Annotated in this window: 100 protein-coding genes, 2 rRNA genes and 1 pseudogene (2 of these 103 running past the window's edge); 73 read left to right on the top strand and 30 right to left on the bottom strand. The window is 66.5% G+C overall.

Annotated elements, in window-relative coordinates; all coding sequences use genetic code 11:
• Positions 1-2,890, top strand: a 23S ribosomal RNA gene (locus NRG74_RS00075); it begins 3 nt to the left of the window's first position.
• A gap of 160 nt (positions 2,891-3,050) precedes the next feature.
• Positions 3,051-3,166 (top strand): 5S ribosomal RNA (rrf, locus tag NRG74_RS00080).
• A gap of 456 nt (positions 3,167-3,622) precedes the next feature.
• Here the strand turns inward: rrf and cmoB are convergent.
• From cmoB to lon, 4 genes are all read right to left on the bottom strand, one after another.
• The gene (cmoB, locus tag NRG74_RS00085) at positions 3,623-4,591 is read right to left on the bottom strand and encodes a tRNA 5-methoxyuridine(34)/uridine 5-oxyacetic acid(34) synthase CmoB (protein WP_257705434.1); all 969 of its coding nucleotides are present in this window, start codon (positions 4,589-4,591) and stop codon (positions 3,623-3,625) included.
• Positions 4,588-5,325, bottom strand: a complete 738-nt coding sequence (gene cmoA / locus NRG74_RS00090) for a carboxy-S-adenosyl-L-methionine synthase CmoA (protein WP_257705435.1) — start codon at positions 5,323-5,325, stop codon at positions 4,588-4,590. The genes cmoB and cmoA overlap by 4 nt, the downstream gene beginning before the upstream one ends.
• Positions 5,326-5,388: 63 nt before the next feature.
• The gene (locus NRG74_RS00095; protein WP_160924603.1) at positions 5,389-5,781 is read right to left on the bottom strand and encodes a protease inhibitor I42 family protein; all 393 of its coding nucleotides are present in this window, start codon (positions 5,779-5,781) and stop codon (positions 5,389-5,391) included.
• A gap of 61 nt (positions 5,782-5,842) precedes the next feature.
• Positions 5,843-8,233 carry an endopeptidase La gene (lon, locus tag NRG74_RS00100; protein ID WP_257705436.1) on the bottom strand — a complete coding sequence of 797 codons (2,391 nt, stop codon included), beginning with the start codon at positions 8,231-8,233 and terminating at the stop codon, positions 5,843-5,845.
• A gap of 228 nt (positions 8,234-8,461) precedes the next feature.
• Between lon and NRG74_RS00105 the strand changes: the two genes are divergently transcribed.
• The 5 genes from NRG74_RS00105 (at position 8,462) to NRG74_RS00125 (ending at position 13,218) form a co-directional block, all read left to right on the top strand.
• Entirely contained in the window at positions 8,462-9,127 is a 666-nt protein-coding gene (locus NRG74_RS00105; RefSeq protein WP_082900488.1) for a methylamine utilization protein, read from the top strand.
• A complete protein-coding gene (locus NRG74_RS00110) occupies positions 9,111-11,429 on the top strand; it encodes a putative bifunctional diguanylate cyclase/phosphodiesterase (RefSeq protein WP_173149635.1) in 2,319 nt (772 codons plus the stop codon). Before NRG74_RS00105 ends, NRG74_RS00110 begins: the two co-directional genes overlap by 17 nt.
• A complete protein-coding gene (locus tag NRG74_RS00115) occupies positions 11,426-12,277 on the top strand; it encodes a DUF3034 family protein (protein WP_064309473.1) in 852 nt (283 codons plus the stop codon). The genes NRG74_RS00110 and NRG74_RS00115 overlap by 4 nt, the downstream gene beginning before the upstream one ends.
• The gene (locus tag NRG74_RS00120; protein WP_257705437.1) at positions 12,277-12,702 is read left to right on the top strand and encodes a group I truncated hemoglobin; all 426 of its coding nucleotides are present in this window, start codon (positions 12,277-12,279) and stop codon (positions 12,700-12,702) included. The genes NRG74_RS00115 and NRG74_RS00120 overlap by 1 nt, the downstream gene beginning before the upstream one ends.
• Positions 12,703-12,780: 78 nt before the next feature.
• The gene (locus NRG74_RS00125) at positions 12,781-13,218 is read left to right on the top strand and encodes a DNA methylase (protein WP_257705438.1); all 438 of its coding nucleotides are present in this window, start codon (positions 12,781-12,783) and stop codon (positions 13,216-13,218) included.
• Positions 13,219-13,269: 51 nt separating this feature from the next.
• Here the strand turns inward: NRG74_RS00125 and NRG74_RS00130 are convergent, their stop codons facing one another.
• Positions 13,270-14,376: an alpha/beta hydrolase gene (locus NRG74_RS00130; RefSeq protein WP_017639837.1), complete on the bottom strand. Its 1,107-nt coding sequence runs from the start codon at positions 14,374-14,376 to the stop codon at positions 13,270-13,272.
• 100 nt (positions 14,377-14,476) lie between these two features.
• On the opposite strand from NRG74_RS00130, the gene NRG74_RS00135 reads away from it, so the two are divergent.
• A complete protein-coding gene (locus tag NRG74_RS00135) occupies positions 14,477-14,686 on the top strand; it encodes a hypothetical protein (RefSeq protein WP_017639836.1) in 210 nt (69 codons plus the stop codon).
• On the opposite strand, the gene NRG74_RS00140 is transcribed toward NRG74_RS00135, so the two are convergent.
• Positions 14,683-15,666, bottom strand: coding sequence for a DctP family TRAP transporter solute-binding subunit (locus NRG74_RS00140; RefSeq protein WP_257705439.1), 984 nt, complete (start codon positions 15,664-15,666; stop codon positions 14,683-14,685). The genes NRG74_RS00135 and NRG74_RS00140 overlap by 4 nt on opposite strands.
• A gap of 167 nt (positions 15,667-15,833) precedes the next feature.
• Here NRG74_RS00140 and NRG74_RS00145 point away from each other — a divergent pair, with 167 nt between their 5' ends.
• Complete coding sequence (locus NRG74_RS00145; protein ID WP_257705440.1) at positions 15,834-16,667, top strand: aldo/keto reductase; 834 nt, start codon at positions 15,834-15,836, stop codon at positions 16,665-16,667.
• On the opposite strand, the gene mnmC is transcribed toward NRG74_RS00145, so the two are convergent.
• Entirely contained in the window at positions 16,664-18,601 is a 1,938-nt protein-coding gene (gene mnmC, locus NRG74_RS00150; RefSeq protein ID WP_257705441.1) for a bifunctional tRNA (5-methylaminomethyl-2-thiouridine)(34)-methyltransferase MnmD/FAD-dependent 5-carboxymethylaminomethyl-2-thiouridine(34) oxidoreductase MnmC, read from the bottom strand. The genes NRG74_RS00145 and mnmC overlap by 4 nt on opposite strands.
• 55 nt (positions 18,602-18,656) lie before the next feature.
• Entirely contained in the window at positions 18,657-18,872 is a 216-nt protein-coding gene (locus tag NRG74_RS00155; protein ID WP_059315913.1) for a DUF6316 family protein, read from the bottom strand.
• A gap of 297 nt (positions 18,873-19,169) precedes the next feature.
• Between NRG74_RS00155 and NRG74_RS00160 the strand changes: the two genes are divergently transcribed.
• The 8 genes from NRG74_RS00160 to gspK all read left to right on the top strand — a co-directional run bounded on the left by NRG74_RS00160 (position 19,170) and on the right by gspK (position 25,788).
• On the top strand, positions 19,170-19,808 hold the full coding sequence (locus NRG74_RS00160) for a peroxiredoxin (RefSeq protein WP_059315912.1): 639 nt from the start codon (positions 19,170-19,172) through the stop codon (positions 19,806-19,808).
• Between the two features lie 163 nt (positions 19,809-19,971).
• Positions 19,972-20,559, top strand: a complete 588-nt coding sequence (gene ssuE / locus NRG74_RS00165) for an NADPH-dependent FMN reductase (protein WP_064309467.1) — start codon at positions 19,972-19,974, stop codon at positions 20,557-20,559.
• Positions 20,560-20,574: 15 nt separating this feature from the next.
• Entirely contained in the window at positions 20,575-21,540 is a 966-nt protein-coding gene (locus tag NRG74_RS00170) for a sulfonate ABC transporter substrate-binding protein (protein WP_257705442.1), read from the top strand.
• Positions 21,541-21,563: 23 nt separating this feature from the next.
• Positions 21,564-22,712, top strand: coding sequence for an FMNH2-dependent alkanesulfonate monooxygenase (gene ssuD, locus NRG74_RS00175; protein WP_160924593.1), 1,149 nt, complete (start codon positions 21,564-21,566; stop codon positions 22,710-22,712).
• 10 nt (positions 22,713-22,722) lie between these two features.
• Positions 22,723-23,511 carry an aliphatic sulfonate ABC transporter permease SsuC gene (gene ssuC / locus NRG74_RS00180; protein WP_093255924.1) on the top strand — a complete coding sequence of 263 codons (789 nt, stop codon included), beginning with the start codon at positions 22,723-22,725 and terminating at the stop codon, positions 23,509-23,511.
• The gene (gene ssuB, locus NRG74_RS00185) at positions 23,508-24,317 is read left to right on the top strand and encodes an aliphatic sulfonates ABC transporter ATP-binding protein (protein WP_093255926.1); all 810 of its coding nucleotides are present in this window, start codon (positions 23,508-23,510) and stop codon (positions 24,315-24,317) included. Before ssuC ends, ssuB begins: the two co-directional genes overlap by 4 nt.
• Positions 24,318-24,340: 23 nt before the next feature.
• Entirely contained in the window at positions 24,341-24,556 is a 216-nt protein-coding gene (locus tag NRG74_RS00190; RefSeq protein WP_010795839.1) for a TOBE domain-containing protein, read from the top strand.
• Positions 24,557-24,768: 212 nt separating this feature from the next.
• On the top strand, positions 24,769-25,788 hold the full coding sequence (gene gspK / locus NRG74_RS00195; RefSeq protein WP_231354385.1) for a type II secretion system minor pseudopilin GspK: 1,020 nt from the start codon (positions 24,769-24,771) through the stop codon (positions 25,786-25,788).
• A gap of 210 nt (positions 25,789-25,998) precedes the next feature.
• Here the strand turns inward: gspK and NRG74_RS00200 are convergent, their stop codons facing one another.
• Positions 25,999-28,035 carry a PhoX family protein gene (locus NRG74_RS00200; protein WP_257705443.1) on the bottom strand — a complete coding sequence of 679 codons (2,037 nt, stop codon included), beginning with the start codon at positions 28,033-28,035 and terminating at the stop codon, positions 25,999-26,001.
• Positions 28,036-28,231: 196 nt separating this feature from the next.
• On the opposite strand from NRG74_RS00200, the gene NRG74_RS00205 reads away from it, so the two are divergent.
• The 12 genes from NRG74_RS00205 to NRG74_RS00260 are packed head-to-tail and all read left to right on the top strand — an operon-like array spanning position 28,232 to position 39,495.
• Positions 28,232-29,902: a lipoprotein UxpA gene (locus tag NRG74_RS00205; protein ID WP_257705444.1), complete on the top strand. Its 1,671-nt coding sequence runs from the start codon at positions 28,232-28,234 to the stop codon at positions 29,900-29,902.
• Entirely contained in the window at positions 29,902-30,669 is a 768-nt protein-coding gene (locus NRG74_RS00210) for a hypothetical protein (RefSeq protein ID WP_257705445.1), read from the top strand. The genes NRG74_RS00205 and NRG74_RS00210 overlap by 1 nt, the downstream gene beginning before the upstream one ends.
• Positions 30,666-32,675 (top strand): type II secretion system secretin GspD, encoded by a 2,010-nt coding sequence (gene gspD, locus NRG74_RS00215; protein WP_257705446.1) that lies wholly within the window; start codon positions 30,666-30,668, stop codon positions 32,673-32,675. The genes NRG74_RS00210 and gspD overlap by 4 nt, the downstream gene beginning before the upstream one ends.
• Entirely contained in the window at positions 32,675-34,132 is a 1,458-nt protein-coding gene (locus NRG74_RS00220) for a GspE/PulE family protein (RefSeq protein ID WP_257705447.1), read from the top strand. The genes gspD and NRG74_RS00220 overlap by 1 nt, the downstream gene beginning before the upstream one ends.
• Positions 34,133-34,156: 24 nt before the next feature.
• Positions 34,157-35,362 (top strand): type II secretion system inner membrane protein GspF, encoded by a 1,206-nt coding sequence (gspF, locus tag NRG74_RS00225; protein WP_064309457.1) that lies wholly within the window; start codon positions 34,157-34,159, stop codon positions 35,360-35,362.
• Between the two features lie 23 nt (positions 35,363-35,385).
• Positions 35,386-35,826 carry a type II secretion system major pseudopilin GspG gene (gspG, locus tag NRG74_RS00230; protein ID WP_257705448.1) on the top strand — a complete coding sequence of 147 codons (441 nt, stop codon included), beginning with the start codon at positions 35,386-35,388 and terminating at the stop codon, positions 35,824-35,826.
• Between the two features lie 6 nt (positions 35,827-35,832).
• On the top strand, positions 35,833-36,291 hold the full coding sequence (locus NRG74_RS00235; protein ID WP_257705449.1) for a GspH/FimT family pseudopilin: 459 nt from the start codon (positions 35,833-35,835) through the stop codon (positions 36,289-36,291).
• Positions 36,288-36,632: a type II secretion system protein gene (locus tag NRG74_RS00240; RefSeq protein WP_064309455.1), complete on the top strand. Its 345-nt coding sequence runs from the start codon at positions 36,288-36,290 to the stop codon at positions 36,630-36,632. Before NRG74_RS00235 ends, NRG74_RS00240 begins: the two co-directional genes overlap by 4 nt.
• A complete protein-coding gene (locus tag NRG74_RS00245; protein ID WP_257705450.1) occupies positions 36,629-37,216 on the top strand; it encodes a type II secretion system protein GspJ in 588 nt (195 codons plus the stop codon). Before NRG74_RS00240 ends, NRG74_RS00245 begins: the two co-directional genes overlap by 4 nt.
• A gap of 4 nt (positions 37,217-37,220) precedes the next feature.
• The gene (locus tag NRG74_RS00250; protein WP_257705451.1) at positions 37,221-38,387 is read left to right on the top strand and encodes a type II secretion system protein GspL; all 1,167 of its coding nucleotides are present in this window, start codon (positions 37,221-37,223) and stop codon (positions 38,385-38,387) included.
• Entirely contained in the window at positions 38,384-38,806 is a 423-nt protein-coding gene (locus NRG74_RS00255; protein WP_257705452.1) for a hypothetical protein, read from the top strand. The genes NRG74_RS00250 and NRG74_RS00255 overlap by 4 nt, the downstream gene beginning before the upstream one ends.
• A complete protein-coding gene (locus NRG74_RS00260; protein WP_257705453.1) occupies positions 38,803-39,495 on the top strand; it encodes a hypothetical protein in 693 nt (230 codons plus the stop codon). Before NRG74_RS00255 ends, NRG74_RS00260 begins: the two co-directional genes overlap by 4 nt.
• A 14-nt stretch (positions 39,496-39,509) precedes the next feature.
• Here NRG74_RS00260 and NRG74_RS00265 read toward each other — a convergent pair whose 3' ends face one another.
• The 3 genes from NRG74_RS00265 to NRG74_RS00275 all read right to left on the bottom strand — a co-directional run bounded on the left by NRG74_RS00265 (position 39,510) and on the right by NRG74_RS00275 (position 42,316).
• Positions 39,510-40,070: an RBBP9/YdeN family alpha/beta hydrolase gene (locus NRG74_RS00265; protein WP_160924579.1), complete on the bottom strand. Its 561-nt coding sequence runs from the start codon at positions 40,068-40,070 to the stop codon at positions 39,510-39,512.
• A gap of 244 nt (positions 40,071-40,314) precedes the next feature.
• Positions 40,315-40,935: an NAD(P)H-dependent oxidoreductase gene (locus NRG74_RS00270; protein ID WP_007162355.1), complete on the bottom strand. Its 621-nt coding sequence runs from the start codon at positions 40,933-40,935 to the stop codon at positions 40,315-40,317.
• The gene (locus NRG74_RS00275) at positions 40,922-42,316 is read right to left on the bottom strand and encodes a class II fumarate hydratase (protein ID WP_017639811.1); all 1,395 of its coding nucleotides are present in this window, start codon (positions 42,314-42,316) and stop codon (positions 40,922-40,924) included. Before NRG74_RS00275 ends, NRG74_RS00270 begins: the two co-directional genes overlap by 14 nt.
• Positions 42,317-42,487: 171 nt before the next feature.
• On the opposite strand from NRG74_RS00275, the gene NRG74_RS00280 reads away from it, so the two are divergent.
• The 5 genes from NRG74_RS00280 to arfB all read left to right on the top strand — a co-directional run bounded on the left by NRG74_RS00280 (position 42,488) and on the right by arfB (position 45,709).
• On the top strand, positions 42,488-43,024 hold the full coding sequence (locus NRG74_RS00280) for a DUF2059 domain-containing protein (protein WP_437181164.1): 537 nt from the start codon (positions 42,488-42,490) through the stop codon (positions 43,022-43,024).
• A gap of 102 nt (positions 43,025-43,126) precedes the next feature.
• Complete coding sequence (locus tag NRG74_RS00285; RefSeq protein ID WP_017639809.1) at positions 43,127-43,438, top strand: BolA family protein; 312 nt, start codon at positions 43,127-43,129, stop codon at positions 43,436-43,438.
• A gap of 267 nt (positions 43,439-43,705) precedes the next feature.
• The gene (gene trhO, locus NRG74_RS00290) at positions 43,706-44,659 is read left to right on the top strand and encodes an oxygen-dependent tRNA uridine(34) hydroxylase TrhO (protein WP_257705454.1); all 954 of its coding nucleotides are present in this window, start codon (positions 43,706-43,708) and stop codon (positions 44,657-44,659) included.
• A 1-nt stretch (position 44,660) separates the two neighbouring features.
• Positions 44,661-45,296 (top strand): DsbA family protein, encoded by a 636-nt coding sequence (locus NRG74_RS00295; RefSeq protein ID WP_160923243.1) that lies wholly within the window; start codon positions 44,661-44,663, stop codon positions 45,294-45,296.
• Positions 45,297-45,298: 2 nt separating this feature from the next.
• Positions 45,299-45,709: an alternative ribosome rescue aminoacyl-tRNA hydrolase ArfB gene (arfB, locus tag NRG74_RS00300; RefSeq protein WP_257706543.1), complete on the top strand. Its 411-nt coding sequence runs from the start codon at positions 45,299-45,301 to the stop codon at positions 45,707-45,709.
• A 17-nt stretch (positions 45,710-45,726) separates the two neighbouring features.
• Here the strand turns inward: arfB and NRG74_RS00305 are convergent, their stop codons facing one another.
• Positions 45,727-46,572: a universal stress protein gene (locus NRG74_RS00305; RefSeq protein WP_257705455.1), complete on the bottom strand. Its 846-nt coding sequence runs from the start codon at positions 46,570-46,572 to the stop codon at positions 45,727-45,729.
• A 60-nt stretch (positions 46,573-46,632) separates the two neighbouring features.
• Positions 46,633-48,093 carry a SulP family inorganic anion transporter gene (locus NRG74_RS00310; RefSeq protein ID WP_257705456.1) on the bottom strand — a complete coding sequence of 487 codons (1,461 nt, stop codon included), beginning with the start codon at positions 48,091-48,093 and terminating at the stop codon, positions 46,633-46,635.
• Between the two features lie 425 nt (positions 48,094-48,518).
• Between NRG74_RS00310 and NRG74_RS00315 the strand changes: the two genes are divergently transcribed.
• The 8 genes from NRG74_RS00315 to NRG74_RS00350 all read left to right on the top strand — a co-directional run bounded on the left by NRG74_RS00315 (position 48,519) and on the right by NRG74_RS00350 (position 64,498).
• A complete protein-coding gene (locus tag NRG74_RS00315; protein WP_257705457.1) occupies positions 48,519-50,582 on the top strand; it encodes an acyltransferase family protein in 2,064 nt (687 codons plus the stop codon).
• A gap of 127 nt (positions 50,583-50,709) precedes the next feature.
• Positions 50,710-53,790, top strand: coding sequence for a formate dehydrogenase-N subunit alpha (fdnG, locus tag NRG74_RS00320; protein WP_257705458.1), 3,081 nt, complete (start codon positions 50,710-50,712; stop codon positions 53,788-53,790).
• Positions 53,790-54,749, top strand: a complete 960-nt coding sequence (gene fdxH / locus NRG74_RS00325) for a formate dehydrogenase subunit beta (protein WP_160923247.1) — start codon at positions 53,790-53,792, stop codon at positions 54,747-54,749. Before fdnG ends, fdxH begins: the two co-directional genes overlap by 1 nt.
• A gap of 45 nt (positions 54,750-54,794) precedes the next feature.
• Positions 54,795-55,418 (top strand): formate dehydrogenase subunit gamma, encoded by a 624-nt coding sequence (locus tag NRG74_RS00330; RefSeq protein WP_059315878.1) that lies wholly within the window; start codon positions 54,795-54,797, stop codon positions 55,416-55,418.
• Positions 55,419-55,606: 188 nt separating this feature from the next.
• Positions 55,607-56,524: a formate dehydrogenase accessory protein FdhE gene (fdhE, locus tag NRG74_RS00335; protein WP_257705459.1), complete on the top strand. Its 918-nt coding sequence runs from the start codon at positions 55,607-55,609 to the stop codon at positions 56,522-56,524.
• 493 nt (positions 56,525-57,017) lie between these two features.
• Positions 57,018-59,279: a catalase/peroxidase HPI gene (gene katG / locus NRG74_RS00340; RefSeq protein ID WP_257705460.1), complete on the top strand. Its 2,262-nt coding sequence runs from the start codon at positions 57,018-57,020 to the stop codon at positions 59,277-59,279.
• Positions 59,280-59,511: 232 nt separating this feature from the next.
• Complete coding sequence (locus NRG74_RS00345) at positions 59,512-63,507, top strand: Pls/PosA family non-ribosomal peptide synthetase (RefSeq protein ID WP_257705461.1); 3,996 nt, start codon at positions 59,512-59,514, stop codon at positions 63,505-63,507.
• 67 nt (positions 63,508-63,574) lie between these two features.
• A complete protein-coding gene (locus tag NRG74_RS00350; protein ID WP_437181165.1) occupies positions 63,575-64,498 on the top strand; it encodes an SdiA-regulated domain-containing protein in 924 nt (307 codons plus the stop codon).
• A 15-nt stretch (positions 64,499-64,513) separates the two neighbouring features.
• On the opposite strand, the gene NRG74_RS00355 is transcribed toward NRG74_RS00350, so the two are convergent.
• The 3 genes from NRG74_RS00355 to NRG74_RS00365 form a co-directional block, all read right to left on the bottom strand.
• Positions 64,514-65,170, bottom strand: a complete 657-nt coding sequence (locus tag NRG74_RS00355) for a nucleotidyltransferase domain-containing protein (RefSeq protein WP_257705463.1) — start codon at positions 65,168-65,170, stop codon at positions 64,514-64,516.
• On the bottom strand, positions 65,171-65,695 hold the full coding sequence (locus NRG74_RS00360) for an ankyrin repeat domain-containing protein (RefSeq protein WP_257705464.1): 525 nt from the start codon (positions 65,693-65,695) through the stop codon (positions 65,171-65,173). It abuts the gene before it with no gap.
• A 118-nt stretch (positions 65,696-65,813) separates the two neighbouring features.
• Entirely contained in the window at positions 65,814-66,992 is a 1,179-nt protein-coding gene (locus tag NRG74_RS00365; RefSeq protein ID WP_257705465.1) for a hypothetical protein, read from the bottom strand.
• Positions 66,993-67,193: 201 nt separating this feature from the next.
• Here NRG74_RS00365 and selA point away from each other — a divergent pair, with 201 nt between their 5' ends.
• Positions 67,194-68,603 (top strand): L-seryl-tRNA(Sec) selenium transferase, encoded by a 1,410-nt coding sequence (gene selA, locus NRG74_RS00370; RefSeq protein ID WP_257705466.1) that lies wholly within the window; start codon positions 67,194-67,196, stop codon positions 68,601-68,603.
• A 169-nt stretch (positions 68,604-68,772) separates the two neighbouring features.
• Here the strand turns inward: selA and phnE are convergent, their stop codons facing one another.
• The 5 genes and pseudogenes from phnE to NRG74_RS00395 all read right to left on the bottom strand — a co-directional run bounded on the left by phnE (position 68,773) and on the right by NRG74_RS00395 (position 74,141).
• Positions 68,773-69,504, bottom strand: coding sequence for a phosphonate ABC transporter, permease protein PhnE (phnE, locus tag NRG74_RS00375; protein WP_257706544.1), 732 nt, complete (start codon positions 69,502-69,504; stop codon positions 68,773-68,775).
• Positions 69,505-69,555: 51 nt separating this feature from the next.
• Positions 69,556-70,368 (bottom strand): annotated as a pseudogene (locus NRG74_RS00380) (PhnE/PtxC family ABC transporter permease); the annotation flags it as partial.
• Entirely contained in the window at positions 70,362-71,171 is an 810-nt protein-coding gene (locus NRG74_RS00385; RefSeq protein WP_160923256.1) for a phosphonate ABC transporter ATP-binding protein, read from the bottom strand. The pseudogene NRG74_RS00380 and the gene NRG74_RS00385, both read right to left, overlap by 7 nt.
• Positions 71,168-72,016, bottom strand: coding sequence for a putative selenate ABC transporter substrate-binding protein (locus tag NRG74_RS00390; RefSeq protein ID WP_231354494.1), 849 nt, complete (start codon positions 72,014-72,016; stop codon positions 71,168-71,170). Before NRG74_RS00390 ends, NRG74_RS00385 begins: the two co-directional genes overlap by 4 nt.
• Before the next feature lie 196 nt (positions 72,017-72,212).
• Positions 72,213-74,141 carry a transglycosylase SLT domain-containing protein gene (locus NRG74_RS00395; RefSeq protein ID WP_257705467.1) on the bottom strand — a complete coding sequence of 643 codons (1,929 nt, stop codon included), beginning with the start codon at positions 74,139-74,141 and terminating at the stop codon, positions 72,213-72,215.
• Positions 74,142-74,361: 220 nt separating this feature from the next.
• On the opposite strand from NRG74_RS00395, the gene NRG74_RS00400 reads away from it, so the two are divergent.
• Positions 74,362-76,266 carry an ATP-binding cassette domain-containing protein gene (locus NRG74_RS00400; protein ID WP_017639787.1) on the top strand — a complete coding sequence of 635 codons (1,905 nt, stop codon included), beginning with the start codon at positions 74,362-74,364 and terminating at the stop codon, positions 76,264-76,266.
• Positions 76,267-76,284: 18 nt separating this feature from the next.
• On the opposite strand, the gene NRG74_RS00405 is transcribed toward NRG74_RS00400, so the two are convergent.
• Positions 76,285-76,725 (bottom strand): universal stress protein, encoded by a 441-nt coding sequence (locus NRG74_RS00405; RefSeq protein WP_017639786.1) that lies wholly within the window; start codon positions 76,723-76,725, stop codon positions 76,285-76,287.
• Positions 76,726-77,138: 413 nt separating this feature from the next.
• On the opposite strand from NRG74_RS00405, the gene fadB reads away from it, so the two are divergent.
• The 6 genes from fadB (at position 77,139) to NRG74_RS00435 (ending at position 84,504) form a co-directional block, all read left to right on the top strand.
• Positions 77,139-79,286, top strand: a complete 2,148-nt coding sequence (gene fadB, locus NRG74_RS00410) for a fatty acid oxidation complex subunit alpha FadB (RefSeq protein ID WP_027598372.1) — start codon at positions 77,139-77,141, stop codon at positions 79,284-79,286.
• A gap of 15 nt (positions 79,287-79,301) precedes the next feature.
• Positions 79,302-80,480: an acetyl-CoA C-acyltransferase FadA gene (gene fadA, locus NRG74_RS00415; protein WP_017639784.1), complete on the top strand. Its 1,179-nt coding sequence runs from the start codon at positions 79,302-79,304 to the stop codon at positions 80,478-80,480.
• Positions 80,481-80,552: 72 nt separating this feature from the next.
• Positions 80,553-80,804 carry a DUF1653 domain-containing protein gene (locus tag NRG74_RS00420; RefSeq protein ID WP_026083700.1) on the top strand — a complete coding sequence of 84 codons (252 nt, stop codon included), beginning with the start codon at positions 80,553-80,555 and terminating at the stop codon, positions 80,802-80,804.
• Between the two features lie 149 nt (positions 80,805-80,953).
• Positions 80,954-83,560 (top strand): type I DNA topoisomerase, encoded by a 2,607-nt coding sequence (topA, locus tag NRG74_RS00425; RefSeq protein WP_257705468.1) that lies wholly within the window; start codon positions 80,954-80,956, stop codon positions 83,558-83,560.
• 58 nt (positions 83,561-83,618) lie between these two features.
• A complete protein-coding gene (locus tag NRG74_RS00430) occupies positions 83,619-84,137 on the top strand; it encodes a DUF6586 family protein (protein ID WP_257705469.1) in 519 nt (172 codons plus the stop codon).
• 130 nt (positions 84,138-84,267) lie between these two features.
• Positions 84,268-84,504, top strand: a complete 237-nt coding sequence (locus NRG74_RS00435) for a hypothetical protein (protein ID WP_007162387.1) — start codon at positions 84,268-84,270, stop codon at positions 84,502-84,504.
• Positions 84,505-84,567: 63 nt separating this feature from the next.
• On the opposite strand, the gene sulA is transcribed toward NRG74_RS00435, so the two are convergent.
• Both sulA and lexA read right to left on the bottom strand, forming a co-directional pair.
• Entirely contained in the window at positions 84,568-85,068 is a 501-nt protein-coding gene (gene sulA / locus NRG74_RS00440) for an SOS-induced cell division inhibitor SulA (protein WP_017639780.1), read from the bottom strand.
• Between the two features lie 184 nt (positions 85,069-85,252).
• A complete protein-coding gene (gene lexA, locus NRG74_RS00445; protein ID WP_026083698.1) occupies positions 85,253-85,864 on the bottom strand; it encodes a transcriptional repressor LexA in 612 nt (203 codons plus the stop codon).
• Between the two features lie 236 nt (positions 85,865-86,100).
• Here lexA and NRG74_RS00450 point away from each other — a divergent pair, with 236 nt between their 5' ends.
• The 3 genes from NRG74_RS00450 (at position 86,101) to NRG74_RS00460 (ending at position 88,636) form a co-directional block, all read left to right on the top strand.
• Entirely contained in the window at positions 86,101-86,811 is a 711-nt protein-coding gene (locus NRG74_RS00450) for a TetR/AcrR family transcriptional regulator (RefSeq protein WP_160923262.1), read from the top strand.
• Between the two features lie 80 nt (positions 86,812-86,891).
• A complete protein-coding gene (gene nagZ, locus NRG74_RS00455) occupies positions 86,892-87,884 on the top strand; it encodes a beta-N-acetylhexosaminidase (protein WP_257705470.1) in 993 nt (330 codons plus the stop codon).
• An 11-nt stretch (positions 87,885-87,895) separates the two neighbouring features.
• Positions 87,896-88,636 carry an S-methyl-5'-thioinosine phosphorylase gene (locus NRG74_RS00460; protein ID WP_093255987.1) on the top strand — a complete coding sequence of 247 codons (741 nt, stop codon included), beginning with the start codon at positions 87,896-87,898 and terminating at the stop codon, positions 88,634-88,636.
• 45 nt (positions 88,637-88,681) lie between these two features.
• Here NRG74_RS00460 and mfd read toward each other — a convergent pair whose 3' ends face one another.
• The gene (mfd, locus tag NRG74_RS00465; protein ID WP_026083697.1) at positions 88,682-92,131 is read right to left on the bottom strand and encodes a transcription-repair coupling factor; all 3,450 of its coding nucleotides are present in this window, start codon (positions 92,129-92,131) and stop codon (positions 88,682-88,684) included.
• A 154-nt stretch (positions 92,132-92,285) separates the two neighbouring features.
• Here mfd and NRG74_RS00470 point away from each other — a divergent pair, with 154 nt between their 5' ends.
• Together NRG74_RS00470 and sthA are read left to right on the top strand one after the other, a co-directional pair.
• Positions 92,286-93,728, top strand: coding sequence for a glyceraldehyde-3-phosphate dehydrogenase (locus NRG74_RS00470; RefSeq protein ID WP_017639775.1), 1,443 nt, complete (start codon positions 92,286-92,288; stop codon positions 93,726-93,728).
• A gap of 209 nt (positions 93,729-93,937) precedes the next feature.
• A complete protein-coding gene (sthA, locus tag NRG74_RS00475) occupies positions 93,938-95,332 on the top strand; it encodes a Si-specific NAD(P)(+) transhydrogenase (RefSeq protein ID WP_064309428.1) in 1,395 nt (464 codons plus the stop codon).
• Positions 95,333-95,601: 269 nt separating this feature from the next.
• Here the strand turns inward: sthA and NRG74_RS00480 are convergent, their stop codons facing one another.
• The 3 genes from NRG74_RS00480 to NRG74_RS00490 are packed head-to-tail and all read right to left on the bottom strand — an operon-like array spanning position 95,602 to position 97,172.
• Complete coding sequence (locus NRG74_RS00480; protein ID WP_257705471.1) at positions 95,602-96,318, bottom strand: glycerophosphodiester phosphodiesterase; 717 nt, start codon at positions 96,316-96,318, stop codon at positions 95,602-95,604.
• Positions 96,319-96,333: 15 nt separating this feature from the next.
• Positions 96,334-96,624: a phosphodiesterase gene (locus NRG74_RS00485; RefSeq protein WP_257705472.1), complete on the bottom strand. Its 291-nt coding sequence runs from the start codon at positions 96,622-96,624 to the stop codon at positions 96,334-96,336.
• Entirely contained in the window at positions 96,621-97,172 is a 552-nt protein-coding gene (locus tag NRG74_RS00490) for a PilZ domain-containing protein (protein ID WP_017639771.1), read from the bottom strand. The genes NRG74_RS00485 and NRG74_RS00490 overlap by 4 nt, the downstream gene beginning before the upstream one ends.
• A 107-nt stretch (positions 97,173-97,279) precedes the next feature.
• Between NRG74_RS00490 and NRG74_RS00495 the strand changes: the two genes are divergently transcribed.
• The 16 genes from NRG74_RS00495 to NRG74_RS00570 all read left to right on the top strand — a co-directional run bounded on the left by NRG74_RS00495 (position 97,280) and on the right by NRG74_RS00570 (position 110,929).
• Positions 97,280-98,530, top strand: coding sequence for a lipoprotein-releasing ABC transporter permease subunit (locus NRG74_RS00495; protein WP_093256004.1), 1,251 nt, complete (start codon positions 97,280-97,282; stop codon positions 98,528-98,530).
• Positions 98,523-99,224, top strand: a complete 702-nt coding sequence (gene lolD, locus NRG74_RS00500) for a lipoprotein-releasing ABC transporter ATP-binding protein LolD (RefSeq protein WP_257705473.1) — start codon at positions 98,523-98,525, stop codon at positions 99,222-99,224. Before NRG74_RS00495 ends, lolD begins: the two co-directional genes overlap by 8 nt.
• 7 nt (positions 99,225-99,231) lie before the next feature.
• Positions 99,232-100,473, top strand: coding sequence for a lipoprotein-releasing ABC transporter permease subunit (locus NRG74_RS00505; protein ID WP_257705474.1), 1,242 nt, complete (start codon positions 99,232-99,234; stop codon positions 100,471-100,473).
• 105 nt (positions 100,474-100,578) lie between these two features.
• Entirely contained in the window at positions 100,579-102,819 is a 2,241-nt protein-coding gene (locus NRG74_RS00510; RefSeq protein WP_257705475.1) for a DNA internalization-related competence protein ComEC/Rec2, read from the top strand.
• A gap of 48 nt (positions 102,820-102,867) precedes the next feature.
• Positions 102,868-103,503, top strand: coding sequence for a MotA/TolQ/ExbB proton channel family protein (locus tag NRG74_RS00515; protein WP_257705476.1), 636 nt, complete (start codon positions 102,868-102,870; stop codon positions 103,501-103,503).
• Entirely contained in the window at positions 103,500-103,940 is a 441-nt protein-coding gene (locus NRG74_RS00520) for an ExbD/TolR family protein (RefSeq protein ID WP_017639766.1), read from the top strand. Before NRG74_RS00515 ends, NRG74_RS00520 begins: the two co-directional genes overlap by 4 nt.
• Positions 103,937-104,944, top strand: coding sequence for a tetraacyldisaccharide 4'-kinase (gene lpxK / locus NRG74_RS00525; RefSeq protein ID WP_257705477.1), 1,008 nt, complete (start codon positions 103,937-103,939; stop codon positions 104,942-104,944). Before NRG74_RS00520 ends, lpxK begins: the two co-directional genes overlap by 4 nt.
• Before the next feature lie 14 nt (positions 104,945-104,958).
• Positions 104,959-105,144: a Trm112 family protein gene (locus NRG74_RS00530; protein ID WP_007162406.1), complete on the top strand. Its 186-nt coding sequence runs from the start codon at positions 104,959-104,961 to the stop codon at positions 105,142-105,144.
• Positions 105,141-105,914: a 3-deoxy-manno-octulosonate cytidylyltransferase gene (kdsB, locus tag NRG74_RS00535; RefSeq protein WP_257705478.1), complete on the top strand. Its 774-nt coding sequence runs from the start codon at positions 105,141-105,143 to the stop codon at positions 105,912-105,914. The genes NRG74_RS00530 and kdsB overlap by 4 nt, the downstream gene beginning before the upstream one ends.
• 6 nt (positions 105,915-105,920) lie before the next feature.
• The gene (locus NRG74_RS00540; protein WP_173149665.1) at positions 105,921-106,388 is read left to right on the top strand and encodes a low molecular weight protein-tyrosine-phosphatase; all 468 of its coding nucleotides are present in this window, start codon (positions 105,921-105,923) and stop codon (positions 106,386-106,388) included.
• The gene (gene murB, locus NRG74_RS00545) at positions 106,378-107,400 is read left to right on the top strand and encodes a UDP-N-acetylmuramate dehydrogenase (protein ID WP_257705479.1); all 1,023 of its coding nucleotides are present in this window, start codon (positions 106,378-106,380) and stop codon (positions 107,398-107,400) included. Before NRG74_RS00540 ends, murB begins: the two co-directional genes overlap by 11 nt.
• Entirely contained in the window at positions 107,397-107,975 is a 579-nt protein-coding gene (gene petA / locus NRG74_RS00550; RefSeq protein WP_257705480.1) for a ubiquinol-cytochrome c reductase iron-sulfur subunit, read from the top strand. Before murB ends, petA begins: the two co-directional genes overlap by 4 nt.
• Positions 107,972-109,165, top strand: a complete 1,194-nt coding sequence (locus tag NRG74_RS00555) for a cytochrome b (protein ID WP_257705481.1) — start codon at positions 107,972-107,974, stop codon at positions 109,163-109,165. The genes petA and NRG74_RS00555 overlap by 4 nt, the downstream gene beginning before the upstream one ends.
• Positions 109,162-109,827 carry a cytochrome c1 gene (locus tag NRG74_RS00560; protein WP_257705482.1) on the top strand — a complete coding sequence of 222 codons (666 nt, stop codon included), beginning with the start codon at positions 109,162-109,164 and terminating at the stop codon, positions 109,825-109,827. Before NRG74_RS00555 ends, NRG74_RS00560 begins: the two co-directional genes overlap by 4 nt.
• Before the next feature lie 71 nt (positions 109,828-109,898).
• Positions 109,899-110,513 carry a glutathione S-transferase N-terminal domain-containing protein gene (locus tag NRG74_RS00565; RefSeq protein ID WP_184285859.1) on the top strand — a complete coding sequence of 205 codons (615 nt, stop codon included), beginning with the start codon at positions 109,899-109,901 and terminating at the stop codon, positions 110,511-110,513.
• Positions 110,514-110,524: 11 nt separating this feature from the next.
• Positions 110,525-110,929 carry a ClpXP protease specificity-enhancing factor gene (locus NRG74_RS00570; RefSeq protein ID WP_160923278.1) on the top strand — a complete coding sequence of 135 codons (405 nt, stop codon included), beginning with the start codon at positions 110,525-110,527 and terminating at the stop codon, positions 110,927-110,929.
• 95 nt (positions 110,930-111,024) lie between these two features.
• Here the strand turns inward: NRG74_RS00570 and suhB are convergent, their stop codons facing one another.
• Positions 111,025-111,840 carry a type III secretion system regulator SuhB gene (gene suhB, locus NRG74_RS00575; RefSeq protein ID WP_007162415.1) on the bottom strand — a complete coding sequence of 272 codons (816 nt, stop codon included), beginning with the start codon at positions 111,838-111,840 and terminating at the stop codon, positions 111,025-111,027.
• Positions 111,841-111,980: 140 nt separating this feature from the next.
• Between suhB and trmJ the strand changes: the two genes are divergently transcribed.
• On the top strand, positions 111,981-112,769 hold the full coding sequence (gene trmJ / locus NRG74_RS00580) for a tRNA (cytosine(32)/uridine(32)-2'-O)-methyltransferase TrmJ (protein WP_017639756.1): 789 nt from the start codon (positions 111,981-111,983) through the stop codon (positions 112,767-112,769).
• 84 nt (positions 112,770-112,853) lie between these two features.
• Positions 112,854-113,202, top strand: the 5' portion of a protein-coding gene (gene iscR, locus NRG74_RS00585) for a Fe-S cluster assembly transcriptional regulator IscR (RefSeq protein ID WP_017639755.1). The gene runs 149 nt beyond the window's last position; the window shows 349 of its 498 coding nt (coding positions 1-349); it begins with the start codon at positions 112,854-112,856; its stop codon lies beyond the right edge, outside the window.

Genomic DNA, 113,202 nt, shown 5'->3' on the forward strand with positions numbered 1-113,202 from the left:
CAAGTGAAGAAGCGCATACGGTGGATGCCTTGGCAGTCAGAGGCGATGAAAGACGTGATAGCCTGCGATAAGCTTCGGTGAGGTGGCAAATGACCTGTGACCCGGAGATCTCTGAATGGGGGAACCCACCTAGCATAAGCTAGGTATCTTAACCTGAATCCATAGGGTTAAGAGGCGAACCAGGGGAACTGAAACATCTAAGTACCCTGAGGAAAAGAAATCAACCGAGATTCCCTTAGTAGTGGCGAGCGAACGGGGACCAGCCCTTAAGTTGATTTGAGAGTAGCGGAACGCTCTGGAAAGTGCGGCCATAGTGGGTGATAGCCCTGTACGCGAAACGCTCTTATCAATGAAATCGAGTAGGACGGGGCACGAGAAACCCTGTCTGAATATGGGGGGACCATCCTCCAAGGCTAAATACTCCTGACTGACCGATAGTGAACCAGTACCGTGAGGGAAAGGCGAAAAGAACCCCGGAGAGGGGAGTGAAATAGAACCTGAAACCGTATGCGTACAAGCAGTGGGAGCCTACTTTGTTAGGTGACTGCGTACCTTTTGTATAATGGGTCAGCGACTTATTTTCAGTGGCGAGCTTAACCGAATAGGGGAGGCGTAGCGAAAGCGAGTCTTAATAGGGCGTTTAGTCGCTGGGAATAGACCCGAAACCGGGCGATCTATCCATGAGCAGGTTGAAGGTTAGGTAACACTGACTGGAGGACCGAACCCACTTCCGTTGAAAAGGCAGGGGATGACTTGTGGATCGGAGTGAAAGGCTAATCAAGCTCGGAGATAGCTGGTTCTCCTCGAAAGCTATTTAGGTAGCGCCTCATGTATCACTCTGGGGGGTAGAGCACTGTTTCGGCTAGGGGGTCATCCCGACTTACCAAACCGATGCAAACTCCGAATACCCAGAAGTGCCGAGCATGGGAGACACACGGCGGGTGCTAACGTCCGTCGTGAAAAGGGAAACAACCCAGACCGTCAGCTAAGGTCCCAAAGTCCTGGTTAAGTGGTAAACGATGTGGGAAGGCTTAGACAGCTAGGAGGTTGGCTTAGAAGCAGCCACCCTTTAAAGAAAGCGTAATAGCTCACTAGTCGAGTCGGCCTGCGCGGAAGATGTAACGGGGCTCAAACCAGGCACCGAAGCTACGGGTATCACCTTTGGTGATGCGGTAGAGGAGCGTTCTGTAAGCCTGTGAAGGTGAGTTGAGAAGCTTGCTGGAGGTATCAGAAGTGCGAATGCTGACATGAGTAACGACAATGCGAGTGAAAAACTCGCACGCCGAAAGACCAAGGGTTCCTGCGCAACGTTAATCGACGCAGGGTGAGTCGGTCCCTAAGGCGAGGCTGAAAGGCGTAGTCGATGGGAAACGGGTTAATATTCCCGTACTTCTAGTTACTGCGATGGGGGGACGGAGAAGGCTAGGCCAGCTTGGCGTTGGTTGTCCAAGTTTAAGGTGGTAGGCTGACTGTTTAGGTAAATCCGGACAGTTAAGGCCGAGAGCTGATGACGATCCTTCTTTTAGAAGGAGAAGTGGTTGATGCCATGCTTCCAGGAAAAGCCTCTAAGCTTCAGGTAACTAGGAACCGTACCCCAAACCGACACAGGTGGTCGGGTAGAGAATACCAAGGCGCTTGAGAGAACTCGGGTGAAGGAACTAGGCAAAATGGCACCGTAACTTCGGGAGAAGGTGCGCCGGTGAGGGTGAAGGGTTTACCCCGTAAGCTCATGCCGGTCGAAGATACCAGGCCGCTGCGACTGTTTATTAAAAACACAGCACTCTGCAAACACGAAAGTGGACGTATAGGGTGTGACGCCTGCCCGGTGCCGGAAGGTTAATTGATGGGGTTAGCGCAAGCGAAGCTCTTGATCGAAGCCCCGGTAAACGGCGGCCGTAACTATAACGGTCCTAAGGTAGCGAAATTCCTTGTCGGGTAAGTTCCGACCTGCACGAATGGCGTAACGATGGCGGCGCTGTCTCCACCCGAGACTCAGTGAAATTGAAATCGCTGTGAAGATGCAGTGTATCCGCGGCTAGACGGAAAGACCCCGTGAACCTTTACTGTAGCTTTGCACTGGACTTTGAGCTTGCTTGTGTAGGATAGGTGGGAGGCTTTGAAGCGTGGACGCCAGTCTGCGTGGAGCCATCCTTGAAATACCACCCTGGCAACCTTGAGGTTCTAACTCTGGTCCGTCATCCGGATCGAGGACAGTGTATGGTGGGCAGTTTGACTGGGGCGGTCTCCTCCTAAAGAGTAACGGAGGAGTACGAAGGTGCGCTCAGACCGGTCGGAAATCGGTCGTAGAGTATAAAGGCAAAAGCGCGCTTGACTGCGAGACAGACACGTCGAGCAGGTACGAAAGTAGGTCTTAGTGATCCGGTGGTTCTGTATGGAAGGGCCATCGCTCAACGGATAAAAGGTACTCCGGGGATAACAGGCTGATACCGCCCAAGAGTTCATATCGACGGCGGTGTTTGGCACCTCGATGTCGGCTCATCACATCCTGGGGCTGAAGCCGGTCCCAAGGGTATGGCTGTTCGCCATTTAAAGTGGTACGCGAGCTGGGTTTAGAACGTCGTGAGACAGTTCGGTCCCTATCTGCCGTGGACGTTTGAGATTTGAGAGGGGCTGCTCCTAGTACGAGAGGACCGGAGTGGACGAACCTCTGGTGTTCCGGTTGTCACGCCAGTGGCATTGCCGGGTAGCTATGTTCGGAAGAGATAACCGCTGAAAGCATCTAAGCGGGAAACTTGCCTCAAGATGAGATCTCACTGGAGCCTTGAGCTTCCTGAAGGGCCGTCGAAGACTACGACGTTGATAGGTCGGGTGTGTAAGCGCTGTGAGGCGTTGAGCTAACCGATACTAATTGCCCGTGAGGCTTGACCATATAACACCCAAACAATCTGACCGCAGGTCAGAGCGTGAGGAAGACGACGCCGAAAACGGGCGCGTGGGTTCGCAAGACCCAAGACGAGTTGTCTACTTCGATCACCGACCCAATTGGGCCAGCCAGGTAAGCTTCAACGCCTGGCCAGCCAACCGAATTGCTTGACGAACATAGAGCATTGGAACCACCTGATCCCTTCCCGAACTCAGAAGTGAAACGATGCATCGCCGATGGTAGTGTGGGGTTTCCCCATGTGAGAGTAGGTCATCGTCAAGCGCCTAACACCCAGCACCCCCGCTCAGATCACTCTGGCGGGGGTGTTGTCTTTGGGGTCGGAAAAGTTTGGCCGGCTGGGGTGCAGCGCAGGCCAGTAGCTTAGGTGCTTGCGGTTGCCCTCACCCTAGCCCTCTCCCGGGGGGAGAGGGGATCAGGAGCGGTGCGGCTGGGCGCTTGAGGGCTACCTGACCGCCAAGGTGCGGCTTGAGGTCTGTAAGAGCACCGACAGCCCGGCTGCGCCGGGCTGTCGTGTTTGTAGCGCGGCAAGGGGCCGGTGTAGGTTGGCGCTGAGTGCAGCGAAGCCCAACATCTAGCCTCACCCCGAAAGTCCATCTAAGCTTTCCTCTCCAAAGCTCGTGCGCCCGCCCAGCGTTCGCCTGTTGGGCTTCGCTGCGCTTAGCCCAACCTACAAAGACAGAGCAAGAAAAAGCCCGGCATGTGCCGGGCTTTTTGCGTTCAGGGTTTGCGGGCGATCAGGGTGGCGCGCAAGGGGGCGGGAAGCCCCTCGACGGTACGGCTGGGGTCCTCGGGGTGGAGGAAGTCCGGTAGCGACTGGAAGCCCATCCACTCGGTGGAGCGCTGTTCGTCTACCGTTGTAGGGGTCAAATCCATCAGGCGGATGTCACGATAGCCGGCGCGTTGCAGCCAGAGTTGCAGGGCGGCCGCGGAGGGCAGGAACCAGACGTTGCGCATCTGGGCATAGCGGTCTTCGGGGACCAGGACGGTGGTGGCATCGCCTTCGACGACCAGGGTTTCCAGGACCAGCTCACCGCCGCTGTCGAGGCAGTTCTTCAGGTCCAGCAGGTGATCGATGGGCGAGCGGCGATGGTAGAGCACGCCCATGGAAAAGACGGTGTCGAAGCCGCCGTCCAAGGCAGGCAGCTCTTCCAGGGTCAGCGGCAGGTGCCAGGTGGGCAGGTCGGGGAGATAGCGCCGCAGGGCCTGGAATTGGCAGTGGAACAGCCAATTGGGATCGACGCCTAGGACCAGGCTGGCCCCCGCGCCGAGCATGCGCCACTGGTAGTAGCCGTTGCCGCTACCGACATCCAGAACGCGCTTGCCCTGCAGATCCAGATGGGGGGCGACCCGGTCCCATTTCCAGTCGGAGCGCCATTCGGTGTCCAGATGAAGATCGAACAGCTGGAAGGGGCCCTTGCGCCAGGGCCGCAGTTGCAGCAGCGCTTCGCGCAGGGCCTGGTGCTGCTCCGCGGAAGGAAAACCGGCGAGGCGCACGGCCTCACGCAGGTCGATACCTTCCACCGCGATCTCGGGCAGGGCGTCGACGCCAGCTTGCCAGCGTTGCAGGTCACCATGGCCGCGGGCGTACTTGGCGGCCAGAACGCTTTCGAGCGCCTGGGACCAGCCGGCCAGCGTGGTGTCCGCCAGCGTTTGTTGCAGGGTTGCGAGGTAGGCAGGTGGGGTCATGGCAGGGCGATCAGGGAGGTGAAGTTGAGGCATTGGAACCAGGGCACGACGGTGGTGAAACCGGCACCCTGCAGGCGCGCCCGGTGTTCGTCCAGGGTGTCGGTCAGCATGACGTTTTCCAGCGCGGTACGTTTCTGAGCGATTTCCAATTCGCTGTAGCCGTTGGCTCTCTTGAAGTCCAGGTGCAGGCCGTTGAGCAATTCCTGAGTCTGGGCCTGCGGGAAACGGATCTTTTCCGACAGCAGCAGGGCGCCACCGGGTAGCAGGTTGGCGCGCAGCCGACTGAGCAAGTCCAGGCGCTGTTCCGGGGCGATGAATTGCAGGGTGAAGTTGAGGGCGATCACCGAGGCCGATTCGAGCGGGACGTCGAGGATATCGGCTTCCACCACTTCGACCTGCAGCAACTCCTCGTGCATGGAGTCCTGAGCGCTGAGGTATTCGCGGCAGCGGGTGACCATGGCGGTGGAGTTGTCGATAGCCACCACCCGGCTACCCTCGGCGCGGACATGGCGGCGCAGGGCCTGGGTCACGGCGCCCAGGGAACAGCCGAGGTCATAGAGACGGCTATGGGGCTGGGCGAACCGTGCGGCGATGACGCCGAGATTCTCGACGATGGTGGGATAGCCCGGCACGGATCTCTTGATCATGTCGGGAAAGACGCGCACCACGTCTTCGTTGAAGGTGAAGTCGGTAGGAGGCTGCGGCGACGCGAACAGACGGTCGGCTTCGCTCATGGGCGGTACCTGGAAAATCGAAAGGGGGCATTGTACCCCCGGCAGGCGTTGCAGGACGTGGCGTCAGCGGATTTCGATGCGGCAGTCGAAGCGGGCCTGGGCTTCGGCTTCGGCATCCCAGGGCTGGCGCGCCTGGAGTTCGAGCTGGGCGCTGCCGGCGCTCTGGGCGCGGAAGCGCCAGAGGGACTGACCGGCGCTGCCGATGCCGCCCTGATCCTGGCGCCTTTCGCGAAAGACTTCCGGACCAAGTTGCTTGAGGTTGTCGCTGCGCTGGAGGATGGTCCAGCGGTAGCCACTTGTGGGATCGCTGGGCAGGGTCAGGGTAAGTTCCTGGCCGGTGTGCATGACCAGCGGGGTGCAGTCGCTGTCGTCACCTAGGATGAGGTTGCCACTCGGCTGGGTACTGCTGCAGCCGGCCATGAGCAGACAGCCGCAGAACAGAAGACGGTTGGACATGAAAACCTCCGGGGTATGACGGCAAAACGCAGAGCATACCCCAAGAGGTCGAGCGGTCAGACTAGAAGAGCACCTTGGCCACGTCGGCGAAGCGCTTGGCGAAGTGAACGGTCAGGCCTTCCTTGAGATAGGCCGGCAACTCTTCGAAGTCACCACGATTGGGCTCCGGCAGGATCAGTTCGCCGATCTTCTGGCGGCGTGCCGCGATGACCTTTTCCCGGACCCCGCCGATGGGCAGTACCTGACCGGTAAGGGTCAGCTCGCCGGTCATGGCCACGTTCTTCTTCGGCGCCTGGTTGCGGGCCAGCGACAGCAGCGCGGAGGCCATGGTGACACCGGCGCTGGGACCGTCCTTGGGCGTGGCGCCTTCGGGCACGTGCAGGTGGACGAAGGCCTGATCGAAGAAATTCGGATCGCCCTTGAAGTCCTTGAGGTGCGCGGTGACGTAGCTGTAGGCGATCTCGGCGGATTCCTTCATGACGTCACCCAGCTTGCCGGTGAGCTTGAAGCCCCGGTTCAGGGTATGGATGCGCGTCGCCTCAATGGGCAGGGTGGCACCGCCCATGCTGGTCCAGGCCAGGCCGGTGATGATGCCCACCCCGGACAGCACCTGCTCCTTGCGGAAGGGCGGCATGCCCAGATAGTCCTCGAGATCCGAGGCACCGATCTTGACCTTGAGCTTGGGCTCCTCGATGAGCTTGACCACCGCCTTGCGCACCAGCTTGCCCAGTTGCTTCTCCAGCTGGCGCACGCCGGCTTCGCGGGCATAGCCTTCCACCAGGGCCTTGAGGGCGCTGTCGGTGAGCGTCAGGCGATCCTTGGGCACCCCGGCCTTGTCCAGCTGCTTGGGCCAGAGGTGGCGCTTGGCGATGGCCTGCTTCTCTTCGGCGATGTAGCCGGAAAGGCGGATGACCTCCATGCGGTCCAGCAGGGGGCCGGGGATGGAGTCCAGGGTGTTGGCGGTACAGACGAACAGCACCTTGGACAGGTCCAGGCGCAGATCCAGGTAGTGGTCGAGGAAGTCGACGTTCTGTTCCGGGTCCAGGGTCTCCAGCAGCGCCGAGGCGGGATCGCCCTGGTAGCTCTGGCCCATCTTGTCGATCTCGTCGAGCATGATGACCGGATTCATCACCTTGACGTCGCGCAGCGCCTGGACGAGCTTGCCGGGCATGGCACCGATATAGGTGCGGCGATGGCCCTTGATCTCGGCTTCATCCCTCATGCCGCCGACGCTGAAGCGATAGAAGGGCCGGCCGAGGGATTCGGCGATGGATTTGCCGATGCTGGTCTTGCCCACCCCGGGCGGACCCACCAGCAGCACGATGGAGCCGGTCACTTCGCCCTTGAAGGCGCCCACGGCAAGAAATTCGAGGATGCGATTCTTGATGTCGTCGAGCCCGGCGTGGTGGCGGTCGAGCACCTTGCGCGCGTGCTTGAGGTCGAGCTTGTCCTGCCCATGAACGCCCCAGGGCAGGTCGGTGGCCCAGTCCAGGTAGTTGCGGGTGACGCCGTATTCCGGCGAGCCGGTCTCGAGGATGGACAGCTTGTTCAGCTCGTCGTCGATGCGCTTCTGCGCCGCCTCGGGCAGGATCTTGCCCTCCAGGCGCTGGCGGAAGCTTTCGATATCGCTGCTGCGATCGTCCTTGGTGATGCCCAGCTCCTGCTGGATCAGCTTGAGCTGTTCCTTGAGGAAGAATTCGCGCTGGCGTTCGTTGATCTTGCGATTGACCTCGGCGGACAGCTCCTTCTGCAGGCGCGCGACCTCGACCTCCTTACGCAGCAGCGGCAGGACCTTTTCCATGCGTTGCAGCATGGGCACGGTATCGAGCACCTGCTGCAATTCGTCGCCCGGCGCCGTAGTGAGGGCGGCGGCGAAGTCGGTCAGCGGCGAGGGATCGTTGGGGCTGAAGCGATTGAGATAGTTCTTCAGCTCTTCGCTGTAGAGCGGATTGAGCGGCAAGAGCTCCTTGATGGCGTTGATCAGCGCCATGCCGTAGGCCTTCACCTCGTCGCTGGGATCGGGGCTGGGACGCAGGTGTTCGACTTCCACCAGATAGGGTGGGCGCTGGCGGCGGAGCCAGCCGCGGATGCGTACCCGGGACAGCCCCTGGGCGACGAACTGCAGCTTGCCGTCCTGACGGGTGGCATGGTGGATGCGCACCAGGGTGCCGTGCTGCGGCAGCTGGTCGGGATCGAAGCCCTCGGCATCGCCGGGCTGCTGCTCCATGTAGAACAGCGCCAGGCAGTGGTGGTCGGTCTTGGCCACCAGCTCCAGCGTTTCCGCCCAGGGCTCTTCGTTGACGATGACGGGCAGGACCTGGGCCGGAAAGAAGGGGCGGTTGTGGATGGGAATGACGTAGAGCTTGTCGGGAAGATTCTGGCCGGGCAGCACCAGACCGGTCTGGCCGGCTTCTTCGCTGAGAATGTCCGCTTGGTTATCCTGATCGCTCATTGGCGTACCTTGGGCTTGGATGTAGGGCCAACATGGGGCGAGGGCGCTGGTTTTTCAACGCAGGCAAAGATCTGTCCTTCTTGACCGCCGGGTACCGCTCGAAGTGCGACGGTCGGCGCAACGAGTGGTCGCTGCCACGATAAAGATTCCCCCGGCACTGCCGCTAAAGCTGAGGTCACGCCGCAAAGCCGGCGAGAGATCCGAAAGGCGCGCGGTGGAGAGCAGCGGGTGAACAAGCATTGGGTGGTAGCGGGATGGCTGGCCTTGGGCCTGGGGACGGCACAGGCGGCTGAGGTCGCGGTACAGGTGGTCGACAGCCAGGGCGCTCCCCTGGCCGATGCCGTGGTGATGCTGTCGGGCCAGGGGCTGGTGCCCGAGCGGCAGCCGGCGGCCATCGATCAGCAGAATCGGCGGTTCGTCCCCCATGTCCTGGCAGTCGCCACCGGGACGGCGGTGAGCTTTCCCAATACCGATGATATCCGCCACCAGGTCTATTCCTTTTCCAGCCCGAAGCGCTTTGAGTTGCCGCTCTATCACGGGATTCCCAGCACCCCGGTGGTGTTCGACCAGCCGGGCGTGGTGGTGGTGGGCTGCAACATCCACGACTGGATGGTGGGCTACGTCTATGTGACCGCTGCCGGGCGCTCTGCCGTGACCGACAGCCAGGGCCGCGCCCGCCTGGAGGCGCCGGACGGTCATTATCAGCTGGCCCTCTGGCATCCCGACCTCAGCGACAAGCAGGAAGTCGCCCAGCCCGCGTTGGACGTGGCGGGCAAGCCGGTGACCCTGAAACTCCAGCTGGCGATTCAGCCGAAGCCGCAGCCGGCGGAACCGGCGAGCTCGGCTTTCGAGGATGCCTTCCACAAGGCCACGCACGATGAAGCTCATCCATAGTTTCCAGACCCGCATCGCCGGCAGTCTCTTCCTGCTGATGCTGGTGGTCATCACCCTGGTCTATCTGACGGTCAAGGCCGCCACCGAGGCCAGTGCCGTACGCCAGTCCTATGACCAGCTCGATACCGGGGCGCGGGTGTTCCGCCAGGTACTGGACGGCCGCTGCCGGCGGCTGAACGACGCCGTGCGCGTGCTCGCCGCCGATTTCGGCTTTCGCGACGCCGTGGCCAGTGGCGATGTACCGACGCTGCGCTCGGTGCTGGCCAACCATGGCGCCCGGGTCGGCGCGGGCGATACCTATCTGTTGGATATGGACGGTCGGTTGATCGCCAGTACCGTGGCCGCGCATAGCGAAGGCGAGCGCCTCCCCGGCGCGGTGGGGGCGGTCAATGACGGCAGCTGTGTGCTGGCGGGCACCGGCCTGCCACAGTTGCGGGTCACCGTTCCGGTCCGCGCGCCCTTGCCCATCGCCCAGGTGGTAATGAGCTTTGCCATGGATCAGGCCATGGCCCAAGAGTTTCGCTCGCTGATCAACCTGGACGTGGTCTTCCTTGGCGAAGCCGCGCTCATGGCCAGTACCCTGCCGGACGAGCAGGGGCGTCAGCTGGTGCAGGAACTCGCGCGGGCACCAGGGACCGGCGACGGTTGGCAGCTGACCCTGGGTGGCCGGCTCTATCAGGTCAAGCGATTGACCCTGGGGACCCAGGACCATCCGGTGTATGTCTATCTGCTGCGCGCGCTCGACGTCGCCCTGGCGGAGTTCGAGCCCTTGCTCAGGCAGCTGGCGCTGATCGCCGGAGGGGCGCTGCTGGCGGCGCTGCTGGGGGCGTTATGGCTGGCGCGCAACCTGGCCCAGCCGCTGCGGCAGCTGTCGGTCATGTCCTGGCGGATCGGCCAGGGCGATTACGCGGTCAAGGTGGAAGTGCCGCGGCAGGACGAATTCGGTCGGCTGGCGCAGGTGCTCGAGGAGATGCGCCAGGGAATCGCCGAGCGTGAGCAGCGCCTCAATCACAATGCCCTGCACGATGCCCTGACCGGTCTGCCCAATCGCTTGCTGGCCGAGGAGCGGCTGCGGGTCTTTATCGCCACCCAATCCCAGGTGTCGCTGCTGTACCTGGGGCTGGATGGTTTCCAGGCGATCAATGAAAGCGCCGGGGTCGCCGGGGGCGATCGCATCCTCAGGATGGTGGCCGAGCGCGCCCAGGTGCTGCTGGCCGGCCGGGGCTGCGTCTCGCGCCCGGTAGGTGACGAATTTCTCGTCCAGGCCTGTCGCATGGGCCTGGAGGGCGCGGTGGGACTCGCCGAGCAGCTGCGCCTGTCGCTGGCCGAGCCGATCGAGTGGGAAGGGCAGTTGTTCCGCCTCAGTTGCCGGATCGGCGTCGTCGAGTATCCGCGCCACGGCGACGACCCTAACCAGCTGATCGAGCGGGCGCGCAGTGCCATGCTCGATGCCGGGCAGTTGCCGGATCGCCTGCGGGTCTATGATGAAGGGCGGGATGCGGCCCAGCAGCGGCGTCTGCAACTGGTCCAGGATCTGCCGCTGGCGGGCGGGCGGGGTGAATTGATGCTGGTGTTCCAACCCAAGGTGGCCCTGCAGGGCAGCGGACCGCACCAGGCCGAGGTCTTGCTGCGCTGGCGCCATGCCGAGCTGGGCATGGTCTCGCCGGGCGAATTCATTCCCCTGGCCGAACGCAGCGGCAGCATGGCCGGACTTACCCGTTGGGTGATCCAGGCGACGATCCGGCAGCTGGCGCTCTGGCAGACCCAGGGCCGCGAGGTAAAGGTGTCGCTGAACGTCTCGGCGGTGGATCTTGCCGATACCCAGCTGCCCGAGCGGGTGATGGGTTGGCTCGATGACGCCGGCGTCTCGGCGCGGCAGCTCACCTTCGAGATCACCGAGAGCGCCATCATGGCCGATCCCGAAGCCGCCATCGCGCTGCTGACGCGGCTGTCCATCCTCGGCATCCGGCTATCGGTGGACGACTACGGCACCGGCCAGGCGTCGCTGGCGCACCTCAAGCGGCTGCCGGTGGACGAATTGAAGATCGACCAGTCCTTCGTGAAGGAGCTGGCGCCGGGCAACGATGACGCCGTCATCGTGCGTTCGACCATCGAGATGGGCCACAACCTGGGCCTGGAGGTGGTCGCCGAGGGCGTCGAGGAGGCCCGGGCGCTGGCCCTGCTGCGCAGTTGGGGGTGCGATGTGATCCAGGGGTACTACATCAGCCGTCCGGTGCCGGCCGCTGAATTCGAAGCCTGGATGGAACGGCAGAGCATGCCGGTGCTGGAAGCGCTGTCATGAGCCGCGGCTGGCTACTGGCCGGGTTGCTGCTGGCGACCGGCGTCCAGGCAGATGGCGGCAAGCTGTTGGCCACTGGGGGAGCCAGCAGTCTGGAAGGCGCCGCGGGCGGTGGCATCACGCCCTGGGCGGTGATTGGTGGCTATGGCGAAAGCGGCCAGCCCGGCGCGACCGCCTTCGCCAGCCGGGTGTGGACCGGTGACTACCGGCTCGATGCGGCCGGCCTGGCGGTGGCCTACGACAATCGGGTGGAGATTTCCTATGCGCGGCAGCGGCTGGACATGCCGACCCTGCGGCGGTTGATGAAGCTCGAAGAAGACAGCCTCAGCCAGGATATCGTTGGCGCCAAGGTGCGCCTGGCGGGCGACCTGGTCTACGACCGGCTGCCGCAGATCGCCCTAGGCGTGCAGTACAAGCATCAACGGGATTTCGGCATTCCTGCTGCCGTGGGCGCACGGCGCGACAGCGATGTCGAAGGCTACCTGGGCGCCAGTCGGCTGTTGCTGGGTGGCGCCTTCGGCTACAACCTCTTGATCAACGTCGGTCTCAGGTACAGCCGCGCCAACGAGATGGGGCTGCTGGGCTTCGGCGGCGATCGCAACGACAGCCGTCAATGGCTCAAGGAAGGCTCGGCCGCGGTGTTCTTCAATCCTCGCTGGGCGGTGGGCATGGAGTATCGCGAGAAGCCGCGGAATCTGTCCTTCACCCGGGAGAGTGACTGGGTGGATACCTTCGTCGGTTACTTTCCCAACAAGCACCTGTCGCTGGTGCTGGCCTATGCCTGGCTGGGCGAGATCGCCACCCTGGACGATCAGCAGGGTCTATACCTGTCGTTGCAGGGGAGCTACTGATGCAGGGGAAAACGTTGGTACTGGCGGCGCTGCTGCTGATGCTGGGGTGCACGCCCCAGCCGCCGGCGAGTGATCGGCTCTATCAGGAGCTGGGTGGCCAGCCCGGCATCACCCGGATCGTCGAGGGCATGCTGCTCAATGTGGCGCGTGACGGGCGGATCCGGCACTACTTCGCCAATGTCGATATCGCGCGCCTGCGCAGTCTGCTCATCCAGAAATTCTGCGCTGATGCGGGCGGTCCCTGTCGCTATGAAGGGGCAAGCATGGCCGAAAGTCATCGCGGTCTGAACCTGCAACCCGCCGACTTCAATGCGCTGGTAGAAGACCTGCAACTGGCCATGCAGCGTGAGGGCATCCCGGAGCGGACACAGAATGCCCTGCTGGCGCGCCTCGCGCCGCAACGCGGCCAGGTGATTCGCCAGTAGCCTGCCGGCTGTCGCTGTTTTCGAACCTCAGCCGTGCGAGATCCTCCCTAGGCAAGACGCCTACGCGAGGGATACGGCTTGAGCAAGACGACTTCGGCGGCCGATCTCGGCCTGACGCTGGCGGTGAACGACGAACCGGCGCTGTTTGGCTGGTTCCTGGCGAGCTACCTGTTCGGCAAACGCATCTCCCAAGGCATCGCCGCCCAGGCCTGGACGGTGCTCTATCGCCAGTACGGTCGCGACACGCCGCGCAAGCTGCTCAATCTGAGTCGGCAGCAACTGGTCGGCTATCTCGGTGAAGGGCATTACCGACGTTATGACGAGAGCACGGCGACGCGCCTGCTGGACGTCTGTCGCCATCTACAGGAGGCGTATGGCGGGAGCTTTGTGAGATTGCGTGATGCCAGTACGGACCGTGTGGATTTCGAGTCACGTCTGCAGCGGCTGAGGGGGGTAGGGCCCAAGACCTGTGAGATCTTCATGCGCGAAGCAGGGCCGCTATTATTTCCTGACTGAATGCACACCGCCGGCACGGGGCCGGCGGTGGTCAGGACGAGCGAGCTGCGATTATTTGCCCAGGTCGGCCTTGAGGCGGCTGCCGGCATAGGCCTGGGCGTCCTTGGCTTTTTGCACCACGGCAGCGGTGCCGAAGAACTCATGGGTGACGCCTGGATAGACCTTGCGCTCCACCTGGACGCCAGCCTGGCGCAGTGCGGTCTCCAGGAAGCCACCGTCGTCACGCAGGGGATCGATCTCGGCATTGACGATGGTCACCGGCGGCAGGCCGGCGAGATCGGCCTTGGTCAGATCCAGGCGTGGATCCTTGAGGTCCGCGGGCGAACGGGTCACCTGCTCGACGAACCACAGCATCATGGGGCGATTGAGCGGCTTGGCGTCGTCGTACTGCTCATAGGATGGGGTGTGGGTGTTGGTCTGGGCCACCGGATAGACCGACAGCACGTGCTTGGGTGCGGTGAGACCGGCCTTGTGCGCGGCGACCGCGGTCGCTACCGCCAGGTTGCCACCCGCGCTTTCACCGGCCAGGGCCAGACGCTGTGGATCGCCATTGAGCGAGCCGGCATGGGTGGTCACCCAACGGTAGGCGGCCAGGGCATCGTCGTGGGCCGCTGGAAACTTGTATTCGGGCGCTTGACGATAATCCACCGAGACCACGATGGCATTGGCCTGCTTGGCCAGGCCCCGGGCACCACCGTCGTAGACGTTGCGATCGGCGAACACCCAGCCGCCGCCGTGGAAGTAGAGGATGACTGGGAAAGGACCCTGGCCCTCGGGTGTATAGATGCGCGCCGGCAGCACGCCGGCGGCACCGTCCACGGCGCGGTCGACGCTGGTCACGCCAGGGACCAGCGCCTCGGGTTGGGTGGGACGACCCTCGTCCTGCAGCACACCCTTGACCGCATCGGCGATGGTAGGCTGTTTGCGGGCCTCCTGGGCAGTGAGTTTCTCCACGGCTTTAGGATCGAAGCTGGCGTACTTGTTCAGCACCTTCTGCATGTCGGCATCGGTGCGCGCCATGCTCTTGGCATTGCTGACGGCCTCGGCGCCCAGTGAACGTTTTTCCGGATCGCGGGCACATCCGGTCAGGGCAAGGCCGGCACCCACCAGAGCCAGGGCGAGGAGGGTAGGTTTGCTACGCAAGAGGGACAGCGACATGGCAGAGATCCTGTGCGAATTCGGGAGGCTTACCCTGAAATCGACACGGTTATCGCACGAGAGGTTCCGACGGGCCGCTGGCAGGCGTCTGGCGATCATTGTGCTGGGTCTGCTGGGCACCGAGGCCTTCGCCGAGCCAGCGGCCTATTGGCGCTGGCGGAGCAACGCGGACGGTCAGGAATTCTGTACCCAGACGCCGCCAGGGCCGGGCTGGGTCCGAGTCGCCGGCCCCTTTCGCGATCTGCAGTGCCGTGAGCCGGGTAGCCTGCCCCTGCGCCGCTGGGCCGAGCCGCCGCAGCAACGGTTCTAGTTCGAGTTCTCGGCGGCCTTGAGCAGGGAGGCGCCGAGTTCGCCTTCGTAGCGCTGCCACACCGGACGCATGGCCTCACGCCAGTGCGTCCGTTGCTCGGGGGTGAGGGTGATGATCTCGCTACCGCCCGCGGCGGCGATACGCGCGCGATCACGCTGGTTTTCCGCCTCGGATTGCTTCTTCACCTCGAAGGTCACCTGGTCGATGATCTCCTCCAGGGTGCTGCGCACGGCGAAGGGTAGGGTACGCCAACGGTCGGCCTTGACGATCAGCAGGTAGTCCAGGGCGCCGTGATTGCTTTCGGTGAAATAGCGTTGCTGCTGGTCGAGGCGCTGGCTCCAGTAGTTGGACCAGGTGTTCTCGGTGGCATTGACGGTGCCGCTGGTGAGCGCCTGCAGGGTCTGGTTGAAGGGCAGCTTGACCGCCGTGGCGCCGAGGGCCTCGAACTGGCGTTGCAAGACCTCGGAATTCTGGATGCGGAACACCAGCCCCTTGGCATCGCCGGGTTCGCGCAAGGGCTTGCGCGCCGACAGTTGCTTGAGACCGTTGGGCCAGTAGGCCAGGCCGATGATGCCGGCCGGTTCCAGGCTCTGCAGCAGCTGGCGACCACTGGGACGTGCCTGGAAGTGATCGAGGGCCGCGCGACTCTCGAAGAGGAAGGGCAGGTCGAACAGCTTGAGCTTGGGACTGAGGTCGGTGAGCTTGCTGATCGCCGGTGCCAGGATATCGACCTTGCCGTCCTGCAGGGCTTGCAATTCGCTGGCGTCGTCGAAGGCCGTGCCGCTGGGCATCACCTCCAGCTGGACCTGACCGGCGAGACGTTGCGCCACCAGTTGCTGGAACAGCTGAGCCCCCTTGCCCTTGGGGGTCTCCGGTGCCACCACATGGGAAAACCTCAGAGTAATGACGTCAGCGTAGCTGGACGTCATGGGCAGGGCAGCGGAGAGCAGGGCGCAGAGGCCCAGGATCGACGGCTTCATGGCAGGTCCTGGTGGTTATTCTTGGAATCCTTATAGGCGTACTTTACCAGTGCGACGTCAGGTCACAGGGCCTGTGGGAAGGCGTTGGCTGCCGTTTGGCGGATGACCGGGAGAATCGGCGTCGCGCTGGCGTTCTAACGGCAACACCCCATGAGAAGGATGCGTCCATGAATACCGCTCAAACCGTTCGCTTGCCCGATGGCACTACCGTTCCGGCGCTGGGACAGGGTACCTGGCGCATGGGCGAAAACGCCGACCTGCACCGCCAGGAGGTCGGTGCCCTGCGCCAGGGGCTGGACCTGGGACTCACCCTGATCGACACCGCCGAGATGTATGGCGAAGGCCGCGCCGAGGAGCTGGTAGGTGAGGCTATCGCCGGACGGCGTGACGAGGTCTTCCTGGTGAGCAAGTTCTATCCGAAGAACGCCACCGAAGCGGGCGTACCCCTGGCCTGCGAACGTAGCCTGAAGCGCCTGGGCACCGAGGTCATCGACCTCTATCTGCTGCACTGGCGCGGCCAGGTGCCGCTGATCGAGACGGTCATGGCGCTGGAGAAGCTGCGCGACGAAGGCAAGATCCGTCACTGGGGCGTGTCCAACCTCGACACCAGCGACATGCTGGAGCTGAACGACGACCGCTGCAGCGCCAATCAGGTGCTCTACAACCTGGAGCAGCGCGGAATCGAGCACGACCTGCTGCCCTGGTGCCAGCGTCAGCAGATGCCGCTGATGGCCTATTGTCCGCTGGGGCAGGGTGGCGATCTGCTGCGACACCCGACCCTGGCTACCCTGGCCGAACGGCATCAGGCTACCCCGGCGCAAATTGCCCTGGCCTGGGTACTGCGTCAGCCGGGCGTGATCGCCATTCCCAAGGCCGGCGACGCCGGACATCTGGAAGAGAATGCGCGGGCCATGGATCTGCGTCTGGGCGATGAAGACTTCGCCCTGCTCGATGGCGCCTTCCCACCGCCGCAAGCCAAGAGTCCGCTGGCGATCATCTAGCCGCCGCGAATCAGCCGGCGCAGGGGAAAGCGACTGGGATGGCAGGCGTCGGCCACCCGTCGTGCCACTGGCAGGGGTTCGTCTTCCAGCCAGGCCGCTAGCAGTTCGGCGGCCAATGGGGTGGTGACCAGCCCGCGCGAGCCGTGGGCCAGATTCACATAGAGCCCGGTACGCCAGGGCGCCGCCTGCTCGGGCACCTGGCGGGCATCATAGGCCAGCGCCTGGTAATGCTGGGCGAAGCGGTCCTGATCCACGACCGGGCCGACCAGGGGCAGGTAGTCGGGCGAGGTGCAGCGAAAGGCCACCCGGCCGTCCAGGGCCTCGGCCTGGTAGTCGGCGGCCAGCTCGGGTGACAGCTCGGCGAGCAGCTGCAGATTGCTCTGGTGTTCCGCCTGACTGGGCTCGGTATCGTCCCGGTCGAAGACGAAGCTGGCGCCCAGGCAATGCTGACCGTCACGGGCCGGCGCGAGATAGCCTTCGCCGCAGACCACGGTTGTCAGTGGCTGGCTGGCTGGCGTTTCCGGCAGCGCGGACAATTGCCCACGAATGGCCTTGAGCGGCAGGTCGGGCAGCAACGTCCTGGCCTGGGCGGCGCTGGCCACCACGACCACCGTCGCTTCCAGCGTTGCCCCTCGGGTGCTGACCTGCCAGCCGTGCTCGGTTTGCTGCAGCGCCGTCACCTCGGTATGGGTGACCAGCTCGATATTTGGATGGGCCAGCCAGTGCTGGCACAGAGCGGGCGGATGCACCCAGCCCCCTTCCGGAAAGAACAGGCCGCCCGCCGTCAGATCGATTCCCGCCCTGTTGCTGGCGGCTTCCCTATCCAGCGGCTGCAGCAGACCGGTGGGGAAGTGCGCCGCCAGTGGCGCCTGGCGTTGGGCATCCTTGGCCGTCAGCGCCAGTTGCAGCACCCCGCAGGGGGACCAGGCAGTGCCCGGAGGCAGGGCCTGGAGTTCGCGCAGGGTCAGGCCGAAGCCGTCGAGGATCAGTCGGCTCAGCGGGGTATCGTGAGCGGACAGCTTGAGGTAGAGCACGCCCTGGGGATTGCCCGAGGCTTCCTGGGCTGGGGCGCCATGGCGTTCGACGACCCTGACCTGCCAGCCGCGGCGGGCAAGACTGGCGGCGGTGGCGCATCCGGCGAGACCAGCGCCTATGACCAGTGCCGTGCGCGGTCCCTGGGGGCGCGGTGGCCGGGCATACCAGGGCACCTGGGATAGGGTATTGGGACGTTCCAGCACGCCGGCCAGCATCTCCCGCTTGTGACCGAAACCAGGCACCTTGGCCATGGCGAAGCCGGCCTCGTTCAGCCCGCGACGGACGAAGCCGGCGCAGGTGAAGGTGGCCAGGGTGGTACCGGCATGGGACAGCCGTGCCAGCTCGGCGAACAGCGCGGGCGTCCACATCTCGGGATTCTTGGCCGGGGCGAAGCCATCCAGGAACCAGGCGTCGCAACGGGCATCCAGCTCGGGCAGGCGCTCCAGCACATCGCCGATCAGCAGGGTGAGGGTGATGCGCCCGTCGCCCAGGACCAGCCGCTGGAAGCCCGGATGGATGGCCTGGTACTGCCGCTGCAGCGCCGCACTGTAGGCGGCCAGTTCCGGCCAGAGGGTCAGTGCCTGAGCGAGATCGGCGGCGGTCAGCGGGAAGCGCTCGACGCTGACGAAATGCAGGCGCGCATCCTTGGGCGCCACGGCCTCGAACAGTTGCCAGGCGCAGAGGAAGTTGAGGCCGGTGCCAAAGCCCGTTTCGCCGATGGCGAAGACCTCTCCTGCCGTCAACGCGGCGAAGCGCTCGCCTAGGCGATTCTGCTGCAGGAAGACGTAGCGCGTCTCTTCCAGGCCGCTGGCACGGGAAAAGTAGACATCGCCATAGGCGCGGGAGAGGGGTTGCCCGGAGGCGTCCCAGTCGAGCTGGGCGTGCTGGAAGTCGGTCATGAGCGGCGCGGCCTGGAGTTCAGGGCGCGCAGTCTAATAGATCAGGAGTAGCCGGTCAGACGTTGCTGACGGATTGGCGCATCAGGCCCTGGGCGGTTTGCAGCCGCTCGACATAGCGATCGATCTGGTTGAGGGCTTCCTCGCGGCTGAAGAAGGGACCTTCCAGGGTGCCCTCGCGGGTGGTGAAGAAGAATTGGCCGTTGACCACGCTGACGCGCTCGCTACGGAAATGGGTGCTGGCACCGGGGTCGTCATTGCGTTTGCCGAACATGAGAATCTCCTCCTCGTCTTGCCAACAGACCATGCCGAGCGCTGCGGGTTGCCCCGTTCGGCCGAATTGCGGTCCGTCGATCTTCCTTAGGTGTAGCACCCTAGCGGCCGCTGCGCTTGGGTGGAAAAAGCGCGACGAAATTGTGAGGATGATCACGCGGCACAGGGTGTAGCCGCTAGTGGATGGCCCTGGATGGGCCATCTTTCGCGTTATAACCACAGCGTGATCCGATCTTTCCCGCCCATGCTGATGGGCGGCATAGTGCCGCTATCCCTACCTGCATCAGGAGAACTGCCAATGACCATCCGTCTGGGCGATATCGCCCCCGATTTCGAACAGGATTCCAGCCTGGGTCGCATCCGCTTCCACGAGTGGCTGGGCGACAGCTGGGGCGTGCTTTTCTCCCACCCGGCCGACTTCACCCCGGTCTGCACCACCGAACTGGGCCTCACCGCCAAGCTCAAGGACGAATTCGCCAAGCGCGACGTCAAGGTGATCGCCCTCTCGGTGGATGGTCTGGAGTCGCACCAGGGCTGGATCAAGGACATCGAGGAAACCCAGGCCACTGCCGTGGGCTTTCCAATCCTGGCCGACGCCGATCGCAGCGTGTCGACCCTTTACGACATGATCCATCCCAATGCCAACGACACCCTCACGGTGCGCTCGCTGTTCATCATCGATCCGCAAAAGAAGGTGCGGCTGTCGATCACCTATCCGGCCAGTACCGGACGCAACTTCGACGAGATCCTGCGGGTGATCGATTCCCTGCAACTTACCGACAATCACAAGGTGGCGACCCCGGGCAACTGGAAGGATGGCGATGACGTGGTCATCGTGCCGTCGCTCAAGGACGAAGAAGAGCTCAAGCGGCGTTTCCCCAAGGGCTACACCGCGGTGAAGCCCTATCTGCGCCTGACCCCGCAGCCCAATCGCTGACACCTCTGGTGACAAGAAAACCCCGGCCCTAGCCGGGGTTTTTGTTTTCTGGTTATAACCAAGTGCCTAAAGGGTATTTTTAGGGAATAAGTGCCCCTTGCTAAGGTCCGCTCAATCCTTTTCGAGCGGCGCGACACCGCTCCTTTTTATCCTGGAGGCGGCGATGCAGGTGGTGACTTTGGCGGGCAGTCCGGGAGCGCGTTCGCGCTCTACCGGTGTGCTGGATCTGGCAGCGAACTGGCTGCAGACGCGTGGCGTGGAGTTGTCGCGCTGGCGTATCCAGGACTTTCCCGCCGCCGACCTCATCGGCGCCCGTTTCGACAGCCCGCCGGTGGTGGAGCTGATCGCCCAGCTGCAGGCCGCCGATGGCCTGGTGATCGCCACCCCGGTGTACAAGGCCTCCCTGGCCGGCGCCCTCAAGACCCTGCTGGATCTGCTGCCCGAGCGGGCCCTGACCCACAAGGTGGTGCTGCCGCTGGCCACCGCCGGCTCCAGTGGTCATCTGCTGGCCATCGACTATGCGCTGAAGCCGGTGCTCTCGGCACTCAAGGCCCAGGAAATCCTCAATGGCGTCTTCGCCGACGACAGCCAGGTCAGCTACACCGAGACCGGCGTCGCCCTGACCCCGGCGCTGGAGCAGCGCCTGCACGAATCCCTCGAACAATTCCACGCGGCCCTGGTGCGGCGTCCCCAACCCCTGACTCCCGAGCTGCTGGCCGATCGTATCGGCCAGGCGCGCTGGGGTATCTGACCCGGAGCCTCAGTCATGCAGTTCTCCTTCACCCGTTCACTGCTCGCCGTTTCCCTGCTGACCCTGGCCGCCGGCCTGGCGCAGGCGGAAGAGACGGTGCGCATCGGCTACCAGAAGTACGGCACCCTGATCACCCTCAAGGCTCGCGGCACCCTGGAGCAGCGTCTGGCCAAGGACGGCGTCAAGGTGCAGTGGACCGAATTCCCCGGCGGCCCCCAGCTGCTGGAAGGCCTCAATGTCGGCAGCATCGACTTCGGCGTGACGGGGGAGACACCGCCGGTGTTCGCCCAGGCTGCCGGCGCCGATCTGGTCTATGTGGCCCATGAGCCGCCCGCGCCCACCAGCGAAGCCATCCTGGTGCCCAAGGATTCGCCGATCCGCTCGCTGGCCGATCTCAAGGGCAAGAAGATCGCCCTGAACAAGGGTTCCAACGTCCACTATCTGCTGGTGCAGGCACTGGCCAAGGCCGGCATCCCCTACCAGGACATCCAGCCGGTGTACCTGCCGCCCGCCGATGCCCGCGCCGCCTTCGAGCGCGGCGCGGTGGATGCCTGGGTGATCTGGGATCCCTACCAGGCCGCCGCCGAGACCCAGCTGCAGGCACGCACCCTGACCGATGCCACCGGCCTTGCCGACAACCACCAGTTCTATCTGGCCACCCGCAGCTTCGCCAAGGCCCATCCCGAACAGGTCGGCGCCATCGTCGACGAGGTGCGCTCGGTGGGTGAATGGGCCAAGGCGCACCCGGATGAGGTCGCTGCCCAGGTGGCGCCCCTGCTGAACCTGCCGCTGGACACCGCCGAGCGGGTGGTCAAGCGCCAGGGCTATGGCGCCCGGTTCATCAGTCCCGAGGTGGCGGCGCAGCAGCAGAAGATCGCCGACGCCTTCACCGCCCTCAAGCTGATTCCCAAGCCGCTGGTCATCCGCGACGTGGTGTGGACTCCGCCCGCCAGTCTGCAGACCGCCGCCGCCCAACCCTGATTTCGCCTGCTGGAGAACGCCCCATGAGTCTCGATATCTTCTGGTTCCTGCCGACCCACGGCGATGGCCACTACCTGGGTACCGCCGAAGGCGCCCGCGCGGTCGATCACGGCTACCTGACCCAGGTCGCCCAGGCCGCCGATCGCCTGGGCTTCGGCGGGGTGCTGATCCCCACCGGCCGCAGTTGCGAGGATTCCTGGCTGGTGGCCGCCTCGCTGATTCCGGTCACCCAGAAACTCAAGTTCCTGGTGGCCCTGCGCCCCGGGATCATCTCGCCCACGGTGGCGGCGCGGCAGGCGGCCACCCTGGATCGCCTGTCCGGCGGCCGGGCGCTGTTCAATCTGGTCACCGGCGGCGATCCGGACGAACTGGCCGGTGACGGCCTGCACCTGTCCCACAGCGAAAGATACGAAGCCTCGGTGGAATTCACCCGCATCTGGCGTCGCGTGCTGGAAGGCGAGACGGTGGACTACGCCGGCAAGCACATCCAGGTGAAGGGCGCCAAGCTGCTCTATCCGCCGCTGCAGCAACCGCGCCCACCGCTGTATTTCGGCGGCTCCTCCGATGCCGCCCAGGACCTGGCCGCCGAGCAGGTGGAGCTGTACCTGACCTGGGGCGAACCCCTGGACGCGGTGCGCGAGAAGATCGAGGCGGTCAAGGCCAAGGCGGCCGCCCAGGGCCGCACGGTGCGCTTCGGCATCCGCCTGCACGTGATCGTCCGCGAGACCAATGAAGAGGCCTGGAAGGCCGCCGACCGGCTGATCGCTAACCTGGACGATGCCACCATCGAAAAGGCCCAGGCGGCCTTCGCCCGCTTCGACTCGGTCGGCCAGCAGCGCATGGCCGCCCTGCACAAGGGCCGTCGCGACAACCTGGAGATCGCACCCAACCTCTGGGCCGGTGTCGGCCTGGTGCGTGGCGGTGCCGGGACGGCCCTGGTCGGCGACGGTCCCACCGTGGCCGCGCGGGTCAAGGAATACGCCGCCCTGGGCATCGATACCTTCATCTTCTCCGGCTATCCGCATCTGGAGGAATCCTACCGGGTGGCCGAGCTGCTGTTCCCGCACCTGCCGGTCAAGCGCCCGACCCAGGTGGAAGGCGCCAACTACGTGAGTCCCTTCGGCGAGATGGTGGCCAACGACATCCTGCCGCAAAAAGCGGCGCAGAGTTGAGGAAGGCGGCATGAGCAGCACGACCGAACGTCAATTGCAGCGCCTGGCGCCCTGGCTGGTGCCCGTGGCCCTGCTCGCCGCCTGGCAGCTGTCGGTGAGCAGCGGCCTGCTGTCCAGTCGCATCCTGCCGTCGCCAGCGGCGGTGCTGGAGGCGGGCTGGAGCCTGGTTAAGAGCGGCGAACTCTGGCAACACCTGGCCATCAGCGGCTGGCGCGCCGGCATCGGCTTCGCCATCGGCGGCAGCATCGGCCTGGCGCTGGGCTTCATCACCGGGCTGTCGAAGTGGGGCGAGCGCCTGCTGGACAGCACCCTGCAGATGGTGCGCAACGTGCCGCACCTGGCACTGATCCCGCTGGTGATCCTCTGGTTCGGCATCGACGAGTCGGCCAAGTTGTTCCTGGTGGCTCTGGGGGTGTTTTTCCCCATCTACCTCAACACCTACCACGGCATCCGCAACGTCGATCCGGCGCTGGTGGAGATGGCCCGCAGCTACGGCCTCTCCGGGGCGCGGCTGTTCTGGCACGTGGTGCTGCCGGGCGCCTTGCCGGCCATCCTGGTGGGGGTGCGCTTCGCCCTCGGCCTGATGTGGCTGACGCTGATCGTCGCCGAGACCATTTCCGCCAGCTCCGGCATCGGCTACCTGGCGATGAACGCCCGGGAATTCCTGCAAACCGACATCGTGGTGCTGGCCATCCTGCTCTATGCCGTACTGGGCAAGCTGGCGGATCTGGCCGCCCGCGGCCTGGAACGTGCCTGGCTGCGCTGGCACCCGGCCTATCAGAAAGGAGCCCACGCATGACCAGTCTGCAAGCCGTTCCGCCGCTGGCGCGGGGCATCGCCCTGAAGCTGCAACAGGTGGTGAAGACCTTTGGCGAGCGCACCGTGCTCCACGGGATCGATCTGGAAATCCCGGCCGGCCAGTTCGTTGCCGTGGTGGGTCGCAGTGGCTGCGGCAAGAGCACCCTGCTGCGCCTGGTGGCGGGACTCGACCGCGCCAGTGGCGGCACCCTGCTGGGGCAGGACGAACCCCTGGCGGAGCATCGCGAAGACACCCGGCTGATGTTCCAGGACGCACGCCTGCTGCCGTGGAAACGCATCATCGACAACGTCGGCCTGGGCCTCAAGGGCGACTGGAAGCCGCGCGCCCTGGAAGCCCTGGCGGCGGTCGGCCTGGCCGATCGTGCCCAGGAGTGGCCCTCGGCGCTGTCCGGCGGCCAGAAGCAGCGCGTGGCCCTGGCCCGCGCCCTGATCCACCAGCCGCGCCTGCTGCTGCTGGACGAGCCGCTCGGCGCCCTGGATGCCCTGACCCGCATCGAGATGCAGCAGCTCATCGAAGGTCTCTGGCAACGCCACGGCTTCACCGTGTTGCTGGTGACCCACGACGTGGGCGAGGCGGTGGCCCTGGCCGACCGCGTGGTGCTCATCGAAGACGGCCATGTCGGCCTGGATCTCGACGTCACCCTGGCGCGCCCCCGGGCCGCCGGCGATGCCCAGCTGGCCCGCCTGGAAGCCGAGGTGCTGGCCCGGGTGCTGCAGCAACCGCTCAATCCCGATCTACCGGAAATCGTGCAACCCCTGCCCACGCAACTGCGCTGGGCCTACTGATCGCTCATCCGAGGAGTTTTGCCATGACCATCAAGGCCATCAACGTTCGCAACCAGTTCAAGGGCACCATCAAGGAAATCATCGAAGGCTCGGTGCTCTCCGAGATCGACGTCCAGACCGCCGCCGGCATCGTCACCTCCGTCATCACCACCCGCTCGGTCAAGGAGCTGGAGCTGGTGGTGGGCAGCGAGGTGATCGCCTTCGTCAAATCCACCGAGGTGTCCATCGCCAAGCTGTGATGAGGCCTTCGTGGTGAGGAACCCGCCCTGGTGGCGGGTTTTTTGTTGGGCGTTGGATTGTTGGGCTTCGCTGGCGCTCAACCCAACCTACCTAGGCTTTGTAGGTTGGGCTGAGACGGCTCTATCGTCGAAGCCCAACAGGCATCTGCGTCACTGCCACGATTCTGCAACCTGAGTCGGTTCCAATGCCGCTTTTGCCTGGAGGAACAGGGGTGCGGCGACAAAGGGGCGTGGCCCTGCTGATGGCGCTCTGGGCGCTGGCGCTGGTGGCGGCCTTGTTGCCGGTGCTGCTGGCCGAGGGGCGGGCCGAGCTGCAGCGGGCGCGGTTGCTGGAGCACGAGACCCTGGCGCGGGCGCTGGCGACTGGCGCCGAGCAGGTGGTCACGCAGGGGCTGGTGCAAGCTGGCGCGCGGCAGCGCCCCGAGTTCTGGCGGAGCCTGAGCGGCGAGGTGCTGGCCTATGAGGTGGAAGGCGCCCAGGTCCGTGCCCAGCTGCGCGATCTGCATGGCTGCTTCAACGTCAACGCCCTGGCCGGTCCGGAGCGGGACCTGGCCTTGCGCCAGCTAAAGCGGCTGCTGGCGCAGCGTCCTGGTGGGCTGGGTGAGCCGGGACTGACGGCCGAGGGCTTCGCCGAACGCCTCGCCGACTGGGTCGATGCCGATGGCGAGACCCGTGAATTCGGTCTGGAGACTCCCGATGCCCTGCGCCTGGCGCCACCGGTGCTGGTGCCCAATCTGCCCTTGGCCGAGATAGGTGAGCTGGATCTGATCGTGCCGGCGCGACCCGGTCGGCATCTGCACTTGCGCGAACTCTGCGCGCTGCCGGAAACCTCAGGCTGGCGCCTCAATGCCAATGCCCTGGGGATGAGCCACCTGCCGCTGCTGGAGGCGCTGTTTCTCGGTGAGGTGCCACGGGAGACGCTGCAACTGCTGATCACCGCGCGGCCGGCCCAGGGCTACGCCACTGTCGAGGCCCTGCGCCAGGCCTTGCCGGGGGTAGGGGAGGAGACCTTCAGCCTGTTGACCCAGCGACTGATCCTCAACAGCGGCGACTTCCTGCTCGGGGTCGAGGTGCGTCGCGATGGCCAGGTCTTTCGCCAGGTGCGGCAGCTGGCGGCCCAGGGTGTGAGTCGCTGGCACGCGGCGGTGCCGGCGCAACGGGTGCGCTGGCTGGCGACGCGGGACACCACCCTGTGGGTGCCGGGGCCTGGTGGGGCGGAGGTGTTGCAGTAGCTGATCGCGGCCAGCGCGCGCCGAAGCGGCCGTTCCCACCGCTCGTCGTAGGTTGGGTTGAGCGTAGCGAAGCCCAACGTAGCGGGGCTTGGGTGCCGGCAATGTTGTGCCAGGAGGTGAAAACGTCACAGGACGAATATCGAGTCCGCCGCAAAACAAAAGGCTCCCGCGGTCGTCGCCGACCGGAGAGCCTGGCTATCGCCGACGCGATCAGACGCCGATGGGGCCGCCGTCGAGTTTCTGGATCACCACGGTGGAGGCGCGGGGGCGTACCTTGGTGCCGGCCGGGGTGGCCTCGGTGGCGACTTCGCTGAAGGGCCAGTTGTCCGGATGCTGGACGTTGATGAACATGGTGGTGAGGTCCGGCGTCCAGGTGATGCCGGTGATCTCGCAGCCGTTGGGCCCGACCAGGAAGCGGCGCAGCGCGGTCTGGTTGGTGGCCGAGATGGCGACCTGCTTGCCGCTGCCGTCCACCACCTGGGCCGGGATGACCGCCAGCAACTGGTCGTTGGTGTACTCGGCCACGGCGTTGTCGCTGTTGTCGGTCTCGATCCAGAGGATGCCGCGACTGTCGAAGGCCAGGCCGTCGGGGCTGGCGAACTGGTTGAGTTCGGTCAAGCCCGAGCGGTTGATGTCGGGTGCGGCACCGGCGTCGGAGCCGAAGACGAAGATGTCCCAGGTGAAGTCGGTCTGGTTGCTGTTGTCCTTCCAGCGCACGATGTGACCGTTGACGTTAGGCACCCGCGGGTTGGCGGCGTTGGCGGCGGTGCGCGCCGAGTTGTTGGTGAGGGTGACGTAGACCTCGCCGGTGAAGGGGTTGACGGTGGTCCACTCCGGGCGGTCCATGGGGGTCGCGCCCACCGCATCGGCGGCGCCGCGGGTGTTGAGGATGATGCCGGCCAGGTCGCCATAGAGGGCGCCCAGGGTACGGCCGTCCTTGGTCGGCGCATTGACCGTCAGCGGCAGCCACTTGCCGTTGCCGCCGTCGTCGAAGCGAGCGACGTAGAGGGTGCCGTTGTCCAGGTACTTGGCGCCGATGGCCAGGCGGTTGGCCGAGTTGGCGTCGGCCGGATCCCAGGCGGCGGCGGAGACGAACTTGTAGATGTATTCGTTGCGCGAGTCGTCGCCCATGTAGAAGGCCAGCGGCTGGCCGGCGACCGGAATGCCGTAGGCCGAGCCCTCGTGGCGGAAGCGGCCCATGGCGGTGCGCTTGGTGGCGGGCGCGGCGCTGTTGTAGGGATCGATCTCGACGATGTAGCCGTAGCCGCTGGCTTCGTTGCGGAAGTCCTGGGTCGCGCTGGCGCCGGTGGGGGTCAGGTCGAAGCGGCGGAATTCGTTGTCCACCTCGCTGGAGTCACCCGCCGGCGTCTCCCAGCCGTAGTTGCTCTTGTTGGTGATGCCGATGCGCTTCTGGTCTACCGGCAGGGTGCCCTTGTTGATGAAGATGCCCGGCCAGTTCTCCTCGCAGGTGAGGTAGGTGCCCCAGGGGGTGAAGCCGTTGCCGCAGTTGTTGTTGGTACCGCGGGTACGGGTGCCGTCCGGAGAGTAGGGGGTGATCAGGTTGGCGTTGCCGCGCAGCGGGCCGGCGATTTCCATCGGCGTGGCGCTGGTGAAACGGCGGTTCAGGGCGTCGTTGGTCACCACCTGCCAGATGCCGTCGACCTTGCGGATGCGGATCACCGCCGCCCCGTGGGCGTTGATCTCCTTGCGCACTTCCTCGGCGGGCCGCTTGCCGTTGGTGGTGGTTGGGCCGTTGGGGTGCAGCACCTTCTGGTCGATGTATTCGTAGTTGATGGCCAGCAGGCCATCGCTGCTGGAGTTGTTCAGCGGGAAGAAGTGCATGCCGTCGTGGTGCATGCCAGCCGCATTGGCCTGGTCGGTGGAGGTATTGCTGCCATCGCTGCGCCAGGCGTTGGCCAGGTTATTCAGCGGGGTGCCCCAGGGCGCCAGGGTGCGGGCGCTGTAGCCGGCGGCCAGGACGATGGCGTCGAGGCGGGCGCCGCGGATGGATTCGAAGCCAAGCTTGAGCTGCGGCGCCGGGGTCGGCTGGCTGGGAGCCGGATCGTCGTTCGAGCCGCCACCGCCGTCGAAGCAGGCGGTCAGCCCGCCGCCGGCGATCATGGCGATCGCAGCGCCCAGGCCGCCCTTCATGACGCTGCGGCGCGACAGGTAACGGTCGACGACGGCGTCCAGCGGTTCGTTGCCGCTTTCATTACGGTTACGGTCGTCGCTCGTGAAAGTGCTCATGCGCAAAGCTTCCTTGATTAATCACGGGAGCGGCGACTGTAGGAAGCCTCTGTGATGGTCTGGTGACTGAAAGGTTACAGCCGGTCATTTCCCGGCAGACCATCTGTAACAGTTTGTAACTTGCTGTTTTGTCATGAATTTGTAGCTTTTCGCCGTCTAGGATGCCGCCCTCTCTAGCGCGCAGGGCAAACATCGGATGAGCAACTGGGCACGACGCCAGGTCTTGGGTTGGCTCGCGGCGGGCGCCACGGTACCGCTGCTGGGCGGCTGTGCCCAGGGCCTCTCGACTCGCTCGGGGGATGCCGATCTGCAACTGCTCTATGTGGCCGACACCCTGGACGCCCGCGAACCCGGCTGGCCGGTGGTGCCACGGGTACGCCTCGGCCCGGCCGGGCGCATCGGCGCCCGGCCCTGGCGCACCGGTGCCGATGCCGCGCGTCTGGCCCCGACGCTGGCGCCCCTGCTGGATGCCGGGCGTGGCGATGGCCAGCGCTACGGTGGCTATGCCGCCCTGGCCTGCCAGCTGACCCAGCTGCGCACCCGCCAGGGCGCGACCCGCAGCCTGACCCTGGAAAATGGCCAGTGCTGGAACGGCAGCGGCCTGACCCAGCTCACCCGCGGCGAAGCCGGGGTGGATGGCAGCCAGTTGCTGGGCAGCGAGGTCCGGGTCAGCAGTGACGAACGCCTGCTCTGGCCCGAGCGCAGCGCCGCCCTCTATCGCCGTTATGGTCGTCCGGTACTGGGCGCCACCCTCACCGAGGAACAGCGCAGCGCCCTGGGCGTCGCCCCCTTCACCCTGATCGAGCGCGACGGGGTGCGCATCGCCCTGGTCGGCGTGACCGATCCCTATGCCAGCGATCAGCAGGCGCCCCTGGCCGACTGGTATGCCCGGCTGCGCCCGGTGCTGGCCGAGGCACGGGGCAAGGCCGATCTGCTGGTGGTGCTGGCCGATGTTGGCAGCGGACCGGGCCTGTGGCTGGCCGAGCGGTTGGAGGAAGCGGACCTGCTGCTCTGCGCTCGCGGGCAGGATCTCTGGCCGGAGCTGATCCCGGTGATGCGCGGCAGCGGTCGGCCGCTGCCGGTGTGCCTGCCGGGTTGCCGCGGTGTCGGTATCTTCGAGATCCGCTGCCGGGGTGGTCGCGACGGCTGGCGCCTGGACGCCGTCTTCCATCCGGTGCAGGCCGAGCGGGTGCTCGACCGGGCCCTGCTGGAAAGCCACCAGCGTCAGTTGGCCGTCGCCCGCGCGCCCCATGCCGGGTGGCTCGACCAGCGTCTGGCACGGGCGCCGGTGGACCTCTGGCGCCGTGACCTGCTCGGCGGCAGCTGGGACGCCCTGATCGCCGCGGCCCTGGGCGGTGGCGATGCGCAGCCGGTGCTCTTGCCGGGGTTGAGATACGACCAGCCGCTGCGCCGGGGCGACTGGATCACCCGCGAGCACCTGATCGCCCTCTGTGGCGGCCACGAGGCCACGGTGCTGGATCTGCCCACCTCGGCCGACGGCCTGCACACGCTGCTGGAGGAAGCCGCGGACAATCGCTTCGGCGAACCCCTGCTGCTGGACAACAGCCAGGATCTGCCGCGGCTGACGGGCGTCCAGTGGACCTGCCGCTACGGCGCGCCGCGTGGCCAGCGCATCGGACCGGTGCAGGCGCCCCTGGGCGCCTCCTTTACCTGTCGTACCTTCGCCCTGGGGCGCGAGCTCGGCGCCGGTGAGGCGCTGTGGCAACGCCTCGAAGCCTTTCTGCGCGCCCGGCCCGCCGACTGGGGCCTGGCGCCGCTACCCGTGCCACGCCTGGAGTTCGTCGAAGGCCATCCGGGCTGGCATCCGCTGGCCGCCTTACGCCGCCGTCTGGAGTCTCTGGCCTGATGGCGCGCCTGCTCATCCATCCCCTGGCGTTGCGGCTGCTGACCCTGCTGTGGCTGGGCATCGCCGCCTGGCTGGCGGCGCGGGTGGTCTGCGATCTGCGCCTGCTGTGGCTGCCGACGCCCGTACCCAGTGTCCAGGTCGAGGTGTCTCGCGCCACCGATCTGCTCGCCGGCCATTGGCGCGCCGCCAGCCAGGCGGCGCCCAGCACCCTGCCGATCCAGTGGGTCGGGGCGATCAAGGCGGTGCCCATCGACGGCTCCGTAGTGGTCCTGCGCCACGGCGATCGCCAGCGGTCGCTGGTCCTGGGCGACAGCCTGGCGCCTGGGCTGGTGCTGACCGCCATCGACGCCCAGGGCCTGGTCTTCAGCCGTGCCGGCCGCGAAGAGCGGCTGCCCTGGCCGGCGCCGCGTAAGCTGGTGGGCCTGGCCGCCAGCGATACGGCCAAGCCGGCCACAGTCAAGGCGCCGTCTACGCCAGCGGCGGAGGAGGGTGACCTCGCCAGTCTGCTCAGACGCATTCGCGCCACTCCCGTGCGCGAACACGGCGAGTTGACCGGCTACCGCCTGCAACCCGGCGCCGAGCCGGCCTTTTTCAGTGGCCTCGGACTTGAGCCCGGCGACGTGCTGCGCCGGGTGGACGCCGTCCCCGTGGCCGATACCCGGACGCTGCTGCAACGCCTGCCGCATTGGCGCGCCACCGGCGCCCTGACCCTGGAACTGGAACGTCAGGGCCGCGCCCTGGCCCTACCCGTGAGACTGTCCCTGTGAAGAAACGCAGCTATTGCGGCCTGCTCCTCGCCTTCTGGCTGCTCGGCGCCCAGGCCGAACAACGCTTCGAGGTCAATTTCGAGAACACCGAGATCGATCTGTTCATCGAAAGCGTGGGGCGCATCACCGGCACCAACTTCGTCATCGATCCCCGGGTGCGCGGCACCCTGACGGTACGCAGCGCCCAGCCCCTGGCCGCCGATGACGTCTATGCCCTGGCCCTGGCCCAGCTGCGCGCCAATGGCTACGCCGCGGTGGAGCTGGACGACGGCAGCGTGAAGATCCTGCCGGACCAGGCTGCGCGCACCGAGCCGCTGCCGGTGGAGGTGGACGACGGCGCCCCGGCCAAGCCCGGCGCCGGGGATACCGTGGCGACCCGGGTATTCGCCGTGCGCGGCGGCAATCTCGAACAGCTGCTGGGCATCGTCCGCCCGCTGATGGACGCCCGGGTCGGAGTGGCCACGCCCTATCCGGCCAGCAACCTGCTGGTGGTGACCGACTGGCGCAGCAACCTCAGCCGCATCGGCCAGCTGCTGACGCGGCTGGATCGCGGGCGCGACGAACCGGTGGAGATGATCAGCCTGCGCCATGCCCAGGCGCGTGACACCGCGCCGCTGGTGGAGCGCCTGCTGGCCAGCCGCGGCCAGGCCGGTGGCGGCGTCCAGGTGCTGGCCGACGCCCGCAGCAATGCTCTCATGGTGCGTGGCGACGAAAGCATGCGGCGTCAGGTACGCCGGCTGGTGGCCGAACTGGACGTCTCTCGCGATGCCGCCAGCGACACCGAGGTGGTCTATCTGCACCATGCCAAGGCCGGCGAGGTGGTCAAGGTACTGCGCGGCCTGAGCGGCGAGGTCACCCAGGAGGCGCGGGTGGAGATCCCTGTGGCCGCCCCTGTCGGTAATACCACCCCTGTTGAAAGAGGTGGAGAGGGGGAAGCTCCTCTGCCCAAGGGCAGCAGCGGGGCGTTGGCGCCGGGAGCGCCCGGTATTCGCCTGGAAGCGGACATGGGCACCAATTCCATCGTGCTGATCGGCCCGCCGCGGGAGCTGGCCGGCTACAAACGCATCATCAGCCAGCTGGATATCCGCCGCGCCCAGGTGGTGGTGGAAGCCATCATCGCCGAGATCACCGACACCAAGGCCAACCAGCTGGGCGTCCAGTGGCTGTTCCTCGACCGCAACGGCAACCTGCCGGCGGGCGGCGTCAACTTCACCAACGGCACGCCCATCAATGGCATCGCCGCCGCCGCGGCCAACCAGGACACCAGTGCCCTGGGCAGTCTGCTGTCGGGCATGCAAGGCATCTCCGCCGGGGTCGGGCGCATCGGCGGCAGCGGATTGAATTTCGTCACCCTGCTGCAGGCCATGCGCAGCGAGAGCGGTTTCAACCTGCTGTCGACACCGACCCTGCTGACCCTGGACAACGCCGAAGCCTCCATCATGGTCGGCCAGGAGGTGCCTTTCGTCACGGGTTCGGTCACCAGCAACAACGCCAATCCCTACCAGACCATCGAGCGCCGCGAGGTGGGGGTCAAGCTCCGTCTCAAGCCGCAGATCAACGAGGGCGACACGGTGCGCATGGAGATCGTCCAGGAGGTCTCGTCGCTGGCCGACAACGTCCGTGCCAGCGACGTGGTCACCAACAAGCGCGAGATCAAGACCACGGTGATGGTGGAGGACAATGGCCTCATCGTCCTCGGCGGCCTGATCAGCAACGAGGGTAGCGACAGCGACCAGCGGGTGCCGCTGCTGGGCGACGTGCCGGTGCTGGGCAATCTCTTCAAGTCGCGTACCCGCTCCAGCACCAAGCAGAATCTGGTGGTGTTCATTCGCCCGCGCATCCTGCGCGATCCGGCGCTGGTGCAGCAGATCAGCGAGGACAAGTACCGCGGCATGCGCGCCGCCGCCCCGGCCGCGGCCTTGCCGGCCACGCCACCGGGCACGCGCGGTGCGCCCACCCTGCAGAGTCTCTATCCCTCGGCGCGGGCGCGCCTGGACGGCCTCTGATGACGCCGACGCTGCCCTATCGTCTGGCGCGCCAGGCCGGCATCGCCCTGGCCGCCGCACCCGAGGGCTATCGGCTGCTGTGCCGCACGGATGCGGACCTGGCGCTGCTGCAGGAGGTGCAGCGCCGCCACGGACCGCCGCAGGGCTGCGAATGGCTCGCCCGCGAGGTCTTCGAACAGCGCCTGGGGCCGCTCTACGAAGCCGGCCAGGCCAGCACCGAGGCCTTGGTGGAAGGCCTCGGCAAGACCGTCGACCTGGCCGGGCTGATGGAGGAGCTGCCACGAGTAGAGGACCTGCTCGACAGCGCTGGCGAGGCGCCGGTGATCCGCCTGATCAACGCCTTGTTCGCCGAGGCCCTGCGCCTGGATGCCTCCGACCTGCACGTGGAAACCTTCGAGCAGGCGCTGGTGGTGCGGGTACGGGTGGACGGGGTGCTGCGCGAGCTGCTGCGCCCGCCGCGGGCCTTGTCGGCCATGCTGGTGTCGCGGATCAAGGTCATGGCGCGGCTGGACATCGCCGAGAAGCGCCAGCCCCAGGACGGCCGCATCACCCTGAGGGCCAGCGGGCGCGACGTCGACATCCGCGTCTCGACCCTGCCCGGCGTGCATGGCGAGCGGGTGGTCATGCGCATCCTCGACAAGCAGGCCAGCCTGCTGGAGCTCTCACGCCTCGGCCTGCCGCCGGCCATTGATGCCGGCCTGCGCGGCGCCCTGGCGCAGCCCAACGGCATCCTGCTGGTCACAGGCCCCACCGGGTCGGGCAAGACCACCACCCTCTATGCCAGCCTGGGGCTGCTCAACGAAGGCAGCCGCAGCATCCTCACCGTGGAAGATCCGGTGGAATACGCCTTGCCCGGCATCGGCCAGACGCCGGTCAACCCCCGTGCCGGCCTGACCTTCGCCAGCGGCCTGAGGGCCATCCTGCGCCAGGATCCGGACGTCATCATGATCGGCGAGATCCGCGACGTGGAGACCGCCGGCATCGCCGTGCAGGCCAGTCTCACCGGCCACCTGGTGCTCTCCACCCTGCATACCAACAGCGCCCTGGGCGCTATCACCCGGCTGCGCGACATGGGCGTGGAGCCCTTCTTGCTGGCGTCGAGCCTCAAGGGCGTGCTGGCCCAACGGCTGGTACGACGGTTGTGCAGCTGCGCGGCCTGGCGTCCACTGCGGGCGGCCGAACAGACGCTGCTGCCAGGGCTGGCCGGACTCGAACGGCTGCGTGAGCCCCAGGGTTGCCCAAGCTGCAATGGCAGTGGCTATCGCGGTCGCCTGGGTCTCTACGAATTCGTCGCTCTGGACGCCGAACTGGCCGAGCTCATCTATCGCGGTGCCGGGGAGGGCGAGATGACGCGGCTGCTGGAGGGCCGCCGCGCCAGCCTGGCCGAGAGCGCCCTGGAGCGCCTGGCGGCAGGCGAGACCAGCCTGGCGGAGGTGCTGCGTGCGGTGCACCAGTAACGCCCTCAGCGGAGCGCTACGCTGATGCCGGCCTACCGCTACCTGGCGCTGGACGGCGATGGGCGTCGCCAGCGCGATGTCATCCAGGCCGAGAGCGAGCGCCATGCCCGCCAGTTGCTGCGCGAGCGCGGCCTCTTTCCCCGCGAGGTGCAGGCGACCGGTCCGGCACGGGGGACCCGCAACCGTGCCGGGCGGCTGGATGCCAACAGCCGCACCGATTTCACCCGCCAGCTGGCGACCCTGGTGGGCGCCGCCATTCCCCTGGCCGAGGCCCTGCAGATGCTGGAGCGTCAGAGTCGCCAGGCGGCGCTCAAGGCGCTGCTGCTGGATCTGCTGGGCCAGGTGCGCGAGGGCTATACCCTGGCCGACAGCCTGGGGCGCCATCCGGGCACCTTCGATCCGCTGTACCTGACCCTGGTGGCCGCTGGCGAACGGGCCGGGCGCCTGGGCCCGGTGCTGGAACGCCTGGCCGACTATCTCGAACGGGTGCAGCGCCAGCGCCACAAGGCGCGCACCGCCCTCATCTATCCGCTGGCGCTGGCCCTGGTGTCGGTCGCCGTGGTGGCGGGGCTGATGACCTTCGTGGTGCCCAAGCTCACCGAGCAATTCATCCACAGCGGCCTGCAACTGCCCTGGATCACCCGCGCCCTGGTGGCCGTCAGCGACGGCCTGCTGGTCTTCGGGCCCTGGTTGCTGGGCCTGGTACTGCTGGTCGGCTTAGGTCTGCAGCGCCTGTTGCGCCAGGTCGAGTGGCGGCGTCGCTGGCACCGGCAGCTGCTGCGCCTGCCGCGCCTGGGCGAGTTGCTGCGCACCCTCGACAGCGCCCGCCTGACCCGCAGCCTGGCGATTCTGGTCGGCAGCGGCATCCCGGTGCTCGAAGGCCTGCAGGTCAGTCGCGCCACCCTGGGCAACCAGGTGCTGCGCGATGCCCTGGAAGCCGCCATCGAGCAGGTCACCGCCGGCACCGGCCTTGGCCGGGCGCTGGATCGCAGCGGCGTCTTTCCCCCCTTGCTGGTGAACATGGTCGCCAGCGGCGAGGCCAGCGGCACCCTGGACGCCATGCTGGAACGGGTCGCCGATGCCCAGGAGCGCGACTTCAACCAGCAGGTGGACCTGGCCCTGGCGCTGTTCGAGCCGGTGCTGATCCTCGTGCTCGGTGGGGTGGTGCTGGCCATCGTGCTCGCCATCCTGCTGCCCATCATGCAGCTCAACCAGGCGCTCAACCTCTGATGCACCCCAAGGAGACTTTCGTGATGCCTTCCCATGTCGTACCCGCCCGCCAGGCCGGTTTCACCCTCATCGAGATCATGGTGGTGATCTTCATCATCGGCCTGTTGGTGGCCATCGTCGCGCCCAATGTGCTGGACAACCAGGACAAGGCCATGCAGCAGAAGGCCCGCGCCGATCTCGCCAGCCTGGAGCAGGCGCTGGACATGTACCGCCTGGACAACCTGCGCTATCCCACCGCCGAGCAGGGCCTCGCCGCCCTGGTGAGCAAGCCGACCCAGGCCCCCGAGCCGCGCAACTATCGCGCCGACGGCTATATCCGCCGCCTGCCGGAGGACCCCTGGGGCGCCGCCTATCGCTATCGCATCCCCGGCGAACATGGACGGGTGGATCTCTACAGCCTCGGCGCCGACGGCCGCGAAGGCGGCGAGGGCAGCGATGCCGACATCGGCAACTGGACCCTCTGAGCTGCCATGCCGGGGCGCCAGGGCGGTTTCACCCTGCTGGAGCTGATGGTCGTGCTCTTGATCGTCGGGCTGCTGACCACCGTGGGCGTGGCGCGCCTGGGCGGCGGCAGTCCGGCCGGGCAGTGGCGGCTGGAAAGCCTCGCGGGCGACTTCCAGCTGGCGCGGGACACCGCCCGTCACAGCGGGCGCATCCTCGGCTGGCAGGCCGACGCCACCGGCTTTCGCTATCTGCAGCTGGTGACCGATGCCCAGGGCCCGCGCTGGCAACCCCTGGCCAGCGCCGATCTACCCGACGGGCGCTGGCCCAGCGGTTTGCAATTGGCCGAGCCGGTGAGTGCGCAGCCGCGGCTGGTCTGGTGGCCGAACGGCGATACCCAAGGCCAGCGCCTGGCCTTCGCCGAAGAAGAGCGGCAATGGCTGCTGGTGGTCGATGCGCGGGGGCGTGCCGCGGTGGAGCGTCCATGAACCAGCGTGGTTTCACCCTGCTGGAGGTGCTGGTGGCCCTGGCCATCGTCGCCTTCATGGCGGTGGGCGTCAGCCAGGTGATCGGCCAGCGGCTGGACATCGCCGGCGTCGCCCAGGCCCGCGAACGGGCCCAGCTCTGCGCCCGCGAACTCCAGGCCCGCTGGCAGGTGGAAGGCCTGACCGCCAGTCAGGGCGAACTGAGCCAGGGCGGCGAGCGCTGCTACTGGCGGCTGGAGGGCGCGGGCGGGCCCCTGGGCGGGCAACGCCTGGCGCTCTATGCCGATGCCGCCCTCGGTCGGGCCCTGGGCGACTGGCCGATCCATGCCGGAGCCCAACCATGAGGGGCCAGGCGGGCATGACCCTGATCGAGGTCCTGCTGGCCATCGCCCTCACGGCGCTGCTCGCCGTGCTGCTGGGTGGGCTGGTCAATCTCTGGCTCGACGCCCGCGGCCGCCTGGCTGCGCGGGAGTCGACCGATGCGCGGGTACTGGACCTCTGCGGCCTGCTGGATCGCCGCCTGGGTGGCCTGGTCCTGCGCCCGCTGCAGGAGCACCGTCTGCCGCTGCACAACGCCCTGCTGGACTGGCGCCCGGACGAGCACCGGCTGGACTGGATCGCCCTGGACGCCCTGCCGCTGAGTGCGGGACAGGGCGCCGGTCGCCTGCGCCGCCAGCGCCTGGAATGGGATGCCGACCAGGAGCGGCTGCGACTGTGGCGCAGCGCCGATTTGGATGCGGTGGAGGCCCCGGTCTGGCAACCGGTGCTCGACCAACCGGGCATCGAGCGCCTGCAACTGGAATTCCACGGCGGCGGGCGCTGGCTCGCCTATCCGCCCCAGGCCGAACCCGCCAATGGGGTACGGCTGACCTTTACCGTGCAGGGTGCCGGCTATGTCTGCACCTTCGCCCTGCCTCAGACAGGTTGACCCCATGCTCGCCTCCCTCCCGTTCGGGCGCCTGCTGCCCCTGTTGCGCCGCGACCTCAGCCCGGCCCAGAGTTCCGCGCGCCTGCTCCTGCGCACGCGGCGACCCGGTCCGCCGGGCCCGGACAATCCGCTGGTGGCCGCGCGCCTCCAGGGCGACCGGCTGCAAGCCGCGGCGGCGCTGCCAGAGGCCGCCCAGCCGGTGACCCTGCTGCTGCATGGTGAGGACTGCAGCCTATTCGACGTCGCCGCGCCCAAGGGTCTGCGTCCCCACGAGTGGGGCCTGCTGCTGGAAGACCAGTTGCTGGCGGACGCCAGCGGCCAGCACTTGGTCTGCCTGGGTCGCGCTCCTGGCCGGTTGCGCCTGCTGGCCCTGGATCGGGCGCTGCTGGCGGCCTGGCGTGAGCACTGCGCCGCCTGCGGCTGGACGGTGGCGGCCTGCTGGGTCGACTTCCAGTTCTTGCCCGAGCCCACCGCCGAGGGTGGGATCGGCGTGTGCCTGGGCGACAGCCTGAGATTCAAGACCCGCGTGGCGGATCGCGACGTCTGGCTGACCTGGCCCAGCGCGCTCCAGGCGAGTTTGCCGCCAGCCTTGGCCACTCTGCTCGACGCCGATCCCGAGGCCACCGTCGCACCCCTCTGGCCCCAGCCCGCCGCCGGCGTGGCGCCCCAGGATCTCTGGCCACGGCAAGGCCAGCGCCGCCGTCAAGCGTCCTTGGGGCTGCCACGGCCCCTGGTACTGGGCATGGCCGCCGCTGCGGTGCTGGCTGCGATGCACCTGGGGCTGCAACAGGTGCAGCATTGGCGCCAGGCCCAGACGGACCGGGCCTATGTCGCCCAGCGTCTGGGCCTGCCTAGCGACCGGCTCGATGCCGGCCGCGCCGCGCGCGAACTCCAGCTGGCCAGCCGCACCCAACGGCAGCTGGAGGGTCAGTGGCGCCTCTGGCAGCGGCTCGGGGGGCCGCTCGGCGCCGCCTTGAGTACTCAGCCCGGCCTGCGCCTGGTGGAGTGGTCGCTGGACGAGCAGGGCATCCAGGTGGTGCTGGACGGGCCGGCCAGCCTGGACAGGGCCTTGCGCACCCGACTCGACGAGGAATTCGCTACCCTGCAGTGGCAACGGCAGGCCGGGCGCCTGACCCTGCGCCTGGCGGCCCCAACGGAGAAGCGACCATGAGCACCCTTTTGCAGCGCTGGCAGCGGCTGCCTGCCGAGCGCCAGCGACTGGCCCTCGGCGGCCTGGTCATCCTGCTGCTGGCCGCCATCCTGTTGCTGCGCCCTGCGCCAGGCGGTCGACCCGTCTCGGTGGACTGGGTCCGCCTCGCCGAAGAGGCTCGGGCGCTGCCCGTCGCCCAGCCGTTGCAGGAGGCGGACTGGCGCGGTGCGGTTGACGGGGTGACCTTCAGCGCCCTGACCCTGGGCGAGCCGGTCTGGCACCTGCGCGGAGACGCGGTGGATGTGGCCGCCGTGGAGCGGCTGCAGGCCTGGGCGCGTGCGCGTGGCTGGTTGCCCAAGACCCTCAGGATCCGCAGCCAGCCGACGGGCGTGGCCTTCGAACTGGAAGTCCTGGCGGTGCTGGTGGAGCGCGCGCCATGACTCGCTGGCTCGTGCGCCTGGCGTTCACCCTGTTCGCCTGCCTGATCTTCGCCCTGGGCTGCCTGCTCTACTGGCCGGCCGCGGACTGGCTGCCACGCCTGCTGCCGCCCCAGGTCACCCCGGTCGGCTTGCAGGGCTCCTTGCTCGGCGGCGGCATGCAGCGCCTCGCCTGGCCCGGTGGTGGCGCCGGGCCCTGGCAGTGGCATCTGCGCTGGCCGGGCAGGCTGCAGGTCACGGTAGGCGAGCCCGAAGGTGCGCCCTGGGGGCTGATCCTGAGCGGCTGGCCCTGGCAGTGGCGGGCCGATCTCGCCGGTGGCGATCTGCGCTGGGTGCAAACACCGGGGAGCGCACTGCTCGCCGGTCGGCTGGTCGGCGACGTCCGCCTCGGGGGCAGCTGGCGCCGTTGCCTGGCGGCCGGTGGCGCCTGGCAGGGCGATGGCCTGCAGATCCTGGTGCCCCGGCGACTCAGCCTGGGCGACGTTCGGCTGCAGGTGGATTGCCAGACCGCACCCTGGCTGCAGGGCGTCTTCGAGCGCCCCGGCCAGCATCGTCTGGACTTGCGCCTGAGTCTGGCCAATTGGCGGGGGCAGGTGCAGGGTACGGCGCAGCCCGGCAGCGACATCGCCCCGGTGCTGCAGAGCATCGGCTGGCTCAGGGCCGGCCAGAGCCAGGTCATGGGGCGTTTCTGAGCGCTGAGCGCGGTTCAGGCGACCCGCAGGCCCTGGGCCGATCCGAGCTTCGCCAGCTGCAGCAGACCCTCTTCCCACCGCCGATGCCCCGAGCGGGTATTGATATGGCCGGCGCCGGGCAGGATGTCCAGCTCGCTGCCCCAGGCCTGCGCCAGGGCATCGGCCCGAGCCAGGCTGATGGCATGGTCGTTGTCCGAGGTCACCACCCGCGAGGGAAAGGGCAGCGCCTGGCGGGGCAAGGGCGCGAAACCCACCAGCTCCGCCGGGCAACCCGGGCGCTCGACGTCGGCCGGCGCCACCAGCAAGGCGGCCAGCACCCGCTGCCGACGCGCTACCGGAGCGCTGGCGGCCCAGCGCGCGACGGTGACGCAACCCAGGCTATGGGCGATCAGCACCACGGGTAAGGGCGAGCTGGCGATGGCCTGGTCAAGGGCATCCACCCACCGTTGCGGATCGGGGCGTTGCCAGTCGTCTTGTTCGACACGACGGGCGTCCGGCAGCAGGCGTTGCCAGTGGGTCTGCCAATGTTCAGGGCCAGAGCCCTGCCAACCGGGAAGGATGAGATAGCGGGTCATGACGGAGCTCCGCAGACGAAAGAGGAGAGCCGATAGTGCCGATGGATGATCCGCAGGAGAAAGAATAAAAGGCGCTTTGGTTATGCCAGGCTTCGGTTTGCAGCGACGAAATCGCGGCCATGCCGGTCCGCCGATGCGGCCGCTTCTACGGAACTCGGGCGTCTTGCTGATCGCGGCCATGGGCCGCTCCTACGGATTGTCCAAGGTGTAGGAGCGGCCCATGGCCGCGATAGAAAACGTGCAACTACTCGTTCCGCCCCAACCGCTCCACTTCCTGCAACCAACGCAACCGCTGCTCCTCGTCGGCTGCCCGCACTGGCGAATACTCGTGGACCTGCAGCACCTGGATACCGCAGGCCTCGAGGCCCTCCTGGATGCCCTGGCGATGGGGCGCCTGGTTGCGCAGGCGCTGCCAGGGGGAGGGCGGGGTGTCGGAGGTCACCAGCAACTCGGCGCTGCGGCCGGTCAGCAGGGGTTCGCCGCCCCAGGTCTGGTCGCGCTGGGCAAAGGCGAAGCCCGGTTGCAGCACCCGTTCAAGAAAGCCCGCCAATACCGCCGGCAAGCCGTTCCACCACACCGGGTAGATGAACACCAGGTGCTCGGCCCAGTGGATCTGCCGCTGGGCTTCCAGCAGATCCGGCTCCAGGGTCTGGGAGAGGTCATAGCCTTCGCGCAGCACCGGATCGAACTGGGCATCGGCCAACTTGAGCTGGCGCACCACCTGGCCGCTGGCCTGGGCGCCCTGGACATAGGCGTCGGCCAGCGACTGGCAGAAACTGGTGCGCTTGGGATTGCCCTGGATGACCAGCAGGCGCCGGCCATCCCCCTCCAGCGGCGTGGCGCCGCGGGCCTCAGCCACGGCCACCGGCTTCCAGCATGGTCTCCGGGCGTACCCACTGATCGAACTGCTCGTCGGTCAGATAGCCAAGCTCCAGCGCGGCGGCGCGCAGGGTCTTGTTCTCGGCATAGGCCTTCTTGGCGATCTCGGCGGCCTTGTCGTAGCCGATGTGCGGATTGAGCGCCGTCACCAGCATCAATCCCTGTTCCAGGTGCTCGGCCATCTTGTGCTCGTCCGGCTCCATGCCGGTGACGCAATGGGTGTTGAAGTTGCGACTGCCATCGGCCAGCAGGCGGATGGATTCCAACACGTTGTGGGCGATCACCGGCTTGTAGACGTTGAGTTGCAGATGACCTTGGCTCGCGGCGAAACCCACGGTGACGTCGTTGCCGATCACCTGGCAGGCCAGCATCGACAGGGCCTCGCACTGGGTCGGGTTGACCTTGCCCGGCATGATGGAACTGCCCGGTTCATTGGCCGGCAGCTTCACCTCGGCGAAGCCGGCGCGCGGACCGGAGCCCAGCAGGCGCAGGTCGTTGGCGATCTTCATCAGGGCCACGGCCAGGGTCTTGAGCCCGCCGTGCAGGGCCACCAGCGGCTCATGGCCGGCGAGGGCGGCGAACTTGTTCGGCGCGGTGACGAAGGGCAGGCCGGTGAGTTCGGCGATTTCCTTGGCGATGGCTTCGTCGAAGCCCTTGGGCGCATTCAGGCCGGTGCCGACCGCGGTACCCCCCTGGGCCAGTTCCAGAACCGCCGGCAGGGCGTTGCGGATTGCCCGCTCGGCCAGATCCAGCTGGGCGACGAAGGCCGACAGCTCCTGGCCGAAGGTCACCGGGGTGGCATCCATCATGTGGGTGCGGCCGGTCTTGACCAGGTTCTGGTAGCGCGCCGATTGCAGCGCCAGGCCGCCGGACAGCTCGGCGATGGCCGGCAGCAGGTCGTTCTGCACCGCCAGGGCGGTGGCGATGTGCATGGCGGTGGGGAAGCAGTCGTTGGAGCTCTGGCCGCGATTGACGTGGTCATTGGGATGGACCGGCTTCTTGCCGCCCATGCCGTTGCCGGCCAGTTCGTTGCTGCGCCCGGCGATGACCTCGTTGACGTTCATGTTGCTCTGGGTGCCACTGCCGGTCTGCCAGACCACCAGGGGGAACTGGTCATCGTGGAAGCCGTCGAGGATCTCGCTGCTGGCCTTTTCGATCAGGGTGGCGACATCTTCCGGCAATTCGCCAAGGCGCAGATTGACCCGCGCGGCCGCCTTCTTCACCGTCGCCAGGGCATGCACCACCGCCAGCGGCATCTGCTGGTTGCCGATGGCGAAGTTCTCCAGCGATCGCTGGGTCTGGGCGCCCCAGTAGACGTCGTCGGCTACTTCGATGGGGCCGATGCTATCGGTTTCGGTACGGCTCATGGCGGTCTCCGCTTAGGAATGTGTGGGTCCAGCTAAGTTGGGCAGCAGCTTAGCGCCAGGGTTCCCAAATGGGAAGTATTCTCAATTGTGAGGGTGCCGTGGGCAGTTCAGCTGGCATTCAGCCCATCTCTGCCAGACTTCTCGTCCATTTTTCGCATCCCAAGGACGTCCATGAAAAAGACTCTCCGTACGCTTGGCGCCGTAGTGATGCTCGCCAGCGCCAGCAGCTTCGCCCTGGCCGACGCCAAGAGCCACGCGGCCGACGCGGAGCGCTTTCTCAAGCTGGCCAACGCCGACAAGCTGACCACCCCGGTCTACGCCCAGGTCCAGCAACTGTTCGCCCAGCACTTCGAGCAGGCCAAGGCGCCGGCCAAGAAAGCCGTGCTGGAAAGCTATACCGCCCGTGCCAACCAGGCGCTGGACAGCACCATCGGCTGGGAAAAGATCAAGCCCGAGATGGTCAAGCTGTACACCGACAACTTCACCGAAGACGAGCTGGAAGGCCTGATCAAGTTCTACCAATCCGATCTGGGCAAGAAGATGATCGCCACCCTGCCGCGGCTGTCGGCCCAGTCCGCGCAGCTGACCCAGGCCAAGCTGGAGCAGGCGGTACCCAAGGTCAACGGCATCCTCGCCGAGATGGACAAGGAGCTGGGCGTGAAGCCGCCGGCTGGTGCCGAGAACGCGCCGCCGCCCGCCAAGCGCTGAGTCGAGCCTTTGCCACGAAGCCCGGACCCGTTCCGGGCTTCGTCGTTTCCGGGCCGGGCCCAGGCTCGCTAGAATGACGTTTCTCACAGTCGAGGTATCCCCATGAGCATGCGCGAACGTATCCAGTCCAGCCTGGGCCTGTTGCAACCCGAGCACCTGGAGGTGCTGGACGAAAGCCACATGCACAGCCGCGGCCAGGAGACCCATTACAAGGCGGTGGTGGTCAGCGAACATTTCGCCGGGCTCAACGCGGTGAAACGCCACCAGAAGGTCTACGGCACCCTGGGCGAACTCATGGGCCAGTTCCACGCCCTGGCGCTGCACACCTATACCCCGGCGGAGTGGGCGGCCCAGGGGCAGGCACCGGATTCGCCCACCTGTCGCGGCGGCAGCAAGCACGACCCGGTGGGTTGATCTCAAGGCGCCATTGTTCGGCGCCCTGCTAATTGGTTAAAATTTGACCGGCGCCGGCATTCTTGCCGGCGTTTTCGTCAAAGAACCTGTTTCACGACCTAGCGAGCTAGAGACAAACGAGGCGAAAAGGGCTGAGGAAGCGGAGTTTACGAGTGGTAAATGAGCATTCCGAAGACCTTTTCAACGCAGTTTGGCCGACGCGCAGCAGGTCATGAACAGGTTCTAACCGGTCCGCCCTTTGCGAGGGCGACCCCTGGGAACCCGAAGATGACCGACAAGATTGTCGTGGCGGCCTTGTACAAGTTCGTCACCCTGGACGACTACGTCCAATTGCGTGAACCCCTGCTGCAGAGCCTGCTGACCCATGACGTCAAAGGCACCCTGCTGCTGGCCGAGGAAGGCATCAACGGCACCGTTTCCGGCAGCCGCGAAGGCATCAATGCGGTACTGGCCTGGCTGCGCGCCGATCCGCGCCTGGTCGACATCGACCACAAGGAATCCTACTGCGCCGAGCAGCCCTTCTATCGCACCAAGGTCAAGCTGAAGAAGGAGATCGTCACCCTGGGCGTGCCCGGCGTCGATCCCAACCGCCGCGTGGGCACCTATGTCGAACCCCGGGACTGGAATGCCCTGGTCGACGATCCCGAGGTGCTGGTGATCGACACCCGCAACGACTACGAGGTGGGCATCGGCAGCTTCAAGGGTGCCATCGATCCCCAGACCAAGAGCTTTCGCGATTTCCCGGCCTATATCCGCGAGCACTTCGATCCCCAACAGCACAAGAAGGTCGCCATGTTCTGCACCGGCGGCATCCGCTGCGAGAAGGCGTCGAGCTTCATGCTGCAGGAAGGCTTTCCCGAGGTCTTCCACCTCAAGGGCGGCATCCTCAAGTACCTCGAAGAGGTGCCCGCGGCCGAGTCGCGCTGGGAAGGCGAGTGCTTCGTCTTCGACAACCGCGTGACCGTGACCCATGATCTCGCCGAAGGGGTCTACGACCAGTGCCATGCCTGCCGCACGCCGGTCTCGCCGGAAGACATGCAGTCAGCGCATTACAGCCCCGGCATCAGCTGCCCGCACTGCTGGGATTCGCTGTCGGAAAAGACCCGCGCCGGCGCCCGCGAGCGGCAGAAGCAGATCGAACTGGCGCGCCTGCGCAACGAACCCCATCCCATCGGCCGCGATCCGCGGCTGAACGCCATGCCCAACCCCGAGGAGGTCTAGGATGCCCGGTCGCCTGCTCTATGTGATGGACCCCATGTGCTCCTGGTGCTGGGGCTTCGCGCCGGTGGTCGAGCGCCTGGCCGAGCGGGCGGCCGCCCAGGGCATTCCGCTGCGCCTGGTGGTGGGCGGCCTGCGTCGCGAGCGGGTGGCCCAGGACACCGCCAGCCGAGTACGCACCCTGGCCTACTGGCAGGCGGTGCAGGAGACCACCGGCCAGCCCTTCGCCCTGGACCAGGGCCCGCCGGAAGGCCTGGTGTACGACACCGAGCCGGCCTGCCGCGCCCTGGTCGCCGCGCGTCAGCTCGATGAAGAGGCCGTCTGGCCACTGGCCAAGCGTATCCAGCGGGCCTTCTATGTCGAAGCCCGCGACGTCACTCAGCCGGCGCTGCTGGTGGAACTGGCCGAAGCCTGTGGCCTGCCGCGTATCGAATTCGCCCCGCTGTTCGATGGCGAGCCGGCGCACCAGGCCACCCAGGCCGACTTCGACTGGGCGCTGAATCTGGGCATCGCCGGTTTCCCCACGCTGTTGGCCGAGCGTGATGGTCAGCTGGCGCTGGTCACCAACGGCTACCAGCCGCTGGAGGAACTGGAACCGCTGCTGGACGCCTGGCTCAGCCGCGGCGCGCACCTGGCGTGAGTCTGGTCATCGACGAGCGTCTGACGCTGCCCGAGCAGGAAGTCCAGCTCACCGCGGTTCGCGCCCAGGGTGCGGGTGGGCAGAACGTCAACAAGGTTTCCAGCGCCGTCCACCTGAGATTCGACATCCAGGCCTCGTCGCTGCCGGAAGCGCTCAAGGAGCGGCTGCTGGCGCTGCGCGACGGGCGCATCAGCCGCGACGGCGTGGTGGTGATCAAGGCCCAGCAATACCGCACCCAGGAACAGAATCGCGCCGACGCCCTGGAACGCCTGGCCGCGCTGATCGCGGCGGCCAACGTCCAGGAAAAGCCGCGGCGCCCGACCAAGCCCACCTACGGTTCCAAGCAGCGCCGCCTGGAAGGCAAGTCGCGCCGCAGCGGCCTCAAGGCCAGTCGCGGGCGGGTGGATTTCTAGGCTGAGCAGAGGCCCCTCTAGCGCACCACGATCAGCGCACTGCCGGCCGTTTCCAGCATATTGCGGGTGTTGCTGCCCATGAAGAAGTGGCGCAGGCGGGAGTGGCCGAAGGCGCCCATGACCACCAGCTCCAGGCCGTGTTGCTTGCGATAGCGCTCCAGGCCCAGTTCCACGTCGCCGTCGGTGATGGCGGTGGTGACCGTGCGGCCCTGCGCCCTGAGTTCGGTGGCGGCGCGGGTGAGGGCGGCGCGGCGTTCTTCGCGGTCGCGGCCGACGGTCACCAGGTGGCAGGCGAGGCCGTCGAACAGCCGGCAGTTGGCCACCCAGGTCACCGCCTTGCGCGCGCTACTGCTGTCGTCATAGGCCAGCAGCACGCCGCTGGGTTTGACGAACAGGTGGCCGGCCACCAGCAGCGGGCGGTGCAGGAGGCGGATGGCGCTTTCCAGGTGGCGACCGATCAGCCGCTTGGGCGGGCTGTCCTCACCCTGGCGCCCCAGCACGATGAGGTCGAAATCCTCCTGCAGGCTCTCCAGCGAGGTCATCAGATCGCCGTGTTGCAGCACGGCGCCGGCGCAGCGCGCCTGCTGCTCTTCCACCCGTAGCTGGGCCGCATCAAGCAGTAGCCGGCCCTGGTCTTCGGCGAGCGTGCCGCGCTGGGCATCCAGGGCGGCCAGCTCGGTGAGCAGCTGTTCCCGATTGACCAGCAGCGGCGAGGTGGCCTGGCCTGGTCGGGGGAAGCGTCGGTGATCCAGCACATGCAGCAGGGTGAGCGGGGCATCCAGGGCGGTGCCGGCCCAGGCGGCGAAGTCACAGACGGCGGCGCTCACGGCCGAGCCGTCGAGGCAGGCGAGGATCTTGGACATGGCCGCGGGTCTCCGGGAACAGGATATTGCTGGGAGAGACCCGGCGGCGCCGTTTCGGGTTCAATCGCCGAGGGCGAGGTCGTCCGTCACGCCGCCACGCCGCAGCAGCTGCTTGCAGCGGGCGGACAGGTGCAGCACCCGCACCCGCTTGCCGGCCTTGGCATAGCGCTCGTGCAGGGTGCGCAGTGCCGCCACGGCGGAGTAGTCGACGAAACTCAGGTGGCGGCAGTCCACCACCACCTTCGGCGGATCACCGGCCGGATCGAACTGGTTCAAAAAGGTGGCGGTGGAGGCGAAGAACAGGGTGCCATGCACCTGGTATCTCTTGCTGCCGTCGGCTTCCAGGTGGCTGTCGGCATAGAGGCGTCGGGCGTGCTGCCAGGCGAAGTTGAGCGCGGCCAGGACGATGCCGCAGAGCACCGCGGTGGCGAGGTCGGCGAAGACGGTGATCACGGTGACGGCAATGATCATCAGCATGTCGCTGCGCGGTACCCGGTGCAGTACCCGCAGCGAGGCCCAGGCGAAGGTCTGCTGGGCGACCACGAACATGGTGCCCACCAGTGCCGCCAGCGGAATGCGTTCGATCAGCGGCGAGAGAAACAGCACGAACAGCAGCATCAGCACGCCGGCGACCACCCCCGACAGGCGGCCGCGGCCGCCCGAGCTCAGGTTGATCATGGTCTGGCCGATCATGGCGCAACCGCCCATGCCGCCGAACAGCCCCGAAGCCATGTTGGCCGCGCCCAGGGCCACGCACTCGCGATTGGGCAGGCCGCGGCTCTCGGTGATCTCGTCGGTGAGATTCAGCGTCAGCAGGGTCTCCAGCAGGCCGACCAGGGCCATCAGCACCGCATAGGGCAGGATGATCTGCAGCGTTTCCAGGCTCCAGGGGATGTCGGGCAGCGCCAGGCGCGGCAGGCCGCCGGCGATATGGGCCATGTCACCCAGGGTACGGGTGGGCAGGTCGAGGAAATGCACCGCCAGCCCCACGCCGAGGATGGCGGCCAGGGCCGGCGGCACGGCACGGGTCAGGCGGGGCAGGAGCCAGATGATGGCCATGGTCGCCAGGGTCAAGCCGATCATCAGATACAGCGGGGCGCCGCTGAGCCAGGTGTCGCCCTGCTTGAAGTGTTCCAGCTGGGCCAGGGCGATGACGATGGCCAGGCCGTTGACGAAGCCCAGCATGACCGGGTGCGGCACCATGCGGATCAGCTTGCCCAGGCGCAGGAGGCCGAAGGCGATCATCAGCAGGCCGCCCAGCACCACCGTGGCCAGCAGGTACTGCACGCCGTGCTGCACTACCAAGGCGACGATCACCACCGCCATGGAGCCGGCCGCGCCGGAGATCATGCCGGGCCGGCCGCCGAAGAGGGCGGTGAGGGTACAGATGAAAAAGGCGCCATAGAGTCCCATCAGCGGATTGAGATGGGCGACCAGGGCAAAGGCGATGCACTCGGGCACCAGGGCGAAGGACGTGGTGAGACCGGCCAGGATGTCGGCACGGGAAGAGACACTTTTCATGGCGTATCCAGAACGGGCGATGGTACGGCGGGGCACGATCGCGGATAGACGACGGGGCAGGACGATGCGGGCACACGCCGCAGGGGCGGTTACCGGAGGAGGGGTGGTGCTATGGCGGCGTCGGCAGGTGCTTGGACATGGTGGAAGGGTCCGAAGGCATCGCGAGGAAAGTTAGCGAGCTTAGCATGACTTTCCGATGCTGCCGAATCGCCGGGATCGGTGGCAGATGCCCGCGCTAGAGTGATCTACTTCTCGTTTGGGTGTTTCGGTTGCGCCTAGTGCTGAACCTCTGGAGCGACCACCGGTCGCAGGCGGGTTGCGCAAAGGGATGCGCAGCGTCCTTGCAGCGATGGCGTCTCCGGGGTCGGCATGATTCCTGGCAGAGGCCCTCGCTGGATCGTCGAGGCCTAGCAGGAGTCTGTACCATGGAGCTTAACTATCGTCGGGACATCGATGGCCTGCGCGCCATCGCCGTGTTGCTGGTCGTTCTCAATCACGTCGGCTTCAGCGCCTTTGGTGGCGGCTATATCGGCGTCGATGTCTTCTTTGTCATCTCCGGCTATCTGATCACCCGCAAGACCGCACCGGACCTCGCGCAGGGGCGCTTCAGCTTCGCCGACTTCTATCTGCGCCGCGTGCGGCGGCTGCTACCGGCCTTCGTGGCCATGGCCGTGGTCACCAGCGTGGCGGCTGCCTGCATCCTGCTGCCGCGGGATCTCGCCAGCTACAGCAAGAGCCTGATGGCCGCGCTGCTGTCCATCGCCAACGTCTTCTTCTGGCGCGCCAGCAATGGCTATTTCTCGCCCACGGCGGATGAGCTGCCGCTGCTGCATACCTGGTCGCTGGCAGTAGAGGAGCAGTACTACCTGTTCTGGCCGGTGCTGCTCCTGCTGGGCTATCGCCTGCTGGGCGTTCGCCGTTGCGGCCAGGTCGCGGTGTTGCTGGCGCTCGCGGGCCTGGCGCTGTCGGAGTGGGCCGCACGGGCGCAACCCAATGCCGCCTACTATCTGCTGCATGCCCGCGCCTTCGAACTGCTGGTGGGCAGCCTGCTGGCGCTGTACTGGGAGCGCCTGCCGCGCGCCAGCGCCGGGCAGGCCAGGGTGCTTGGGCTGGTGGCCTTGGCGCTGATCCTGGTACCGGCCTTCACCCTCGATCATCACAGTCGCTTCCCAGGGGTGAATGCCCTCTGGCCCTGCCTGGGCGCTGCTCTGCTGATCTGGACCGGAGAAAACGGTCGGGGCCCGGCGCGCTGGCTGCTGGCCCAACGGCCCCTGGTGTTCATTGGCCTGATCTCCTATTCGCTGTATCTCTGGCACTGGCCGCTGATGGCCTTCACGAACTACATAGAAGTGCCCAAGGAGCTGGGGCTGCAACTGGCCCTGGTGGCGGCCTCGGTGGTGCTGGGCGCACTGTCGTGGCGCTTCGTCGAGCAACCCTTCCGCGGTCGGCCGCGCCATTTGCCACGACTGATCTTCGCTGGCCTCTATGCCGCGCCGCTGCTGGTGGGTGCGCTGGCGGTCGGGCTGACGCTCAAGTTCCAGGGTTTTCCGCAGCGTTACGACGCCAACACCGCCGCCATGGTCGAGGCGCTGGACAGCACCTTCGCCAAGGCACGGGGCAGCTGCTTCATCGAGGAGTTCGGCACCATGGCGACCCAGTGGTCGCCGGACCGCTGCCGCCTGGGCGCCGTCGACCGGCCACGGGCGGAGGTGCTGCTGGTGGGCGATAGCCACGCCGCCGCCAGCACCGGCATGCTCGATGTCCTGCTCAAGGACGCCGGCCTGCGCGGCTATGACATGACCCGCAGTGGCACCCTCTACCTGCCCGGTCTCGACGACGTCCACATCACCCGCCCGGGCAATCGCCTGGATCCGTCGATCCAGCTCACCGCACCGGTGGTGACCCAGGCCATCCGTACCGGCGGCTATCGCTATGTGGTGCTGGGCGGACGCTGGCCGATGTACCTGGAAGGCATGAGCGAAGCGGGCCTTTCGGCCTACAACGTGCTGCAGCGCCCGGGGGGCGGCGCGACGCCCGCCGAGCTGTTGCGGGAGGGCCTGGACAACGCCCTGCGCATCATCGTCCAGAGCGGCGCCACCCCGGTGATCCTGGCCGGCATCCCCGAGATCGGTGCCGGGCGCGACACCTGTCAGGTCAAGAACCGGCTGTTCCACACCGCCAACGACTGTTCCGTCGAATTGGGCGACGTGGCGCGGCGCCAGGAACCCTTCACCCTGATCCTCGACGACCTCAAGCAGCGCTACCCGCAGCTGCTGACCCTGGATCCCAAGGCCGTCACCTGCGATGCCCAGCGCTGCCATTCGGCACTCGACGGCACGCCGCTGTACCAGGATGGCAACCACCTAAACGTCAGGGGTTCACGGCTGATCGGCGAACGACTGGTGGCGCGGGGCGACAATCCGCTGCAGGTGGAAGGGGCGACGACCGAGCTGGATGCTCAGGCCATTCGTCAGGTCGCATCGGACTAGAGGAGGGAAGGCCGACTTCCATTGATCGGCGACAAGGGCGAAGCGCTCGATAAGCCAAACGATTGGGTTACTCTTGCCTCAGGGCCTGGCTATGCACCAGGCCCAGCCTGAACGAGGACAAGAAAACGTGGATATGAACCGTCGGCAATTCTTCAAGGTCGCTGGAGTCGGCCTTGCGGGATCCAGCCTGGCGGCGTTAGGCATGGCTCCCACAGCCGCCTTTGCCGACCAGGTGCGCCATTTCAAATTGGCGCACACCGTGGAAACCCGCAACACCTGTCCCTACTGCTCGGTCGGCTGCGGCCTGATCATGTACAGTATGGGTGACCGGGCCAAGAACGTGGCCCAGAACATCATTCACATCGAGGGCGACGCCGACCATCCGGTCAACCGTGGCACCCTCTGCCCCAAAGGCGCCGGGCTGCTGGATTTCATCCACAGCCCCAATCGCCTCAAGTATCCCGAGCTGCGCAAGCCTGGCAGCAACGAGTGGACCCGCATCAGCTGGGACGAGGCGCTTGACCGCATCGCCACCCTGATGAAGGAAGACCGCGATGCCAACTTCATCGCCACCAACGACAAGGGCCAGACGGTCAATCGCTGGCTGACCACGGGCTTCCTGGCCGCCTCGGCGTCCTCCAATGAAACCGGTTATTTGACGCACAAGATCGCGCGGAATCTGGGCCTGTTGGCCTTCGATAACCAAGCGCGCGTCTGACACGGCCCGACGGTGGCAGGTCTTGCCCCGACGTTTGGCCGTGGCGCCATGACAAATCACTGGAGCGACATCAAGAACGCTAACCTCGTCTTGATCATGGGCGGCAATGCCGCTGAAGCGCACCCGTGTGGTTTCAAGTGGGTCACCGAGGCCAAGGCGCACAACAACGCCCGGCTGATCGTGGTCGATCCGCGCTATACCCGTTCTGCCTCGGTTGCGGACTACTACGCCCCCATCCGGACCGGCAGTGACATTGCCTTCCTGGGCGGGTTGATCAATTACCTGATCACCCACGACAAGATCCAGCACGAATACGTCCGTAACTACACCGACGTAGGCTTTATCGTGAAGGAAGGCTTCTCCTTCGAAGACGGCCTGTATACCGGGTACGACGCTGAAAAACGTACCTATACCGACAAGACTCAATGGGGCTACGAGATCGGCGACGACGGCTTCGTCAAGATCGATGCAACGCTAGAGCACCCGCGTTGCGTCTTCCAGTTGATGAAGCAGCACTACAGCCGCTACACCCTGGAAGTGGCCAGTCAGGTATGTGGTACGCCCGTTGAGGCGATCCAGAAGGTCTGGGCCGAGATTGCCGAGACGTCGGCGCCCGGTCGCACGATGACCATCCTCTATGCCCTAGGTTGGACTCAGCACTCCATTGGCGCCCAGATCATTCGTGCCGGCGCCATGGTGCAGCTGCTGCTTGGCAACATCGGTATGCCCGGTGGCGGGATGAACGCCCTGCGCGGTCACTCCAACATCCAAGGCCTTACCGACCTGGGTCTCCTGTCGATCCAGCTGCCGGGCTACCTGACCATCGGCGCCGACGGCGAGCAGGACTACCACGCCTTCATCGACCGACGCGCCAGCAAGCCGCTGCGCCCGGGACAGATGAGCTACTGGCAGAACTACGGCAAGTTTCACGTCAGCCTGATGAAGGCCTGGTACGGCGACAATGCCACCAAGGATAACGACTGGTGCTACCACTGGTTGCCCAAGGTCGATGTCACGGGTGCTGGCTACGATGTGCTGCGCTACTTCGACATGATGGACAAGGGTCAGGTCAACGGCTATTTCTGCCAGGGTTTCAACCCCATCGCCGCCTTCCCCAACAAGGCCAAGGTGATGCGCGGGCTGTCCAAGCTCAAGTGGCTGGTGATCATGGATCCGCTGGCTACCGAGACCTCCGAGTTCTGGCGCAACCACGGCGATCACAATGATGTGAATACCGCGGAAATCCAGACCGAGGTGTTCCGCCTGCCCACCACCTGCTTCGCCGAGGAAGACGGCTCCCTGGTGAACTCCAGTCGCTGGCTGCAGTGGCACTTCAAGGGTGCCGAAGCGCCTGCCGAGGGCCGAAGCGACATCGTCATCATGTCCGAACTGTTCCTCAGGTTGCGCGAGGCCTATCGCCAGGACGGCGGTGCCTTTCCTGATCCGATCCTGGGCCTTTCCTGGCCCTATGCCAAACCAGGAGAGCCTTCGGCGGAGGAGTTGGCCAAGGAGTTCAACGGCTACGCTGTGACCGACGTGCTCGATGCCAAGGGCGCCGTTTCGGCCAAGGCCGGCCAGCAACTTGCCGGTTTCGGCCAGTTGATGGACGACGGCAGCACCGCCTCGGGCTGCTGGATCTATTGCGGCGCCTGGACCGAGCAGGGCAACCAGATGGCGCGGCGCGACAACAGCGATCCGTTCCATATGGGGCAGACCCTGGGCTGGGCCTGGTCGTGGCCGAACAACCGCCGCATCCTCTACAACCGTGCCTCCTCGGATCTTAGCGGCAAGCCGTGGGACCCGAGCAAGAAGCTGGTCTGGTGGAACGACAAGGCGCAGAAGTGGGGCGGTACCGACGTGCCGGACTTCAAGATCGACGGCAAGCCTGGCGACGGGATGAGTCCGTTCATCATGAACCCGGAAGGGGTAGCGCGCTTCTTCTCGCTGGACAAGATGGCCGAGGGACCCTTCCCGGAGCACTACGAGCCGTTCGAAACGCCCATCGGCGTCAACCCGCTGCACCCCAACAACCGCAAGGCGCTGAACAGCCCGGCGGCGCGGGTGCTCAAGGACGACTGGGCGGACTTCGGCGATCGCAAGGACTTCCCCTATGCGGCCACCACCTACCGCCTGACCGAGCACTTCCACTACTGGAGCAAGCACTGCCGCCTCAACGCCATCATCCAGCCCGAGCAGTTCGTCGAGATCGGCGAGGTGCTGGCCAAGCAGAAGGGCATCGCCGCGGGTGATCTCGTACGCGTCAGCTCCAAGCGCGGCCACATCGTCTGCAAGGCGGTGGTGACCAAGCGGATCCGTCCGCTGCAGGTCAATGGCGAAACGGTGCACCATGTCGGCATCCCCATCCACTGGGGCTTCTCCGGCGTGGCGCGGATGGGTTACCTGGCCAATACCCTGACTCCCTTCGTGGGTGACGGGAACACCCAGACGCCCGAGTTCAAGTCGTTCCTGGTCAACGTGGAGAAAGCGTGATGGCAAGCCAAGATATCTACGCCCGCTCCGCGACGACTACGGCTTATCCGTCCGTGCGCAATCAGGCGGAAGTGGCCAAGCTGATCGATGTGTCCAAGTGCATCGGCTGTAAGGCCTGCCAGGTCGCCTGCTCGGAATGGAACGAGCTGCGCGACGAGGTGGGCCATACCCACGGCACCTACGACAACCCGGCGGATCTCACCGCGGACTCCTGGACGCTGATGCGTTTCACCGAGCACGAGGACGAGGCCGGCAAGCTGGAGTGGCTGATCCGCAAGGACGGCTGCATGCACTGCGCCGAGCCGGGCTGCCTGAAGGCCTGTCCGAGTCCGGGGGCCATCGTCAAGTACGCCAACGGCATCGTCGACTTCAACCAGGACCACTGCATCGGGTGCGGCTACTGCATCGCCGGTTGCCCCTTCGACATCCCGAGGATCTCGAAGAAGGACAACAAGGCCTACAAGTGCTCGCTGTGTTCGGACCGGGTCGGGGTCGGCCTGGAGCCCGCCTGCGTCAAGACCTGCCCGACCGGCGCCATCGTGTTCGGCACCAAGGACGAGATGAAGGAGCACGCCGCCGAGCGCATCGTCGATCTCAAGAGCCGCGGCTACGAGAACGCCGGTCTGTACGACCCGGTGGGGGTAGGGGGCACCCACGTCATGTACGTGCTGCACCATGCCGACCAGCCGCAGCTGTACAACCACCTGCCCAAGGATCCGACCATCAGCCCCACCGTGGGGCTGTGGAAGGGCTTCACCAAACCCCTGGCGCTGTTCGCCATGGGCGCGGCGGTGCTGGCCGGTTTCTTCCACTACGTGCGCGTCGGTCCCAACCGGACCGATGACGACGACGAAGTGGTCGAGGCGCCGCCCCGTCACGAGGGCGATGCGCCCAAGGGCGAGGTCAAGCAGCTGAGTCCGTCCGTGCAGATCTTCGATCCGCACGACAAGCAGCCCTAGCAGGGGTACGCCCCCGGTTAGCCGGGGGCGTCCTGGGAGATCGAGATGAAACCTGAAATCCAGCGTTACAACGCCAACGAGCGAACCAACCACTGGATCGTGGCGATCCTGTTCTTCATGGCCGGGCTGTCGGGACTGGCGCTGTTCCACCCCGCGCTGTTTCCGTTGTCGAGCCTGTTCGGCGGCGGCACCTGGACGCGCATCCTGCATCCCTTCATGGGTGTGGCGATGTTCCTGTTCTTCGCCTTCCTGGTGATCCGCTTCTGGCGGCACAACAAGATCGGCCGCGAAGACGCCCAGTGGCTCAAGCAGATCAACGACGTACTGAACAACCGCGAGGAGAAGCTGCCGCCGATCGACAAGTACAACCCCGGGCAGAAGATCCTGTTCTGGGTGCTGCTGGCCTGCATGCTGATCCTGCTGGTCAGCGGCGTGGTCATCTGGCGGCAGTACTTCGCCCACCTGTTCCCCATCCCGGTGATCCGCTTGGGCGCCCTGGCCCATGCCGTCGCTGCCTTCGTGCTGGTGCTGTCGATCATCGTGCACATCTATGCGGGGATCTGGATCAAGGGCTCGGTGACCGCGATGATGACCGGTTGGGTCAGTCGCGCCTGGGCCAAGAAGCACCATTCGCTGTGGTACGAGAAGGTCACCCGCGAGAAGAAGTAAGGCTGTTGTTGGGCTTCGCTGCGCTCAACCCAACCTACGGATCGGGTGCGCGGGATTTCTCCTGCGCACCGATCTGACTCCCTCTCCCTCCGGGAGAGGGTTGGGGTGAGGGCAGCGGAGTCCGACATCCAAACCCGCCCGCTATCCTGAATCCTCCATCTTCCACCGTTTTCCTAAGGAGCCCTGCCATGGCAGGCCAGATCCTCGAGCCCGGCGAAATCGAAGCCGCGGCCGTCAATCCCGATTTCATCCTGCTGCCTGGTGGCGAGCTGTTCGGCTATCGCGCCGACCGCCTGCGGCTGCTGGCCACCGACAATGCGCTGAGTGACTACCTGGTGCTGATGGCCGACCTGTGCGAAGCCCAGCAAGGGGTCTTCGACCAGCTCGCGCCCCTGCCACTGGACGAGGCCCGCAGCGCCCAGAGTCTGCAGCACGGCCTACCGCCGCTGGGCTACGACACCCTGGTCCGCGAAGGCGACTGGTTGCCCGCGCTGGATGCACTGCTGGAGACCCTCAAGCTTGCGCAGGCGCCAGTGCAGGCCGCCCTGGAGGAACTGCGCCAGGCCGATGCCGGCCAGCGCAAGGCCTGGGCCATCGCCCTGCTGGCCGGCAGCTATGAGCTGGTGCCCGCCGGCGTGGTGCCCTTTTTGGGCGCCGCCCTGCAGGTAGCCTGGACCCACTGGCTGCAGCGCAGTGACTTCAGCGCCCTGCGCGAACAGGGCAGCCAGACCCTCTGCCCGTGCTGCGGCGCGCCGCCCATGGCCGGCATCATCCATCACCTGGGTAAGGCCAATGGCCTGAGGTATCTCACCTGCTCGCTGTGCGCCTGCGAGTGGCACTTCGTGCGGGTCAAGTGCAGCCACTGCGAGACCGGCAAGGGCCTGGGCTACTACTCCCTGAGCACCGACGACGCCAACGCCCAGAAAGCACCGCTACGCGCCGAGACCTGCGCCCACTGCAAGACCTACCTCAAGCACCTCTATCGCGACCACGACACCCGCAGCGAACCCCTGTCCGCCGATCTCGCCAGCCTGGCGCTGGACGTGCGCCTGGCGGAAGAGGGCTACGAGCGTCACGCGCCCAACCTGCTGTTCGCCCCGGGCTAGACCGGGCTGGGCGACCGCCCGGGGCAGGGTGGTCGCCGTTCCTTCTGTTTCCGCATATGGCGGGCTGCCTCGCCTGGCCAGTGCCCAAACGCGCCTTCGATTTCACTTTCTGAAGCCAAGCCGCGCGAACCTCGGCGAAGCGGTCGCCAACGTTGCTTATCGCGACAAGAGTCGGCTGGCAGCACCCTGTCACTCCGGGGTCATCTTGCAGAGCCAGTCTATCGAGGGACACAAAACCTTCTATCACGCCAGGCGGCGAAGCCATCTAGTATGGATCTTACGCCGCTTCGTCGGTGTGCCCATCTGATGAGGGGATAACAATGACCGCAACGTCCGTTTTGCCCAGGGTGGGGCTTCCCCCTGCGCCGGCTCGACGCCGGCAGCTGTGTCTGTCGAGCCCCTAGGGCCGACACGACCGGAACCCTGCCTTCTGAAGGCCGTGCTGCCGTCACGGCTGACAACCGGATGAACAAGACCCTGAGGTGCCAAGAAGATGTCGACCGAATCCAAGTGCCCGTTCAATCACGCCGCCGGCGGCGGTACCACCAACAAGGATTGGTGGCCGAATCAGCTCAATCTCAACTTCCTGCACCAGCATTCCTCGCTGTCCGACCCCATGGGCGAGGACTTCGACTACGCCGCCGAATTCAAGAGCCTCGATCTGGAGGCGGTGAAGGCTGACCTGCGCGCCGTGATGACCGATTCCCAGGACTGGTGGCCGGCCGACTTCGGGCACTACGGTCCGCTGTTCGTGCGCATGGCCTGGCACAGCGCCGGTACCTATCGGGTCGGTGACGGCCGCGGCGGCGCCGGTCAGGGCCAGCAGCGCTTCGCGCCCCTGAACAGCTGGCCGGACAACGTCAGCCTGGACAAGGCACGCCGGCTGATCTGGCCGGTCAAGCAGAAGTACGGGCGCAAGATCTCCTGGGCCGACCTCATCGTCCTCACCGGCAACGTCGCCCTGGAATCCATGGGCTTCAAGACCTTCGGCTTCTCCGGCGGTCGCCAGGACGTCTGGGAACCGGACGATGCGGTGTTCTGGGGTTCGGAAACCGTCTGGCTGGGTGGTGACGTGCGCTATGGCGCCCACAAGAAGATGGAGCAGCCCGGCGACGGTGTGCTGACCGCACAGCCCGAGCAGCATCCGGTGGAGCACAGTCGCAATGATAATCCGCAGCGCACCCTGGAAAATCCCCTGGGCGCGGTGCAGATGGGCCTGATCTACGTGAACCCGGAAGGCCCGGAGGGCAACCCCGACCCGGTGGCTTCGGCCCATGACATCCGCGAGACCTTTGGCCGCATGGCCATGAACGACGAGGAAACCGTCGCCCTCATCGCTGGCGGTCACGCCTTCGGCAAGACCCACGGCGCAGGTCCCGCCACCAGCGTCGGTGCCGAGCCGGAAGCGGCTGATCTGGAGCAGCAGGGCCTTGGCTGGAAGAACAGCTATGGCACCGGCAAGGGCGCCGATACCATCACCAGCGGCCTCGAAGTGACCTGGACCTCCACGCCCACCCGCTGGAGCAACGAGTACTTCGAGAACATGTTCAAGTTCGAGTGGGAGCTGTTCAAGAGTCCCGCCGGTGCCCACCAGTGGCGACCGAAGGACGGCGCTGGTGCCAATGCCGTGCCCGATGCCCATGATCCCAACAAGCGTCACCAGCCGACCATGCTCACTTCGGACCTGGCGCTGCGCTTCGATCCGGCCTACGAAAAGATCTCCCGCCGCTTCCTGGAAAACCCGGACCAACTGGCCGATGCCTTTGCCCGTGCCTGGTTCAAGCTGACCCACAGGGACATGGGTCCCCTGGCCCGCTACCTGGGCCCGGAAACCCCGAACGAAGAGCTGCTGTGGCAGGACCCGCTGCCCAAGGCCGCAGGCGCGCCCCTGGGCGAGGCCGAGGTCAAGACGCTCAAGGATAAGCTGGCCGCGTCCGGCCTGAGCGTGTCCGAACTGGTCGGCACCGCCTGGGCGGCTGCCTCCACCTTCCGCGGTTCCGACAAGCGCGGTGGTGCCAACGGTGGCCGTCTGCGCCTGGCGCCGCAAAAGGACTGGGAGGTCAACCAGCCGGCGCAACTGGCCAAGGTGCTGGGCGTGCTGGAAGGCATCCAGCGTGATTTCCACGGGGAGGGCAAGCAGGTCTCCATCGCCGACCTGATCGTGCTGGCCGGTAGCGTCGGGGTGGAAAAGGCCGCCCAGGCGGCGGGTCATTCGATCAGCGTACCCTTCACCCCGGGTCGCGTGGATGCCTCCCAGGAGCAGACCGACGTTCATTCCTTCGGGCATCTGGAGCCCTGGGCCGATGGCTTCCGCAACTATGTGGGCGGGGAGTTCAAGGTCAAGCCGGAATTCCTGCTGGTGGACAAGGCGCACCTGCTGAACCTGACCGCGCCCGAATTGACGGTACTGCTGGGCGGCCTGCGCGTGCTGGACATCAACGTGAACGGTGCCAAGCATGGCGTCTTCACCCAGCGACCGCAGACCCTGACCAACGACTTCTTCGTCAACCTGCTGGACATGGCCACCGAATGGAAGGCCACCGGTCCGGACAAGGCCACCTTCGAAGGTCGTGATCGCCAGAGCGGCAAGCTGAAGTGGACCGGCACCCGGGTCGATCTGGTGTTCGGTTCCCATGCCCAGCTGCGCGCCCTGAGCGAGGTCTACGGCAGTGCCGACGCCCAGGAGAAGTTCGTCCGGGACTTCGTCAAGGTCTGGACCAAGGTGATGGAGCTGGACCGTTTCGATCTGCGTTGATCGCCAAGCGGTAACTGAAAACGCCTCCTCCGGGAGGCGTTTTTTTGGGGCCGTGCAACCGAACCTCCATTCATCGCCGATCAATGGAAGGCCAGTTGAAAGGCTCATCTTAGAGGTGCTCAGGCTTCGGGGTCGCCAAGTCAGGCCAGCCTTAAGCAAACCCTAAGCGCGCCTTAAGGAGCGCGTAACCCGGGAGATACACACTGCGCTAAACACCCAGAGGCTGTCCCCCATGGAAGCGCTTGCCGAACTCTCCCTCAGTCTGGTCGAAGGCCCCATCCGCCCCGATCTGTGCCGCGATGAAGTCCTCGCCGATCTGTTCGAGGCCACCGCGGCGCGGGCGCCCGAGCGGCCCGCCCTGCTCGAAGGCGAGCGCAGCTTGAGTTACGGCGAACTGAACGCCTGGGCCGATCGCGCCGCCTCGCGGCTGCTGGCCGCCGGTGCCGGGCCTGGCCGCGTGGTCGGCCTCTGGCTGCCGCGCGGTATCGAGCTGCTGGTGATGCAGCTGGCCATCGCCAAGACCGGCGCCGCGTGGTTGCCCTGCGATGCCGAAACCCCGGCCGATCGCGTGGCCCTGTGCCTGGAAGATGCCCAGGCGGTGGGCGTGATCACCGGGGCGCCCTTCGCCGATCTGCTGGCGCGTCCCGGGCTCGGCTGCTGGACCCCCGACGAGCTGAGCGTCGGCCTGGCCCAGGGCGAGATCCTGCGCCGGCGTGGCCAGGTCTCCCCGGACCACCTGGCCTACCTGATCTACACCTCCGGCTCCACCGGCAAACCCAAAGGCATCGGCATTCGCCAGGACAGCATCTGCCACTTCCTGCGCAGCGAGAATTCGCTGCTCGGCATCGAGGCCGGCGACCGGGTCTACCAGGGGTTCTCGGTGGCCTTCGACATGTCCTTCGAAGAGATCTGGATCAGCTACCTGGTGGGCGCCACCCTCTGGCTGGCGCCGCGGGAGATCACCGCCGACCCCGAGGCCCTGGCCCGCGCCCTGACCGCCCATCGCATCAGCGTGCTGCACGTGGTGCCGACCCTGTTGGCGCTGTTGCCGGAAGACGTCCCCAGCCTGCGCCTGATCAACCTCGGCGGCGAGATGTGCCCCGAGCCCCTGGTGGCGCGCTGGAGTCGGCCGCAGCGGCGGCTGTTCAACACCTATGGCCCGAGCGAGGCCACTGTCTCCGCTAGTCTGGCGCAACTGCAACCGGGCGAGCTGGTGACCATCGGCCGGCCGCTGCCCAACTACAGCCTGCTGGTGGTGCACGCCGATGCCAGCCTGCCGCTGGCGCTGCTGCCACGCGATCAGGTGGGCGAACTCTGCATCACCGGTCCGGGCGTGGCGGATGGCTACCTGGGGCGGCCGGAACTGACCGCCGAGAAATTCCTGCCCAATCCCTGGAGCACTGGCAGCCACGACCTCAAGCTCTATCGCACCGGTGACCTGGCGCGGGTCGACGAACACGGCCAGGTGCACTGCCTGGGCCGCGTCGACGACCAGGTGAAGATCCGCGGTTATCGCGTCGAACTGGGCGAGATCGAAGCCACCCTGGCGCGGCAACCCGGCGTCGGGACCGTGGCCGTGGTGCTACGCGAAGAAGGCGGGGTGGAGCAACTGGTGGCCTTCCTGGTCGGCGATGGCGGTCCGCTACCGCGCAGCGACCTGCTGCGCACCGAGCTGGCCGGCTGCTTGCCGCTGTACATGGTGCCCAGCCGTTTCGAGTGGCTCGGCGAGATGCCGCGACTGAACTCCGGCAAGATCGACCGCAAGCAACTGCGTGCCCGTCCCCTGGCCATCGCCGCCGTGGCGCCGACCGCCGCCGCCAGCGGCGCCCTGGGTGCGCTCCTGGCGGCTACCGCCGAGCTGTTTCCCGGCCAGGCGCTGCACGCCGAGATGGATTTCTTCGATGACCTGGGCGGTCACTCGCTGTTCGCTGCCCGCCTGGTTTCGCGCCTGCGTGACAATCCGCGCTATGCCAGCGCCACGGTCAAGGCGGTCTATGCCGGTCGCACCCTGGGCGCCATCGCCGAGGCCCTGGAGGCCGACGCCGCCGCGGCTGGCCAGGCCACCGCCACCGAGGCCTGGGCACCGCCCAGCCGCTGGCGGCGCTGGCGTTGCGGCCTGGCCCAAGCGGTGGCCCTGCCGCCGCTGCTGACCCTGCGCCTGGGACGCTGGTTGGCACCCTTTCTGGCCTTCCCGCTGCTGATCCATTCCGGCACCGCGCTGCCCCTGGCCATGCTGACCGCCCTGAGTCTGTTCGTCCTCGCCATCGGCCTGGAATTCGCCGTCGCCGTGGTGGGCAAGCGCCTCACCGGCCGCCTGCAGCCCGGTCGTTATCCGCTGTGGGGCCTGACCTACTACCGCTGGTGGCTGGGTGAGCGCTTTCTCGCCCTGGCGCCGACCTATCTGCTCAGTGGCTCGCCGTTGGCCCGTGGCTGGCTACGGCTGCTGGGCGCCCAGGTCGGTGCCGAGGCCTTCGTCGGCACCCTGACCCTGCGCGTCCCCGAGTTGCTGACCCTGGGGCAGGGCGCCAGCCTGGGCAACGGCGTCAACTTCGAAAACGCCCGGGTGCTGCGCGGCGAGCTGCTGCTCGGCGCCGTGACCCTGGGTCGCGAAGCCCAGGTCGGCTCCTATGCCATCCTCGAAGGCGACACCGCCCTCGGAGACGGCGCACGCCTACAGGCCCAATCCGCCCTGCGCAGCGGGCAGCGCGTCCCGGCCGGACGCCACTGGGGCGGCGCGCCGGCCCATGACCAGGGCGCCGCCGGTGCCCGCGTCCTGCCGCCGACCCCGGTGTCCCGTGCCCAGCGTGCCGTACTGAAAGGGCTCTATGCCCTCAGCGGTCTGGTGGTCTCGGTGCTGTTCTTCATGCCGCTGTTTCCCCTGGCGCTGCTGATCGACGAACTGGAAAGCTTTGGTGGACTGCCCTGGTGGCACACCTCTTCGCTGATGCTCGATGCCCTGCAATACGGCGTACTGGCCCTGCCGCTGGGCGTGGTCAGCGTTGCCCTGACCCTGCTCGGCTGCGCCCTGGCGCGCCGGCTGATCCTGCCGCGGCTGGACGAAGGCCAGTGGTCGGTCGACAGCCTCTTCTACTGGCGCAAGTGGCTGGCCAACCTGATCCAGGAGTCGGCACTGCAAAGCCTGCAGGGCCTCTATGCCACCGTTTATTCGGCGCTCTGGTATCGCCTGCTGGGTGCTCGGGTCGGTCGCGATGCGGAGATTTCAACCGCCCAGGGCCCAGTCTCCTCGCTGCTGGAACTGGGCGCCGAGACCTTTATCGCCGATGCCGTGATGCTCGGCGACGAACAGGTGGCCCAGGGCTGGATGACCCTCAAGCGCACCTCCATCGCCCGCCGCAGTTTCGTCGGCAACGGCGCCTATGTCGCCGACGGCTGCCATATCCCCGAAGACGCCCTGATCGGTGTCCTGGGTCGACTCGACGAAGGCGTGCCCCTGCGCCAGGGCGAAACCTGGCTCGGCTCGCCGGCGGTCCGGCTGCCGGCGCGCGAAACCCTCACCGGTTACCCGGAAAGCCTGACCTTCCGCCCGGCACCCTGGCGCCGGGTGGCGCGTGGTCTGATCGAGGCTCTGCGCATCGTGCTGCCCACCGGCTTCACCGTCGCAGCCGGCTGCGCCATCGCCGAAGCCCTGGTACCGCTGTGGCAGGCCGGTGCCTGGCTGCTACTGCTCGGCGAGACCCTGCTGGCCGGCAGCGCCTTCGCCCTGGCCAGCTTCCTGGTGGTACTGGGGCTCAAGTGGCTGGTGGTCGGTCGTTATCGCCCACGCTCGGCGCCCATGTGGACCTTCTTCGTCTGGCGCAGCGAGGCCATCACCAGCCTCTACGAAACCCTGGCGGTGCCCAATCTGCTCGGCACCCTGCGTGGCACGCCCTGGCTGCCGCTGGCGCTGCGCCTGCTCGGCGCCCGACTGGGCCGGGGCACCTACCTGGATACCACCGACCTCACCGAATTCGACTGCGTGCGCCTCGGTGACCATGGCGAACTCAATGCCCTGGCCGGGCCCCAGACCCACCTGTTCGAAGATCGGGTGATGAAGGTGGGCGAAGTCGAGCTGGGGGCCGGGGTCAACCTGGGGCCGCGCAGCGTGGTGCTCTATGGCGCCCGCGTCGGCGACAACGTGGAGCTGGGCCCGCTGTCACTGGTGATGAAGGGCGAAACCCTGCCGGGTCGCTCGCGCTGGGAGGGTAACCCCGTTCAGCCCCGGCGCTAGGACTGTCACACAACCATAAAGACAGCCCCGGATACTCCGCCCCGTACAACAATGACGGGGCAAGGCGATGACGGCGTGGGTACGACGGATCAGGATTGGACGGACCGGCTGGCTGCTGGTCTTGGCGCTGCTGCTGGCACTGGGGGTGACCCAGGGCCTGCGCAGCAGCCATCTGGACAGCCAGTTGCTGTTCTGGGTCGGCCAGCAGTGGCAGAGCGAACCCCGAACCTCCTTGGAACTCGGTCGCTACCGGGTGGCGGTGGAAGCCAAGCCGGTGGCCGGCGTCACCGAGAATCTGTCCGACCTCAGCTATGACCCGGAGCGGGATCGCCTCTGGGCGGTGGTCAACAATCCGCCGGAGTTGCTGGCCCTGAGCCGGGACGGCGAGCTGCTGCAACGCCATCGCCTGGAAGGCTTCGACGACGTCGAAGGCGTGACCTACCTGGGCAACGACCGCCTGCTGCTGGCGGAAGAGGGCGCCAACGCCCTGACCCTGGTAGGCATCCCCGAGGGTGACGACGTGCTCCGGCGCAAGGACTATCGCAGCCTGACGCTGGATCTCTTCCCCCGCGCCAACCAGGGCTTCGAAGGCCTGGACTACGACGCCGCCCGCGATCGGCTGTTCCTGGTCAAGGAGCACTCACCGCGCAAGCTCTATGAGATCCGTGGCCTGCTCAAGAGCTTCGATGGCGACTTCGCCCTGCGCATCATCGACCGCCAGGCCTGGCTGGACCAGGCGCCGAGCACCGGCGATCTCTCCGCGGTCCACGTCGATCGCCGTACCGGTCACCTGCTGCTGCTCAGCGACGAGTCACGGGTGTTGATCGAACTCGACGACCAGGGCCATACCCTGGATACCCGTTCCCTGGTGGCGCCCTTCGGCGGCCTGTCACGGCGGATCCGCCAGCCCGAGGGTGTCACCCTGGATACCGCCGGCAACCTCTATGTGGTCAGCGAGCCTAACCTGTTCTATCGCTACCAGAAGCGCTGAAACAGGTGCTTGGACTCAAGACTGCTCGATACCGGTGGAGGGGTCGTAGATCAAGCTAACCAGATCGGCCACCTCGGTTAGCGAGCCCCTCATCGCCATCGCTCGATCAAAGCCATGAAAGTGCTCAGGCGCACCTTGGCGCAAAAAGGCAAAAGCCGCTTTCGGACCCGGATAATAGAGTCCCCGCACCGCGAAATAGTCTTCCAGCAGGGAGAACAGCAGCCAGTGAAGCCGATAGTGACCTTCGGCATCGTCGCGTGCTGCCCGGCGCAACATGCGCCGCGCCCACTGTTGCCGGTGGAGACGTTCATCGGTTGACAGCGCTACGGTCTGTTCTGCTACTAGCTCTTCCACCTGGGCAAGCACCTGCTCGCCAAACCGTTCGCGCTGGAACAAGACTCGGCCGCCCTTTAGCCGAACCCAACTGGCATTGGGTCGTGCAGCGGTCGCATCAATCCAGCCATCCACATATAGGCCCTGCCAGTCCGTGGGCAAGCGGATCGGGGCGTCCGTATCCCGGAACCCTAGTACATCCAGATCGCTGTCAGGCTCCCAGTCGCCACGAGCGCGCGAGCCGTAGAGGATAGCGGTATGACAGCCGTAGTCGTGGCGCAGCACTTTGGCAAGGGCTGCCACCAGCGTGGCGTTGTCCGCCGCTGAACAACGAGCCATTCAGACGCCGCCCAGTCGCTCCAGCACGGCGGGGGTGTCCTGGGCGCCCATGGCGCGGGCCACGCTCAGCGCCGTGTTGCCGGCGGCGTCCCGGGCCTTGGGATCGGCGCCGCGGGCGACCAGCAATTCCACCATCTGCACGTGATTGAACATGGCCGCCATCATCAGCGCGGTCTTGCCGTCGGGCATGGCGCCCTCCACGGCGGCGCCGTGCTCCAGCAGCAGTTCGGCCATCGGCAGGTTGCTCTTGAAGGCCGCCCCGGCCAGGGGCGACTGGCCCATGTCGTTGGCCAGATTCGGATCGGCCCGGTGCTCCAGCAGGACGCGACTGGCCTCCAGGTGACCGTGGTAGCTGGCCAGCATCAGCAGGCTGTCGCCCTTGTGATTGCGCAGATTGGGCGTCAGCCCCTTGTCCAGTACCAGGGCCAGCACCTCGGCATTGCCGGTGCGCGCAAGGTTGAACACCTCGGTGGCGAATTCCTGGGCTTCTTCATCGGTCATGCGCTGGGGACCGTCTGCGGTCATGGGGTTCTCCTGGGCTAAAGGCGGGCGGGACCCTCGGGGTCCCGGACGATAGGAGGGCAGACCCGAACGGCAAGGGGGAGTTCTCTCGCGGCGGCGAAAGAAGGCCGCCGCGAGCCGGCTAACCGAAGGTCGCGTGGGTCTCGGCAAAGGCCTGCAGCTCCGCCACGCTGTAGTTGCCGACCATCAGCACCGGGCCGTGGGCAGTGCCTATATGGGCCGGCAGGGTATCGAGAAAGCCACCGGTAGGTGTCACGCCCAGGTTGGTGTACTCGGCGGCCGGCAGGTGGAATTCGGCGATCAGTCGCACTGCCTCGGCCAATCCGGCAGTGACGCTGACCGGATGCAGGGCGGCATCCACCGGCGTGACCTGGCCGCCGTTGTCGCCGCTGAACAGGTGGCCCACCTTGGCCGCCGCCTCGGCCAGGTCCTGCTGATCCGCCTGGGCGCCGATCAGGAACAGCGAGCCATAGTGCGGCAGGCTGCCACCGCCCTCGGCCTGGCTGACGAAGCTGGGCGCGAAGGGTTGCTCGCCACGGATGTCGGAACTGTAGTTGGCCACTGGATCACCGAGGGTGACCACGTTGACGAAGTTGCCTCCCTGGCCCACCGCGTGCAGGTCACGCGGAATCCCCGAGGCTTCGAAGCTGATGCCGCCCAGACCGGTCTGCTGGGCAACGTATTCCGCCGAGATGCCACCCAGGGAGTGACCGGTGACGAAGATGTCCTGGGTGCCATAACCCTGTTTGGCCGCCGCCTCGATCACCTGGTGGGCGAAGTCCAGCGACTGGTGCTGGGCGCTGGACACCTGCTGGCCGAGGATCTGCAGATCGCTCAGAAGGCCACCGGCGGTGGAGAGGGGATCGATCAGCAGGTTCTCGCCGCGGGTGGTGCCAGCATAGGTGATGAGTACCTGGTTCTCGGCGGTGATCCAGGTGTGGGCCGTCGCGCCGTTGAGCGAGTTGTGCAATGTCAGCTGATGGCCATCGACCAGGAAGGGCCGCATGCCGTCGGGCGTGCCACCCAGCACGTACTCGCTGATGGCGCCGTTGAGAAATTCGCTGACGGTGGGGGTGCTGGACGAGGCGGTCTGCTGCAGCGGCGCGACCTCGGCACTCTTCAGCGTGTGCACATAGGTGAAGTTGCCGAGGCTGACGATGTCGCTGTGGTCGAACAGGCCATCGCTGGCCCAGAGGGAGGTTTTCTTGGACATGACGGCACCTTTGTTGTTGTCGAAGGCGGTGGACGTGGTGGCCAGGGCGCTGCCGTCGGCGTCGTGGGCGGACGGTCGGGCAAGCACTCGATTTCCATCCTAGGACGGGCTCTGGCACGCGGCAAACCGGGAACCCGGGGGTCATTTCCAGACGGCCGAGGTCTGGGCCCAGCCGCCTGCGGTCATGGCTGGCGGCGCCTGCGGCAGCTCCTTGGGTCTGCCAGTACCCTGGTCGACCCGTCGTGGGTTCGGGCTACACTGGGGGTCGACTCGACCCAAGAGGCTTTCATGACCGCCATCCGCCTGCCATCCATCGACCGCCTGCTGCGCCATCCCGCTTCGCGTCCGCTGGAGGAGCGGCACGGTCGCGAGCAGGTGCTTGGCGGCTACCGGTCCCTGCTGGACGATCTGCGCGAGGCCTTGAGAGCGGGCACCCTGGCCGCCGTGGAGGTGGAGGAGGGCGTTCTGGCCGGACGCCTGGGCGAGCGCCTGGCGCTGAGCAGTCAGCCGCGGGTGCGGCGGGTGTTCAACCTCACCGGCACGGTGTTGCACACCAACCTGGGGCGGGCCCTGCTGGCGGAAGAGGCCATCGCCGCGGTGAGCGAGGCCGCGCGTCAGCCGATGAATCTGGAATTCGACCTGGCCACCGGCAAGCGCGGCGATCGCGACGACCTGGTGGCCGACCTGGTACGCGAACTGACCGGCGCCGAGGCGGTGACCGTGGTCAACAATAACGCCGCGGCGGTCCTGCTGGCCCTGCATGCCATAGGCGCACGCAAGGAAGGGGTGCTGTCCCGTGGCGAGCTGATCGAGATCGGTGGCGCCTTCCGCATTCCCGACATCATGGCCCGCGCCGGGGTCAAGCTGGTGGAAGTGGGCACCACCAATCGCACCCATGCGCGCGACTACGAGGCGGCCATCGGGCCGCGTACCGCACTGCTGATGCGCGTGCACACCAGCAACTACAGCGTCCAGGGTTTCACCGCCAGCGTCGCCACGCCCGAGCTGGCCGCCATCGCCCGCGCCCATGAGGTTCCGCTGCTGGAAGACCTGGGTAGCGGCACCCTGGTGGACCTGACCCGCTGGGGCCTGCCCGCCGAACCCACGGTGCAGCAGGCCCTGCGCGATGGCGCGGACCTGGTGACCTTCAGTGGCGACAAGCTGCTTGGCGGACCCCAGTGCGGCCTCATCGTCGGCCGGCGCGACCTCATCGAACGCATCAAGAAGAATCCGCTCAAGCGCGCCCTGCGGGTAGACAAGCTGACCCTGGCCGCCCTGGAAGCGACCCTGGCGCTCTATCGCGATCCGGATCGCTTGGCCGAGCGGCTGCCCAGCCTGCGTCTGCTATCTCGCCCGGCGGCTGACATCACCGCCCAGGCCGAGCGCCTGCTGCCATCCTTCGCCGCCGTCCTGGGTACGAACTATGCGGTAAGCGTGGAACCGGCATTGGGCATGATCGGCAGCGGCGCCCAGCCAGTGGCGCGGCTCCCCGGCGCGGCGCTGTGCTGTCGTCCCCAGGTCAGCAAGCGCCTGCGTGGGCGCGCCTTGCGGCAACTGGAAGAGGGCCTGCGCCAGCTCCCCATTCCGGTGGTGGGCCGCATCGACGCCGATGCGCTCTGGCTGGACCTGCGCCAGCTCGACGACGAAGCCGCCTTTCTCGCGCAACTGCCAGCGCTGCTGCTGCCGGAGATTCGCTAAGAGCCTGTTCAAAGGCTCGCGAGCTAGAGCCAAACAAGGCCTCGGCGGCCCCGCGAAAAGGCCTGAGGAAGCGGACCGGGCTCGCGAACGAGTTTACGAGTAGTAAATGAGCATTCCGATGGTCTTTTCAACGCCGTTTGGCCGACGCGCAGCAGCCTTTGAATAGGCTCTAACGAACGACCCAGCGCTGCCGGGCCCAATTGCTCAGCAGATCTACGCCCAGCACCAGCACCAGCATGCCGAGGATCACGGTGGCGGCCTGGGCCTGCTGGAACAGGCTCAGGCTGAAATACAGCTGCTGCCCCAGGCCGCCGGCGCCGACGAAACCGAGGATGCTGGCCATGCGGATATTGTTTTCCCAGCGATAGAGCAGATAGGCCAGCAACTGCGGCCAGACCGCCGGCAGGGTGCCGTAGAGAAAGGCCGTCAGCGCGCCGCCGCCGGCCAGGCGGATGGCCTCGGCCGGTGCCTTGGGGGTGTTTTCCAGGGCTTCGGCGAACAATCGGCCAAGCACCCCGGCGGTGTGCAGGGCCAGCGCCAGGGTGCCGGCGTTGGGGCCGAGTCCGGCGGCCAGTACCATCAGTGCCGCCCAGACCAGTTCGGGAACGGCACGCAGGGCGTTGAGCAGCAGTCGCGCCAGCGCCAGGGCGGCCAGGCCGAAGCGGCCGGCCGCCGGCAAGGCCAGCAGCAGCCCCAGCAGCCCGGCGAGCAGGGTACCCAGGGCCGACATCGCCAGGGTTTCCACCGCGCCCCGGGCCACGGCCGACAGCTGGCCGACGGAGAAATCCGGCTTGAGGAAATCGGCCAGGAAGCTACCCATCTGACCCAGGGCGCGGGCGCTCAGCAATTCACCGAAGGCGGTGCCCAGGTAGCTGATGGACACCAGCAGGGCGGTGCCCATCGCCACTACCGTCAACAGCCCGGGGCCACGGCCTTGGCCGCGCTCCACCTGGCGCAGCAGCCGGCTCAGCACATCGGCCAACAGCACCAGCACCAAGAAGGTCAGCAGCAGGCTGGCCACCTCGCCACCGGCGAACATGCGTAGCGACAGGTCGACCTGCTGGCCGAGGCCGCCAGCGCCGACGAAGCCCATCACCACCGAGGCGCGGATGGCGCACTCCCAGCGGTAGACGCTATAGGAAATCATCTCGCCTGCTGCATTGGGCAGCACGCCATAGACGAAGGCCTGCAGGCGCCCGGCGCCTTGCAGTAGCAGGGCCCGCGCCGGGCGGGGATCGACCGATTCGAAGATCTCCGCATAGACCTTGCCCAGCATGCCGCCGTAGGTGATGGCGATGGCCAGCACCCCCGCCGTGGGGCCCAGGCCGACGGCGCGGACGAACAGCAGCGCCCAGACGATCTCCGGCACGCTGCGAAGGACGATCAGTACCCCGCGGACCAGCCCGCGGAGCAGGCGCGGCAACCGACCGGGGCGACCGGCGCGGGGCAGGGCGGAAATCGACAGCGCGCGGGTGGCCAGCAGGGCAGCGGGCAGGGCGATCAGTGCCGCCAGGGCCATGCCCAAGGTGGCGATGGCCAGGGTTTCCAGGGTGGCGCGACCCAGCACGGCGAGAAAGTCGGCGTCATGGGCCGGGGGCCAGAAGCCGGCGAGAAAGTTGCCCATGGTGCGGGCATTGTCGCCGGTGAAGAGGCCCAGCAGATCGAATTCCGCCAGGCGCAGCGTCGGCCAGGCCAGCACCAGGGCCAGCAGGGTGAGCAGCAGGCGGGGCCGGGCAGCGGGGTCCCGACGAGGCGGATTCAGCATCGTGGCAGATCGAGCGGTGTCTCGGCCGGAGTCGGCGCGGCGGGCGATAGAGTGGAGCTCAGACCGTCATTGGCATAGAGCGCCGCGAGATCGGCCTCGCTCACCGCGCTGGCGGGCTTGTCCCACAGCAGCCGGCCGGCACGCAGACCGAGGATGCGCGGAAAGCGCTGCAGCGCCAGTTCGACGTTGTGCAGGCTGGTGACCAGGGTGCTGCCCTGGCGCCCGGCGGCGTCACGCAGCACCTCCAGGGTATGGCCGGCCAGCACCGGGTCCATGGCCGACACGGGTTCGTCGGCGAGCAGCAGCTGCGGTTGCTGGTAGAGCGCCCGGGCGATGCCGATGCGCTGCAGCTGGCCACCGGACAACTGATCGCAGGAGGCGTAGAGACGGTCGGCGAGATCCAGCGGCGCCAGGGCCGCAGCGGCACCGGCGCGATCCAGGGGATGCACCAGGCTGACCAGGCTACGCGCCAGCGACCACTGGCCGAGCCGTCCGGCCAGCACCGCGGTGATGACTCTCTGGCGTGCGGGCAGCGGCGGGGCCTGGTGGATGAGACCGATACGGGCGCGCAGCTGGCGCCGCGCGCGGTTGCCCAGCGTCCAGGGATCTTCCCCGAGTAGCTCCAGCTGACCCGTCACAGGCCGCAGCCCGGTGGCCAGCAGCCGCAGCAGGCTGGTCTTGCCCGCCCCGGACGGGCCGATCAGGGCGACCTGCTCACCCTGTTCCAGGTGCAGGTCGAGATCGGCCAGGGCGGGCGAGCCGTCGGCGTGTACCAGCGTCACGCCCCTGAGGGCGAGACTCACTTGAGCAGGCCGGCTGCCAGGGCGGAAGCCTCGATGCTCTTGTAGTTGTCCGGCGAGGTCGGCACGAAGCGGCTGGCCGCCTGCAGGTCGAGGATCGCCTTGTCCGCCGGCTTGGCCGGGTCCAGGTCGAGGAAGGCCTGCTTGATCTTGGCCGCCAGTTGCGGATCCAGATTGCCCCGCACCGTCCAGTTGTAGTCGTAGTAGGCTGGGGTGGTGGCGATCACCCGCACCTTGCTGGTGTCGACCTTGCCGGCGTCGACCAGCTTCTTCCACACCGAGGCATTGAGCACCCCGGCATCGGCCTTGCCCGCGGCAACCCAGGCGACGGTGGCGTCGTGGGCGCCGGAATAGGCTACCCGCGAGAAGAACTGCTCGGGAACGATGCCGTCCTGCTGCATGAAGTAGCGCGGCATCAGGCTGCCCGAAGTGGAGGAGACCGAACCGAAGGCGAAGGTCTTGCCCTTGAGGTCCTGCAGGCTCTTCACGGCCGGGTCGGCGGTGATGAATTTGCTGGTGAACTGCTGATCTTCCTCGCGCTGTACCAGGGGATTCATCGGCGCCTTACGCTGCGCCTGGACGAAGGTGAAGCCACCGAACCAGGCCAGGTCCAGTCGATCCGACGCCATGGCTTCCACCACGCCGGCATAGTCGGACACCGGCACGAACTTGACCGGCATGCCCAGGCGTTGCTCCAGGTATTCGCCCAGCGGCTTGAACTTGCGGATCAGCTCGGTGGGCGCCTCGTCGGGAATGGCCGAGACGCGCAGTTCGTCGGCGGCATGGGAAAGCAGGGACGTCAGGGACAGGGCCAGGCCTGCTGCCAGGGCCAGCGAACGCTTGAGCATGGGTTTCTCCGGTTCAATAGCGGAAAAAAAGGGGCTGCAGTATAGGGGGTGACACTCGATTGCGCAGCCGTCACGGGGCCGGAGGCCTTGCCGGAACGTGCGGCGCAGCGACGGAAACGCTCTAGACGGCGACTGCGCGGCAGACTCGAAGCAGCGTTCGAGTCCGCCAGGGAGGGGGAGATTAGCCGGCAGGCGCTCAGGTCTCGTCGAAGAAGCGCTCGTTCCAGTCCACCAGGGGTTGTGGCGAATTGAGCTTCTGCCCGTAGATCACCGCGTAGGCCAGCACGTTCTGCACGTATTGCCGCGTCTCGTCGAAGGGAATGGTCTCCACCCAGACATCGAAGGCCAGGTGGCGGGCGCCGTTCAGCCAGCGCTTCACCCGGCCCGGGCCGGCGTTGTAGGCGGCCGAGGCCAGCACGCGGTTGCCGTTGAACTGGGCATGGACCATGGACAGATAGGCGGTGCCCAGCTGGATGTTCTTTTCCGGGGTCAGCGCCTGCTGCGGCGAGGCCAGGGGAATGGCGAACTTGCTGGCGGTATGGCTGGCGGTGGCCGGCATCAGCTGCATCAGCCCCATGGCGCCCACGCCGGAGCGCGCATCGGCCATGAAACCGCTCTCCTGGCGGGTGATGGCGAACACCCAGCTGCTGTGCAGGCCGCGGGTCTGGGCCTCGCGCACGAAGCTCTCGCGATAGGCGATGGGGAAGCGGATATCCAGGTCGTCCCAGTACTTGGCCAGGCTGATGGTGCGAATCGCCGGGAAATACCACTGCATGTCGTAGGCCATGCGCGCCTGGGCCACCAGTTCGTCACGGTTGAAGTGCCGGCTGACGTAGAACCACTCGCGGCGGGCATTGATCGGCTCGCCGCGAGCGATGAATTCCAAGGCCCGCTGCACGCCCGGGGTGTTGCGTACCTTGCGCTTGAGGGCGTCGCTGAGCACCAGCGGCTTGTTGTTGAGCTGATAGGGCGCCTTGCTGCGGTCGGCAGCGAGAAAGCCGTAATAGTCACGCTCGCGACTGACTTCGGCGTATTCGCGCAGCACCGCCGGACTCTGCGGCTGGATCAGCTCCAAGGTGCGGGCGCGCCAGTATTCCCAGCGATTGGCCTTGGCCAGACTGGGTGGAAAGCGCTCGATCAGGGCATGGGCATCGCTCCAGCGACCCAGGCGTAGGAGCAATCGGGCGCGCCATTCGCTGACGTCATCGTCACGCAGCTCGGGATCGTAACGCTCCATCAACGGCAGGGCGCGCGGATCGAAGTTCTTCGCCAGGGTCAGGCCGATCTGGCGGGCGATGGCGACCTTTTCGTCGCGGGTGAAGGGCATGCGCTGGCTGTAGACATCCAGCAGACCCATGGCCTGTTCCGGATCCTGGCGCGCCAGCTTGCGCAGGCCCAGGCCGACCACGTCGGCGAGGCTCTCGCTGGCCGGGGCGAAGGCCTGGACATTGGCGATCTGCTGCGGCTTCTGCGCCACGTCGATCAGCCGCTGGGCCTGGCCGGACAGCGTCGGCAACTGGGCGGAGAGGGTGCGCACCAGGCCGTATTCGCCCTTGTCAGCGGCCAGCTTGGCGCGCTCCCAGACCCGCTCCTCGGTGAGCTGGCCGCGCGCCGCCCAGGCCTGGAACAGGCCGTCGCAGCTGGTCGGCTGGGCCTTGCCCACCAGCCAGTACTTCTCCGCGAGCTTGAAGCCCTCGCTGGCATTGCCCTGGGCGATCAGGTACTGGCCGTGCAGGCAATCCAGTTCGGTGAAGTTGTAGTCGGGCGAATAGTATTTCTCGAAGCGATTCCAGTCGCCGCGATCGGCCAGGCTGCGCAGCCAGCGCAGACGCAGCCAGTTGGACTGCGGCAGATCGCCGTGCTCGGCGAGAAAGGTCTCGATCTCGGCGTCGCTGGCGCCGGGGACGCGCTTGATCAGCTCGTCGTAGGCCAGGTAGGGCTCCAGCGGATAGGTGCGCAATTCGCCGCGATTGGCCAGGTAAACGCTGGCGTCGCCGCGATCCAGCGCCGCCTTGGCCTGGTCGTAGAGTTGCCGCTGCTGCTCTAGGGGAGCGGCTTGCGAGGTGGTGGAGCCGATCAGGGGAGCGAGGAGCAGGGGCAGGATGACGAACAGGCGACCGCGCATGGGAATTCCGTAAAAGCTGAATGCGGAGGAGGCGGCGCGCCAGGCTCAGGGCCAGCGGCCGACCGTCACGGGGCAGTCTAGCTTACGTGCCGGCGCCAGGCGGCGAAAGCGTCGGCCATGGCCTGCCGTCGGGCGGTCCGGGCGTTTCGCCGGGTCGCGTCGACCGGCGCCGGGGTAGGCGTCTCTGCTAGACTGGCTGGCCTTTTTCGCGGAGAAACCCATGGCGCTGCTCAAGTTCACCAACGTATCCCTGGCCTTTGGCGTCACCCCCTTGCTGGACGGGGTGTCCTGGCAGATCGAACGGGGCGAGCGGGTATGCATCATCGGCCGCAACGGCACCGGCAAATCCAGCCTCCTGCGCATCGTCAAGGGCGAGCAGCAGGCCGACGACGGCGAGGTCTGGCGCGCGCCGGCGCTGAAGATCGGCGAGCTGCCGCAGGAATTGCCGCGCGCCGACGACCGCTCGGTGTTCGACGTGGTGGCCGCCGGCCTGGCGGGCGTCGGCGAGCTGCTTGCCGAATACCATCACCTGACCCAGGACACCAGTGGCGAGCTGGACATGGACCGCCTCATGCACGTCCAGCAGGAGCTGGAGGCCCGTGATGGCTGGCGCCTGCAGCAACTGGTGGAAAGCACCCTGAGCCGGCTGCAGCTGCCGGCGGAAAAGACCCTCGCCGAACTGTCCGGTGGCTGGCGGCGGCGCGTGCTGCTGGCTCAGGCCCTGGTGGCCGAGCCCGATCTGCTGCTGCTCGACGAGCCCACCAACCACCTGGACATCGGTGCCATCGCCTGGCTGGAAGACGCCCTGCGCGGCTATCCCGGCGCCGTGCTGTTCATCACCCACGACCGCGCCTTCCTCCAGGCGCTGGCCACCCGCATCCTCGAACTGGACCGCGGCAACCTGATCGACTGGCAGGGCGACTACGCCAGCTTCCTGGTGCACAAGGAGCAGCAGCTGGCGGCGGAAGAGACCGCCAATGCCCTGTTCGACAAGCGCCTGGCCCAGGAAGAGGTCTGGATCCGCCAGGGCATCAAGGCTCGGCGGACCCGCAACGAAGGCCGGGTCCGTGCCCTCAAGGCCATGCGCAACGAACGCAGCGAGCGCCGCGAGCGCCAGGGCAAGGCCAATCTATTGCTGGAAACGGCCGACAAGTCCGGCAAGCAGGTCATCCTCGCCGAGCACATGAGCTATGCCCACCCCGGCGGCGAGCCGCTCATCCGCGACCTGACCCTGCTGATCCAGCGTGGCGATCGCATCGGCCTGCTCGGCCCCAATGGCTCGGGCAAGACCACCCTGCTCAAGCTGCTGCTGGGTGACCTGCAGCCCACCACCGGCAAGATCCAGTACGGCACCAAGCTGGAGATCGCCTACTTCGACCAGCTGCGCCTGCAACTGGAGCCGGAGAAGACGGTGATCGACAACCTCGCCGAGGGTCGCGAATTCATCACCATCAACGGCCAGGATCGCCATGTGCTGAGCTACCTGGGCGATTTCCTGTTCAGCCCCCAGCGTGCCCGTACCCCGGTCAAGGCACTGTCCGGTGGCGAGCGCGCGCGCCTGCTGCTGGCCAAGCTGTTCAGCAAGCCGGCCAACCTGCTGGTGCTGGACGAACCCACCAACGACCTCGACGTCGAGACCCTGGAACTGCTCGAAGAGGTGCTGCTGAGTTTCGAGGGCACCGTGCTGATGGTCAGCCACGACCGGGCTTTCCTCGACAACGTGGTGACCAGCACCCTGGTGTTCGAAGGGGAAGGGCGGGTACGGGAGTACGTCGGTGGCTACCAGGATTGGCTGCGCCAGGGTGGCTCACCGCGCCTGCTGGGCGTACAAACCCGCGAAGACAAGCCGGTACAGCCGGCCGCCAAGGCCGAGCCTGCTCCTGTGGCGGCACCCGCAGCCGCGCCGGCCAAGCGCAAGCTCAGCTACAAGGAGCAGCGTGAGCTGGACGCCCTGCCAGGCGCCATCGAAACCGCGGAGATCGAACTGGAAGCCCTGCAGACCGCGATTGCCGATCCCGGCTTCTACCAGCTGCCGGGCGAGGTCACCCAGGCCAAGCTGGCCCGCATGGACGCGCTGCAGGCCGAACTGGATCGCCTCATCGAGCGCTGGGCCGAGTTGGAGTGATCCAACCCGGCCGCGGGATCAGGTCTTGTCCTTGTTCAGGGCCACCGCCAGGGTATCGCAGGGCGCGCCGTGCAGCAGGTCGTTGGACGTCGAGCCCAGCAGCAGCGCCAGGCCGTGACGACCATGGCTGCCGACCACGATCAGGTCGCAGCCCTGCTCCTTGGCCATGCGGTGGATCTCCTGGCGCGGCTGCCCATAGGCCAGCACGCAATTGCCAGCCAACTCGGCGTACTGGGTGGTGAAGCCATCCAGCCGCTCGCGCGCCTGCTCGATCTGCTGCTGCTGCAGCGACGACAGATCCATGGGCACATCACCGCCAAAGGCCATGGCCATGGGCTCGACCACGTGCACCAGGGACACCTTGCTGCCACAGCACTGACCCAGGGCCACGGCGCGGCGGATCACCGGCTGGCAATCGTCGGTCAGGTCGACGGCAACCAATATGTGTTGGTAGGCCATACACATCTCTCCTTCATGATGGGGCGCCAGACCGTACCGTGGCTGGCGCTCGATTCGCAGGCTTCAGGTTCTGCCTGGAAAGAACCGGCTGTCGCTCGGCAGCTGTTCAGGCAGAGGCTCGCCCACTTGTAGTTTCGACTCCAGGAGTCGGGGATAGCTCCACGGCTATCTTGCACAGAAGCGCGCCAAGCTCAAGCGCCCGCCACGCGAACCCCCGCTCGCGCTTTCCCCATGCGTCCCAATTGACAAGCGCCCGCTTTTGCCAGAAGGTTGTGCGAGCCGTTCAAACGGTTGTATGAATTTTCGCCCCGGCCCGGCCGGTGCCCTCCAAAGAACAATATCGGGGCTGGCGATTCTCGGCTTCCACCAAGCCGCCGCCCGCTTCGCGACCAGGACTCAAGGGAGACCCGCTGATGATTTTCGAAGGCAAAGCCCTTTCGGTGCGCGACGTGGAGGACGGCATCGCCGAACTTCGCTTCGACCTCCAAGGCGAATCGGTCAACAAGTTCAGCGCCATCACCCTGCGCGAATTCCGCCAGGCCGTGGATGCCCTGAAAGCCCACGCCGGCCTGCGCGGCGTCATCGTCACCAGCGGCAAGGACGTCTTCATCGTCGGCGCCGACATCACCGAATTCGTCGAGATGTTCGGCCGGCCGACCGAAGAACTGCAGGCCGGCATCGCCGAGATCAACCGCATCTTCAACGACTTCGAAGACCTGCCGGTACCCACCGTGGCCGCCGTGGGCGGCATCGCTCTGGGTGGCGGTTGCGAGATGACCCTGGCCGCCGACTACCGGGTGCTGAGCACCGCGGCGCGCATCGGCCTGCCGGAAGTCAAGCTGGGCATCTATCCGGGCTGGGGCGGCACCGTCCGCCTGCCGCGCCTGATCGGCAGCGACAACGCCATCGAGTGGATCGCGTCGGGCAAGGAAAACGACGCCGCCACCGCCCTCAAGGTCGGCGTGGCCGATGCCGTGGTCGCCCCCGAGCACCTGTTCGACGCCGCCCTGGACCTGGTCCGCCGCGCCGCCGCCGGCGAGCTGGACTACCGCGCCAAGCGCAAGCCCAAGCTGGAAAAGCTGCAGCTCAATGCCATCGAAGCCATGATGGCCTTCGAATCGGCCAAGGGCTTCGTCGCCAGCCAGGCCGGTCCGCACTATCCAGCACCGCTGGAAGCCATCAAGGCCATCCAGAAGTCCGCCAACTACGGCCGCGACAAGGCGCTGGAAGTCGAGGGCGCCGGTTTCGCCAAGATGGCCCAGACCTCGGTCTCGGCCAGCCTGGTCGGCCTCTTCCTCAATGACCAGGCGCTCAAGCGCAAGGCCAAGGTGCTGGAGAAGCAGGCCGCACCGGTCAAGCTGACCAGCGTGCTGGGCGCCGGCATCATGGGTGGCGGCATCGCCTACCAGTCCGCGCTCAAGGGCACCCCAATCCTGATGAAGGACATTCGCGACGAAGCCCTGGAGCTGGGGCTGAGCGAAGCCAGCAAGTTGCTCAACAAGCGCGTCGAGAAGGGCCGCCTTGAGCCGGCGAAGATGGCCGAGGCGCTCAATCGCATCCGCCCGACGCTGTCCTATGGCGACTTCAAGAGCGTCGACTTGGTGGTCGAGGCCGTGGTCGAGAATCCCAAGGTCAAGCAGGCCGTGCTGGCCGAGGTGGAAGGCCAGGTGCGCGAGGACGCCATCCTCACCTCCAACACCTCCACCATTTCCATCAGCCTGCTGGCCCAGGCGCTCAAGCGTCCGGAAAACTTCTGCGGCATGCACTTCTTCAACCCGGTGCACATGATGCCCCTGGTCGAGGTGATCCGCGGCGAGAAGACCAGCGAGAAGGCCATTGCCACCACCGTGGCCTATGCCCGCCAGATGGGCAAGAACCCCATCGTGGTCAACGACTGCCCCGGCTTCCTGGTCAACCGCATCCTCTTCCCCTACTTCGGCGGCTTCGCCGCGCTGCTGGCCCAGGGGGCCGATTTCCAGCGCGTCGACCGGCTGATGGAGAAATTCGGCTGGCCCATGGGCCCGGCCTACCTGATGGACGTGGTCGGCATGGACACCGCCCACCACGCCCGCGACGTCATGGCCGAGGGCTTCCCCGAGCGCATGAAGGAAAGCCGCAAGACCGCGGTGGACGCCCTTTACGAAGCCCAGCGCTTCGGCCAGAAGAACGGCAAGGGTTTCTACGTCTACGAGACCGACAAGAAGGGCAAGCCGAAGAAGGTCGCCGACCCGGCCGTGGCCGAGGTGCTGGCACCCGTCACCTACGAGCAGCGTGAATTCACCGACGAGGAGATCGTCGAGCGGATGATGGTGCCGCTGTGTCTGGAAGCCGTGCGCTGCCTGGAAGACGGCATCGTCGAAAGCGCCGCCGAGGCCGACATGGGCCTGATCTACGGCATCGGCTTCCCGCCCTTCCGTGGCGGTGCGCTGCGCTACATCGACAGCCTTGGCGTGGCCGAATTCGTCGCCATGGCCGACAAGTACGCCGACCTCGGGCCGCTGTACCACCCGACCCCCAAACTCCGCGAAATGGCCGCCGCTGGCCAACGCTTCTTCGGTTGAGCCTGGAGTAAAGAAATGAGTCTGAATCCGAGAGACGTCGTCATCGTCGACTTCGCCCGCACGCCCATGGGCCGTTCCAAGGGCGGCATGCACCGCAACACCCGCGCCGAGACCCTGTCCGCGCGGCTGATCGACGCGGTCCTCGACCGCAACCCCCAGGTCAACCCGGCCGAGGTGGAAGACGTGATCTGGGGCTGCGTCAACCAGACCCTGGAACAGGGCTGGAACATCGCCCGCATGGCCTCGCTGCTGACCCGCATCCCCCATACCAGCGGCGCCCAGACGGTGAGCCGCCTGTGCGGTTCCTCCATGAGCGCCCTGCACACCGCCGCCCAGGCGATCCAGACCGGCAACGGCGACGTCTTCGTCGTCGGCGGGGTGGAGCACATGGGCCACGTCGGCATGATGCACGGCGTCGATCCGAATCCCCAGCTGTCGCTGCACGCCGCCAAGGCCTCCGGCATGATGGGCCTGACCGCCGAGATGCTGGGCAAGATGCACGGCATCACCCGCGAGGCCCAGGACCAGTTCGGCTACCGCTCTCATCAACTGGCCTGGAAGGCGACCCAGGAAGGCAAGTTCAAGGACGAGATCATTCCCCTGGAAGGTCACGACGAGAACGGCTTCCTCAAGGTCTTCAGCCAGGACGAGACCATCCGTCCGGAAACCACCCTCGAAGGACTGGCGGCCTTGAAGCCGGCCTTCAACCCGAAGGGCGGGACCGTGACCGCCGGCACCTCCTCGCAGATCACTGATGGCGCCTCCTGCATGCTGGTCATGTCCGCCCAGCGCGCCCAGGACCTGGGCCTGCAACCGCTGGCTAAGATCCGCTCCATGGCGGTGGCCGGCGTCGACCCGGCGATCATGGGCTACGGTCCGGTCCCGGCCTCGCAGAAGGCGCTCAAGCGTGCCGGCCTGACCATCGCCGACATCGATTTCATCGAGCTCAACGAAGCCTTCGCCGCCCAGGCTCTGCCGGTGCTCAAGGACCTCAAGGTGCTCGACAAGATGGAGGAAAAGGTCAATCTGCACGGGGGCGCCATTGCCCTGGGTCACCCCTTCGGTTGCTCTGGCGCCAGAATTTCAGGCACGCTGTTAAATGTCATGAAACAGAATGACGGCACCTTCGGCCTGGCCACCATGTGCGTGGGGCTTGGCCAGGGCATCACCACGGTGTTCGAACGCCTGCGCTGATCCGCCGCAGCGTGCGTCATCCGACCGGGGCGCCCCCAGGGCTGCCCCGGTTTTCTTTTTTCGAGGTGGAACATGGCATTGCAGACGGGACTCTACCGGCACTACAAGGGTCAGCAGTATCGGGTGCTGGGTCTGGCCCGGCATTCGGAGACCGAGGAAGAGCTGGTCATCTATCAGGCGTTGTATGGCGAATATGGTCTCTGGGCCCGCCCCTTGAGCATGTTTCGCGAGAGCGTCCAGGTCGATGGCGAGCAGGTGCCGCGCTTCGCGTTGATCAGCGTCGAAGCCGATCCCTTGGGTCTGGATGCCACGCCGCAGCCTTGACCTTGCCGACATCGCCACTATATATAGCGGTGCCGCGTTGGCCGACCGCCCCCGGCGCACCAGACTGAAGTCGTTCTGGTCCTCCATCCGCCGTATTGGCGCTCGCCTTTCGCTCGCTCATCGCTTTCAAGCAGGAATCTGACTCTCCCATGGGTAAATCGCTGGTCATCGTGGAATCCCCGGCCAAGGCCAAGACCATCAACAAGTATCTGGGTAACCAGTACGTGGTGAAGTCGAGCATCGGCCACATCCGCGACCTTCCCACCAGCGGCGCCGGCACCGCCAAGGAGCCCGCCGCCAAGACGCGCAAGACCGCCGCCGAGGCGCCCGCGCTGTCACCCAAGGAAAAGGCCCGGCGTCAGCTGTTCGCCCGCATGGGTGTCGATCCCGAGCACGGCTGGAAGGCGCACTACGAAATCCTGCCCGGCAAGGAAAAGGTGATCGAGGAACTGCGCCGCCTGGCCAAGGACGCCGACACCGTCTATCTCGCGACCGACTTGGACCGCGAAGGGGAGGCCATCGCCTGGCACCTGCGGGAAGCCATCGGCGGCGACGACTCGCGCTACAAGCGCGTGGTCTTCAACGAGATCACCAAGAAGGCCATCCAAGAGGCCTTCTCCCAGCCCGGCGAACTGGACATCAATCGCGTCAACGCCCAGCAGGCGCGGCGTTTTCTTGACCGCGTGGTCGGCTACATGGTCTCGCCGCTGCTGTGGTCGAAAATCGCCCGTGGCCTGTCCGCCGGTCGAGTTCAGTCGGTAGCGGTCAAGCTGGTGGTGGAGCGCGAGCGCGAGATCCGCGCCTTCGTCCCCGAGGAATACTGGGAGATCCACGCTGACCTGGCCACGCCGAAAAAGGCCCAGGTGCGTTTCGAAGTGGTGCGCGAGAAGGGCGAAGCCTTCAAGCCGCTGAACGAAGCCCAGGCCAGGGCCGCCCTGACAAAGCTGGAAAAGGCCGCCTATCGCATCGCCAAGCGCGAAGACAAGCCGACCAGCAGCAGGCCCTCCGCGCCCTTCATCACCTCCACCCTACAGCAGGCGGCGAGCAATCGCCTGGGCTTCGGGGTGAAGAAGACCATGATGATGGCCCAGCGTCTCTATGAGGCCGGCTACATCACCTACATGCGTACCGACTCGACCAACCTGTCGGGCGACGCCATCGCCATGGCCCGTGGCTACATCGAGAGCGAATTCGGCAAGCAGTACCTGCCGGAAAAGGCCAACGTCTACGGCAGTCGCGAAGGCGCCCAGGAGGCGCACGAAGCCATTCGTCCGTCCGATGTTAACGTCAAGCCCAACAGCCTGTCGGGCATGGAGCGGGACGCCGAGCGGCTGTACGAGTTGATCTGGCGCCAGTTCCTAGCCTGCCAGATGCCGCCCGCCGAGTACCTGTCCACCACGGTGACCGCCGCGGCGGGCGACTTCGAGCTGCGTGCCCGCGGTCGCATCCTCAAGTTCGATGGTTACACCCGCGTCCTGCCGCAACAGGGCAAGCCGGGTGACGACGACGTCCTGCCGGAGATGAAGCAGGGCGAGGACCTCGGCCTGGTCAAGCTCGACCCGAGCCAGCACTTCACCAAGCCGCCGGCCCGCTTCTCCGAAGCCAGCCTGGTCAAGGAGCTGGAGAAGCGCGGCATCGGCCGGCCGTCCACCTACGCCGCCATCATCTCCACCATCCAGGATCGTGGCTACGTGACGGTGCACAACCGCCGTTTCTATGCCGAGAAGATGGGCGACATCGTCACCGATCGCCTCAACGAAAGCTTTGCCAACCTGATGGACTTCAGCTTCACTGCCAACATGGAAGGCAACCTGGACAACGTCGCCCAGGGCGAGCGGGACTGGAAGAATCTGCTCGACGAATTCTATGGCGACTTCAAGCAGAAGCTGGAGAACGCCGAAGCGGGCGAGAAGGGCATGAGGGCCAATCAGCCCACCCTGACCGACATTCCATGCCAGCTCTGCGGCCGGCCGATGATGATCCGGACCGCCTCCACCGGGGTCTTCCTCGGCTGCTCGGGCTATGCCCTACCGCCCAAGGAACGCTGCAAGGCCACCATCAACCTGGTGCCGGGCGACGAGATCGCCGAAGACGACGAGGGTGAGTCCGAATCGCTGGTCCTGCGTGGCAAGCATCGCTGCCCCATCTGCAGCACCGCGATGGACGCCTATCTGATCGACGAGCATCGCAAGCTGCACGTCTGCGGCAACAATCCGGACTGCCCAGGCTACGAGATCGAAGAGGGCAGCTATCGCATCAAGGGCTACGAAGGCCCGTCGCTGGAATGCGACAAGTGCGGCAGCGAGATGCAGCTCAAGACCGGCCGTTTCGGCAAATTCTTCGGCTGTACCAATCCGGCCTGCAAGAACACTCGCAAGTTGCTCAAGAACGGCGAGCCGGCTCCGCCGAAGATGGATGCCGTGCCCATGCCTGAGCTGCGCTGCGAAAAGGTCGACGACACCTATGTGTTGCGCGACGGGGCTTCGGGCTTGTTCCTGGCCGCCAGTGGCTTCCCGAAGAATCGCGAGACCCGTGCGCCGTTGGTCAGTGAACTGCTGCCCCATCGCGACGAGATCGATCCCAAGTACCATTATCTGCTGAGTGCCCCGATGAAGGACGCCGAAGGCCGCCCGGCGGTGATCCGCTTCAGCCGCAAGACCAAGGAGCAGTACGTGCAGACCGAGGTCGAGGGCAAGCCCACCGGCTGGAAGGCCTTCTACGACGGCAAGAAGTGGCAGGTGGAAGAGAAGCGCTAGGGCCTTTGGCTCCGGCGCGAGACAGGTGGTCGGCGTGAGCCGGCCTGAGGAGAAGGGCATGGCCAACGAGCGTTACACCCGTACCAACCAGAAGATCTATTTCGCCGGTCTGGCGCTGGACAGCTGGCGCTCGGCTCAGGCGGCACCCTCCGCACAAAGCCAGGGCCGCATCATGGCCGAGCGCGAGGCTTGCCTGTTTCACCTGCATGGCGCCCTGCTGGGGCTCTGTCAGGAGGTGGCAGGCTTCTACCGTCATCCCACCATGGAAGCCACGTCGCTCGCCGTCCTGCTCTCACCCGACGCCTTGAATGAGGCGCCCAGTCCGGAGATGGGTGAACTGGTGGAGCTGGCTGAAAATTCGGAGACTTGGCTGGCGCGGTTGATCGCCGAATACCAGCGGCTGTTGCAACCGCCCCAGGCGCCGCGGCGGCCCAAGCAGGACCCGACCTTGGCCCTCATCGAAGCGGTCAGCCTGGAACCGGCCGAGCCGGAACTGGGTCTTGAAGAAGTGGAAGCCTGGCGCGAAAGTCTCAAGCAGACGGCGCTCAGATTCCGCGGCGCCATGACCGAGTGGTAGGAGCCGTCCAGCTAGCATGCCGCATAGGCCGTCAGGACGATGGCCTTGCAGACCGTCGAAAAAGGCTCAGGCAAGTCAGCCTCCCAGACCCCACGCTGTTACACTATCCGCTTAGCTGTGGAGATACTGAATGACTACTGCCTACCTGGAAATCGTTGAACTCTCCGATGGTCGCATCGTGTTGCGCCGTGCGGACGACGAGGAAGCCCTCGTGACCCTTGAGTTTTCCAGCGATGCCAAGGATTTCCTGCATGGACAGCAGATAGAGGTGGCCAAGGCCATGTTCAACCTGGGCGTGCAGATGGCGGGTCGCTTGGCCGAAGGCGACAGCCTTCAGCGTGACGATCAACCCCGCGTCCTGCACTGACTCTCCGCCTGATCCGGCATTCCGTGCGGGAATGCCGCCGCTACATCCCTTCCTGCCCGCTGCCTAGGCGAATCTGACGTTCAGACTCTGGCTGTTGCCCTGGGCTGCGGCGCGTGCCAGTTGCTGCTTGCCCGCATCGCTGAGGTCGTGCAGCCAGCTGATCACCGTATGACTCTGCCCCTTGCGCAGCACCTCGCAGGCCAGTTGCAGCGTCTTGGCCGCGCTCGGCGTCTGCAGCAGGAGCACCCGTTCCGGATTCAGATGGGTACTGCGCAACCAGGCGTTGCTGAGCAGCGACGGCGGCGTGACCAGGGTCAGCCAGCGAGCATCGTCTTTGTCGCTCAGCTGGCGCAGGATGGGCGCCAGCAACTGCAGGCACTGTTCCTGGCTACCGTGCAGGGACATCTCGCTGAAGGTGTCCGGCAGCGGGGCGGCCGGCAGCTCCCGGGCCGGCTTGCCGGCCTTGGGCAGAAAGGCGGTCAGCTCCTGCAGCAGGAGCTCAGGTGCCAGATCCAGCTCTTGAACCAACGAACGCGGGGCATCGAACATCAGGGGAAATTGCATGGCGACCTCCTGGAGGCGACTCGATCAAATCCACTTGAGGTCATGTACCACGGATACATGACGTCACTGTGCTCAGCCTGGTCTTGAGCGCTTTTTCGGAGCGCGAACCGATACCCCCGATCAAGACTTCGGCGTAAGGCAAATAGCGGTGACAAGAGGCTGGCCCGCAGGCCAGCCCTAGACGTTAGCGGCGGATGACGCCAACGCTTAACCCTTCGATGGCGAATTCCTGGGTGGAAAGATCGACTTCGATAGGGGCGAACTCGGGATTTTCCGCCAGCAGGGTGACCTGGTTGCCCGAGCGCTTGAATCTCTTCACGGTGACTTCGTCGCCCACCCGGGCCACGACGATCTGGCCATTGTGCACCTCACGGGTCACATGGACGGCCAAGAGGTCGCCATCGAGGATGCCGACGTCTCTCATGCTCATGCCCTTGACCTTGAGCAGGTAGTCGGCACGGGGCTGGAAGAAGGCCGGGTTGATGGCGCAGTTTTCCTCGACGTTCTGCTCGGCCAGGATGGGGGCGCCCGCGGCGACCCGACCGATGACCGGCAGGCTCTCGTCGGCCTTGCGCGTGGTATCCAGACCCGGGATGCGGATGCCACGGGAGGCGCCCGGCGTCATCTCGATGGCGCCCTTGCGGGCCAGGGCCTTGAGGTGCTCCTCGGCCGCATTCGGCGATTTGAAACCAAGCTCCTGCGCGATCTCCGCGCGGGTAGGCGGAAAGCCATTGGCTTCGAGGCAACGCTTGATGAAGGCCAGGATCTCGGCTTGTCGCGGTGTCAGTTTCAGCATGATGCACGTCGCGTCGTCTAATGATGCTGTGATTATATACAGTAACTCCAGGTGGTAGGCAAGGGCACCTGGCCCGGCTTCGGACGACAGGCCGGATTGGTGGCGAATAGCTCGCAAACAGCGGAAATACGAGTGCTCCAGCGCTTTCGGGTCAGGCTCACCGCCCGAACTGCGATTGACTTGGATAGCGTTTGAAACATATGTTTCAAACGGAAATTCATCTATCGAGGAAGGTCATGGCGCAGTCGGATACCGTGGAGCGCATTCTGGATGCGGCCGAGCAACTGTTCGCCGAGCGCGGCTTTGCCGAAACCTCGCTGCGACTCATCACCACCCGCGCCGGGGTCAATCTGGCGGCCGTCAACTATCACTTCGGCTCCAAGAAGGCCCTGATCCAGGCGGTGTTTTCGCGCTTTCTCGATCCCTTCTGCTTCAACCTGGAGCGGGATCTGGATCAGTGGCAGCCGAAGAGCGGGGAAGAGGTGAGCCTGGAGGCGCTGCTGAATCTGCTGGTGGACCACTCCCTGGCCATCAAGCCACGGCATGGCAATGACCTCTCGGTGTTCATGCGTCTGCTGGGTCTGGCGTTCAGTCAGAGCCAGGGCCACCTGCGCAAATACCTGGAACAGACCTATGGGCGTGCCTTCCGCCGCTTCCTGCTGCTGGTGAACCGCGCCGTGCCCGAGATTCCGCCCCTGGAGCTGTTCTGGCGCGCCCACTTCATGCTGGGCGCGGCGGTGTTCAGCATGTCCGGCATCAAGGCACTGCGGGCGATCGGCGAGAACGATTTCGGCGTCGATACCCACACCGACCAGGTGCTGCGGCTGATGGTCCCCTTCCTCGCCACCGGCATGCGGGCGCCGACGGCGATGCACGCACCGGAGCTGGCCCAGGCCCAGTATCGGCCGCGGCGGCCAGTGGCGGTGGAGACAGCCGAGACCTACTAGGCTGCGGCATCGAGGGTGGCTGGGGTAAGCTTGCGTCCCTTTCACGGCGCCATGCGCCGGAGCATTCGGACGAGGTACCCATGCAAGGCTCCCTGATGGTCGATATCGCTGGCACCTGGCTCACCGCCGAGGATCGTCAGCTGCTGCGCCAGCCAGAGGTGGGCGGACTGATCCTGTTCGCCCGCAACATCGAAACCCCGGGGCAGGTCCGCGAACTGTGCCGCGCGATCCGCGCGGTGCGCCCGGAGCTGTTGCTGGCCGTGGACCAGGAAGGCGGTCGCGTGCAGCGCCTGCGCCGCGACGTGGTACGGCTGCCGGCCATGGGGCAGCTGGGCGGTCGCGCGGACAGCCTGGAATTAGCCCGGCTCTGTGGCTGGATCATGGCGACCGAGATCCTGGCGGTGGGGCTGGACTTCAGCTTCGCTCCGGTGCTGGACGTCGACCATGGGCGCAGTCAGGTCATAGGCCTGCGCTCCTTCGGCGATGCCGAGCAGGTGATCAGGCTGGGCGGTGCCTTCATCGCCGGCATGGGTGACGCCGGCATGGCCGCCACGGGCAAGCATTTCCCCGGGCATGGCTGGGCCGAAGCCGATTCCCACTATGCCATTCCCACCGACGAGCGCGATCTGGACACCCTGCTGCGCACCGACCTGCGCCCGTTCCAGGCGCTGCTGCCAGCGCTGGGTGGCGTCATGCCCGCCCATGTCATCTATCCTGCCGTGGATCCCCAGCCGGCCGGCTTTTCCCGACGCTGGCTGCAGGACATCCTGCGCGGCGAACTGGATTACCAGGGGGTGATCTTCAGCGACGACCTGTCCATGGCCGGTGCCCATGTGGCCGGCGATGCCGGTCAGCGCGTCGAAGCGGCCCTCAGCGCTGGTTGCGACATGGGACTGGTCTGCAACGATCGCGCGGCGGCCGAGCTGGCCCTGACCCGGGTACAGCAGCTGGGCGTCTCGCCCGCGCCACGGCTGGCCAGCATGAGGGCCCGTCGCCACGTCGATCTCGATTATCGGCAACAACCGCAGTGGAGTCTTGCCCTGCAGCGGCTGCGCCAGGCTGAACTCATCTAGAGGACGTATCCATGACTACCTACGCCATCATCGGAGGCACCGGCCTCACCGCGCTCGCCGGCCTGGAGCTGGACCAGGCCCAGACCTTCGAAACGCCCTGGGGAGTGCCGTCGGCCCCCGTGCAGCGCGGTCGCTATGCTGGCCGCGAGGTGCTGTTCCTGGCGCGCCATGGCCATCCCCATCGCCTTCCACCGCACCAGGTCAACTACCGCGCCAACCTCTGGGCGCTCAAGGAGGCCGGTGCCGAGGCCATCCTCGCGGTGAATGCCGTGGGCGGCATTCACGCCGCCATGGGCAGCGGCCATCTGTGCGTGCCCCATCAGCTGGTGGACTACACCTGGGGGCGTGGCCATACCTTCTTCGAAGGCGCGGACCTCGACCATGTCACCCACATCGACTTCAGTTTTCCCTATGACGAGCCCTTGCGTCAGCGGCTGCTGGTTGCACTGCGCACGCTGCAACTGCCGCATAGCGACCACGGCGTCTATGCCGCGACCCAGGGGCCGCGCCTGGAAACGGCGGGAGAAATCGTCCGGCTGGAGCGCGACGGCTGCGACATCGTCGGCATGACCGGGATGCCGGAAGCGGCCCTGGCCCGGGAACTGAGCCTGCCCTATGCCTGCCTGGCGCTGGTGGTGAATCCGGCCGCCGGCAAGGTGCAGCGGGAAATCACCATGGCTGAGATCGAAGCCGTCCTCGCCAGCGGCATCGACGAGGTCCGGCAGGTGCTGGCCGAGGTGCTGACGGGCTGATAGCACCCGAGCCGCTCCCAGGATGACCCGGGAGCGGCTCTTCGCTCAGCTGGCGGCGGGCGTCAGGCGATCGAAGAGGGCTTCCAGGACGTTGAAGCGTTCTTCCGCCCGCTCCATCGGCACCTGGAACTTGAACAGGGTCGCGCCTTCCAGTCGATACTTCTTCGGCTGCGCCTGGATCATCTTCACCAGCACCAGCGGATCCACCTGGGTATCGGCGGCGAATTCCAGCCGCCCGCCCTGGGGTCCCGCATCCACCTTGACGATGCCCAGGCCCTCCGCACGCAGCTTGAGCAGCGTCAGGCGTACCAGGTTCTTGGTCGGTTCCGGCAGGAGCCCGAAGCGGTCGATCATCTCCACCTGCAATTCCTTGAGGGCGTCCTCGTCCGCCGCCGAGGCGATACGCTTGTAAAGGATCAGCCGCGCATGGACGTCGGGCAGATAGTCTTCCGGGATCAGCGCGGGGACGCGCATGTTGATGTCCGGACCGCCACCCAGAGGTTTTTCGAGGTTGGGTTGCTCGCCCTTGCGGATGGCCTTGACCGCGCGCTCCAGCATTTCCATGTAAAGGGTGAAGCCTACCGCCTGGATCTGCCCGCTCTGGCCTTCGCCGAGCAATTCGCCGGCACCGCGGATCTCCAGGTCGTGGGTCGCCAGGATGAAACCGGCCCCCAGGTCCTGGGCCCCCGCGATGGCTTCCAGGCGCTTTTCGGCGTCCGGGGTCATGCCCTTGCGCGGTGGGGTGAGCAGGTAGGCATAGGCCTGGTGGTGGCTACGACCGACCCGGCCGCGTAGCTGATGCAGCTGGGCCAGGCCGAACTTGTCGGCGCGTTCGATGATGATGGTGTTGGCGTTGGGGACGTCGATACCGGTCTCGATGATGGTCGAGGCCACCAGCACGTTGAATCTCTTGTGGTAGAAATCGCTCATCACCTGTTCGAGATCGCGTTCACGCATCTGCCCGTGGCCGATGCCGACCCGGGCCTCGGGCACCAATTCGGCCAGTTCGCGGGCCCGCTTCTCGATGGTCTTGACCTCGTTGTGCAGGAAGTACACCTGGCCGCCGCGCAACAGCTCGCGCAGCAGGGCTTCCTTGATCACCGCGTTCTGCTCCTCCATGACGAAGGTGCGCACCGAGAGGCGCCGTGCGGGCGGGGTGGCGATGATGGACAGGTCGCGCATGCCGGCCACGGCCATGTTCAGGGTGCGGGGAATCGGTGTGGCGGTGAGGGTGAGGATGTCCACCTCGCTGCGCAGCGATTTGAGCTGTTCCTTCTGGCGTACCCCGAAACGGTGTTCCTCATCGATGATGGCCAGGCCGAGGTCCTTGAACTTCACATCGCCTTGCAGCAGCTTGTGGGTACCGATGATGATGTCGATCTTGCCGTCGGCCAGTTCGCGCGCCGCGGCGGCGACCTCCTGGGCCGATTTGAAGCGGCTCATCACCTCGACCCGTACCGGCCAGTCGGCGAAGCGGTCGCGGAAGCTGTTGTAGTGCTGCTGGGCGAGGAGGGTGGTGGGGACCAGCACCGCCACCTGGCGTCCACCGTGCACGGCGATGAAGGCCGCGCGCATGGCCACCTCGGTCTTGCCGAAGCCCACGTCGCCGCAGACCAGGCGATCCATGGGCGTGCCCGCCAGCATGTCCTTGTGCACGGCCTCGATGGCGGCCTGCTGGTCCGGCGTCTCCTCGAAGGGGAAGCCGGCGGAGAAGGTGGCGTAGTCCGCCGCCGGGTCCTTGAAGGCATAGCCCTTGCGCGCGGCGCGGCGGGCATAGATGTCGAGCAGCTCGGCGGCCACATCGCGCACCTGTTCGGCGGCCTTGCGCTTGGCCTTTTGCCAGGTTTCGGAACCCAGCTTGTGCAGCGGCGCCAGGGCATCGTCGGTGCCCGAGTAGCGGGCGATCAGGTGCAGGTTGGCCACCGGCACATAGAGCTTGGCGTCGTCGGCGTATTCGAGCAGCAGGAATTCCTGGGGCTGATCGTCCAGCTCCAGGGTGATCAAACCCATGTAGCGGCCCACGCCGTGGTCGATGTGCACCACCGGCGCGCCTTCGCGCAGCTCGGTGAGGTTCTTGATGACGTTCTCGCCGGCGTCACGACCCTTCTCGCGGCGGCGGCGCTGCATGATGCGCTGGCCGAACAGCGGATTCTCCGGAATCAGGGCGACGCCGGCGTCATCCAGCACCAGACCCTCGTCCAGCGGCGCCAGGGCGATGGCGATGCGCTCGGCACTGGCCTGGAAGGCTGCCCAGCCTTCGACCTGGCCAGGGCGCAGATTCAACCGGGCCAGCAATTCCAGCAGCACCTCGCGGCGTCCGGCGCTTTCCGCGGTGAACAGCACGCGACCGGGGAAGTCGGTGATGAAGTGCTCCAGCGCCGCCAGGGGCTGGCTGGCCTTGGCATCGATGGCCAGATCCGGCAGCGCCCGCGCGGTAAAACGTTCGCGGCCCACACCGGATTCCAGATCGTCCGCACCGATGACCACCCGCGGCCAGGCCTTCAGCCGGGCGAAACAGTCTTCCACCGGCAGGAAGACATCGGCCGGCGGCAGCAAGGGTCGCTCCGGATCGACTCGGCGGTCTTCGTAGCGATTGCGGACGTCGGTCCAGAATTGCTCGGCGGCCTGTTCGATGCCCGGCAGGGAAAACACCTGGGTGTTGGCCGGCAGATAGTCGAAGAGCGTCGAGGTCTCGTCGAAGAACAGCGGCAGGTAGTACTCGATGCCCGCCGGGGTGATGCCGCTGGCGAGATCCTGATAGATGGGGCAACGACGGTAGTCGACGTCGAAGCGCTCGCGGAATCGCGCGCGAAAGCCGGTCACGGCTTCCTTATGCAGTGGGAATTCCCGTGCCGGCAACAGGCGGATACTGTCGACCTTGTCGATGGAACGCTGCGTCTCCGGATCGAAGGTGCGCAGCGTCTCGATCTCGTCGTCGAACAGGTCGATCCGGTAGGGCAGGTTGCTGCCCATGGGAAAGAGATCGATCAAGGCGCCGCGCACGGCGAACTCGCCATGTTCGTACACCGTATCCACATATCTATAGCCGGCTGCTTCCAGGCGCGCGCGGGTGGCTTCCACGTCCAGCCGCTGGCCGACGTCCAGCACCAGGCTGCTGCCGAGCAGGAAGCGCGTGGGTGCCAGGCGGTGTAGGGCGGTCGCCAGAGGGACTACCAAAATACCGTGGGAGAGCTCCGGCAGCCGATAAAGGGTGGCGACGCGCTGGGAGATGATGTCCTGGTGTGGCGAGAAGACATCGTAGGGCAGCGTCTCCCAATCGGGGAAATTCAGCACCGGCAATTCAGGGGCGAAGAAGCGCAGTTCCTGCTCCAGGCGATCAGCGGTCTGGCTGTCCTGGGTGATCAGCAGGGTGAAGCGGCGGGTCGCGGCCTTGGCGGCTTCAGCGATGGCGAGGGCTAGCGCGGCGCCGGGCAGATTGCCCCACTGCTGGCGGCCGGCGGTTTCAGGAATTGACGGGGTACGCAAAACTGACACGCGGGCGGAACTCCGGTGGATTTTGGGAGGGTTGGGATTGTAACGACCGGGCTTTCGCGCTGTCAGTGCAGCGACGCGCGTCGATTGCCTGGGACAGGCAGCGCGGTCATAATGTAGTTCCTTTTTTCAGCTCCTACATAGGGAAGGATTTGTCGTGAGTCAGAAGCCTGAGCAGTGCCTTGAAGAATGGATCGATCGCGAAGCGCTCGCCGAGGCCATGATTCCCCTGATTGGTCAGCTGTACCGTAACAACAATGTTGTGACCTCGATTTACGGTCGCGGTTTGGTCAACCGTTCGGTGATCTCCATTCTCAAGGCCCACCGGTTCGCCCGCCAGATCGACAACGTCGAGCTGTCCGTGCAGGACACCTACCCGCTGGTGAAGGCCCTGAGCGAGCTGGAACTGGGCGCCGCCTCCATCGACCTGGCCCGCCTGAGCCTGAAGTTCAAGGCCGAGGGTGCCGGTCGCGACCTCAAGGACTTCCTGCGCAGCGAGCTGTCCGCCGTGGTCGGCAAGCAGGGCGTCGAGCAGCGCAAGGGCAAGGACGTCGTACTCTACGGCTTCGGTCGCATCGGCCGCCTGCTGGCGCGCATCCTCATCGAGCACCAGGGTAGCGGCGACGGCCTGCGCCTGCGCGCCATCGTCGTGCGCAAGGGCGCCGACAACGACCTGGTCAAGCGTGCCAGCCTGCTGCGTCGCGATTCCGTGCACGGTTCCTTCGACGGCACCATCACCGTCGACGAAGCCAACAGCACCCTGTGCGCCAACGGCACCCTGATCAAGGTGATCTACTCCAACGATCCCACCACCGTCGACTACACCGCCTACGGCATCCAGGATGCCATCGTGGTCGACAACACCGGCAGATGGCGCGATGCCGAAGGCCTGGGCCAGCACCTCAAGTGCAAGGGCGTCTCCCGCGTGGTGCTGACCGCACCGGGCAAGGGCAGCCTGAAGAACATCGTGCATGGCATCAACCATGACACCATCACCGCCGAAGACACCATCGTTACCGCGGCGTCCTGCACCACCAACGCCATCGTGCCGATCCTGAAAGCGGTCAATGACAAGTACGGCATCGTCAACGGTCACGTCGAGACCGTACATTCGTACACCAACGACCAGAACCTGATCGACAACTTCCACAAGGGCGATCGCCGTGGTCGCAGCGCCGCGCTGAACATGGTCATCACCGAGACCGGCGCCGCCAAGGCCGTGGCCAAGGCACTGCCGGAACTGGCTGGCAAGCTGACTGGCAACGCCATCCGCGTGCCGACGCCCAACGTCTCCATGGCGATCCTCAACCTGAACCTGGAGAACGGCACCAGCAAGGACGAGATCAACGAGTACCTGCGTGAAATGGCGCTGCACTCGCCGCTGCACAAGCAGATCGACTTCGTGAACTCGCCGGAAGTGGTCTCCAGCGACTTCGTCGGCTCTCGCCATGCGGGCGTGGTCGATGCCGGTGCCACCATCGTCAGCGACAACCGCGTCGTCCTCTACGTCTGGTACGACAACGAGTTCGGCTACAGCTGCCAGGTCGTGCGGGTGCTGGAAGAGATGGCGGGGGTCAATCCGCCGGCCTTCCCGGCCTGAGTCTTGCGTCCTAGGCAAGGCTGACTTGCAAGAAAAAACGGGAGCCCAGGCGGCTCCCGTTTTCGTTTTGGTCGGGTTTTGCGCCACAATAGCGACCCGTGACAAGAGGTCGCAGCCCCCTGGGGCGATCTCGCGCCGGATCTGGCCTCTCGCGAGGCGGTCCGGCTCCAGCCGTCGCCTGCGGACGGCTAACCTTCTGAGGAGAAAGCATGGCGGTCTATAGCTACGACGTGGTGGTACTGGGTTCGGGACCGGCAGGCGAGGGCGCGGCGATGAACGCCGCCAAGAATGGCCGCCGCGTGGCGGTGGTGGACAATCGCCAGGTGGTCGGCGGCAACTGCACCCATCTGGGTACCATTCCCTCCAAGGCCCTGCGCCATTCGGTCAAGCAGATCATCCAGTTCAACACCAACGAGATGTTCCGCTCCATCGGCGAGCCACGCTGGTTCTCCTTTCCCGATGTCCTGCGCAGCGCCGAGCGGGTGATCGCCCGGCAGGTGTCGTCTCGTACCGGCTACTACGCGCGCAACCGGGTCGACCTGTTCTTCGGTACCGCCAGCTTCGCCGACGAGAACACCATCGAGATCGTCAACCTGCGTGGCGATCTGGAGCGCCTGGTGGCCAAGCAGGTCGTCATCGCCACCGGCTCGCGGCCCTATCGCCCGGTGGACGTGGACTTCAGCCATCCGCGCATCTATGACAGCGACACCATCCTGTCGCTGACCCACACGCCGCGCCGGCTGATCATCTACGGCGCCGGGGTGATCGGCAGCGAATACGCCTCCATCTTCAGCGGCCTCGGCGTGCTGGTCGACCTGATCGACAACCGCGACCAGCTGCTCAGCTTCCTCGACGACGAAATCTCCGACGCCCTGAGCTATCACCTGCAGAACAACAATGTGCTCATTCGTCACAACGAGGAATACGAGCGCATCGAAGGCCAGGAAAACGGCGTCGTCCTGCACCTGAAGTCCGGCAAGAAGCTGCGCGCCGATGCCTTGCTGTGGTGCAACGGCCGGACCGGCAACACCGACCAGCTCGGGCTGCAGAACGTCGGCATCTCGGTGAACAGCCGTGGCCAGGTCACCGTGGACGAGAATTACCGGACTTCGGTCGCCAACATCTATGCGGCGGGCGACGTCATCGGCTGGCCGAGCCTGGCCAGTGCCGCCTACGACCAAGGGCGTTCGGCCTCGGACAATATCCTGCACGACAACAATGGGCGGGTGGTCAACGACATCCCCACCGGCATCTACACCATTCCCGAGATCAGTTCGCTGGGCAAGACCGAGCGTGAGCTGACCCAGGAGCGGGTGCCCTACGAGGTCGGCAAGGCCTTCTTCAAGAGTATGGCGCGGGCGCAGATCTCCGGCGAACCAGTGGGCATGCTGAAGATCCTCTTCCACCGCGAGACCCTGCAGGTGCTTGGCGTGCACTGCTTCGGCGACCAGGCCTCGGAGATTCTGCACATCGGCCAGGCGATCATGAACCAGCAAGGCGAGGCGAACAGCATCCGCTATTTCGTCAACACCACCTTCAACTACCCGACCATGGCCGAAGCCTATCGGGTGGCGGCTTTCGATGGCTTGAATCGGTTGTTTTGACCGAGACGGCTTTACTCTCCGACACAATCGCGGCCATGGGCCGCTCCTACAGGGTGTAATGCTTCTGTAGGAGCGGCCCATGGCCGCGATAATGCGAGTAGCCGTAGGTTGGGCTGAGCACAGCGAAGCCCAACGATGCCTGGGTTCACTCGGGCTGTTGGGCTTCGACGATGGAGCCGTCTCAGCCCAAACTACGATCCCATGCGGCACCCGTAGGTTGGGCTGAGCGCAGCGAAGCCCAACGATGCCCGGATTCGATTCGTCAGGTCCTACCCCAGGGTCCGTCGCGCCAGGCTCGGGAAGTCGGTGATCAGGCTGTCCGCGCCGAAATCGGCCAGACGGCGCATCAGGCTGGCGTCGTTCACCGTCCAGACCGAGACGTGCAGTCCCTGCCGCTGGGCTTTGAGCAGCCGCTCCGGGGTGCACAGCGTCCAGTTCAGCGCCAGCAGGTGGCAATCGTAGTGGGCGGCCACCTTGAGCGGATCCAGCCAGGCGTATTCCGCCACCAGACCGCGGGCCAGATGGGGGGTATCGCGCTGCAGGGCGCCCAGGACCTCACGCGAGGCACTGGTCACGGTGATCTTCTCCTGCAGGCCGAATTCCTCGACCAGCTGGGCGATGGCCTTCACGGTCTGCGCCGCTCGCACCCGCGAGGCGCTCTTCACTTCCAGTTGCCAGTGTTCGAAGGGGCACTTCTCGAACAGCCCGCGCAGGGTCGGGATGGGGCTGGGGCGTGGCCAGACCGGGCCACCCTGGCGGGCATCCAGGGCGACCAGATCGGCGACGGCCTTTTCGCTGACCTTGCCGCCCCGGCCGGTGGTGCGTTTCAGGGTCGGGTCGTGGATCACCACCAGTTCGCCGTCACGGGAGAGGTGCAGGTCCAGCTCGCAACGCCTGACACCCAGTTCCAGGCACAGCTCGAAACCGGCCAGGGTGTTTTCCGGGGCTTCGCCGCGGGCCCCGCGGTGTCCATAGATAAGGGTCATGAAGGCTCCTAGGCGCTAGGGTGAAGGGGCGGGGCGACGCGGTTCACGAACCGCATCCAGCACCCGATCGTTTTCGAAATAGACGCTGAAATCGCGATAGTCCCAGCGGCGAATGGGCGGGCGGCCGACCGGAGGATGCTCCTGGTCGGGCAGGCCGAAGCGTTCCAGCACCTGGCCGCGGCTGTCGCCGCGCTGGGGCAGCGGCGTGCCGGCCTGGCCCTGCTGGCCCAGCGGGATCTGCAGGGTCTCGGCCCAGCTGGGCAGGGCGATGCCGAGCAGCAAGGCGGCCAGCCAGGGACGTTTCACGCCTCCTCTCCGCGGTCGGCGCGGCGCACCCGGGCCTGCTGGCGCAGGACATGGCGCGCCAGCAGCTGACGCTGGGCGTCTTCCAGGTCGATGAAGCTGGTGCCGATCTCGTATCCGCCACTGACGGCCTGGCAACCGGTCACCTCGGCCAGCACCTGCAGGCCGAGGCCCTGGGGTGGCAGCGCCATGCGCAGGTCGAGCCGGGTGCCCAGGGCATAGGGCTCGGCATCGACGAAGGCCAGGCCCCCTTCGGACAGCACCACGTCGCGGGTGGCGCCGCTGTCGTGCAAGAGATTCCAGGTAAAGGCCTGGCCAAGCAGGTCGAGGCGCTTGTGCACCAGGCGCAGGCAGGCGGTGACGGCGCGATCGCGCTCGTCCAGATTGCGCAGCAGGTGACGGGATTCGAATTCCAGCTGATGCAGTTCGCTCAGGAGTGCGAACAGCGGCGCGGTCTCGCCGGGGACCCCGTCGGCAGGGCTGATTTGCAGTGCGATACGGTCGGTGATGCGATAGTATTCCCGCCGTTCACGCGCGTCTGGGGTGGTCATGTCGGGCCGCTCCGTGGGTGATGGCCCCGAGTGTAGCCGGCGAGCCGGCACGGTGTCGCCGTCCAACCCGCAGGGCGCCTACGTCTTTCCGCCGTGCAAGCGAGCCTATGTTCAGACCCCTGCCGATCTACCTTGGCCTGCGTTACGTCCGCGCCAAGCGCCGCAATCATTTCGTTTCCTTCATCTCGCTCACCTCCATGATCGGCCTGGCCCTCGGCGTGGTCGTCATGATCGTGGTGCTGTCGGTCATGAACGGCTTCGACCGCGAGATGCGCGATCGCGTCCTCGGCATGATTCCCCATGCGACGGTGGAGTCCTACCAGCCGGTCACCGACTGGCGCAGCGTGCGCGAGTTGGCCCTGCAGAACAGCCAGGTGGCCGCGGTGGCGCCCTTCACCCAGTTGCAGGGCATGCTGGCCCACGACAAGGCGGTGCAGACGGTACTGCTCAACGCTATAGACCCGGCCGAGGAATCCAAGGTCTCGATCATCGCCAGCTTCATGCGCGAGGGGAGGCTCGACGACCTCAAGCCGGGCGAATTCGGCATCATCATCGGCTCCCTGGCCGCCGAAAAACTGGGCGTCAAGATCGGCGACAAGCTCACCTACATCGCTCCGGAAGTGGCCGTGACCCCCGCCGGCATGTTTCCGCGCATGAAGAGATTCACCGTGGTGGGCATCTTCAGCGTCGGCGCCGGCGAACTGGACGGCTCGGTGGGCCTGATCGACATCGAGGACGCCGCGCGCCTGCAGCGCTGGCCGGCGAACGCGGTGCAGGGTGTGCGCCTCAAGCTGCACGACCTGTTCCAGGCGCCGGACGTGTCCTGGAACATCGCCCGCCAGCTGCCCGGCAACGACTGGTACGCCCGCGACTGGACCCGCACCCACGGCAATCTCTACCAGGCCATCGGCATGGAAAAGACCATGATCGGCCTGCTCCTGCTGCTGATCGTCGCCGTGGCCGCCTTCAACATCGTCTCCACCCTGGTGATGGTGGTGACCGACAAGAAGTCCGACATCGCCATCCTGCGCACCCTGGGCGCCACGCCCCGGCAGATCATGGCGGTGTTCATGGTCCAGGGGACCTTCATCGGCGTCATCGGCACCGCCATCGGCTGCCTGCTGGGCGTGCTCGCCGCGCTCAACGTCAGCGCCGCGCTGGCCTGGGTGCAGCGGGTCACCGGGCACCAGTTCCTCAACGCCGAGGTGTATTTCATCGACTACCTGCCGGCGCAGCTGCAGTTGCACGACGTTCTGCTGGTCTGCGGCGCGTCCTTCGCCCTGAGCTTCCTGGCCACGCTCTATCCCTCCTGGAGCGCCGCCCGTACCCAACCCGCCGAGGCCCTGCGTTATGAATGATCGAGCCGTTTTGCGTTGCCAGGACCTGGGCAAGCGCTACGAGGAAGGCCCCCAGACCGTCGAGGTGCTGAGCAACGTCCAGCTGACCCTGCAACCGGGCGAGCGGGTGTCCATCGTCGGCAGCTCGGGGTCGGGCAAGACCACCCTGCTCAACCTGCTCGGCGGCCTCGATACCCCCAGCAGCGGCAGTGTCTGGCTCGACGGCGAGGAGCTGTCGGCGCTGAACGAGAAGGCCCGCGGCCTCTTGCGCAATCGTGCCATGGGCTTCGTCTACCAGTTCCACCACCTGCTGCCCGAATTCAGCGCCCTGGAAAACGTCTGCATGCCACTGCTGATCGGCAAGTCCTCCATCGGCGAAGCCCGTGAGCGCGCGGCCAAGCTCTTGGAGCGGGTCGGCCTCGGTCATCGCCTGGGCCACAAGCCGGCCGAGCTGTCCGGCGGCGAGCGCCAGCGCGTAGCCATCGCCCGAGCCCTGGTCAACCAGCCCAAGCTGGTGCTGCTCGACGAACCCACCGGCAACCTCGACCAGCACACCGCCCACGGTATCCAGGACCTGATGCTGGAGCTGTCCACGTCGCTGCGCACGGCCTTCCTGGTGGTGACCCACGACCAGGTGCTGGCCGGCCAGATGGACCGGATGCTGCGCCTGGACGAAGGCCATCTGGTCGACGCCACGCCGGCCCGGCAGGTCTGAGGTCGTCATGTTCAGACCTCTTTCGCTGTTCATCGGCCTGAGATACACCCGCGCCAAGCGGCGCAAGTCGTTCATCTCCTTCTTCTCGCTGGTCTCCATGTTCGGCCTGGCCTTGGGCGTGCTGGCCATGATCCTGGTGCTGTCGGTGATGAACGGCTTCCAGGAGGAAATGCGTGGCCGCATCCTCGGCATGGTGCCCCATGCCTTCATCAGCGGCGCCCAGCCGCTGGACGACTGGCGCCCGCTGGCGGCCAAGGCCGAGCAGCAGCCCCATGTGCAGGCGGCGGTGCCCTACACCCAGTTGCAGGGCATGCTCTCGGTGCGTGGCCGCATGCAGCCGCTGCTGGTGGACGGCATCGATCCGGCCCAGGAAAAGCGCGTGTCCATCGTCGGCGAACGCATGACCCAGGGCAGTCTCGACGCCCTCAAGCCCGGTGAATTCGGCATCGTGCTGGGCGAGATCGCCGCGCGACGCTTCCAACTGGAGCTGGGCAGCCAAGTCACGGTGATCATCCCCGAGGTCGGTGCCACCGGCAGCATCACTCCACGGCTGCGGCGCTTCACCGTGGTCGGCACCTTCAAGGTCGGCGCCGAGCTGGATGCCTCCCTGGCGCTGATCAACGTCGCCGATGCCGCGCCGCTCAAGGGCTGGCAGCCGGGGCAGGTAGAGAGCATCCGCCTGGCGCTGGACGATCTGTTCCAGGCGCCGCGCATCTCCCACGACGTGGCCAAGGCCTTGGGCGACGGCTACCAGGCGCGTGACTGGACGATCTCCCAGGGCAGCCTGTTCCAGGCCATGCAGATGGAAAAGACCATGATCGGCCTGCTGCTCCTGCTGATCGTCGCCGTGGCCGCCTTCAACATCATCGCCACCCTGATCATGGTGGTGGCCGACAAGAAGGCCGACATCGCCATCCTGCGCACCCTGGGCGCCACGCCCGGGCAGATCATGGCGGTGTTCATGGTCCAGGGCACGGTGATCGGCCTGGTCGGCACCCTGATCGGCGGCGTGCTGGGCGTCATCGCGGCGCTCAACGTCAGCAGTTGGATCGCCGCCCTGGAGCGCCTGGTCGGCCACAAGCTGTTCGGCGGCGACATGTACTTCATCAGCAACCTGCCGTCGCGGCTGGAGTTGGAAGACGTAGTGCTGATCGCCGTGGCCGCCCTGAGCATGAGTTTCCTGGCGACCCTCTATCCCGCCTGGCGCGCCTCCCGCACCTCACCGGCCGAAGCACTGCGCTACGACTGATCTCCCTGCCGGGCCCGGTGGCGGCTTGCCCCTGGCCCTCTGGCGTCCGAACTGCTCTAATTCGCGCTTCTAAAGCCCTTTCGGCTCTCCAAGGATGGAGTCCTGATGCGCGCCGCTCTGCTGTCCTTCGCCCTCGGCGTGCTGTTCCTGCGCGCCTTCGCCTCGCTGCCGTCGTTGCCGCTGCTGGCGGCCCTCGCGGCGATGGCCCTGGGGCTGCTGCTGACCCGCTTCCTGGCCCTTGGCGCCTGCGGCCTGGGCCTGGCCTGGGCGTTGCTCAATGCCCACTGGGCCCTGGACGATCGTCTGGCTCCGGCGCTGGAGCAGCGGGTGCTGTGGATCGAAGGCCAGATCAGCGGCCTGCCCGCGGTGGACGCCGACGCGGTGGTCTTCGTGCTCGCCGGGGCTACCAGCCGCCGCGACCTGAAGCTACCGGCGCGGATCCGCCTGAACTGGCACGGTGGTCCCCGTCCGCTGGCCGGCGAACGCTGGCGCCTGGCGGCGGAGTTGCGCGGCCCCGCGGGCCTGGTCAACCCCCTGGGCCAGGATCGCGAAGCCTGGCTGCTGGCCCAGGGCATCGGCGCCACCGGCAGCGTCAAGGATGGCCAGCGCCTGGCGGCGGCCAGTGGCCTGGCGACCTGGCGCGACGGTATCCGGCAATACCTGCAGACCCGCAATCCGGCCGGACAGGGCGGGTTGCTGGCCGCCCTGGTGGTGGGCGATGGCTCGGGCATCACCGATGCCCAGTGGCAGCTGTTCCAGGATACCGGCACCGTGCACCTGATGGTGATCTCCGGGCAGCACATCAGCCTGGTCGCCCTCAGCGTCTATGCCGGGGTGGTCCTCCTGGCGCGCCGTGGTCTCTGGCCAAGCCGGTTGCCCTGGCGCCTGTCGGCCGCGGTGCTGACGATCGCCACCGCGTTGGGCTACGGACTGCTAGCCGGCTTCGAGGTGCCGGTACAGCGCGCCTGCGTCATGGTCACCCTGGGGCTGCTCTGGCAACTGGGCCGCCAGCAGGTTCGCCTGGCGGACGCCGTCCTGCTGGCCCTGGTACTGGTGCTGGCGGCCAATCCCCTGGTCAGTCTGCTGACGGGTTTCTGGCTCTCCTTTGGCGCCGTGCTGTTGCTGCTCTGGAGCTTCGCCGGCCGTCTGGGCCGATTGCCCTGGTGGGCTACCCTCGGGCGGGCCCAGTGGTGCATGGCCGTGGGGCTGGCGCCGCTGCTCCTGGCGCTGGGCCTGCCCCTGAGTCTGAGCGGTCCGCTGGCCAACGCCCTGGCCGTGCCGCTGATGGACCTGGCCATCGTGCCCCTGGCGCTGGTGGGTACCCTGCTGTCGCTGCTCTGGTCGCCGCTGGGCGAGCCCGCGTTGTGGCTGGCCGGTGGGCTGTTGCAGGGACTGCTCTGGGTGCTGACCGGGTTGGCGCATCTGGCCGCCGCCTGGCAGCCCGTATTGGCGCCTGCCTGGACGCTGTGGCTGGCAGGACTGGGGGCGTTGCTGGCCCTGCTGCCCGCGGGCGTGCCGCTGCGCGGCCTTGGCGCGCTGCTGATGCTGCCCGGGCTGTTTCCCCCGGTGCCTGCGCCCGGGGAAGGGCTGGCGCGGATCACCGTATTGGACGTGGGGCAGGGACTGGCCGTGCTGGTGCGCACCCGTGACCATGCCCTGCTCTACGACGCCGGTCCGCGCCAGGGCAGCTATGACAGCGGCGCCCGGGTCGTCCTGCCCAACCTGAAAGGCACCGGCATCGATACCCTGGATGTCATGCTGCTCAGTCATGCCGATGCCGACCATGCCGGCGGTGCGCTGGCCGTGGCCAGGGGGCTGCCGCCGGGCCGGGTGCTCAGTGGTGAGGTGGGTCGCCTGCAGCCGCAATTGCGCGCCCGGGATTGTGAAGACGGCGCCCGCTGGGAGTGGAACGGGGTCGGCTTCACCACCTGGTGGCGTCCCGATGCGGATTCCAATGCCGCCTCCTGTGTACTCCGCGTCGAGGCCAGGGGCGAGCGCCTGCTGCTGACCGGCGATATCGATGCTCGCCGCGAGGCGGAGTTGGTGGCCAGTGGCAAGCCCCTGGCGGCGGAGTGGCTCGTCGCCCCGCACCATGGCAGTCGCAGTGGCTCCAGCGCCGGTTTCATCGACGCCGTCCAGCCACGCGGCGTGCTGATCTCCCGCGGGCTGAACAATCGCTATGGCCATCCCCATCCCCAGGTGCTGGCGCGCTATCGCGAGCGCGGCGTGCTGCCCTACGACACCGCCGCGCTAGGCGCCCTGACCTGGACCCTCGGTCGCTGGGAGGTACCGCGTGGTCAGCGCCAGGAGCGTCACTGGTGGCGAATACCCCCGCCGACACCCTAAGGCGTTCGTGCTAGAGTGGCCGCATTTTGCGGCAGGGGTAACGGTCTCGTGTTCGAAATGGTCAAAGCTGGCGGCTGGATGATGCTGCCGATCATCCTCAGTTCCATCCTGGCCACGGCCATCATCGCCGAGCGGCTGTGGACCCTGAGGCGCGGCCGGGTCGCCCCGCCCACGCTGCTCGCCCAGGTCTGGCGCTGGATCCAGGACAAACAGCTCAACAATGAACGCCTGCGCGAGTTGCGCGCCGGTTCGCCCCTGGGCGACATCCTCGCCGCGGGCCTGACCAATTCCCGTCATGGTCGCGACATCATGAAGGAAGCCATCGAGGAAGCCGGCAGCCGCGTGGTGCACGACCTCGAGCGCTATCTCAACACCCTCGGCAGCATCGCCGCCCTGGCGCCGCTGATGGGTCTGCTCGGCACGGTGTTCGGCATGATCGATATCTTCAGCGCCTTCATGAACGACGGCATGGCCAATGCGCCCATTCTCGCCGGCGGCATCTCCAAGGCACTGGTCACCACCGCCGCCGGTCTACTGGTGGCGATTCCTGCGGTGTTCTTTCATCGCTATCTGCTGCGTCGGGTGGACGAGCTGGTGGTGGGCATGGAGCAGGAAGCGGTCAAGCTGGTGGACATCCTCCACGGCGATCGCGAGGTGGACGTTCGCGAAGGAGCTCAGGCGTGAAATTCCGTCGTCGCGCCGGGGGCGCCGCTCGCGAAGAGGTCTATATCAACCTGGCCTCCTTCATCGACGTCATCTTCGTCCTGCTGCTGTTCTTCGTGGTGACCGCGACCTTCAGCCGGCCCAGCCAGCTGAAGATCGAGCTGCCCGAGGCCGACAGCGCCGCGGCAGCCGCCAACCAAGCCAAGACCCTGGAAATCAGCATCACCGCCGAAGGCCAGATGGCGCTCAACGGCCAGACCCTGGCACGCAACGACCTGACCGGCCTGACCACCGCGCTGCAGCGTGAATCCGGCGGCGACAACAGCCTGCCGCTGGTGATCACCGCCGATGGCCGCGCCACCCACCAGGCGGTGGTCATGGCCATGGATGCCGCCGGCAAGCTCGGCTTCAGCCAGCTGCGCATCACCACCCTCGAGGCCCAGGCGAAACGTCCGTGAGCCTGGGCGAGCGCCTGGTCCGCGCCTGGTACGCAGGCCACCCGGCCCTGGGCCTGCTGACGCCGCTCGAAGTCCTCTATCGCCAGGTCGCCCGGCGCAAGCGCCAGCGCTTCCTGGTGGGGCAGGGCAGCATCCATCGGGCGCCGGTCCCGGTCATCGTGGTGGGCAATCTCACCGTCGGCGGGACCGGCAAGACGCCCATGATCCTCTGGCTGATCGATCATCTGCGCGCGCGCGGCCTCAGGGTCGGCGTGGTCAGTCGCGGTTATGGCGCCACGCCGCCGAGCCTGCCCTGGCGCGTGCGGGCGACCGACACCGCTGCCGTCGCCGGCGACGAGCCGCTGCTGATCGTGCAGCGCACCGGGGTAGCGCTGGTCACGGATCCCGACCGCGGTCGTGCCGTCGAGCGCCTGCTCGCCGAAGAGTCGCTCGATGTCATCCTCAGCGACGACGGCCTGCAGCACTATCGCCTGGCGCGGGATCTGGAACTGGTGATGGTCGATGCGGCGCGGGGGTTCGGCAACGGCCGCTGCCTGCCGGTGGGGCCGCTGCGCGAACCCCTGGAGCGCCTGGCCGAGGTGGACGCCGTGATCCACAATGGCGCCGCCGTCGATCCTGCCGACGGCTACGGCCTGACCCTACAGCCCAGTGCCCTGGTCAATCTGCGCAGCGGCGAGACCCGGCCGCTGGATTTCTTTCCGCCAGGACAGCGCCTGCATGCCCTGGCCGGCATCGGCAACCCCGGGCGTTTCTTCGCCACCCTCGAAGGACTACACTGGCAGCCGTTGCCCCATGCCTTCGCCGATCACGCCACCTACAGCGCCGCGGACCTGACCTTCACGCCCGAGCTGCCGCTGGTGATGACCGAGAAGGACGCGGTCAAGTGCCGGTCCTTCGCCGCCGCCGACTGGTGGTACCTGGCGGTGGACGCCCAGCCCTCGGCTGCCTTCGTCGCCTGGCTGGATGGGCGTCTCGACCGGCTCCTGCCCGAACACTCTCACTGACGGAACCTCTGCCCATGGATCTCAAGCTGCTGGACATCCTCGCCTGCCCCCTAACCAAGAGCCCGCTGATCCTGAGCGACGACAAGACCGAACTCATCAGCAAGGCCGCCGGCCTGGCCTTCCCGATTCGCGATGGCATCCCGGTGATGCTGGAAAGCGAGGCGCGCATCATCACCACGGACGAGCGTCTGGATAAATGAGCACCGCCTTCACCGCCTTCACCGTCGTCATCCCGGCGCGGCTCGCCAGCACCCGGCTGCCCAACAAGCCGCTGCTCGACATCGCCGGCAAGCCGATGATCCAGCACGTCTGGGAGCAGGCGCGGCGCAGTGGCGCCGAGCAGGTGGTGGTGGCGACCGACCACGACGACATCCTGCGCGCCTGCGAAGGCTTTGGCGCCCGGGTCCTGCTGACCCGCGCCGATCATGCCTCGGGCACCGATCGCCTGGCCGAGGTGGCCGAGCTGCTCGGCCTGGCCGATGATGCCCTGGTGGTCAACGTCCAGGGCGACGAGCCGCTGATTCCGCCGGCGGTGATCGACCAGGTGGCGGGCAATCTCGCCGCCCATCCCGAAGCCGGCGTGGCCACCCTCGCCGAGCCGATTGCGGACGTCGACAGCCTGTTCAATCCCAATGTGGTCAAGGTGAGCACCGACCTGAACGGCCTGGCGCTGACCTTCAGCCGGGCGCCGTTGCCCTGGGCGCGCAATGCCTTCGCCAGTGATCGCGCGCAGTTGCCCCAGGGTTTTCCCTACCGCCGGCATATCGGCATCTACGCCTATCGCGCCGGTTTTCTCGCCGACTTCGTCAGCTGGGGTCCCTGCGCCCTGGAAGAGACCGAAGCCCTGGAACAGCTGCGTGCCCTCTGGCACGGCGTCCGCATCCATGTCGCCGATGCCCTGGAAGCGCCCCAGGCCGGGGTGGATACCCTGGATGACCTCGAGCGCGTCAGACGCCTGCTGGGAGCCTAGATGACCCTGCGCATCCTGTTCGTCTGCATGGGCAACATCTGCCGCTCGCCCACCGCCGAAGGCATCCTCAGGGCCAAGCTGGACGCCGCCGGCCTGGTCGAGGCGGTGGAGCTGGACTCGGCTGGCACTGGCGACTGGCATGTCGGCAAGGCGCCGGATGCCCGCGCCATCCAGGCCGCGGCGGCTCGCGGCTATGACCTCGGCGCCCTGCGCGCGCGCCAGGTGACCGCGGACGATTTCCAACGCTTCGACCTGATCCTGGCCATGGATCAGGACAACCTCGCCTGGCTGGAGCAGCTGCGCCCCGACCAGGGTGCAGTACCCGAGCTGTTCCTGGCTCGTCAGGGACTGGCGGTGGATGAGGTGCCGGATCCCTACTACGGCGGCGCGGCCGGCTTCGAGCGCGTCCTCGACCTGCTGGAAAGCGCCTGCGATGGCCTGGTCGCCGAGGTGGCTGCCCGTCATGGTCGCTGAGTTGCAACAGCAGGTCCCCTTGCAGGGGCTCAACACCTTCGGCCTGGTGGCGCAAGCCGATCGCTATCTGGAAGCCACGAGCGATACCGAGGTCCGCGAGGCCCTGGCCCTGGCGCGGCAACTCGGCGTGCCGCTACGGGTGCTGGGCGGTGGCAGCAACCTGGTCCTGCCCGAGCGGGTCGAGGGCCTGGTGCTGCGGCTGACGTCCCGCGGTATCCGCCTGCTGGCGGAGGAGGGCGATGCCCTGCTGGTGGAAGCCGAAGCCGGCGAACCCTGGCATCCCTTCGTCATGGCGACCCTGGCCAACGGCTGGTACGGCCTGGAAAATCTCAGCCTGATTCCCGGCACCGTCGGTGCCTCGCCCATCCAGAACATCGGCGCCTATGGCGTCGAATTGAAGGACAGATGCGCCGGGGTCACGGCGCTCGACCGCCACAGCGGCGAACTCCACGACCTCAGCCCGGCCGATTGCACCTTCACCTATCGCGAGAGCCGCTTCAAGGCCGAGGCCGGGCGCTGGATCGTGCTGCAGGTACGTTTTCACCTCAGTCGCCAGCCGCAGCTGGTGCTGGACTACGGTCCCGTGCGCCAGGCCCTGACCGAAGCGGGTGTCACCCAGCCCACGCCCGAAGCCGTCAGCGCGGCCATCTGCAGCATCCGCCAGAGCAAACTGCCCGACCCGGCGGTGCTGGGCAATGCCGGCAGCTTCTTCAAGAATCCCGTGGTGACCGCCGCCGAAGCCGCCGCGTTGCAGCAACGCTATCCGTCCCTGCCGACCTATCCCCAGGCCGATGGCACGGTCAAGCTGGCCGCCGGCTGGCTGATCGACCAGGCCGGCTGGCGCGGCCATCGCGACGGCGCCGTGGGGGTGCATGCCGCCCAGGCGCTGGTGCTGGTCAACTTCGGCGGCGCCCGTAGCCGGGATGTCCTGGCCCTCGCCGAGCGCATCCGCGCCTCGGTGCGCGAGCGCTTCGGGGTGACGCTGGAGATGGAGCCGGGAAGCCTGACGTGACCGACGATTCGCCCGATGTCCAGCGCCGCCGCCTGCTGATCGCCACCACCTCCGCCGTCGGCGGCCTGGGGCTGGTGGCGGGCAGCGTGCCCTTCGTCTGCGCCCTGCGGCCCAGTCGGTCGGCGGAGGTGGCGGCGGCACCGGTCGAGGTGGACCTCAAGGCCTTGCGCGAAGGCGAACAACTCACCGTGCAGTGGCGCGGCCAGCCGGTCTGCGTCCTGCGTCGCAGCGCCGCGGACCAGGCGCGGCTCCTGGCCGACGAGGCGGGGCTGGCCGACCCGGACTCCCGGGAATCCAGCCAGCCACCCTATGTCGATCCGCGCCTGAGATCGCGGCGGCCGGACATCTTCGTGGTCACCGCGATCTGCACCCACCTGGGCTGCATTCCCTCCCTGGCACCAGGCGCGGCGGACCGGGACGGGGGCTATCTCTGTCCCTGCCATGGCTCCCATTTCGACCTGGCCGGGCGGGTCTTTCGCGACCAGCCGGCACCGCTGAATCTGGCCGTGCCCCCCTATCATTTCCGCGGCGACACCCTGCTGGTGATCGGCAGCGACGAGGAGGGGGCGACATGAAGAGCGACGAGCCCGGCTGGCTGGAGCGACGGCTGCCCCTGGGCGCCTTCTGGCGACGCCATATCAGCGACTACCGGGTGCCGCGCAACCTCAACGTCTTCTATGTGTTCGGTTCGCTGTTGGTCTTCATCCTGGCGCTGCAGGTGCTGACTGGGCTCTGGCTGTTGTTCGGCTACGAACCGACGGTGAAGGGCGCCTTCGCCTCGGTCCAGCTGTTCATGCGCGAGGTGCCCTTTGGCTGGCTGATCCGCTGTCTGCACGCGGTGGGCGCCTCGGCGCTGTTCGTCTGTCTCTATCTGCACATGCTGCGCGGCCTGCTCTATGGCTCCTATCGCGCGCCGCGGGAGCTGGTCTGGAGCTTTGGCGTGCTGCTCTATGTGCTGCTGCTGGCCCAGGCCTTCTTCGGCTATCTGCTGCCCTGGGGGCAACTCTCCTACTGGGGCGCCCAGGTGTCCCTGAGCGCGGTCGAGGCGCTGCCCCTGGTAGGCCCGAGCCTGGCCGATCTGCTGCGGGGCGGGGTGGTGCTGTCCGATGCCACCCTGCGGCGCTTCCAGGCCCTGCATGTGGTAGGGCTGCCGCTGCTGATCCTCGCGCTGGTGACGCTGCACGTCGTCGCCCTGCGCCAGACCGGCTCGAACAATCCCGAAGGTGATGAGCGCGATGTCAGCGGTGCAGCGGGGGTGCCTTTCCACCCCTACCTGACCCTCAAGGACCTCTGCGGCCTGGCGGTCTTCCTGCTGGTCTTTCTCGCCGTGGTACTGCTGGCGCCGGACCTGGGTGGGCTGGTGCTGGAGCCGGCCAACCAGCAGCCGGCCGATCCCTTGGTGACCCCCGCGCACATCGCGCCGCCCTGGTACCTGGCGCCCTTCTATGCGCTGCTGCGGGCGGTGCCGAGCAAGGCCGGCGGTCTCGGTCTGGCGGCCCTGGCCATCGCCCTGCTGTTCGTGCTGCCCTGGCTGGATCGCAGCACGGTCCGCTCGGTGCGCCACAAGGCCTGGCCGGCGCGGCTGGGGCTGTATCTGGGCTGTCTGGCCTTTGCCGCTCTGGGCGTGCTGGGCGTGGTCGCGCTTACCGACCAGCGCCTGCTGCTGGCGCGCCTGGCAGCTGGCGTCTATTTCGCCTGTCTGCTGGGCATGCCCTGGTACAGCAGGCTGGGGCGTCCGCGAACGCTGCCGGAGCTCGGCTCATGATGCGTGGCCTGCTCCTGGGTCTGCTGTTGCTGTGCAGCGGTCTGGTCATCGGTGCCGAAGGCGATCCCCGAGCCGGTGCCCTCACCTTCGGTCGCTATTGCCTGGCCTGCCACGGCCAGGAGTACCAGCGCTTCGATCGCGTCGCCGCCGATCTTCACCTGGACCTCGCCAGCTGGGCGCCCGGGCGCACCGCTAGTGCGCCCATGCTCGGCCTGCTCAAACCCGAGGATGCCCGCCGCGCCTTCGGCAGCGTACCGCCGGACCTCACCCTGATCGCCGCGGTGCGCGGCGAAGCCTGGTTGCGCGCCTTCCTGCAGGAATTCTATGTGGCGCCCGGACGTCCGCTCGGGGTCGACAATCTCGCAGCGCCCGGCACCCGCATGCCCGACGTCCTGGCCGCCCTGCGCGGTCGCCAGCTGCGCGACTGCCACGAAGGGCGCTGCGTGCTGCGCCTGGAGGCGGGCAGTGGCGCCCAGACCCCCGAGCAGTTCGCCCATACCGTCGACGATCTGGTCGCCTACCTGAGCTATTCCGCCGCACCCGAACGTAGCCTCGCCTGGCGGCTCGCACCCTGGGTGCTGGGCTATCTGGTGCTGTTCGCCATCCTGGCCTTCTGGCTCAAGCGCGAATTCTGGCGGCGATTGCCCGACAGTGAGCGATGAGACTAGGTGGCAGGCGGCAAGGTGCGAGATAATCCCCCTTTGCAGCTTCGCCCCTGACGGGGGAGGGACCCATGGGCGCCATAACCCGCCTGACCTGTTTCCATGATCCCGAGGATCACTACAGCCATCGGATCCGTCTGATCCTGGCGGAAAAGAACGTCGAGTGCGAGCTGATCGCCGTGCGCCGTGGCGAGTGCCCGCGGCAGCTGGCCGAGCACAATCCCTATGGCACCGTGCCGACGTTGATGGATCGCGACCTGGTGCTCTATGGCACCGAGGTACTCATGGAGTACCTCGAGGAACGCTATCCGCATCCGCCGCTGCTGCCGGCCTATCCGGTCACCCGGGGTCAGTCGCGACTGCTGATGCACCGTATCGGCCGTGACTGGTGCACCCTGGTGGACAGCATCCTGCAGGCCGCGCCGGGCGCCGACCTCGGCGCCGCGCGCAAGGAGCTGCGGGAAAGCCTGACCGGCGTGGCGCCCATCTTCGCGGAAAAAGCCTTTTTCCTGAGCGACGACTTTTCCCTGGTGGACTGTTGCCTGCTCCCCATCCTGTGGCGATTGCCGCGCCTGGGCGTCGAATTGCCCCGGGCCGCCAAGCCGCTGCAGGACTACATGGATCGCATGTTCGCACGCGACAGTTTCCGATCCAGTCTTTCGGTCACCGAGCGTGAGATGCGCTAGAGGAGAACCCCATGAATTCCAGTCGCCCCTACCTGGTCCGCGCGCTCTACGAGTGGATCGTGGACAACGACTGCACGCCCCATCTGCTGGTCAACGCCGACTACGCCGAGGTGCGCGTGCCGCCGGGCTATGCCAACGACGGCCAGATCGTGCTGAACGCCTCGCCCAGTGCCGTGCGTGACCTGCACATGGACAACGAAGCGGTGAGCTTCAACGGCCGTTTCGGTGGCGTCGCCTACAACCTCTATGTCCCGATCGGTGCCATCCTGGCCATCTACGCCCGGGAGAACGGCCAGGGCATGGTCTTCGACAGCGAACCCAGCCCGCCGGATGACCAGGGGCCCGACAACGGCGGCAGCAAGCCCGAGGCGCCCAAGCCGGCACCGACGCGGCCGAGTCTGAAAGTCGTCAAGTAAGCCTGGCCGACACCTGCTGCAGGGCCTTCTGCAGCAGGCATGAAAAAGCCCCTGTCGGCACTGCCGACAGGGGCTTTTTCGTTAGCCTTGCAAACTCAGCGCTTGAGCGAGGCCGGCAGGTGCGGCTGGATCTGGGTCAGCAGACCGCGGAAGCACTTGGGATTGCCGGCGACGATGTGGCCCTTCTCGAGGAAGTCGTGGCCGCCATTGAAGTCGCCGATCAGACCACCGGCTTCCTGCACCAGCAGGGCGCCTGCCGCCATGTCCCACTCCGACAGGCCCATTTCCCAGAAGGCGTCGAAGCGACCGGCGGCGACATAGGCCAGGTCCAGGGCGGCGGAGCCGGCGCGGCGGATGCCGGCGGTCTGGCCGATCAGGCTGCGGAACATGCCCAGGTAGTTGTCCAGGTGGTCGACGTCATTGGCACGGAAGGGGAAGCCGGTACCCAGCAGAGCGCCTTCCAGGCTGCGACGGTTGGTGACGCGGATGCGCCGGCCGTTCAGGGCGGCACCGCGGCCACGGCTGGCGGTGAATTCTTCCTGACGCACCGGATCCAGGACCACGGCATGTTCCAGGCGACCCTTGTACTTGCAGGCGATGCTCACCGAGAAGTGCGGGACGCCACGAATGAAGTTGGTGGTGCCGTCCAGCGGGTCGACGATCCAGACATAATCGGCGCCTTCGCCTTCGCCCGCCAGGTAGCCGGATTCCTCACCGTAGAAACCATGGGTGGGATAGGCCTTGCGCAGGGTGGCGAGGATGGTCTGCTCGGCGGCACGGTCGACTTCGGAGACGAAGTCGTTGGCGCCTTTTTCGTCGACGGCGATCACGTCCAGGCGCTCAATCGAACGGAAAATCAGTTCACCGGCGCTGCGGGCCGCGCGCAGTGCGATGTTCAGCATGGGCTGCATGGATAAATCACCTGGGTTGTATAAGGAAAGCCGGCAATGATAGCAGACTTCGCGGCGCTGGAAGGGGTATTCGTGGCCAGCGGGCGCGTGTGGGCGTAGTATACGGCGCCGATTTCCCGCGTCCGTTCGAGGATAGCCACGTGCTGCACAACATCCGCGTCGTTCTGGTCAATACCAGCCATCCCGGCAATATCGGCGGTGCCGCCCGGGCAATGAAGAACATGGGCCTGTCGCGCCTCTATCTGGTCGATCCCGAGGACTTTCCCAGCGGCGAGGCCAATGCCCGCGCGTCCGGGGCCAATGACGTGCTCGACGCCGCCATCGTGGTCGACACCCTGGAAGAGGCCCTGACCGGCTGCAGCCTGGTGCTGGGCACCAGCGCCCGCGACCGCCGCATCCCCTGGCCGCTGCTGGATCCGCGCGAATGCGCCACCACCTCCCTGGCCCAGGTGGAGCAGGGCGGCGAGGTGGCCCTGGTCTTCGGTCGCGAATACGCCGGCCTGACCAACGAAGAGTTGCAGCGCTGCCACTACCATGTGCACATCCCCTCGGATCCGGCCTTCGGCTCGCTCAATCTCGCCGCGGCGGTCCAGGTGCTGGTGTACGAGGTGCGCATGGCCTGGCTCGCGGCGCAGAACCAGCCGACCAAGATGAACAAGGTCGAAGCCACCGCCATGCTCAACACCCAGCCGGTGACGGTGGAGGAGCTGGAGCTCTACTACGAGCACCTGGAGCAGACCCTGGTGGAGATCGGCTTCCTCGATCCGGCCAAGCCGCGCCACCTGATGAGTCGGCTGCGGCGGCTCTACGGTCGTGCCGGCATCAGCAAGCTGGAAATGAACATCCTGCGCGGCATCCTCACCGAAACCCAGAAGGCCGCCCGCGGCGAATCCCACCCGCGGACTATCCCCCCGATAGATAATGCCTGAGTGATTTGGTCGGTTTTAAAGTTGACCTTTTTTGTCGGGAATCCGATAATCAGGGTCATCCGATGCAACCCGCTCGAGTTCATCATGAGACTGACCACCAAAGGCCGCTATGCCGTAACCGCCATGCTCGACCTGGCGCTGCACGCCCAGCGGGGGCCGGTGTCGCTGGCCGACATTTCCGAGCGGCAGGGCATTTCGCTGTCCTATCTGGAGCAGCTGTTTGCCCGGCTGCGCCGCGGCGCGCTGGTCAACAGCGTACGCGGTCCCGGCGGCGGTTATCAGCTGGCGCGCGACATGGGCGGTATCCATGTGGCCCAGGTGATCGATGCCGTCAACGAATCCGTGGATGCCACCCGTTGCCAGGGCGGTGGGGGCTGTCACCAGGGTGATACCTGCCTGACCCATCACCTCTGGTGCGACCTGAGCGATCAGA

This window comes from Pseudomonas oryzihabitans (assembly GCF_024652905.1).
GTDB lineage: Bacteria > Pseudomonadota > Gammaproteobacteria > Pseudomonadales > Pseudomonadaceae > Chryseomonas > Chryseomonas benzopyrenica.

What these genes read in the sequence shown, in the direction of transcription:
- NRG74_RS00435 (WP_007162387.1), top strand. Translation starts at nt 84,268, where the DNA reads ATGACTACTGCCTACCTGGAAATCGTTGAACTCTCCGATGGTCGCATC.
- NRG74_RS00330 (WP_059315878.1), top strand. Translation starts at nt 54,795, where the DNA reads ATGAAACCTGAAATCCAGCGTTACAACGCCAACGAGCGAACCAACCAC.
- NRG74_RS00285 (WP_017639809.1), top strand. Translation starts at nt 43,127, where the DNA reads ATGAGCATGCGCGAACGTATCCAGTCCAGCCTGGGCCTGTTGCAACCC.
- NRG74_RS00210 (WP_257705445.1), top strand. Translation starts at nt 29,902, where the DNA reads ATGGCGCGCCTGCTCATCCATCCCCTGGCGTTGCGGCTGCTGACCCTG.
- sthA (WP_064309428.1), top strand. Translation starts at nt 93,938, where the DNA reads ATGGCGGTCTATAGCTACGACGTGGTGGTACTGGGTTCGGGACCGGCA.
- NRG74_RS00170 (WP_257705442.1), top strand. Translation starts at nt 20,575, where the DNA reads ATGCAGTTCTCCTTCACCCGTTCACTGCTCGCCGTTTCCCTGCTGACC.
- NRG74_RS00495 (WP_093256004.1), top strand. Translation starts at nt 97,280, where the DNA reads ATGTTCAGACCCCTGCCGATCTACCTTGGCCTGCGTTACGTCCGCGCC.
- NRG74_RS00505 (WP_257705474.1), top strand. Translation starts at nt 99,232, where the DNA reads ATGTTCAGACCTCTTTCGCTGTTCATCGGCCTGAGATACACCCGCGCC.
- NRG74_RS00155 (WP_059315913.1), bottom strand. Translation starts at nt 18,872, where the DNA reads ATGTTCGGCAAACGCAATGACGACCCCGGTGCCAGCACCCATTTCCGT.
- mnmC (WP_257705441.1), bottom strand. Translation starts at nt 18,601, where the DNA reads ATGACCGACTTCCAGCACGCCCAGCTCGACTGGGACGCCTCCGGGCAA.
- NRG74_RS00350 (WP_437181165.1), top strand. Translation starts at nt 63,575, where the DNA reads ATGACGGCGTGGGTACGACGGATCAGGATTGGACGGACCGGCTGGCTG.
- fdxH (WP_160923247.1), top strand. Translation starts at nt 53,790, where the DNA reads ATGGCAAGCCAAGATATCTACGCCCGCTCCGCGACGACTACGGCTTAT.
- NRG74_RS00240 (WP_064309455.1), top strand. Translation starts at nt 36,288, where the DNA reads ATGAACCAGCGTGGTTTCACCCTGCTGGAGGTGCTGGTGGCCCTGGCC.
- ssuD (WP_160924593.1), top strand. Translation starts at nt 21,564, where the DNA reads ATGAGTCTCGATATCTTCTGGTTCCTGCCGACCCACGGCGATGGCCAC.
- NRG74_RS00555 (WP_257705481.1), top strand. Translation starts at nt 107,972, where the DNA reads ATGAAGAGCGACGAGCCCGGCTGGCTGGAGCGACGGCTGCCCCTGGGC.
- suhB (WP_007162415.1), bottom strand. Translation starts at nt 111,840, where the DNA reads ATGCAGCCCATGCTGAACATCGCACTGCGCGCGGCCCGCAGCGCCGGT.
- NRG74_RS00560 (WP_257705482.1), top strand. Translation starts at nt 109,162, where the DNA reads ATGATGCGTGGCCTGCTCCTGGGTCTGCTGTTGCTGTGCAGCGGTCTG.
- cmoB (WP_257705434.1), bottom strand. Translation starts at nt 4,591, where the DNA reads ATGACCCCACCTGCCTACCTCGCAACCCTGCAACAAACGCTGGCGGAC.
- NRG74_RS00510 (WP_257705475.1), top strand. Translation starts at nt 100,579, where the DNA reads ATGCGCGCCGCTCTGCTGTCCTTCGCCCTCGGCGTGCTGTTCCTGCGC.
- katG (WP_257705460.1), top strand. Translation starts at nt 57,018, where the DNA reads ATGTCGACCGAATCCAAGTGCCCGTTCAATCACGCCGCCGGCGGCGGT.
- NRG74_RS00115 (WP_064309473.1), top strand. Translation starts at nt 11,426, where the DNA reads ATGAGCCGCGGCTGGCTACTGGCCGGGTTGCTGCTGGCGACCGGCGTC.
- NRG74_RS00480 (WP_257705471.1), bottom strand. Translation starts at nt 96,318, where the DNA reads ATGACCCTTATCTATGGACACCGCGGGGCCCGCGGCGAAGCCCCGGAA.
- NRG74_RS00360 (WP_257705464.1), bottom strand. Translation starts at nt 65,695, where the DNA reads ATGACCGCAGACGGTCCCCAGCGCATGACCGATGAAGAAGCCCAGGAA.
- NRG74_RS00265 (WP_160924579.1), bottom strand. Translation starts at nt 40,070, where the DNA reads ATGACCCGCTATCTCATCCTTCCCGGTTGGCAGGGCTCTGGCCCTGAA.
- NRG74_RS00460 (WP_093255987.1), top strand. Translation starts at nt 87,896, where the DNA reads ATGACTACCTACGCCATCATCGGAGGCACCGGCCTCACCGCGCTCGCC.
- NRG74_RS00120 (WP_257705437.1), top strand. Translation starts at nt 12,277, where the DNA reads ATGCAGGGGAAAACGTTGGTACTGGCGGCGCTGCTGCTGATGCTGGGG.
- fadA (WP_017639784.1), top strand. Translation starts at nt 79,302, where the DNA reads ATGAGTCTGAATCCGAGAGACGTCGTCATCGTCGACTTCGCCCGCACG.
- NRG74_RS00530 (WP_007162406.1), top strand. Translation starts at nt 104,959, where the DNA reads ATGGATCTCAAGCTGCTGGACATCCTCGCCTGCCCCCTAACCAAGAGC.
- lexA (WP_026083698.1), bottom strand. Translation starts at nt 85,864, where the DNA reads ATGCTGAAACTGACACCGCGACAAGCCGAGATCCTGGCCTTCATCAAG.
- trhO (WP_257705454.1), top strand. Translation starts at nt 43,706, where the DNA reads ATGACCGACAAGATTGTCGTGGCGGCCTTGTACAAGTTCGTCACCCTG.
- NRG74_RS00570 (WP_160923278.1), top strand. Translation starts at nt 110,525, where the DNA reads ATGAATTCCAGTCGCCCCTACCTGGTCCGCGCGCTCTACGAGTGGATC.
- NRG74_RS00145 (WP_257705440.1), top strand. Translation starts at nt 15,834, where the DNA reads ATGAATACCGCTCAAACCGTTCGCTTGCCCGATGGCACTACCGTTCCG.
- NRG74_RS00250 (WP_257705451.1), top strand. Translation starts at nt 37,221, where the DNA reads ATGCTCGCCTCCCTCCCGTTCGGGCGCCTGCTGCCCCTGTTGCGCCGC.
- NRG74_RS00450 (WP_160923262.1), top strand. Translation starts at nt 86,101, where the DNA reads ATGGCGCAGTCGGATACCGTGGAGCGCATTCTGGATGCGGCCGAGCAA.
- sulA (WP_017639780.1), bottom strand. Translation starts at nt 85,068, where the DNA reads ATGCAATTTCCCCTGATGTTCGATGCCCCGCGTTCGTTGGTTCAAGAG.
- NRG74_RS00160 (WP_059315912.1), top strand. Translation starts at nt 19,170, where the DNA reads ATGACCATCCGTCTGGGCGATATCGCCCCCGATTTCGAACAGGATTCC.
- NRG74_RS00355 (WP_257705463.1), bottom strand. Translation starts at nt 65,170, where the DNA reads ATGGCTCGTTGTTCAGCGGCGGACAACGCCACGCTGGTGGCAGCCCTT.
- lon (WP_257705436.1), bottom strand. Translation starts at nt 8,233, where the DNA reads ATGAGCGATCAGGATAACCAAGCGGACATTCTCAGCGAAGAAGCCGGC.
- NRG74_RS00490 (WP_017639771.1), bottom strand. Translation starts at nt 97,172, where the DNA reads ATGACCACCCCAGACGCGCGTGAACGGCGGGAATACTATCGCATCACC.
- NRG74_RS00390 (WP_231354494.1), bottom strand. Translation starts at nt 72,016, where the DNA reads ATGCTCAAGCGTTCGCTGGCCCTGGCAGCAGGCCTGGCCCTGTCCCTG.
- NRG74_RS00295 (WP_160923243.1), top strand. Translation starts at nt 44,661, where the DNA reads ATGCCCGGTCGCCTGCTCTATGTGATGGACCCCATGTGCTCCTGGTGC.
- lolD (WP_257705473.1), top strand. Translation starts at nt 98,523, where the DNA reads ATGAATGATCGAGCCGTTTTGCGTTGCCAGGACCTGGGCAAGCGCTAC.
- NRG74_RS00205 (WP_257705444.1), top strand. Translation starts at nt 28,232, where the DNA reads ATGAGCAACTGGGCACGACGCCAGGTCTTGGGTTGGCTCGCGGCGGGC.
- NRG74_RS00110 (WP_173149635.1), top strand. Translation starts at nt 9,111, where the DNA reads ATGAAGCTCATCCATAGTTTCCAGACCCGCATCGCCGGCAGTCTCTTC.
- NRG74_RS00345 (WP_257705461.1), top strand. Translation starts at nt 59,512, where the DNA reads ATGGAAGCGCTTGCCGAACTCTCCCTCAGTCTGGTCGAAGGCCCCATC.
- nagZ (WP_257705470.1), top strand. Translation starts at nt 86,892, where the DNA reads ATGCAAGGCTCCCTGATGGTCGATATCGCTGGCACCTGGCTCACCGCC.
- NRG74_RS00400 (WP_017639787.1), top strand. Translation starts at nt 74,362, where the DNA reads ATGGCGCTGCTCAAGTTCACCAACGTATCCCTGGCCTTTGGCGTCACC.
- NRG74_RS00280 (WP_437181164.1), top strand. Translation starts at nt 42,488, where the DNA reads ATGAAAAAGACTCTCCGTACGCTTGGCGCCGTAGTGATGCTCGCCAGC.
- NRG74_RS00220 (WP_257705447.1), top strand. Translation starts at nt 32,675, where the DNA reads ATGACGCCGACGCTGCCCTATCGTCTGGCGCGCCAGGCCGGCATCGCC.
- NRG74_RS00245 (WP_257705450.1), top strand. Translation starts at nt 36,629, where the DNA reads ATGAGGGGCCAGGCGGGCATGACCCTGATCGAGGTCCTGCTGGCCATC.
- NRG74_RS00255 (WP_257705452.1), top strand. Translation starts at nt 38,384, where the DNA reads ATGAGCACCCTTTTGCAGCGCTGGCAGCGGCTGCCTGCCGAGCGCCAG.
- NRG74_RS00140 (WP_257705439.1), bottom strand. Translation starts at nt 15,666, where the DNA reads ATGAAGCCGTCGATCCTGGGCCTCTGCGCCCTGCTCTCCGCTGCCCTG.
- ssuE (WP_064309467.1), top strand. Translation starts at nt 19,972, where the DNA reads ATGCAGGTGGTGACTTTGGCGGGCAGTCCGGGAGCGCGTTCGCGCTCT.
- kdsB (WP_257705478.1), top strand. Translation starts at nt 105,141, where the DNA reads ATGAGCACCGCCTTCACCGCCTTCACCGTCGTCATCCCGGCGCGGCTC.
- NRG74_RS00260 (WP_257705453.1), top strand. Translation starts at nt 38,803, where the DNA reads ATGACTCGCTGGCTCGTGCGCCTGGCGTTCACCCTGTTCGCCTGCCTG.
- gspF (WP_064309457.1), top strand. Translation starts at nt 34,157, where the DNA reads ATGCCGGCCTACCGCTACCTGGCGCTGGACGGCGATGGGCGTCGCCAG.
- NRG74_RS00200 (WP_257705443.1), bottom strand. Translation starts at nt 28,035, where the DNA reads ATGAGCACTTTCACGAGCGACGACCGTAACCGTAATGAAAGCGGCAAC.
- topA (WP_257705468.1), top strand. Translation starts at nt 80,954, where the DNA reads ATGGGTAAATCGCTGGTCATCGTGGAATCCCCGGCCAAGGCCAAGACC.
- NRG74_RS00190 (WP_010795839.1), top strand. Translation starts at nt 24,341, where the DNA reads ATGACCATCAAGGCCATCAACGTTCGCAACCAGTTCAAGGGCACCATC.
- NRG74_RS00310 (WP_257705456.1), bottom strand. Translation starts at nt 48,093, where the DNA reads ATGAAAAGTGTCTCTTCCCGTGCCGACATCCTGGCCGGTCTCACCACG.
- gspG (WP_257705448.1), top strand. Translation starts at nt 35,386, where the DNA reads ATGCCTTCCCATGTCGTACCCGCCCGCCAGGCCGGTTTCACCCTCATC.
- NRG74_RS00405 (WP_017639786.1), bottom strand. Translation starts at nt 76,725, where the DNA reads ATGGCCTACCAACACATATTGGTTGCCGTCGACCTGACCGACGATTGC.
- NRG74_RS00315 (WP_257705457.1), top strand. Translation starts at nt 48,519, where the DNA reads ATGGAGCTTAACTATCGTCGGGACATCGATGGCCTGCGCGCCATCGCC.
- phnE (WP_257706544.1), bottom strand. Translation starts at nt 69,504, where the DNA reads ATGGGCACCGCCCTGCTGGTGTCCATCAGCTACCTGGGCACCGCCTTC.
- NRG74_RS00130 (WP_017639837.1), bottom strand. Translation starts at nt 14,376, where the DNA reads ATGTCGCTGTCCCTCTTGCGTAGCAAACCTACCCTCCTCGCCCTGGCT.
- NRG74_RS00430 (WP_257705469.1), top strand. Translation starts at nt 83,619, where the DNA reads ATGGCCAACGAGCGTTACACCCGTACCAACCAGAAGATCTATTTCGCC.
- NRG74_RS00305 (WP_257705455.1), bottom strand. Translation starts at nt 46,572, where the DNA reads ATGTCCAAGATCCTCGCCTGCCTCGACGGCTCGGCCGTGAGCGCCGCC.
- NRG74_RS00395 (WP_257705467.1), bottom strand. Translation starts at nt 74,141, where the DNA reads ATGCGCGGTCGCCTGTTCGTCATCCTGCCCCTGCTCCTCGCTCCCCTG.
- NRG74_RS00420 (WP_026083700.1), top strand. Translation starts at nt 80,553, where the DNA reads ATGGCATTGCAGACGGGACTCTACCGGCACTACAAGGGTCAGCAGTAT.
- NRG74_RS00275 (WP_017639811.1), bottom strand. Translation starts at nt 42,316, where the DNA reads ATGAGCCGTACCGAAACCGATAGCATCGGCCCCATCGAAGTAGCCGAC.
- NRG74_RS00095 (WP_160924603.1), bottom strand. Translation starts at nt 5,781, where the DNA reads ATGTCCAACCGTCTTCTGTTCTGCGGCTGTCTGCTCATGGCCGGCTGC.
- cmoA (WP_257705435.1), bottom strand. Translation starts at nt 5,325, where the DNA reads ATGAGCGAAGCCGACCGTCTGTTCGCGTCGCCGCAGCCTCCTACCGAC.
- ssuB (WP_093255926.1), top strand. Translation starts at nt 23,508, where the DNA reads ATGACCAGTCTGCAAGCCGTTCCGCCGCTGGCGCGGGGCATCGCCCTG.
- murB (WP_257705479.1), top strand. Translation starts at nt 106,378, where the DNA reads ATGGTCGCTGAGTTGCAACAGCAGGTCCCCTTGCAGGGGCTCAACACC.
- fdhE (WP_257705459.1), top strand. Translation starts at nt 55,607, where the DNA reads ATGGCAGGCCAGATCCTCGAGCCCGGCGAAATCGAAGCCGCGGCCGTC.
- fadB (WP_027598372.1), top strand. Translation starts at nt 77,139, where the DNA reads ATGATTTTCGAAGGCAAAGCCCTTTCGGTGCGCGACGTGGAGGACGGC.
- selA (WP_257705466.1), top strand. Translation starts at nt 67,194, where the DNA reads ATGACCGCCATCCGCCTGCCATCCATCGACCGCCTGCTGCGCCATCCC.
- ssuC (WP_093255924.1), top strand. Translation starts at nt 22,723, where the DNA reads ATGAGCAGCACGACCGAACGTCAATTGCAGCGCCTGGCGCCCTGGCTG.
- NRG74_RS00565 (WP_184285859.1), top strand. Translation starts at nt 109,899, where the DNA reads ATGGGCGCCATAACCCGCCTGACCTGTTTCCATGATCCCGAGGATCAC.
- NRG74_RS00235 (WP_257705449.1), top strand. Translation starts at nt 35,833, where the DNA reads ATGCCGGGGCGCCAGGGCGGTTTCACCCTGCTGGAGCTGATGGTCGTG.